Origin of the sequence: Rahnella aquatilis CIP 78.65 = ATCC 33071 (assembly GCF_000241955.1) — a bacterium.
Taxonomy (GTDB): Bacteria; Pseudomonadota; Gammaproteobacteria; order Enterobacterales; family Enterobacteriaceae; genus Rahnella; species Rahnella aquatilis.
The window spans coordinates 287,366-399,572 of record NC_016818.1; the positions used below are offsets into that span (position 1 = coordinate 287,366).

A 112,207-nucleotide genomic window follows, 5' to 3' on the forward strand; every position below is an offset into this window, starting at 1 on the left:
GGATTATCCGTATTACTGTTCTGAACAGATTGTCAGCCGTTCCGTGCCTTTGATCCTCGAAATGGTGCATCCGGAAATGCGCGGCAATCTCAGTCCGGCAGAAAGCAGCAAGCAACTGAAAGACATGATGGCGGTGCTGCGTTCACGTCAGAACGACAGCGGCGCGATTGGCCTGTGGCGTTCATCACCGCAAACCGATCCGTTTGTCACACCGTACGTGGTGCAATATCTGCTGGAAGCCAAAGCCGCAGGCGTTGCATTGCCTGCCGGTATGCTGGAAGAGGCCAGTTCGGCTCTGCGCGAACTGGCGGCAAATCAAAATGATGATTTGTATAGCCTGCGTCTGCGTGCGTGGGCGGTGTATCTGCTGACCCGTCAGGGTGAGATCACCACCAGTTTGCTGGCTTCAGTGCAGGATACCCTGCAACAGCGATATCCCGATACCTGGAAAACCGATCTGAGCGCGATGTATCTGGCGTCGTCTTACCGTTTGCTGAAAATGGATGATGAGGCGGATACGCTGTTGCAGCCAACATGGAAGGAACTGAGTAAAGCGTATGACCAGGCCTGGTGGACGCAAAGTTACTTTGATCCGCTGGTGCAGGACGCGACGCGGCTGTATCTGATCACCCGTCACTTCCCGGAAAAGGTGTCAGCCATTCCGCCGCAGGTACTGGAAAATATGGTCAAGGCACTGAAAGAAGAACGCTACACCACGTATTCCTCGGCGATGAGCATTCTGGCGCTGGAGAGCTATTCCGCGCAGGTTGCAGCGCAGGCCACGGCACCGGATGCGCTGAAAATCACGCAGATCAGCAAAACGAAAAACGTTGAACCGCGACTGATTTCAGAGGTTCAGGGGCTGTTTGCAAAAGCGAATTTCACCGCTGACGCGCAGGCACTTCGCATTGAAAACGGCAACGATGCACCCGCCTGGTACGTGGTGACACAGGCGGGTTACGATCTGGCCGCGCCGGAGAAAGCGATTTCACGCGGTCTGGAAATCACCCGCGATTACACGGATGAAAAAGGCAACGCAGTCACGCAGGTGACGCTGGGGCAGAAGATTAATGTGCATCTGAAAATTCGCGCCAACTCGCAGGAAGGGCAGGATAATCTGGCGATTGTTGATTTGCTGCCGGGGGGCTTTGAAGTGGTGCAGCAAACGCCACCGGAACCAGAATCTGACAGCAATGATGAAAACAGTGACGCAGAGGCTTCTGCGTCATGGCAGTCACCGCTGGCGGCATCGGGCTCCACGTGGACGCCGGATTACAGCGATATTCGTGAAGATCGCGTGGTGATTTACGGCAGCGCCAGTACCGATGTGCAGGAGTTTGTGTATCAGATTAAAGCCACCAATACCGGCAGCTTCGTCATCCCGCCAGCTTATGGCGAAGCGATGTACAACCGCGATGTTCAGGCACTGTCTGTCAGTGACAAAAAACTGCTGGTCGTGCCAGCGGATGACGCGGCGGTTGCGAAAAAATAACCACACGCAGAAGCCCCGTCGTTTACGGCGGGGCGTAACCTGTTCTGAGTAGCAAGATGATCACCTTTCCTGCATTTTCCAAAACAGCCAAACGTCTGCTGCAAAACATGGCGATGGCCGTTTTTTTACTGGCACTGATTGCCGTGGCGTGTCGTCTGTGGCCACATCCGCCCCTTTCTCAGGGGCAGCCTTTCTCCACCGTCTACTATGACCGGCAGGGTACGCTGATGCGTATCACGCTGGCGAACGACGACCGCTACCGGCTATGGACGCCGCTGGAACAGGTATCTCCGCTGGCGGTGAAAAGCCTGTTGCTGCACGAAGACCGCTGGTTCTACTCCAACCCCGGTTTTAACCCGTTCAGCCTGTTGCGGGGGTTCTGGCGCAGCTATGTGGCAGGCGGAAAGATGCAGGGCGGCTCGACTATCACGATGCAACTGGCGCGGATGCACTGGCATCTGAACACCCGCACGCCATCGGGTAAACTTATTCAGCTGCTGCGCGCGGTGCAACTGGAGCTGAGTTATTCCAAACATGACATTCTTGAAGCCTATCTGAACACCGCGCCGTACGGGCGAAATATTGAAAGCATTGGCGCGGCCAGCCTGATTTATTTCAACAAAGCCCCGAAGGATCTGACATTACCCGAAGCACTGACGCTGGCGGTTTTGCCACAATCGCCGAGCTACCGTATCGACTCTAAAACTGGTGTTGTCGGTGCGGCGCTGACGCAGGCACGTAACCGGCTTTTCCAGCGCTGGCAGGCCCATTATGAGACCGACAGCAGCCAGCTTTCATTGTTCAGATTGCCGCTGGCGCTGCGCCAGCCCGAACAGATGCCTTATATTGCGCCGCATTTCATCGAACAATTACGCCAGCAGAACCATCAGGTTATCCGCACGGATACCCGGGTTGATTCGACGCTGGATGCAGGTCTGCAACGGCTGGCCGAGCGGCAGGTCAATGCGTTTATCACCCGCAACGAAAGCCGTGGGATTCACAATGCTGCTGTTGTGCTGGTCGATACCCGCGATATGGGTGTGCGTGCGCTGGTCGGTTCCGCCGATTACTACAACCGTACGATTCAGGGGCAGGTTAACGGTACCAATGCGAAACGCTCGCCCGGTTCGGCACTCAAACCCTTTATTTACGCGCTGGGTATGGAGCAGGGCGTGCTGCATCCGATGACTATTCTTAAAGATGTGCCTTCAGCATTTGGGGCATATGCGCCGGAGAATTTCGACCGGCGATTTCTCGGCCCGGTAACCGCAACCGATGCGCTGAATTTCAGCCGCAATATCCCTGCCGTTTATGTCGCGTCACAGCTTCACCAGCCGACCTTCTATCAGTTCCTGCGTCTGTCCGGTATCGCCAATATGTCCAGCGAGAACCACTACGGTTTGTCGCTGGTGCTGGGCGGCGGAGAAGTCACGATGCAGGAACTGGCAAAATTGTACGCATTGCTGGCGAACCGTGGCGTGTTGCAGCCCCTGCGGATGCAAAAATCTGATCCCCGCCAGGCAATGACAGTGCGGTTGCTGAGTGAGGAGGCCAGTTTTATGACGCTCGATATGCTGCGCCAGCATCGTCGTCCGGGCGACACGCTGGCACAGGCACCGTCTTCACTGCCGGTTTACTGGAAAACCGGCACGTCATGGGGCTTTCGTGATGCCTGGAGCGTGGGAATTTTCGGGCCTTATGTGTTAGTGGTCTGGGAAGGGAATTTCGACAGTAAAGGCAACAACGTGTTTGTCGGCGCAGACGCCGCCGCGCCGTTATTTTTCAACATTATCGACAGCATTACCGCCAGCTATCCTGATTTGCAGGAGCCTGAACGTCCGTTTCCAAAGCAGCTGAAGCGGGTAGACATCTGCCTGGCCAGCGGTGATTTACCGACACCGTGGTGCCAGCAAAAAGGCAAAACCTGGTTTATTCCGGGCAAGTCGCCGATCAAAGTTGATACGGTTTACCGGCCGGTACGTCTCGATAAACTGACCGGAGAAGTGGCATGTCCGCCTTTTGATGAGGACGAAACCCGCACGGAAGTGTTTGAGTTCTGGCCATCGGATCTGGCGAATGTTTTTGCACAGGCCGGGTTGCCAAAACGCAAGCCCCCGGCGAATCACTGCAAGGATGAGGGCGTGGATGTCAGCGGCAATCCTCCGCGCATCACATCACCGCTGAAAAATACCACCTACACGCTGCGCCAGTCCCAGCAAGGCCGTGACCGGATTTCCTTTAATGCAGTCACGGATGCGGACAGTAAAACGGTGTACTGGTTTGTCGATGACATCTACCTCGGCAGTTCCGCCAGTAAATCCGCTATCGACTGGCGGCCCATCAATAACGGCCAGTACCGCATTCGCGCGGTGGACGATCATGGGCGTGCGGACAGCCGGTTGGTGAGTATCGAGATTGTGAACTGAAGAGCGTGGCAGGCTTATCGGATATCTATTTTCAAGGTCGCCATCCCACTGAATTCGCCGGTATCCAGCCCGCCACCAATGAGGTTAATTGGGTAAGCCGTCATAGAGATGTTTCCCATACCGTTTTGATTCATGGGTAAGTTTCCAGATTCAAAAGGGATCGCTGTACCGCTGGCATTCTCAACGCGAATGCCAATATCGGCTTTATTGTCAGAAGGCCGGCGTCTGGCGACCAGCGTGTACTGATCTGTCAGGTCGTCCCCCTTCAACAGCATGGCAAGCTGTGTGCCTGCCGGGATCTGTGGCAATCCATTGACTGTGCAGTCATACGTAATGTTGAACGTTACAGGAATAAACCCCTTGGGCGGCTGATTGAGCGTGGTGAATTTATTGGTGGCGATGGCACCAAAATTGACCGTGATCGTTTCACCTTTATTGATTTCGCAGCTTTGGGGCACGGTCAGTTTTCCGCTGACGTAGACGCGGGCAACAGGGGGGCCAAGCGGAGGGGCGGTCACTATGGCCGTACCTGATGACAAATAAATCTCAGCGATCTCTGTTCTTGGTATGTCCAGTTCTCCGATAAAAGGGGTGGTGATATAAAAAGTTAATGAGCCTTGAGAACCAATGTTGAGGCTGGCACGGGTATTTTGCTGCACGCAAACGCCGTTATTATTTGCATCTGTGTGATGCGTGGCATCGCCAAGTGTTTTGGTCGTCGGTACCGGAACATTGGTTGCCGGAGGCAGATCGAGGCTTGCTTTGACATCAATGTGGTCGTTAATTTTGTAATATCCCAGCTCAGTTCCCTTAGGTAAGGCGGTTTTTACGGTGTACATCAGTAGTACCCCGTTGCTGCTGCTGGCATCGTTGTCGGTACAATTGCAGGCAATGGTGTAATTCTGCATTCCACCATTCATGCTTTTTTCATACTTTTTCCCTCTCTCGTTGTCAGACGCGGGAATATCTTCCTGAAGAAAGTTTTCATAACTCATGCCTGCCCCATTTTCTGGCGAACATATTGCCGATCCCGCCTGTGCGAGGGATGAAAAACTATTTATGGCGATCCCCAATAGTGTGAGCTTTATGAGTGATGCCAGGTTGTGTAAAACCTGTTTTTTAGTGTTCATGAATTATCCTTAAATACACTGAGCCGTTAGTGAATTCACCTGAGAGGTTGAGGCAGAAAGGTTGAGTTGAGCCTGACATTGCTGAGATGCGTCATTCCCCCATTTGACCTGCAGTAAAACAAGTTTTTCTAACGGGATACCTGACAGGTAAACGACGCCGCCCTCATCCACGATATTGCTTTGTTTATCAGTAGCCGCTACGGCACCAAACGGGACGGTGGCACCATTTGGTCGAACAAGTGTCACCAAAACTCTGGCCCCCACATGGGCCTCAAAATGTGCCGTCACCATGGCGCCGGAATTCGGGATCACAATGACTGAGGTACTTTCGATATCTACGTCGTCAGGCAGGGTGGTGGTATCCATGGCGATACGGTTTTCGTTATACGCAGTCAGATACGGGACGACAGCAAAACCACGCCAGTCAGTTCTGACGCCAGGAAGATTTTGCAGACGTGCCCCACTGGCCCCATTGGTATCTATTAATGCAAAGGAATCACCGAGGGGTTGAGACAGCGTGGCTCCTCGAGAGTGCGCCACGATCCCGCCTGCAATGCCGTAGCTGAGTTGCTGAGAATCCCTGCTGTAGTTGTAACCAGCATTGATATTTCCGAAGGAGGAGCGATAAGAAGAATAAAGGTTGCTGCCGTTTTCACTGTTCTGATCGGTGTAACTTTGCTGGACCGAATAACTCAGGCGACGATCGTCAAGCGCAGTTCCGCTTAATCCAACCTGATGGCGCGTTCCTTCACCTTTCTGGTGAGAGACATTGTACGTACCCCAACTCTGTGGCAACCAACGGCTGAGCGGAATACGGACGTTCAGGGATATCTGTTGATCATTATCTTGATCTTGTAACTGGCTGTAGGAATAGCTCAGGTTATAGCTGATACCAAACAGACTGTTGTTTAAACCCAGTGAGATATTCTTCTCCTTGCCGGTGTTGTTCCAGTAGTCCTGTTTGTATCCTGACAGATAAAGGCTCGCGCCTTGCCATAATGTCTGATTGATATTGAACTGGATCTTGCTGCGTTTGTGATAATCAAGTTCCGGAGCATTGTCGCCATTAAGATATTGTGTGGACTCATCGAAGTCGTAATATCCCGCACTTGAGTACCGATAGCTTGCCAGGCTGAGATCTGTGTCGGTCATTTCAATATTTTTCGAATACTGGACGCGATATGACTGACCTGAGGTGGTTTGATTATTGTCCAGTGTGGAACGGGCATGTGTAACATCCGCCGAAATGCCGCCCAGCCACTGGAGGTTATAACCAATGCCGATGAGTCCTGAGAGGTAATCTTCAGATACCACAGAGCCACCGTAGGACGTAATGGTGTTTGAAAGACCATAGATAGCCGTACCCTGAGCAAAGGTTGGCTCTTTCTCATTGTTATCTGTCGCGCGATAAGTCCCCGCTGTTGCGCTGTATTTCAAACGACCCGGGCGTTGCATGATGGGAATCGCTGAAAAAGGCTGATTAAACCGGCGTTCAGTCCCGTCAGCTTCTTTCACCGTTATCTCAAGATTTCCGCTGTAGGATGAGGGATAAAGATCGTTAATCTCAAAGGCCCCCGGAGGGACAAAAGATTGATAGATAATGTGATCATTTTGCCGGATAGTGACTTCAGCATTTGAATTTGCGATTCCCCGTATGGTGGGTGCGAAACCGCGCTGGCTGTTTGGCAGCATATTATCGTCGGAAAAAAGCTGAACCCCGGAGAACGGAACACTGCTGAGGATTTCTCCGGAGGTCGAGTTTTCACCGATTTGGAATTTTGATTTTAAGGTTTTGATATCCCGTTCGGCGTAGGTTGAGATCGTATCCCAACGTTTCTCATCCCCGCTGTCGCTGTATGTCGTGTAATTACGTAAGCGCCACGGGCCTACATTGAAGCCATTCTGCAGATTCAGGTACTGACTGGAATCATCACTGCCATTTCGGTAACTCCGCTGGCCGCCTGAATAGGAATAATTTGAGAAAAGTACAGGCGCACCGTCATCCCATTTTTCCGGATCAATATAGTCTTCAGCTTTTTGCAGGATCGCTGCCTGCGGAATGCTGAAATTAAGCTGCATGAGGTAGAAATCAAATTTGACGTCTGCAGCAGGGATATATTGTGCAAGCGCACCCAAAGGTGCGTCCGGTTGATGATTTTTTAACGCCGGAAACGCATCAACATTGACGCCCAGTAACCGCAATATATCAGGCGTGATCTGTGGCTCAAGCGTGCCGTCTGGTCTGGGCAAGTAGCTGATTGAATAGCGTATTTTTAATTTTTTATTTACATACAATGCGGTGTCATAGTTACCTGGTAACTGTGCCTGGTCATTACTCTGGAACAACGAGAGGTCGACATCCCCAACATCACCGGCTTGACGCTCGATGAACTGAGGATCGAAATAGACATTTTCTGAACGGGCCGGGTGAGCGGCGAGTAATCCCAAAGCCGTACTGGCCAGCAGGCTACCCAGTTTTAGCACGAGCGGCGCGGAGGTCTTTTTAATGTCTCCAGACAAGCTCTTCTGTAAAAATTTTTCATCCGTGAGCATAGTTTTCTCGTGCTTCTGAGTTGCCGTAATTAGGCGATTGCTGTGAGTTATGGCGTAGCTTTATTGGTCCGGTTACAGAGGTTGCTCATATCGTTCTGTCGTGCCGCCATAGTCATTTATCGCTTCCCATTTCACACTGTTGCCTGAGATTTTCGCGGGAAGAATGACATCCAGCTCGCTCAATGGCGCAATCATGGCCACCTCTTTTAAAAAAGTTGAGCCAATGCTGAGTGAACTGAAAACAACGTGATAAGGGCTCTGATTCTTGATAACGAGATGACCGTTATTTTTGGAGAAAGTGAGCGCCTTCGGTGCTTCAAACGATTTTCCGGGCAGTTTTGTTGGCCGGTAAAAGAGCTTTATCCGCGTATTGACCACCAGTTTAAGTTCGTTTTTTGTATTTTTAGGCGTTGAAGGTATCGCTTTAACATTGATATAGAAAACGGACTCTCTGTCTGTCGGGAGGGCGCTGCCGTTATAGGAAATGCGCAGGTTACTTTCCTGTTGAGCATTCAGTCGAAATAGTGGCGGGGTGATAATAAAAGGACCGCGTGTTTTTTCTCCCCCCGCATCAACCCACGATTGTATGAGGAAAGGATTGTTATCGGCATTATTTTTAACGGAAAGGGTCGCTTCCCTTTTATCTGCGTCATAAATAACGCGTGTCCGTCCGACAATAATTCCGCCAGCATAGGTTATTTGTGATGTAAATACAGAAATTATAATGAAGAGTAATGTTAATTTTTTTGACTTACCCATTCGAATATGAATCCTTACAGTAGCAATATATTCATGCGGTAATTGAATAAACGTATAATGAATGCCCTGTAGAATTAATTTTTTACAGGGCAAGGTTCAAAGTACTTATCTGTAATCGAGAGTGACTTTCACGCGCGCGTCTGCCGCACCGGCAGTGATATCGCCAGGCAATTTAAACGACTCATAGTATGCGAGAAGGTTGACATTCATAACCTTTCCGGGGATTGGATAGATGATGTCAGGTAATCCGTTGATTTTCATTACCTCGTTGGTTTCTGCATCTTCGATTCTGATGCCGACACCATCCGCCATTGCATCACCGTAATCATTGCCAAGTGCAATCAAATCAGTGGTATCAGCAACGGTATCTGATTCCAGCCAAATCCTGAAGTGGGGGGTCGGGTTACTCGCTGAAACGACAGGACAGTTATCAAGGGGCAGGGTGAAGGGAATCTTTGGCGAGAGATCACCAATTTCCTGGAATTGAGCTGCTGAATAAGTCCCTAAAGGTATGTTGAGCTCTTCACCACCATTTATTTCACAGGCTTCTTCAACAATCGCACCCGTAAAATTAATCGCGCCATCGATCGCATAGCTATTTACAGCTATAGCCATAAATATCCCGCCCGCTAAGAGCTTGAATTTGGTTTTCATTTTTTGCATCCATTCAGAAATAAAAATAAAGGTTCGGCTAAAGATAAGTTGAGTCAATGTTAGAAAAATTAATTCATCATCTTTAGTCGGCAGATTCTATCAAGTGTTTTCTGTCATGAATAGTGGATGACAATTTATTGAATTAAATAACTTAACTATTAGGTTGCAATATATATGTTGAAATGATTATTAATATTTATTGATTCATTTAAATGATCAGTTGGTGGTTAAATGCTCTATTTTTCAGATAAATATTATTCATAAGCTTTTACTATTAACGATATAAATAAACGTACCTATTTACATTTTCATTTCATTCCATACCTGACGTGATCATGTGTTGATATTTTGGCCAGCAAGCGGCGGGGGATGTGCAACAAAATGGGGCAGACGATTTTGACCGGCGGGACAAACCGTAACAAACCAACCTTCGCTTGCGGAAGACTCCTCTGATATTGTTGATAAATTAGGAAATCCATAATCATTGTTACAATTTCGACTAGAATATATACCATTAAACGCTGTCTGTTTTAGCTGACTTTTCTGACAATACAAGCTTGAGGCATTCACGCCTTTGGGAGATTTAAATGCAAGAAAATCACAAGATTCTGGTGGTCGATGACGATATGCGCCTGCGCGCACTGTTGGAGCGTTATCTGACTGAACAGGGCTTCCAGGTGCGTAGCGTTGCCAATGCTGAACAAATGGACCGTTTGCTGACCCGTGAGTCATTCCACCTGATGGTTCTGGATCTGATGTTGCCCGGCGAAGATGGCTTGTCTATCTGCCGTCGCCTGCGCAGCCAGAGCAACCCGATGCCGATCATTATGGTCACCGCAAAAGGCGAAGAAGTTGACCGTATCGTGGGCCTGGAAATTGGTGCCGACGATTATATTCCTAAGCCATTTAACCCGCGTGAATTGCTGGCTCGTATTCGTGCGGTCTTGCGCCGTCAGGCCAATGAACTGCCAGGCGCCCCTTCTCAGGAAGAAGCGGTGATCTCATTTGGTAAGTTCAAACTGAACCTCGGCACCCGCGAAATGTTCCGTGAAGATGAGCCTATGCCGCTGACCAGTGGTGAGTTTGCCGTGCTGAAAGCACTGGTAAGCCATCCGCGTGAGCCACTGTCCCGTGACAAGCTGATGAATCTGGCGCGTGGCCGTGAATACAGTGCGATGGAACGTTCTATCGATGTGCAGATTTCCCGTCTGCGCCGCATGGTAGAAGAAGATCCGGCGCATCCGCGCTATATCCAGACTGTCTGGGGCCTGGGCTATGTATTTGTACCGGACGGCAGTAAGGCATGAAGCGAATACGCTTTTCACCGCGTAGCTCGTTTGCCCGAACACTGTTATTAATCGTCACCTTGCTGTTCGTCAGCCTGGTGACGACCTATCTGGTGGTGCTGAACTTCGCCATTCTGCCCAGCCTGCAGCAATTCAATAAGGTATTGGCATACGAAGTCCGTATGCTGATGACCGACCGGCTGCAGCTGGAAGATGGGACGTTGCTGGCGGTTCCACCGGCATTTCGTCGCGAAATCTACCGCGAACTGGGCATTTCTCTTTATACCAACTCTGCGGCAGAGGAGAGTGGCCTGCGTTGGGCGCAGCATTACGAATTCCTCAGTCAGCAGATGGCGCAGCAGCTTGGTGGTCCTACCGACGTGCGCGTCGAGGTCAATAAAAATACTCCGGTGGTGTGGCTGAAAACCTGGTTGTCGCCTGACATCTGGGTGCGTGTCCCGCTTACCGAAATCCATCAGGGTGATTTCTCCCCGCTGTTCCGCTATACATTGGCGATTATGTTGCTGGCGATTGGTGGCGCGTGGCTGTTTATCCGTATTCAGAACCGCCCTTTGGTCGAGCTGGAGCACGCGGCCTTGCAGGTGGGCAAAGGTATTATTCCGCCACCGCTGCGTGAATACGGCGCGTCTGAAGTGCGTTCTGTTACACGTGCATTTAACCAGATGGCCGCCGGTGTCAAATTGCTGGCTGATGACCGTACCCTTCTGATGGCGGGTGTCAGCCACGATTTGCGCACACCGCTGACGCGTATTCGTCTGGCGACAGAAATGATGGGGGATGATGACAGCTATCTCGCCGAGTCGATCAATAAAGACATCGAAGAGTGCAATGCCATCATTGAGCAGTTCATCGATTATCTGCGCACCGGCCAGGAAATGCCGACCGAGATCACCGATCTCAACGGTATTTTGGGCGAGGTAATTGCGACGGAAAGTGGCTACGAGCGCGAAATAGATTCTGATCTGGCCGACGGTGAATTGCTGGTTAATGCGCATCCGCTGTCGATCAAACGTGCCGTGGTGAATATGGTGGTGAACGCCGCCCGCTACGGCGACGGCTGGATTAAAGTCAGCAGTGGTCGCGAATTGCAGCGGGCGTGGTTCCAGGTAGAAGACGACGGTCCGGGCATTGCGCCTGACCAGCTCAAGCATTTGTTCCAGCCGTTTGTGCGTGGCGAAAGTGCGCGAACCACCAGCGGAACCGGTCTCGGGCTGGCGATTGTTCAGCGCATTATTGATGCCCATTCCGGCACGCTGGATATCGGAAAAAGTGACCGGGGAGGATTACGCATCCGCGCCTATCTGCCGTTGCCGGTCGAGATGCTGAAAGCGGTGGCGGTTCAGCAGAAACCGGTTTGATTGAGGGGGGGGTGGCGATAAGCCACCCTTAAGGCCGGTATGGGCAGCAGCTCACAGTTTTGACCTAAGGCCAGTGCCGGCAACCTCCCCTTAACTCTTCCTGCTCATCACATAATACTCTGCCGCTTCTTCCCGCCATCTCGGGGTCTCCGCTGCATCCCACGGATTAATCAGTTCTACGCCGGTGTGTGCAAACACTTCTGCGTGATCCGTGGCAAGCTCCGCCTGATGGTTCAGGCAAATTGCCGCAAGCTGCATATGACAGCAATGCTGTCATTCTGAAATGCCACTGGGCCGGTTGCAATAAAAAAGGCGCGGAAGCCCGCGCCTGAGAAGAAATTGCCAGAAAATTAACGTTTCGGTCCGGCACTGACCAGTGCGGCTCCGGCCGGAGTATCGGTGTATTTATCGAAGTTATCGATAAACAGCTGCGCCAGATGTTCCGCTTTCTCCTGCCATTGCTCACGGCTGGCGTAAGTATTGCGCGGATCCAGAATGTGCGTGTCGACGCCCGGCAGCTCAACCGGCACCGCCAGATTAAACAGCGGCAACGTAAAGGTTTCCGCGTCATCAATGGTGCCGTTGAGGATCGCGTCGATAATAGCGCGGGTATTTTTCAGCGAAATACGTTTGCCGGTGCCATTCCAGCCGGTGTTCACCAGATAAGCCTGAGCGCCTGCGGCTTCCATACGTTTCACCAGCACTTCGGAATATTGCGTCGGATGCAGCATCAGGAACGCCGCACCAAAGCAGGCAGAGAAGGTTGGCGTGGGTTCAGTGACGCCGCGCTCAGTGCCCGCCAGCTTTGCGGTAAAACCCGACAGAAAGTGGTATTGCGTTTGCGCGGCGGTGAGGCGGGAAACCGGCGGCAATACGCCAAACGCATCGGCTGTCAGGAAAATCACTTTACTGGCGTGACCGGCTTTCGATACTGGTTTCACGATATTTTGAATGTGATAAATCGGGTAGGAGACGCGGGTATTTTCAGTTTTGCTGCCGTCATTGAAGTCGATTTTGCCGTCTGCGCTGACCATCACGTTTTCCAGCAAGGCGTCGCGTTTTATCGCACCGAAGATTTCCGGCTCGGCGTCTTTGCTCAGTTTGATGGTTTTGGCATAGCAGCCACCTTCAAAGTTAAAGACGCCGTCATCGTCCCAGCCGTGCTCATCATCGCCGATAAGCTGACGCTTCGGATCGGTAGATAACGTGGTTTTGCCGGTACCGGAAAGACCAAAGAACACCGCCACATCGCCTTTTTCGCCGACATTCGCCGAGCAATGCATTGAGGCGATACCCTGCAATGGCAGCAGATAGTTCATGACTGCGAACATGCCTTTCTTCATTTCGCCGCCGTACCACGAGCCGCCGATCAGCTGGATACGCTCGGTCAGATTGAAAGCGATGAAGTTTTCAGAATTCAGCCCCTGTTTCTGCCAGTCCGGATTGGTGCATTTCGCGCCGTTCATCACGATGAAATCAGGCTCGAAATTTTCCAGTTCGCTGTCGTCCGGGCGGATAAACATGTTTTTGACGAAATGCGCCTGCCAGGCGACTTCCGTAATAAAGCGCACTTTCAGGCGGGAGTCGGCATTGGCACCGCAGAACGCGTCGATGATAAACAGACGCTTGCCGGACAACTGTTTGCTGACCAGTGCTTTCAGTGAGGTCCAGGTTGCCTGCGACAGCGGTTTGTTATCATTTTTCCCTTTGCCCTGATCAGCCCACCAGAGCGTATCGCGTGTGGTGTCATCACGGACGATGTATTTATCTTTCGGCGAGCGGCCTGTGAAGATGCCGGTATCGACATTCACTGCACCAAGCTCTGTCACCTGCCCGCGCTCATAACCTTCCAGGCCCGGGGCCGTCTCTTCTGCAAAAAGAGTTTCGTAATCAGGGTTATAGATAATTTCGCTATTCTGGTGGATCCCATACTGGGAGAGTGTTTCGGCGGTGATCCCGATAGTGGTAGGCATTTCCCTGCTCCTTGCTGAACTTGAATCCCGTAGATAGGGATAAATCAGTGGTTATTGTAGGTATATATCGCTTTTGTGCCGCGACAGGTCTCAAAGAATAACGGTAGATGTGAATGTTTTTCCAGAATTGTGATGAAAAACCCGAAAGGTGTGCAAATGAGGTTATGAATAAGCAATAAAAAAGGGACTTTTCAGTGAAAAGTCCCTCAGGCTGCGCGTGTTAACGATCAATGAACGTGGTCATCTCCGGAATGAACGTCGCCGCCAGCTTTCAGCGTCGCCATATCCATTCCATCAAATTCATAGTCCGCGCCGCAATAATCGCAGTGCATTTCGATTTTGCCATCGGCTTCAAGCATTTCGTGAATATCTTCATCCGGCAGGGTCAGCAGCGCAGCCGCACAACGTTCGCGGGAACAGGTGCAACGGAAGCAGACGTCCTGCGGTTCATACAGAGTAACCTCTTCCTGATGATACAGACGGTAAAGCACTTCGTTGGCTGGCAGGGTCAGCAACTCTTCCGCTTTGATGGTGGTGGTCAGCTGTGCCAGATGGCTGAACTCTTCCGGATCAGTATCCTGTGCTGGCAGAACCTGCAACAACATAGCGCCTGCAGCAGGCTGGCCTTCAACTTCACCGGTACGGATGAAGATGCGGGTTGGCAGCTGTTCTGACTGCATGAAGTAGTTTTCCAGACACTCTGCCAGGTTTTCGCCTTCCAGCCCCACGACGCCCTGATAACGTTCGCCGACGGTCGGCGAAATAGTGATCACCATGTAGCCGTTGCCAATCATCTCTTTCAGCGAGCTGCCTTCGGTGATGTCACCTTGCAGACGTGCGACACCGCGCAGTTCCTGTTTGTTATTACCGTTGATCACGGCCAGTTTCAGCGGACCATCGCCCTGCAACTGCACGGTAATATCGCCGTCAAATTTCAGGGTGGCGGTCAGCAGGCTGGTCGCCACCAACATTTCACCCAGCAGATTGCGTACTTCTGCCGGATAATCGTGCCCGGCAACAACCTGCTGGAAAGTTTCTTTGAGCGAGACCAGTTCACCGCGAACGGCGTGATGACTGAACAGGTAGCGATGCAGTTGGTCGTGATTAGACATAATTTTCTCTCTGTTTAGCGAACTCAAATCCTTAATCCTTCATCTGATGACTTTGGATTTATTCAGAATCGCCATATTTAAATTTGATCAGGTTGCGGCGTTCCTTTTTGTCCGGACGTCTGTCCGGGTGCGGCATCGCATTCATTTTGCGGGCTTCGGCGATTTTTTCCCGGCTGGCAATGCTCGCCTCAGTTTCCTGATACAGTTTCTGTGCTTCTTCCGCACTGCGGCGCTGAGTGGTCAGCCCCAAAACGATAATCGTTTTTGTGTCATTTCCCTGGCGTAATGTTAATTCGGCATTCAGTTCCATCAGCTTGCTGGGCTTGCCCCGCTGACCGTTGTAATGCACTTTGCCGCCGTCAATCATCTCGCGTGCCAGCGCGCGGGTCTTATAAAAACGAGCCGCCCACAGCCATTTATCAAGGCGCACTGCATTATCGTCGTCTTCCGTTTTACCTTTCATGTTTCTCCCCTGAGCGTACCGGTATTACTTAGCCGGGCCTGTTACGGGGTGAATTGCAGGCAACAGGCTGCGGTAGTCATTGATGGAAGGATGTCCTTCAAATGACTTATTTGCCATGGTTGAATCCGGATTTTCTATACCCAGACAATAGCGGATGCCGAAGGTTTTTGCCGCATTCAGGATAGGTTCACCGTCATCAACAAATAAGGTTCTGTCGGGATTAAAGCCCGTTTGTCGCTGAACTGCAGACCACAACCGCTGATCTTCCTTCGGATAACCAAATGTGTGGGTGGAAAGTAATAAATCAAGGTGCTGATCTAATCCGGTATGTTCGATTTTAACGGAAAGGCTGTGCGGATGCGCATTGGTGAGCAAAATTGTCTGTCGTCCGCTTTCACGCAAATGAGCCAGAAAGGGCAACGTGTCGTCACGAAGACGCGCATTTTTGCCGATGTTTGTCGTCATCTGGTAAATATCCAGACTCAGCCTTTCGCTCCAGTAGTCGAAGCAATACCAGTTCATGGTGTGCTGGACGGCAAGGTATTCGTCATGAATTAACTGGCGTGCATTTTCAAGCGGGATCGCACGCTGCTGACTGAGAGCAAGCGGGACATCCTGTAACCAGAACTGGCTGTCAAAAGCCAGATCCAGCAATGTGCCGTCCATATCGAGTAAAACGGTATCGATGCATTGCCAGTCAAAATCAGAGGGCATGAAAACTCCATGTCCTTGCGGCGATGAGAAGTCGCAGGGGCGAATATGTGAAAGCCAGGAAGGGCTCAGGGTAGCATAATCTGACCGGGTGGCGCAGAGGCACCCGGTGGTTTCAACCCAGTTTTTGCACGGGCATTGGCATCAGCGTGGGATGAAAGCAGGAGTTATAATATTGCTGAATATCGTCTATCCGGCGCTTATCTTTAATGAACCGGCGGATAAACAGCACGGTATTGACCGCCAGAACACCGATCAGCAACAACAGCAATAAGCTGGTGCCCAGATAGCGCCAGAGCGTCGAGATATCCGGCTCGCTGTGCAGCGAAATGTGACGGGTTCCGTTGGCATCGATACTGATACTGGTGATCACGCCCTGCGCACTGAAAGGTGTATGCAGCAGGAGCGTTGATAATTGTTGCAGCTGTTTCCACTGTTCCTGCGGCGGGTTAGCGAACACGCCCACGGGAGGAGCAGGCATTTCAATCAGCTGACGCCCTTCATCGTTGCTGATCAGGAACCCGCCCGGCGGCGGACTGTTAAGGCTGTCCGCGGCACGACGGGTTTCCTGAACAAAGAAAGAAGACGTGGCGTTATTCACCAGTTCACTCAGTGATTGCGCGCTGACCGGACGCAGCAGAACATTAATCCCCTGCAATGTGCCCGCTTTTGCCCGCTTGACCAGCGAGTTCCAGTTGCTTGAATTGCCCAGATTCACCAGTGCGTTTTTCAGACGAACACAATCGTTGCTGTTTCCGCACAGCGTTTCGGTTTTCAGCACGATATCCGCGAAATCATCAAGCAGGATCATACCGGATTTCTCGATAGCGGTGGCCAGTTGCGGGTTAATGTTTTGCTCAGGCATCTGATTTTGGCCGGGATGCAGTTGGTTGTTCACCGTCGTTTGCAGCGCTGTAGCCGCATCAATAATTTCTGACTGCGGTACCGGCAGCGGTGTCGCGGTATTCCAGTAAATCGCGGAACAGTCAAAAGGCATAAAGCCGGATGCAGAACGGCTGGCTGCCGGTGGCACATAACACATGCCGGTACCCTGAACTTTCAGGGTATCGCCGACGCGCAGGGCCGCCTTTTCCAGTTCCTGTACGCTGTTAACCTGTGAACTTTGGGCGCCCTGCAACCAGGCTACGCTGAGTTTGAGTGGCAGGCCAAGCGGCACATAAACCAGTAAGGCCAGCAGCAAAAGGAAGGCGCTGGTGGCGAGCACCAGATTTCTTCCCCACAGCTGGAGCGGGAATTTCTTCACTTCGTCGTGCAGTGTCAGATAACTTCCCTGACGCACAACGTGGCTGTTCATATAGACTTCCACATCCGTCGGCTGCCCGAGATCACGGCCAATATAGGGCTGCCAGTGAGGCGGATAAATCAGGTCTACCGCACCGAGCGAAATATTGCTGATATCACCTTGTTTGGATTCACCAAACAAACCCCAGCGTTTCGGTAAGCCGCGCAGGCAATGGATCTCCTTACGATTCTTACCTAAACGTTCTGAAACTAATCGCCAGATAACCCAGGCAGCTAATCCTGCTGAAATTAACAGCAGCCAGGGCAGAAATATCACCGGACTTTGCAGCGTGATGAACAGCACAAGCAGAATGGCGGAAACGGCCAGCGCTTCTTTTACGCCATTCGAACGGGTCAGTGCGTGCTCTTCACGCGTTTCGCGACGCACTTTGACCAGTTCAATATGCTCGCTTTCTTCATGGCGGATAGACGCATTTTGCGGCTGCGAAGGCATCACCGCCGAAACCGGCGCAGGGCCTTCGTAAACGTGCTCGGTCAGTGTATGACCGTTGAGTGAAATCACCAGCGGCAGGGTCTGCGTTTTGATCAGCTCAACCTGGTTTTCCTGAGCAATATATTGCTCCCAGAATGGCGGCAGGTGAATTTCAGTAGAATCGAGGAAGTAACGCCATTTGTTGGGATCTTCGCTCGCCACACCATAACGGGTGATCGCGCGGGTCAGGCTATAAACATTTTCGCTTTTAGTGGTCAGCGTCAGTTTATCGCGCAGGATAATCAGATTATTGCGGTGGGTAATCGGCGTCTGGCCGAGGCCTTCATTTTGCCGCAGATAACGTTCTACTGCGTCGCGTTCTTTCTGGGAGAGTTTGCGCTGACTCGGTGTGGAGAAACGCACGACGGACTCGTCGCGTTGGCGGCGACGCAATACAAGCCAAAAATACGAAGCTGTGGCAATAATTGCGATACACAACAACACCAGTGTCACGACTACTGTGCTCATCCGATCCCCGTTCAGACGTGGGTGACTTACGTCAACTCTGTGAAAGTATTATACATAAACGAAATGCACATTCTGCGCATGAGCGCCTTTTTGATAGGAATTTTATTATTATTTGCCTGAATGGTGTGCATAAAAATACCACGCTAGAGGATACCTGTATTTAGGAATCAACGGGTATCGGTATAATCCTATTTTGAAGTGGGAATGTTTTTGTTAAAGCAAAAATGTGATGGCCATGAGGCAACGTATTTTTTTTACGCGATTAACGGCGATTATGCAGCGATATTTTGTACGTAAAATACACAGAATAAAGACGGTTTTTCAGTAAAGATTGCGATGCTGGCGCTCATTAACGCACAATGACTCCCGGTAGCGGCCTTTGAACAGACAACCGAACCCATTAGAACACCTCTGCTCAGGTGAATAATAAGTTGGGGATGAGATGACACAACACCTGCAAAAACCGAAAATCACGAAGGTGGAAACCGTGGCCCGTTCGCGATTATTCACCATCGAATCTGTTGATCTGACATTCAGCAACGGCGCTGAACGTGTGTATGAACGCATGCGTCCTTCCGATCGCGAAGCGGTGATGATTGTGCCAATCATTGATAATGAGCTGCTGTTAATTCAGGAATATGCCGTAGGGATTGAAAGCTATGAGCTGGGGTTCCCTAAGGGACTGATTGATCCCGGTGAAGGCGTGCTTGAAGCGGCGAACCGCGAACTGATGGAAGAGGTGGGCTACGGTGCGCGGCACTTCGACGTGCTGGCAAAACTGACCATGGCGCCTTCTTACTTCTCAAGTCGCATGAATATCGTCATTGCCAAAGATTTGTATATGAAAAGTCTGGAAGGTGATGAGCCGGAACCTTTGCCGCAAACGCGCTGGCCGGTGTCACGCATGATGGAACTGTTGCAGCATCCGGATTTTTGCGAAGCCCGCAATGTGAGTGCGTTATTTCTGGCGCATGATTTTCTGATGCGCAACGCCCGCTGAACCGCGATAAAACATCATTAAAAAAGCCGGTCGTGCATTACGCAGACCGGCTTTTTGCTTTATTACTCAGGCATCAGAACAGTTCGTGTTCCTGGCCGTTATCCATGATGGTTGTCCCGACTTCATGCACGGCATGTTCTGTCGGCTGAGTCCCGTCGATAAAGTATTCCGGACGACTGTTACCACCGCCGTCAGAAAGTTTACCGGTACCCTTATCGATAGTGACCGTCACAATGCCAGGAGGTGGGGTCTGTGGCTGTTCCGGCACACCCTCCAGCACGGCTTTCATGTAATCATCCCAGGCTGGCTGAGCACTTTTCGCACCGCCTTCAGCACCGGAGATTTGATCCGGGATCACACCGGAAGCCGTCGAACGGCCCAAATCACGGCGGTGATCATCAAAGCCAATCCAGACTGACGTCACGACGTCAGGGCCATATCCGGAGAACCAGGCATCTTTCGAGCTGTTGGTTGTCCCGGTTTTGCCGCCAATGTCATGACGTTTCAGGTCGCGTCCTGCGCGCCAGCCCGTCCCCATCCAGCCCGGTTCCCCGAAGATGTTGGAGTTCAGTGCATCACTGATCAGGAATGACAGAGGAGTACTGATCACATGTGGTGCGTATTGCTGTGCGGCATCAACCTGCGGCGAATTCGGCGGAACCTGCTCAAGTTGTGGCGTGGGCACACTGGTATTGTTATTGATGGCGGACGTGGCAACGTTTTCTACATTGTCATCCGACAGCACGGCCGATTTCTGCGTATCCCCATAAATCACCGGAATGTTACAGGTACGGCAGGCGATTTTAGGTTTGGCTTCAAACTGAACCTGACCGGACTCATCCACGATTTTGGTGATGAAATACGGGTCAACCAGATAACCGCCGTTGGTCAGTGTGGCGTAACCGCGCACAACCTGTAACGGCGTGAATGAAGCAGAACCCAACGCCAGCGACTCGGAATGAACAATGTTCGCCGCCGGGAAGCCAAAACGCTGCAGATATTCAGCCGCGTAATCCACTCCCATCGCACGCATAGCACGTACCATCACCACGTTCTTGGATTCACCCAGCCCCTGACGCAGGCGGATAGGACCATAATACGTTGGCGGGGAGTTCTTCGGACGCCAGTCGGTACCGGCACCGGCATCCCAGCGGGTGATTGGCATGTCATTGAGGATGGTCGCCAGCGTCAGGCCTTTGTCCATGGCTGCAGTGTACAGGAACGGCTTGATGTTTGAACCGAGCTGACGAACCGCCTGATTGGCGCGGTTAAACTTACTCTGGTTGAAATCGAAACCGCCGACCAGTGCTTCAATGGCACCGTCGTTTGGATTGAGTGAAACGATGGCTGAGTTGACGTCAGGCACCTGCGCCAGCCACCAGTCATCCCCCACTTTACGCACCCAAACTTGCTGACCAGGGCGCACCACGTCAGTCACTTTTTTCGGGGTCGGGCCCTGAGCATTGTCGTTACGGTATGGTCGTGCCCAGCGCATGCCGCTGAACGGAAGGCTGATAACCGCACGGTTAGACATGGTTGCCGTCGCCTGAGCATCATCCGTTGCGGTGATAACGGCCGGGAACAGCGGGCCATACACTGGCAGGGTTTTCAGCGACTGAACAATCTTGTCCTGATCCCACGCCGGTTCACCCACTTTCCATAACTGATTTGACGGGCCGCGGTAGCCGTGGCGCATATCGTAATTCAGTACGTTGGTGCGCAGGGCTTCCTGCGCGGCCAGCTGGGTTTTCTTGGTGATGGTGGTGTAAACCATGTAGCCATCGTTATAAGCGTTGTCGCCATAACGTTTCACCATCTCCTGACGCACCATTTCGGTCAGATACGGCGCAGAAAACTCGATATGTGGAGCATGATAATTCGCCACCAGCGGCTCGGCACGCGCCTGATCGTACTGGGCCTGCGTGATGTATTTCTCATCCAGCATACGCGCCAGTACGGTGTTGCGACGCGCCAGAGAACGATCGTGAGAATACAGCGGATTAAAGGTTGACGGTGCTTTTGGCAGACCGGCAATCACCGCCATTTCACTGAGCGTCAGTTGGCTGACATTTTTCCCGAAGTAAACCTGCGCAGCGGCACCCACGCCATAAGCGCGGTAACCGAGATAGATCTTATTCAGATACAGCTCAAGGATTTCATCTTTGGACATCATCTGCTCAATGCGGATAGCCAGAAATGCTTCCTTAATTTTACGGGTCAGCGTGCGTTCAGGGCTCAGGAAGAAATTACGCGCCAACTGCTGCGTAATGGTACTCGCGCCCTGTGAGGCGTGACCGGACACCAGCGCAACGGAAGCCGCACGGAAAATACCGATCGGGTCCACGCCGTGATGTTCATAGAAACGACTGTCTTCGGTCGCGATAAACGCATGCACCAGTTCCGGTGGGATCTGGTCGAGTTTCAGTGGGATACGGCGTTTTTCACCATATTGGGCGATTAAATCACCCTCGGCACTGAAAACCTGCATCGGTGTCTGCAAGCGCACGTCTTTAAGCGTGGCGACGTCGGGTAACTGAGGCTCGATATATTTATACAAACCGAAGATCGAGGCGGCTCCCAGCAAAATGCAACACACTGCAAGAATCAATAAATACTTTACGAACTTCACCTGAGATTTCCCATTAAGTGTCAATTGGGCAGTTTATAAACAACCGCGCGGTAGTATAAAGGCAAGCCAGCAACATGGATACGTTCTTTTATTTACCTGACGATATGGAGATTGGGCGAAAATGCGACTACAAGCATGGCAGGTAGGTCTGGATATTCAAGCCGGTTTTGCCCGTGCGATCGCCGTTCAGCGGCGGCGTCATGGCTGGCAATTACGTCACTGGTGGCAGCATCCTTTGCCTCCTTTCACATTGCGGGAGGGGATATTACATGAGACCGCGCCGCTGATCGCCATTTTATCGTGCTGGCGAAAAACGCTGCCGACGGCTTTTTCATTACGAATAAGCCTTCCTGCACAACGAATTATGCAACAGCGAATGGTTGCTCCCGATACCCGTTTGGGGGAGCCGCAGCGCAGTGCGTTTATCTTCGCTAACGCCGCAAAACAGTTTCCCCTGGGCATGGAACATCTGGTGATGGATTACCGGGCCGACCCTCATGGTGATAATCAACTGGTGGTAACGGCGGCAAGGCAGCAGGAAATTGAACAGTGGGTGCAATGCATGGCGCAGGCACGGTTGTTCCCGGATGCTATTGAGCTGGCCCCCTGCGCACTTCAGATGGCGGCCTGTGCTGCCGGCGTTCCGGGTGATGCGTTGTTGATCCATCCTCTTGACGACGCTTTTCTCTGGGCTTCACCGCACAGCCTGCCGTTCCAGTTTGGTTTGCTGGATCACGCAGAGGTCGTGACTGAAACCGCTGTTTCTCAGAAGATCCGTACACAGTATCGCGCGGCCGCGTTATGCCATGCCGAGGACTATTTCAGTGGCGAATTCAGTGGCGAATCGTCATTTGCGGCAATGCAATGCTGGTCGCCATTAAGCGCGATCGTGCAATTGTCCGCGCCTCTGCCTGCGAATCCCGGTGCATTTGCGCCCGCCGTCGGGCTGGCTATTCGTCAGGCGGATAACTGATGCTACAGGTCAATTTATTACCGTGGCGAAAGCTGCGCCGTCAAAAGCGGATGCGTAACTGGCTGAAGATTTTCGTTTCGGTTCCGCTATCAGTGGTGGTCTGTGCCTGGCTTCTGGCCGCTTTCATTGTGCAGGAACGGACGCTATTGCAGGTGAAACTGTCAGCGCTAAATTCGGGTATTCAAAAGATTATGCTTCAACAGCGTCGTGTGGATGTCGCATCGGCGCAGGTGAAGGTTTTGGCTGAAACGCGTCTTTTAAGCCATCAGCGAGTGCTGCAGAGCCGGGACTATCTGCAATTGCTGGAGTTACTCGCGTTAAAGATGCCCGAAGAACTCTGGCTGACTGAGCTGACAGAACATCAGGGAATGCTGACGTTAAAAGGCGAGGGACGGTTGTATCACGATATTCTGGCATTAAGCGAAATACTGTCAGCAGGAGAATTGCTCAGCAAAGTCAGTCTTTCTGCTGTACAGCAACAACCCAACCACAATCTGAGCTTTGTGATGAAAACGCAGTTTCGCTCTGAAAGGGCACTGCCTGCGCCGGGAGTATCACAGTGACCGGTTTTCTATCAGAGCATATTGATCCGCTGATGGAGAAACCCGGCTGGCAGCGTGTGTTCATTCTGACTGCATGCTTACTGGTTCTGGTGCTCACGCTGTATCAGTGCGTATTGCGTGGATTATGGCAGCAACAGGAAACACTGAAACGGGAGATTGATACCGCACGGCAGACCCTTTCCCGGGATCAGATGGCGCTAATGCGCATGATTCCGCTGGAAAGGCTGGAGCAGGAACTGGCCGGTAACGCGATATTGCGGCGCGAAAGCCTGCCGCTGGAGCAAGAGTTTGCCGGGCCGCTGCAAGACGCCCAGGCCGTGCTGATCCGCTGGCAGCCCGTTTCCCCCCCGAAACAAGAACCGCAGGGTGAATTGCAATTGCAGGTGACTTTTACCGGGCTGATGCATTTTCTTTATGCGCTGTTGCAACGCCCCGAACAGCCTGCTTTCAGCGAGCTGAATCTGCATACCACCGGTGATGCCGGGATGAAAGCATCAGTAGTACTGACACAAACCGTGCAAGCGGGGGTGTTTGTTAACGGTGCCGTTGCGGCGAAAGCCGTACGTGATCCCTTTCGTGCGCCACAGACACCGGCCTGTGCAGATGTTTCTCCGTTATCTGAATGGTTGCTTAGCGGGATTTCAGATGCCGGAGGGCAACGTTATGGCTGGCTGCTTTCACCACAGGGGCGCTGGAATAAAGTCGAAACAGGTTCACGCTTTGGGGCACCGCAATGGACGGTTGAAGCGCTCAGCAGCTCGCAGGTTGAACTCAGCCTCAGTGATGCCCGTTGCGGTGCACAGCGCCAGATTATCAGCCTGGGTAAAGGCAACGATTCTCCAGGGAAAGGAAAATAATGAAATACGTTAATAAGCAGATTGTACTGTTTTTGCTGTGTTTATGCCTCAGCCCGGTGAAAGCCGATGCGCCACCGCTGATTTCGCTGGAGTTTCAGTCCTCGCCGGTCGGTTTGGTATTGCAGGCGCTGGCAGATTCCCGACAGCTCAATCTGGTCACTGCGCCGGGTCTGGAAGGGCTGATGAGTGTCAAACTCAAAGAGGTGCCGTGGCAGCAGGCGCTCGACATTATTCTGCAAATGAACCATCTCACCAGCCAGTTGCAGGGAAACGTTTTATTGGTGTCGCCTGAAGAAGACCCGCAGATTGTACAACAGCGGATGAAAGATGCAGCCGACCAGCAGGCGCTGCAAAGTCCGCTAATCAGCCTCACCGTTCCTTTGCAATACGCAGATGCGAAAGAGACGGCGCTTAGCCTGAATGCCCAGAAAGGCTCGTTGTTATCGCAAAAAGGTAATGCTTCCGCAGATACCCGCACCAACACCCTATTATTACGTGACACGCAGGTGGCGCTGGATGTGGTAGCGCCTTGGGTAAAGGAAATGGACTTACCCCTCCAGCAGGTCCAGCTGGCGGCGCATATCGTCACAATGAACAGCGAAAGCCTGCGCGAACTTGGTGTGCGCTGGGGGTTTACCGGTGAGGAACCCATTACAAAAGCGGTGCGCATGAACAATTTCAGTATGGGAATGCCGGTCGAAAATCCGATATTTACTGCCGGTTTCAACCTTGCACACATCAGCGGGAGGATTTTGGATCTCGAACTGACGGCGCTTGAACAGGAAGATAAGGTCGATATTATTGCCAGTCCACGGCTGCTGACGGCGCATATGCAGACTGCCAGTATTAAACAGGGAACAGAAATCCCGTATCAGGTTTCCAGCGGGGCGAGTGGCAGCACGTCGATTGAATTCAAAGAAGCGGTGCTGGGAATGGAAGTCACGCCGAAAATTCAGCGTAATGGCCATATTCAGCTGGCGTTGCAGATTAGCCAGAACATGCCGGGGCGAAGTATCAAGCAGTCCGAAGGTGAGGCGCTGGCGATCGATAAACAGGAAATAAAAACTCAGGTCACAGTAAAAGACGGGGAAACTATCGTACTCGGCGGGATATTCCAGCGTAAAACCCAAAAAACGGACACGAAAGTTCCTGTTCTGGGCGACATTCCTGGGGTCGGTTCCTTGTTTAAACACCAGTACACCAATGAACAGCGGCGTGAGTTGGTGATTTTCATCACCCCGACCTTAATCCTCACCCGTTAAATGGGTATTCTGACTTCACGTAAATCGCACAATAACGTTGAGCACTTGCAACTTTTTGTGTCGCAAGAGGCTTCTGGGTTTGACGCTGCCGTCGATTTAGCTTACAAGGGTTACCGAATTGAGCACCGTGATCTTTTTATTACGACAGACACGCCGATAAAAACGTACGGTTTCCCTCCTGCGGCGTGCAAAGTGATTTATTCGGTTGCCAAACTACCAAGAGTGTTGAGATAATTTTTTTCTGATCTCGCACTATATCGCTCATGAGGTTTCAGTTTAGGTCCCGCCGCTAATTTGATTGGCGGGGCGGGTTATCATCAACGAATTGTCTTAGTAATACCGAAAAACATGGCAGAGAAACGCAATATCTTTCTGGTTGGGCCTATGGGTGCCGGCAAAAGCACTATTGGTCGACAGTTAGCTCAGCAACTCAATATGGAGTTTTTCGACTCCGATCACGAAATTGAGCGACGTACCGGAGCTGATGTGGGCTGGGTATTTGATTTGGAAGGCGAAGACGGATTCCGCGACCGCGAAGAAAAAGTGATCAACGAACTGACCGAAAAACAAGGCATTGTTCTGGCGACAGGTGGCGGTTCCGTGAAATCACGTGAAACCCGTAACCGTTTGTCAGCGCGTGGCGTTGTCGTCTATCTTGAAACTACCATCGAAAAACAACTGGCGCGTACACAACGCGACAAAAAACGTCCATTATTACAAGTGAGTGCTCCGCCACGTGAAGTGCTTGAAGCACTGGCGAGAGAGCGCAATCCTTTGTATGAAGAGATTGCCGACGTCACTATTCGTACCGATGATCAAAGTGCCAAAGTCGTTGCTAACCAGATTATCAATATGCTGGAAAGTAACTGATTATTGGTGTCCATCATTGCCTGAGGGTGTCAGTTAAAGAAGGTCACAGAGCACGACATGGAGAGGATTACCGTAACGTTAGGGGAGCGTAGCTACCCCATTACGATTGCTGCCGGATTGTTCCACGATCCGGCTTCTTTTATGCCGGTAAAGGCAGGCGATCAGGTCATGATAGTGACCAACGAAACCCTTGCCCCTCTCTATCTGGATGCTATTCGTTCAGTGCTGGAGCAGGCAGGCGTTCGTGTTGATCAGGTGATTTTGCCTGATGGTGAACAATACAAATCCCTGACTGTTCTCAATGATGTGTTCTCCGCGCTGCTCGAAAAGCCGCACGGACGTGATACGACGCTGATCGCCCTTGGTGGTGGCGTTGTCGGTGATTTAACCGGCTTCGCTGCAGCCAGTTATCAGCGCGGTGTGCGCTTTGTTCAGGTGCCAACCACGCTGCTTTCTCAGGTTGATTCCTCCGTTGGCGGTAAAACGGCGGTAAACCATCCTCTCGGAAAAAACATGATCGGCGCGTTTTATCAGCCTGCGTCGGTGGTGGTTGATCTCGACTGTCTGCGAACTCTGCCTGCCCGTGAAATGTCATCGGGTCTCGCGGAAGTTATCAAATACGGCATTATTTTGGATGCTGATTTCTTTATGTGGCTCGAAGACAACATGGACGCTTTACTGGCGCTGGATATGAATGCGCTGGCGTATTGCATCCGTCGTTGCTGCGAGCTGAAAGCCGAGGTTGTGGCTGCCGATGAACGTGAAAACGGACTGCGCGCCTTGCTGAATCTGGGCCATACTTACGGCCATGCTATTGAAGCAGAAATGGGTTACGGTAACTGGTTACATGGTGAAGCTGTGGCAGCCGGTATGGTGATGGCCTGTTATACGGCTCATCGCCTGGGGCAGTTCAGTCTGGGTGATATCGCCCGGGTGAAAGCCCTGTTGACCCGCGCGGGTTTACCTGTGACGGGCCCCGAAGTTATGGCCGCGCAGTCTTATCTGCCGCACATGATGCGTGATAAGAAAGTACTGGCTGGCGAGCTGCGTCTGGTTTTACCGAAAGCAATTGGTCAGTCTGAAGTACGCTCCGGCGTATCGCATGAAATGGTGCTGGCTTCGATTGAAGATTGCCGTTAAGACTGTGGCCATAATGATGGCCAGATAACGACCGATTTTACGTTTGCCAGCAAAGCTTTATATTTTTAGTCAGGATAGTTGCTCCGCGTAAAGCCTCTTGAGGCTTTTGCCGGGTTGGAGGTTTTAGATGGATGATTTAACACCGGAAGACGATCTCAAACCAGACACCAGCGATCGCCGCCCACCGCGCGCGCGCAAACCGTCTCCTTCCATTCCAAAAGTCGCTGTATCCCGTCAGTACGTGATGATCGGCATCGGTATTGTGGTGCTGGTCTTACTGATTGTGGGTATCGGCTCAGCCATGAAGTCACCTTCCTCCAGCCAGACGGTTCAGCAGACTAACGGTCCGAAAGACATTAGTCTCGCGGGTAACGATGCTGCGGCACCTGCTCAGCCTTCTGCCCAGGCTCAGGCCAATACTGCGCAAGCCGTAGACGGTCAACAGCCTGCTGATAGTCAGCAACCGAAGAGTATCGGTTTACCGCCAGTTTCGCCGACACCTACTGAAGCCCAGCCTGTTCCGGATAATGGTCAGGCGAAAGAACGTGTCGATTTGCCGGGTGATATGAGCGATGCGCTCTCTTCCCAGCAAAATCAGGTAGATGGCGTGGCACAAGGCAGCATGGCACCTGCGGCTCAGTCACTGACTTCTTTGCCGACCGCACCTGCAACCGTCAATGGTTCCGCGCGTACTCAGGCACCGGCAGGTTCTCAGCCATCAGCGACCCATACACGCCCGGCACAGTCTTCACGTAATGTGCAGCCAGCTCATACCTCGAAACCGGCTGAGCATAAGACATCGGCAACGGCATCGCATACAGCGAAAACGCCAGCGACTAAATCTTCCGCGTCATCTGCTCCGGTTGCATCTGCACCGGCCACAGCTTCTGGCAGTACGTCTGCCATTAAGTCTGCGCCAGGTACGCACTTTACCCTGCAACTGAGCGGTGCTTCTCAGTCCAATACGCTGAATGCGTTTGCAAAACAGCAGGGCCTGAAAAATTATCTGGTTTATCAGACTGCCCGCGACGGGAAGCCGTGGTTTGTCCTGGTGAGTGGTAACTACGCTTCTTCTGCAGAAGCCAAACGTGCTATTTCCAGCTTGCCTGCGGAAGTTCAGGCGAAAAAACCGTGGGTCAAACCTGTACACCAGGTACAGCAAGACCTGAAAAAATGAAACTGATCTCAACGCGATTTGCTGTCTAAAAACAGGATACAATCCGCGGCTGTGAATTGTATAAGTAGCTAACTGACGGCATGAAGAAGAACCGCGCGTTTTTGAAGTGGGCTGGCGGCAAATACCCGCTGATTGATGACATCAGACGTCATCTTCCGGTGGGAGATTGTCTGATTGAGCCTTTTGTTGGCGCGGGCTCGGTATTTTTGAATACCGAGTATGACGCTTATATTCTTGCGGATATCAACAGCGATCTGATCAATCTCTACAACATTGTGAAGACACGCACTGAAGAGTTCGTGCGTGATGCTCGGGTGCTGTTCACGCCAGAGTTTAACGAATCGGATCGTTTTTACGTCCTGAGGGCTGAGTTTAATGCCAGCAGCGATACTTATCGTCGTTCGGTACTTTTCCTCTATCTCAACCGCCATTGTTACAACGGCCTCTGTCGTTATAATCTCAGTGGCGCGTTTAATGTGCCTTTCGGGCGTTATAAAAAGCCGTATTTCCCTGAAGAAGAACTCTACTGGTTTGCTGAAAAAGCGAAGCACGCAGTATTCGTGTGTGAGCATTATCAGGACACATTGCTGAAAGCGCAGTCTGGCTCGGTGGTTTATTGTGATCCGCCTTATGCCCCGCTTTCTGCGACAGCAAATTTTACGGCGTACCACACCAACAGTTTTAGCATGGATGATCAGCGCAATCTGGCTCGTCTGGCGTATCAGCTTTCCAATGAGAACGATGTGCCGGTGCTGATTTCCAACCACGAAACACCACTTACGCTGGAATGGTACGCACAGGCGAAGCAGCTGCACCGTGTGTCAGCACGCCGTACTATCAGCAGTAAAGTTGCCCAGCGCAGCATGGTGAATGAACTTTTAGCGCTATATCGCTGATTACCGGCCAACCGGTGATCAGCGGGTAAACCTATCGTTTGGAGAAGCGGATGAAACAGTTTTTGATTGCACCGTCCATTCTGTCTGCTGATTTTGCCCGTCTGGGTGAAGATACAGCGAAAGCCCTGGAAGCGGGCGGAGATGTGGTCCATTTTGATGTGATGGATAACCATTACGTCCCCAATCTGACGATGGGGCCGGCCATTCTTAAATCGCTGCGTAACTATGGCATTACCGCGCCAATTGATGTTCATCTGATGGTGAAACCGGTCGATCGTCTCATCCCGGATTTTGCCGAAGCCGGTGCCTCTTACATTACTTTCCATCCCGAAGCGTCCGAGCATGTTGACCGCTCACTGCAACTGATTAAAAGCCATGGCTGTAAAGCCGGTCTGGTGTTTAACCCGGCAACTTCCCTGAGCTATCTCGAATACGTGATGGATAAACTCGATGTGATCCTGCTGATGTCGGTGAATCCGGGTTTCGGCGGGCAGTCGTTTATTCCGGGCACACTGGATAAACTGCGTCAGGTTCGCAAGATTATTGATGCCAGCGGTTATGACATTCGTCTGGAAGTAGACGGTGGTGTGAAAGCCGAAAATATCGGCGAAATCGCCGCTGCCGGTGCAGATATGTTTGTCGCCGGTTCCGCTATCTTCAATCAGCCGGATTACCGTACGGTGATTGACCATATGCGCAGTGAACTGGCTAAGGTCTCCCATGACTGACATCCTCGCCGCCCGCGGTTTGGGTTTTGATCTCGACGGTACGCTGGTCGACAGCGCGCCGGGTCTCTCTGAAGCGATGGATCTGGCGTTGCAGGATTTTGGATTGCCAGCTGCCGGTGTTGAACGTCTCAGTACCTGGATTGGCAATGGTGCTGACGTCATGGTTGAACGCGCCGTTCGCTGGGCCGAAGGCGATTTGTCGCCAGAGTTTCTGCAAAGCGTGCGTGATAAATTCGATCACTATTATGCCGATACCGCCGCAGGTGGCAGCCGTTTATACCCGCAAGTCAAAGAGACGCTGGCCGCACTGGCCGCTGCCGGCTTGCCAATGGGGCTGGTCACCAACAAACCCACGCCATTCATTGCGCCTTTGCTGCAATCGTTGGGTATCGACAGCTATTTCACGGTCGTGATTGGCGGCGACGATGTGGTGGCGAAAAAACCGCATCCGGCACCGGTCTACATGACCCTGGCACTGCTCGGATTGCGTGCCAGTGAAATGGTTTTTGTCGGTGATTCCCGCAATGATATTCATGCTGCGCAGGCCGCTGGTTGTCCGTGTGTGGGCATGACTTACGGCTATAACTATGGTGAAACTATCGCGCTGACCAAACCCGATCGCGTACTGGATAATTTCGCCGACCTTTTGCCCACTTTAGGGCTGTTATCTTTAAAAGATCAGGAAGCATAAAATGAGTAAACCCATCGTATTTAGTGGCGCACAGCCCTCAGGCGAATTGACCATTGGCAACTACATGGGTGCGCTGCGTCAATGGGTCAAAATGCAGGACGATTACGAATGCATTTACTGCATCGTCGATTTGCACGCGATCACCGTGCGTCAGGATGCGGAAAAGCTGCGCAAAGCGACGCTGGACACGCTGGCGCTGTATCTGGCGGTCGGCATTGATCCGAAGAAAAGTACCATCTTCGTGCAGTCTCATGTTCCTGAACACAGCCAGCTAAGCTGGGCGCTGAATTGCTACACCTATTTCGGTGAGCTGGGTCGTATGACGCAGTTTAAAGATAAATCAGCGCGCTATGAAACCTCCAACAGCGAAAGCATCACCGCTGGCCTGTTTGATTATCCGGTGCTGATGGCGGCGGATATTCTGCTGTACCAGACCAATCAGGTACCGGTCGGTGAAGATCAGAAACAGCATCTGGAACTCAGCCGTGATATTGCCAGCCGTTTCAACGCATTGTACGGCGATGTGTTTACCGTGCCAGAGCCGTTTATTCCAAAATCCGGTGCACGCGTGATGTCATTGCAGGAACCGACCAAGAAGATGTCCAAGTCGGATGACAACCGTAAAAACGTGATCGGTCTGCTGGAAGATCCGAAAGCGGTGACTAAAAAGATTAAAAGCGCGATGACGGATTCTGAAGAGCCGCCTGTCATCCGTTATGATATTAAAAATAAGCCGGGCGTTTCTAACCTGCTGGATATCCTCTCTGGTGTGACCGGTAAAGCCATTCCTGAGCTGGAAGCCGAATTTGAAGGCCAGATGTATGGTCATCTGAAAGGCGCGGTTGCTGAAGCGGTTTCAGGCATGCTGACCGAAGTGCAGGAACGTTTTAACCGTTTCCGCAGTGACGAAGCTTACCTGCAAGAGGTGATGAAAGAAGGGGCTGAAAAAGCCCGCGCCCGTGCCAGCGTGACGCTGAAGAAGGCCTACGAAGCTATTGGTTTCGTTACTCTTCCCTGATTTCTGGTTTGGTCTCTAAATCAAAACCACGTCTCCGGACGTGGTTTTTTGCTTTCAAAGTCTCATGAAACCGGTACGCTCAATCCTGTTATACCGTCAGGGTTTCGCTGGCAAACCAGTTGAGTTGCTGACGCAAGCTCACCACGCTGCCGACAATAATCAGACTGGGGCTTTGCACCTTTTTCGCCAGACTTTCGAGCTCTGTGAGCTTCCCTGTCACTACACGTTGCTGCTGGCTGGTGCCGTTTTCTACCAGCGCGACAGGCGTTTCTGCTGTCAGACCGTTTTCCAGCAAATTACGCTGGATCTCGCCGGCCTGCGTGAGCCCCATATAAAACACCAGTGTTTGCTGGGGTTGCGCCATGCAGGCCCAGTCTAAAATTCCGTCCTGCTTCGCATGGCCGGTGATCAGCCGCACGCTTTGCGCGTGGTCGCGGTGGGTCAGCGGAATGCCGCTGTAAGCGGAACAACCGGAGGCCGCGGTGATGCCCGGCACTACAGAAAAAGGGATGCCTGCGGCTTTCAGTGCTTCAAGTTCTTCGCCGCCACGACCAAAGATAAAGGGATCGCCCCCTTTCAGGCGGACGACGCGCTTGCCCATTTGCGCCTGTTCCAGCAGGATTTCGTTGATGCGTTCCTGCGGCACACAATGGTGTCCGGCGCGTTTGCCCACGAAAATCCGCTCCGCGTCACGACGTACCAGATTCAGCACACCGTCGGAAACCAGGCGGTCATAAACCACTACGTCGGCCAGTTGCATCTGCTGCAAGCCTTTAAGCGTCAGTAATCCGGCATCGCCGGGTCCGGCGCCGACCAGAATAACTTCACCCTGTTTATCCACGGGTTCACGGAATAATTCTTCAAGATATTCCTGGCTTTGTGCGTCGTCATTGTTCGCCAGAGATTGCGCCAGACGATGATGATTAAACAGCTTCTCCCACCAGCGACGGCGCTCAGAGGCATCAGGAAAATGTGTTTTGACCCGCGCCCGCAATCCGCCCGCGATCTGCGCCAGTTTGCCCAGATGCTGCGGCAGAATGGACTCCAGACGTTCGCGTAGCAAACGTGCCAGCACCGGCGCATTGCCGCCGGAAGACACCGCGATCATCAGCGGAGAACGGTCAATGATCGACGGCATGATCACGCTTGCACTTTCCGGTGCATCGACCACATTGCAGAACACGCGACGGTGATCTGCGGCTTCGCTGACTTCCTGATTCACCAGATCGGAATCGGTCGCGGCGATCACCAGCCATTTTTCATCCACCAGCAGCGGAGAGAATTCACCGCGTAACAGGCGGACTTTGCCTTCCTCTGCCCAGATCTGAAATTGCGGCGTAAACGTAAGCGCGTTCACCGTCAGTTTTGCGCCAGCTTCCAGCAGCAGACGCGCCTTACGCTCGGCAACATCACCGGCACCGACCAGTAAACAGGCTCTGTTTTTTAACTGACAAAAAAGGGGAAGGTAATCCATAAACAATATTCTCTGAGGCAGATGACAACGCCGCCCGGAGGCGGCGTGGAGGCGTGGAGTTTAGCTGATTTCAGCCCGAAGACTGGCGGTATTGATTTGCACGTTTCCGTCCTGCACTCGGACCTCGTAAGCCGGAACCGAATACTGTTCGTCTTCCATGCAGACACCGTCTGTCAGACGAAAATGCTGTTTTTTCAGCGGACTGGCTACCCAAAGTTCGCCCTGATGTTCAGCGATAATCCCGCGTGACAGCACGCTGGCCTGCGCGAAAGGGTCGATGTTCGACAGGGCAAAAATCTGCTCATCGGCGTAAGGACGGAACAGCGCGATTTGCTGATCGCCTGCCAGTGCGCACACGCCGCAGGCAGGCAGGATCTGATCGACAGAACAAAGCGTTAACCACTGGCTCATCATACTTCCTCCCCGTCAGTGACCAGCGTCACCGGAATACGTTCGTCAGGACGCGCCGGACGATGCTGCTGACGTTCGCCGACAAACTGCACGTTCGGATCACGCTGGCTGCTGTTGATAAAGTGGCTGAAGCGGGTTTGCGCCGCCGGATCGTTCAGCGTTTCCTGCCATTCACAAACCGCAGATTCACGCAGACGCGTCAGTTCGGCTTCGAGCTGATCGTTAAGGCCCAGTTTGTTATCGATGATAACGTTGCGCAGGTAACCGATGCCACCTTCGAGGTTGTCCATCCAGACCGAGGTACGTTGCAGTTTATCGGCGGTGCGGATGTAGAACATCATGAACCGGTCGAGATAACGCAGCAGGGTGTCGTTATCCAGATCGGCAGCCAGTAAATCACCGTGCCGTGGTTTCATGCCGCCGTTGCCGCAGACATACAGGTTCCAGCCGTTTTCCGTCGCGATAATCCCGACGTCTTTGCCCTGTGCTTCGGAGCATTCACGGGTACAGCCGGACACACCGAACTTCATTTTGTGCGGCGTACGGATGCCTTTGTAACGGTTTTCCAGGCTGATGCCGAAACCGAGGCTGTCGCCCACGCCGTAACGGCACCAGGTGCTGCCGACGCAGGTTTTCGCCATGCGCAGTGCTTTGGCATACGCCTGACCGGTTTCGAATCCGGCGTTAATCAGTTTCTGCCAGATGGCCGGTAAATCGTCTTTTTGCGCGCCGAACATGCCGATGCGCTGTGAACCGGTAATCTTGGTGTAAAGATTGTATTCAGCCGCGATCTCACCAATGGCCTGCAAGCCTTGCGGTGTGATTTCACCGCCCGGCGAACGCGGTATAACGGAATAGGTGCCGTCTTTTTGCATGTTGGCGAGGAACACATCGTTGGTGTCCTGCAACGGCGTGTGCTGCGGTTTCAGCACGTAATCGTTCCAGCAGGAGGCCAGCAGCGAGCCGACGGTCGGTTTACAGACTTCACAACCGTAGCCTTTGCCGTATTTATTCAGCAGATCGTCGAAAGAGCGGATCCCTTCCACGCGGATCAGGTGATAAAGCTCCTGACGCGAATATGCGAAGTGTTCGCACAGATGATGGTTTACTTCGATGCCTTGTTTGCTGAGTTCGGCATTCAGTACCTGTGTGACCAGCGGAATACAGCCGCCGCAGCCAGTCCCGGCTTTGGTCGCCGATTTCAGCGCCGCCACGGTATGACAGCCCCCCTGAACGGCTTTGATAATGTCGCCTTTGGTGACGTCAAAACACGAACAGATTTGCGCGCTTTCCGGCAGGGCATCGGTGCCAATCACCGCTGTGCCGCTGCCTGAGTGGGCTGGCAGGATCAGCGCATCCGGATTTTCCGGCAGTGGAATGCTGTTCAGCACCAGTTGCAGCAGATTGCCGTAATCGCTGGTGTCGCCGACCAGCACCGCGCCGAGCAGCGTTTTGTTGTCTTCGCTGACCACCAGGCGTTTATACAGCGCTTTGGTCTCATCCAGATACACATAGCTGCGTGCGCCCGGCGTACGGGCATGTGCGTCGCCGATACCGGCCACATCGACGCCTAACAGTTTCAGTTTGGCGCTCATATCGGCGCCCGTAAAGGCGTTATCGCGCCCCAGTAAATGGTCGGCGGTGACCTGCGCCATTTTGTAACCCGGCGCGACCAGGCCAAAAGTCCGCTGGTTCCACGAGGCGCATTCGCCGATGGCATACACATCCGGATCGCTGGTCTGGCACTGGTCGTTAATCACGATACCGCCGCGTGGGGCGATCTCCAGATCGCACTGGCGCGCCAGTTTGTCCTGCGGGCGGATACCGGTGGAGAACACGATGAAATCGACCTCGAGGAAGGTGCCGTCGGCGAACTCCATCGTTTTACGGGCAGACGTGCCGCCCTGAATGATCTGTTTAGTATTTTTGGCAGTATGAACGCGAACACCCATGCTTTCGATTTTCTGGCGTAGCTGGCTGCCACCCTGCGTGTCGAGCTGTTCCGCCATCAGGCCGGGTGCGAATTCGACAACGTGCGTTTCCACGCCAAGGTTTTTCAGCGCACCGGCCGCTTCAAGGCCGAGTAAACCGCCGCCGACCACGGCACCGCGTTTGCTGCGACGGGCGCAGGATTCGATGGCATGTAAATCTTCAATGGTGCGGTAAACAAAGCAATCCTGACCGTCAGAACCGGTGATCGGCGGTACCCACGGATAGGAGCCGGTGGCGATAATCAGTTTGTCGTAATACACCGTGCGGCCGCTGCTGGAATGAATGACCTTTTCCTTGCGGTTGAGCGTGATCGCCCGTTCGCCAGTCAGCACATTGACGTGATGTTTTTCGTAGAATCCTTCGCGAACCAGGGACAGTTCTTCGGCGGTATGGTGTGAAAAATAAGAGGAAAGATGGACGCGGTCATAGGCCACGCGCGGCTCTTCACAAAATACCGTGATATCGAACTGACCCGGTTCTGCCTTATCCAGTAAATCTTCGATAAAGCGATGGCCGACCATGCCGTTGCCAATAATCGCGAGTCTGACTTTGCTCATAATTGCCTCAATATTGATTTTCTAAGGCTAAACATAACCCGCGCGTAACAGGGGGTATTGATGCAAATCAAGCCAGTTCCAATATACTCCTTAGGTGGTATTTAACTGATTTTATTGGGTTTTTGTGTAACCTTTCGATTTATAAACACTTTCAGGCTATTGTTCTACTATTGGCTTTCTAATCGCCAGCGATGCAGTCTTACAAAAAATGATGAGGTAACGCGTGACGAAAACTCTTTTGCGTACCGTTAAAAATGTACGGTTGCCTGACCGTGAAGGATTATGGCAGATAGACATCGAAGACGGCGTGATCCGCCAGATTGTCCCTCAGCTGGACAATGCCGATTACGGCAAACATATCCTTGATGCTGAAGGCGGGCTGGCAATCCCCCCTTTTATCGAACCGCATATCCATCTCGATACCACCCAGACTGCCGGTCAGCCCGCGTGGAATCAGTCCGGTACGTTATTCGAAGGCATTGAACGCTGGGCTGAACGCAAGGCGCTGTTGTCGCATGAAGACGTCAAACAGCGCGCCTGGCAGACGCTGAAGTGGCAGATTGCCAATGGCATTCAGCATGTGCGCACCCATGTGGATGTGTCGGATCCGACGCTGACGGCGCTCAAAGCCATGCTGGAAGTGAAAGCCGAAGTCGCGCCGTGGATCACGCTGCAAATTGTGGCGTTTCCGCAGGAAGGTATCATGTCGTACCCGAACGGTGAGGCCTTGCTGGAAGAAGCGCTGAGGCTGGGCGCGGATGTGGTAGGCGCTATTCCGCATTTCGAATTCACCCGCGAATACGGTGTGGAATCGCTGCACAAAACCTTCGGACTGGCGAAAAAATACAATGCGCTTATCGACGTGCATTGCGACGAAATTGACGATGAGCAGTCGCGTTTTGTCGAAACCGTGGCCGCGCTGGCCTTGCGTGAAAACATGGGCGCGCGCGTCACCGCCAGCCATACCACGGCGATGCATTCCTATAACGGTGCGTATACGTCGCGTTTATTCCGCCTGCTGAAAATGTCTGGCATCAACTTTGTCGCCAATCCGCTGGTGAATATCCACCTGCAGGGGCGGTTTGATACCTATCCGAAACGCCGTGGTATTACGCGTGTGAAAGAAATGCTGGAAGCCGGGATTAACGTCTGTTTCGGCCATGATGATGTGTTTGACCCGTGGTATCCGCTCGGCACCGCCAATATGTTGCAGGTACTGCACATGGGGCTGCATGTTTGTCAGCTGATGGGGTATCAGCAAATTGATGACGGGCTGAAGCTCATCACCACTTACAGCGCCCGTACTATGAATTTGCAAGGTTACGGTCTGGAAAGTGGTCATGCTGCCAGCCTGATTATCCTGCCCGCACAAAGTGGCTTTGATGCCGTACGTCGCCAGACGCCGGTGCAATATTCCCTGCGTGAGGGCGTATTGATTGCGCAAACACAGCTGGCAAAAACGATCATCCATCTTGATAAAGATCACCTTGTAGATTTCAACAGCTAAGACAGTGAAAAATAGGATGTAATATTCTGAAATAATTAGAGTATTTATTCCCAAGCGTAAATAAAGGTAAAGGTCTGGCGCTGAGCGTAAAGGCTCTTTAGAATCAGTGGGATCTGTTGTTTGTATTCTGGAGAAAGGAACCGTCATGTTTAAACGTACTTTAGTGGCTCTCACTGCGCTGCTATCCCTGACTGCAATGGCGCCTGTTCTGGCGGCCGCCCAAACCCACGTCATGCTGACCACTTCAGCAGGGAATATCGAACTGGAACTCGACAGTGCGAAGGCACCGGTTTCTGTAAAGAATTTCGTTGATTACGCCCAGAGCGGCTATTACAACAACACCATTTTTCACCGTGTGATCCCGGGCTTCATGGTGCAGGGTGGCGGTTTCACCACTGACATGCAGCAAAAAGCGACCAAAGAGCCGATCAAGAACGAAGCGGACAACGGCCTGCGTAACCTGCGCGGCACTGTCGCCATGGCGCGTACTGCCGATAAAGACAGCGCGACCAGCCAGTTCTTTATCAACGTGGCAGATAACGCCTTCCTTGATCACGGCCAGCGTGATTTCGGCTATGCCGTATTCGGCAAAGTCATCAAAGGGATGGATGTGGTAGACAAAATGTCTCAGGTCAAAACTGATAACGTCGGGCCATACCAGAATGTGCCGACGACGCCGATTGTGATCCTGTCTGCGAAAGTGCTGCCTTAATTTTTCAGCCTTTCTACCCGAATACTATTTCTATAAGCCTCCGGTTCCGGGGGCTTTTTATTGCTCATTTTTTGGCGCTCCCTTCATGAGACTTATAGTTTTAAAGAACGCCTCAGCGTCCCGCTTTCATGGAAAATGAAATGAGTGAAACCCGTCTGATTGCTCGTCATTTTCATACATTCCTTTTTAAAAGAGAGCGAACACGTTATGCCTGCGTTGTTTGATAAACAATTAGATGCGTAGGGAAAATGGAATTTTCAGAGGTTTAGTATTCATAACTGAGCTGTAAAAAGTAACTTTTTCTGCTAACACACATAAGCTGAAACGCGTCAGCTTATGTGTGTCTGTCCCTGCCTGAGATCTCATTTTCAAGTGCAATGTATCTCACACGATAAGAATTTCTGCGAAGTCTGACACGTTACCGCCTGCCATTTAGCCTCAAAAACGCTCAACTTGAAGGCTGTCACATTTTTCGCCTGCCGGAGTTTGTAGGCTGAATTGCTTTTGGGCTAAATCAATTCAGCAAAAAGGGGTTATTGTGAAAAAATTACTCGTTACCGGGATCGTTCTGGGGCTTTTTTCGTGGCAGGCCACTGCACAAACTATTGTGCTGACGGATGCTGAAGCCGGTACAGAACTGGGAAACTGGAAAACTGACAACAAAAAGCTGAATATCGCGGGAACAGATTTCAGCATCGAACAAAAAGTGCTGCACGGTGGTAAACAGGAAGGGTCAAAAGTCATCACCATTACCAGCAAGGGGCTGACAATTGCCCTCAGCCCGACGCGCGGAATGGATTTACTGCACGTGACCGGCGATAACATCCGTTTAGGCTGGGATTCCCCGGTTCAGGAAGTGGTCAATCCTGCGTATATCAATCTTGAAAGCCGTAACGGCGTGGGCTGGCTGGAAGGTTTCAACGAAATGATGGTGCGCTGCGGTTTTGAATGGACCGGACACCCTGTCACTGCCGATGGCATGATTTACACACTGCACGGTCGTGCGGGTAATACACCTGCCTCGAAAGTGGTGGTTGATATTGCCGATAAAGCCCCTCATGAAATCACTGTGCGCGGCTTGCTGAAAGAAGACACCTTTAAGAAAGCCAAGCTGGAAACCTGGACTGAGCTCCGTTATGTACCGGGCAGTCATTCGTGGACCATCCACGACACCCTGACTAACCAGTCGGATTATCCGCATGACTACCAGATTATTTATCACAGTAATTTCGGTCAGCCTATCCTTGAGCAGGGTGCCCGTTTCATTGCGCCGCTGAAATCAATTTCTCCGTTCAATGATTACGCCAAAAAAGGTTTAGCAGACTGGCAGACTTACGCCGGGCCAACCAAAGGCTTCGATGAGATGGTCTTTAACATGGTGCCGCTGGCGGATGCGCAGGGTAAAACCATTGCCGGCGTCGTGAACAAAGCCGGGAATAAAGGGGCATCGATTGAATTCGATACCCATCAGTTACCGCTGCTGACGCTGTGGAAAAACACCGATACGCTGAAGCAGGGTTACGTTACGGGTATCGAACCGGGCACCAACTATGCGTATCCGGTCACTATCGAACGTAAACAAGGCCGCGTGAAACAACTGCAACCCGGTCAGAGCACAGTGTTTGAGCTGAAGTATTCACTTCTGCCAGATGCGCAGGCGGTGAAACAGCTTGAGGACCGGGTGAAAACGCTTCAGGCAGATCATAAAACAGACGTAAACGAGACGCCTATCGCTGTTGAATAATCCGAGTTTAGGGCGCTGAGACTGGCGCCCTTTTTTCTCTGTCTATACTTAACTCCACAAGGTATATGCCCGAATGGCTGTACACAGGGAGGAAAAGATGGCGAAGAAACTGACACTCAGGCAGCAGGAAAAACTGTTTCGCGAACGTCAGCGGCAGAACTTTCAGGCCAGCAGCGCGCTGGATGGTTTGCAGGTTGAGATTATCACGTTAGACAACGAACAAATTTCACAACGTCTCACCGAACTGAGGAGGCACTATGAACGATAAACTCGTGGCCGGTGCCGACCCTTATTATTATCCCGGCATTAATGTGCTGAAAAACCGGCTGGAAATACGTGAAGAACATCGTCTGTTGCAGGCCGAACTGGCATTTACTGCCCTGCGCGCATCAGTGATGCCGCTTGGGCCGTCGGTGATGGGGCTGCCGCATCTGTGTGCGGTGCATCTGTCTTTGTTCCAGGATATTTATCCCTGGGCAGGTGAGTTCCGTGAAATTGATATCTACAAGGATGACACTCAGTTTTGCCATTTCGAATACATCGAAAAAGAGGGCAATGCGCTGATGCAGGAACTGGAAGAAGAAGAGTTTCTGGTCGGGTTACCGCTGGATAATCTCGCTGAGCGTCTGGCTCATTATTATACCGGCCTGAATCTGCTGCACCCGTTCCGCCACGGTAACGGACGTGCGCTGCGGATATTTATCGAGCAACTGGTCATTCATGCGGGCTACGACATTGACTGGTCCAAAGTGGATCGTGAGCGCTGGCTGGCGGCCAATAAAACCGCAGTATTTGGTGATGAAACCGAGCTGGTGGCCATTTTTAATACTGTTGTCAGTGAAATCCCGCAAGAACATTGATCGACAAAATACTGAGCCTGGGCTCAAAAGTGCGTAGAATTACCCGGTAAATTTTCCGACTTTTACCGGGTACACTATGCTGCTGCTGATCGACAACTACGATTCCTTTACCTACAACCTCTATCAATATTTTTGCGAGCTGGGTGCAGAGGTGAAAGTGATGCGTAACGATCAGCTGACGCTCACCGGCATTGAACAGCTTTCCCCCTCGCATTTAGTGATTTCTCCCGGTCCGTGTACGCCTGATGAGGCGGGCATTTCCCTGCAAGCGATAACCTATTTCTCTGACCGTTTACCGATCCTCGGCGTGTGCCTCGGGCATCAGGCCATGGCGCAGGCGTTCGGCGCGAATATCGTCCGTGCGCGGCAGGCCATTCACGGCAAAACTTCACCCGTCCGCCATACCGGCAGGAGTGTCTTTACCGGACTGAATAATCCGCTGACCGTGACGCGCTATCATTCGCTGGTGGTCGCGCCACAGACGCTGCCCGACTGTTTTGAGGTCACGGCCTGGACAGAACGCGATGGCGGTCGTGACGACATTATGGGCATCATGCACAAAACCTTGCCGCTGCATGGCGTTCAGTTTCATCCCGAAAGTATTCTGAGTGAGCAGGGGCATCAGCTTCTGGATAATTTCCTTAAAATCTAATTAGTTACTATTTCTGAAAAAATTACTTACCCGTCAGGTGCGATTTCCGTTTGCCTGTTTGTGATTTTTTATGCATATTTTGTGATTATAATTTCACATCAATGGCAGTGAGGGAGTAGGGTAATGGCAGAAAAATCAGCGGTAGATCGGGGCACATTCGACAAAGTTATTTTGCCGGTTTATTCGCCTGCGAAATTCATTCCCGTGAAAGGTAAAGGCAGTCGCGTGTGGGATCAGCAAGGGAACGAATATGTTGATTTCGCCGGGGGTATCGCTGTCACGGCGCTCGGACATTGCCATCCGGCACTGGTGAAAGCGTTGCACGAGCAGGGCGAAACCCTGTGGCATGTCAGTAATGTATTTACCAATGAGCCCGCCCTTCGTCTGGCGCAGAAGCTGATCGACGCCACCTTTGCTGACCGCGTATTCTTCGCCAACTCCGGAGCTGAAGCCAACGAAGCGGCCTTTAAACTGGCGCGCTATTACGCTTCGCATCGTCACAGCCCGTACAAAAGTAAGATCATCGCTTTCCATAACGCTTTCCATGGCCGCACGTTGTTCACGGTGTCCGTGGGTGGCCAGCCGAAATACTCCGACGGCTTCGGCCCGAAACCCGCTGACATTGTGCATGTGCCGTTCAACGATCTGGATGCTGTAAAAGCGGTGATCGACGACCATACCTGTGCCATTGTTGTAGAACCCGTTCAGGGCGAAGGCGGGGTGACACCGGCCACCAAAGAATTCCTGCAAGGTCTGCGTGAGCTCTGTAACAAACATCAGGCGCTGCTGGTGCTGGATGAAGTACAAAGCGGCATGGGACGCAGCGGCAAGTTGTTCAGCTACATGCATTACGGTGTGACGCCGGACATCCTGACCACGGCCAAAGCGCTCGGCGGTGGTTTCCCGGTCAGCGCGATGCTGGCAACCGAAGAAGTGGCCTCCGTGATGGAACCGGGCAAACACGGCACCACCTACGGCGGTAACCCGCTGGCCTGTGCGGTCGCCGAAGCTGCGCTGGATATCATCAATACGCCTGATGTACTGGCTGGCATCAACGAGCGCCGCGAGAAATTCATCAGTGCGCTGGAAGCCATCAATCAGAAATATCATATCTTCAGCGAGTTCCGTGGCCAGGGGCTGCTGATCGGGGCCGAGCTTGCCGATGCGTATAAAAACCGCGCCGGAGAATTCCATGCCGCCGCCGCCGAATTCGGCCTGATGATGCTGGTCGCCGGACCGAATGTGATGCGGTTCGCGCCATCACTTGTCATCGACTTCGCGGATATTGAAGAAGGGATGGCGCGGTTTGAGAAAGCCGTGGGGAAAGTTTGTGGGGGGTGATCCCCACGGCCCCACTGGTTTAAACCGAGAATATTTCGGTTTCTCAATAACGGTTATCACAAGGCCTTTGCGCCGAAACCGAGCAGAGGGGAAAGGCTTTTCCCCTCTGCACTCCCCTCGCTTTTTCACTGCGCGCTGTCGCAGGCACGACGGACATGTTCTGACGCATCAGTGTGTGGCGCAAATCCAGGTGCTTCGCACTGCCTTCTCTCGGTCTTCGAGCCGATGGTCTCGAAGCCGCTCCGTTCAGCTGAATTTTGAGCACGCCAATCAACTTATTTAAAAGATAAAAGACAATCTGCCGTTGAATTTGAGATCCTGCGGGCGATTCAGAAATCTTGCCGAACGGAGCGGCCTGAAGACCCAGGGCTTCAGGACCGAGAGAGGGAACCGCAACGCGGCAAGATTTCCAGCCTGTCGCTGCGGTTGCTGAAACATAGCCAGCGAGCGGAGCGCGTGTTGAAAAAGCGAGGGGAAATCCAAAAGGGGAAAAGCACTTTCCCATTTTGGGCGGTTTCGGCGCTGCGCGTTAAGTGATCCCCGTACTTGAGAAACCGAAACTTTCTCAATCCGTTTTAAGCCGTCAGTGCGCGGCATCCGCACTTGAGAAACCGAAATAGCTCCGGCCAATTTTTAATTCGGAGATTTAAAGGGCAATCCCCTTCACGTTCACGCCCGCCGCGTCAGCCAGATACCATGATGTGGCCTCTGCTTCCACGCCAGTGACGAAATGGTATGCATCACGCTGAGATGCGAAATCACGCGCCGCAGATGGCGTTCCATTTCGGTCAGCGGCATATCGGGGTGAAGTTCCGGTGCATTAAACAGATTGTTCTCGCTGCCCGGCCCGTCGTAGAGCAGCCGTTGCTGACAGCTTTGCAGCGCGATTTCGCAGGTCTGTAAATATTCCGTCGCCAGTTTTTCCGGCAGCATGTAATGCTCGCGGGCAAGGATCGTCATCGCGTTGATATGCTCGACCACAAACTGGCTGTGCGTCACCCATAAACGCATGTCCGCCAGATAATGCGAGTTAAACCCCGGTTCCTGCATCGCCTGGTTGAGCGAGGTAAACAGCTTATTGTGTGCCTGATTGACCTGCATACGGGTGTACGCCAGCCTGGCGGTGTCGGGATTTTCCTCAAGCAGCAGGCGGATAGCGTTCTGATAGGTTTCCAGCGCCTGGTGCGCATTCTGGCGCAGCAAACCGCTTTGCCATTGTGGCCACAGCCAGATAGTGCCACCGAATGCCAGTGCGCAGCCGATCAGCGTATCCACCAGCCGCGGTACCAGAAAATGCACGCCATTCATCGCCAGCAACTGCAGGGTATACACTGCCGTCACCGTCATGCCGACCATCGCCAGCCCGTAGTTTTTGCGTAAAACCGTATAGGACAACAGCGTGATCAGCAGCATGTACAGCAACGTGGTGCCTTCCGGCAACTCCAGTTTTAACAACCCTGAGGCAATCAGTAATCCGGCCAATGTGCCCAGCGCACGGTGCTGGATCCGCACGCGCGTGGCGTTATAGCCGTTCTGGCTGACCAGCATAATAGTCAGCAAAATCCAGTACGGTTTGGGCAGATTGAAAAACAGCCCCAGACTGCTGCCAATCGCCAGAATAATGCCCAGACGCGCGGCATTGCGCAGGGCCACGGATTTGAATGAGAGATAACTTTTCAGCGCAGGCCAGAAGGGCAGACGCGGCTGAGTGTTCATCAGATCGCGCCGGTACAACGGGCGCTGGGTGCGCAGCAGACGCGCGATACGGCTGAAATGGTAATAACAAAACTGGCCGACCGGATTGTCCGGGTTACGCGCGGCGATTTTCTCCAGCGCGGTCAGCTCATTGGCCATCGTAAAGCGCTCGGATAAGCGATGATAAAGGATATCGTCGGCAATCACCCGCAGACGGGCGGAAATCACCTGCGCATTGCGACGGATAACCGCTTCGGCATGGCTTTCCTCGACCAGTTTCTGTACTTCCTCCGGCTGATGGAGGCTGACGGTAATGTGCTCCTGCAAATCGAGTGCGACCTGAAAACGCTGAAACAGCCGCTTATGGTGATGATGATGTCCGTGCTGGGGCAACATGTGCAGTTGCTGATAAAGCAGGGCAATCAGGTCGATAACCTGCTGCTGGCGGGTCAGCAACGGCGGCAAAGCGGTTTCGGGATCGGTATGTTGCGTCAGCAGGCTGTACTTGGCTTCGAAATAATCCGCGAGTTGCAGATAGAGCTGGCTGAGCGTTTCGCGCATCGGTTGTTCTTTCGAAATACGAAACCACGCCCAGTTAAACAATCCGTACCAGGCGGTGCCGGCAGCGAACAGCACCGGGGCCTGCCACATCGGGCGCACGCCCACCATGCTCAGCGTGAAGATAGTTGCCACCAGCGCGCCGGGTAACAGACGCGCATGCAGCGGGCTGATTTCACCGGTGACACCGAGCAGTAACGCCAGCGACAGCATAATGAGCGGCAGCGGAACGTGCCAGTTTTCCAGCATCAGTTGCAGCAGAATACTGCTCACGGCAAAGAGTGAACCGCCGACGAGCAGGCGTTTGAAAAAGCGTTTGTGCGGAGTATCCAGACCGGCGATGTTGCAACAGGCCGGACAGAGAGAAAACAGCAGCCCCATTTGCAGATTGCCGAACAACCAGCAAATGCTGACAGGCAGGCACAACACCAGCGTCTGGCGCAGCGCGTAGTTCACTTCAGGATGGTAAAACAGTCTTCGCCATAGCGTCATGGGTAAAGCTTAGCCCATAAAAAAGGCGCGACAGTGTTCTGCCGCGCCAATTTTTGAGGGATTAACGTGTGCCGTAAACGACAATCGTTTTACCGTGTGCGGAGATCAGACTCTGATCTTCCAGCATTTTGAGGATTCGTCCGACTGTTTCACGTGAACAACCGACGATTTGGCCAATTTCCTGACGGGTAATCTTGATTTGCATCCCGTCCGGATGGGTCATTGCATCAGGCTGTTTAGCCAGATTAAGCAAGGTTTGAGCGATACGACCGGTTACGTCGAGGAAGGCAAGGTTGCCGACTTTCTCTGACGTCACTTGCAGACGGTTGGCCATCTGCGCGGAGAGGCGCATCAGAATATCCGGGTTAACCTGAATCAGCTGGCGGAATTTTTTATAAGAAATTTCAGCCACTTCACAGGCAGTTTTAGCACGTACCCAGGCACTGCGTTCCTGACCTTCTTCGAAGAGTCCCAGCTCGCCGATGAAGTCACCTTGGTTAAGGTAGGACAGTATCATTTCCTTGCCTTCTTCATCTTTAATCAGGACAGCAACTGACCCTTTCACGATGTAGTAAAGCGTTTCGGCTTTTTCACCCTGGTGAATCAGCGTACTTTTAGAAGGATACTTATGTATATGACAGTGAGACAGGAACCATTCAAGAGTCGGGTCTGTTTGTGGCTTGCCGAGAACCATTTGCTATTATCCTCTGTTGTTATCGCTGCCCAAAATCACAGGGCTCAGAGTTCCCTGTACGGCACTTCAAAATCCAAAGCGCCCTTTCAGCATATAACTCCCCAGAAATGCTGCAAGCGGATGTCGGAGTGCAACAGCCTGTTTATTGCTGTTATCACCGTGGGTTCTGTTCTTAAACCGCAAAAACCGTCACCGCAATTTACTGGAAAGTATGTTTCGGCTTTGTTTGTAGCACAGGTTTGAGATGCTGTCTTCTGTTGTCTCGCTTCAGCATGATGGCGATCGGGTTACGTTGCCAGATTTTAGGTGAAAGGGTACTCTGAGAGCAGATTTCGATAAGTTTATTCACCGGGAGAATAGTTCATGCATGCACGTGTCAAATGGGTTGAAGGGCTGACATTTTTAGGTGAGTCTGCATCGGGTCATCAGATTTCAATGGATGGCAATGCGGGTGATAAAGCCCCAAGCCCGATGGAAATGTTACTGATGTCCGCAGGCGGTTGCAGCGCAATCGATGTGGTATCAATTTTACAAAAAGGCCGTAATGACGTGCGTGATTGTGAAGTGAAGCTGACCTCACAACGCCGCGAAGAAGCGCCGCGCCTGTTCACGCACATTAATCTGCATTTTATCGTCACCGGGAAGGACCTGACCGATAAGATTGTCGAACGTGCGGTCAGCCTGTCTGCCGAAAAATACTGTTCTGTGTCTCTGATGCTGGGTAAAGCGGCCACCATCACCCACAGCTTTGAAGTGATTGCAGCCGAATAAAGTTTACTCGATCTTCTTGCCTTCCATCAGGCGTTGCACCAGCGGCGCCATGATCAGCTCCATCGCCAGCCCCATTTTGCCGCCCGGCACCACCAGCGTTTTGATGTGCGAGATAAACGACCCCTGTAACATCGCCAGCAGATACGGGAAATCGATGTCGTCCAGCCCCTGGAAGTGGATCACCACAAAGCTTTCATCCAGCGACGGAATGGCTTTTGCTGCGAACGGGTTTGAAGTGTCGATAGTTGGCACGCGCTGGAAGTTGATGTGCGTGCGGGAAAACTGCGGCGTAATATAGCTGATGTAGTCATCCATCGAACGCACGACGGAATCCATCACCGCTTCACGGGAATGCCCGCGCTCGCCGGTATCGCGCACCAGTTTCTGGATCCACTCCAGGTTAACGATGGGCACTACGCCGACCAGCAAATCGACCTGTGCGGCGACGTCAATTTTGTCTGCCACTACGCCGCCATGCAGACCTTCATAGAACAAAATGTCTGTCGGTTCCGGCAATGCCTGCCACGGCGTAAAGGTACCCGGCACCTGATTGTAGGGAACGGCTTCGTCATAAGTATGCAGATACTTACGTGAACGACCCGTGCCGGTTTCTCCGTATTCGATAAAGCTTTTTTCCAGTAAACCAAAGTCATTGGCTTCCGGTCCGAAATAGCTGATATGACGGCCGAGATCGCGCGCTTTGCGTATTGCCGCATCCATTTCAGGACGAGTGAAATGATGAAAACTGTCGCCTTCCAGTTCCGCCGCGCGCAAACCAAGCTGCTGAAATATTTTACGAAATGCCACGCTGGTGGTTGTGGTGCCGGCACCGCTCGAACCGGTCACGGCAATAACAGGATGTTTGGCTGACATAATGCGCTGTTCTCCATAAAGGTGATGCAGGCAGGCGAGACGCGGTCTTTTCTGTGGTCGAAGATCTGGCGTCAAGGCTGCGCATAATTAAGCCTATTGTTACCATATTTATTCGCGAAGCCAAAGAGGGCATCACTATTCTAAACCCGCCAGCAACGGTTGGATCAGCGGGTCTTTCTGGTGGAACAGAGAAACAATGTCATGCAGCGCCTTGCCTGTGTACTCCTTTTTCCACGCCAGACTGAGCGGGGAAGGGGCGCGCGGATAGCGGATTTGCCGGGCGATCAGCTCGCCGCTGTCGAGATACGGCTGGCACAGATGGCGCGGCAGAAAACCGATACCCATTCCCTTCAGGTGACAGGCCAGTTTAGTCGCCACATCTGCCACGATGATCTGCCGTTGCCCGGTCAGCAACCAGGCCACCCGCTTGTTCAGATGGCGCGAGGTGTCTTCCACATTGATGGCAATGTACTGACGCAATACCGCTTCTTCCAGCATGCCAGTGATGTGCTGCAACGGATGAAAGGGCGCATGAACAAAAACCCAGTCCACTTCACCCAGCGGCAGCAGATTCACGGCGTTAGAAAGGGATTCGGTACCGGTCACGCCAATCGCCAGCTGAAAATCTTCGTACAGCAGCGTATCCCATACCCCCATGTAAATCTGCCGTGTGAAAGTGAACTGCGTGAACGGGTAGCGCTGCGTCAGAGAGCTTAATAACGCTGCCAGAGCTTCAGGGCAGTACATCAGATTGTTCACCACCACATTCAGCTGGCGCTCAATGCCGTCGTTAATCTGCTGCAATTCGGCCGGTACACCCTCCAGCCAGGTTAGCCACTGGCGACATCGTTCAAGCAGGTGCTGTCCGGCGGGCGTCAGCGACACCGTGCGGGTCGTGCGGTTGAGCAATAACGTCCCGGTACTGTCTTCCAGCATCTTAATTCGATAGCTGATGGTCGCAGGCGTTTTATGCAGCATCTCTGCCGCGCGGGAAAAGCTGCCTGTTTGTGCGACGTGCATAAAGGTTTTAATCGACTCCTCATCCAGCATAGGTCACCCGAAGTAATGTTAATGCATTGAATGAAAAAGATTTTATAGATTTAACCGGATGAGAATTGTGGACTTCATCAATTTTATGGAATCTTTTTCCATATTTATATTGAGCAAGTTGGAAAAAGTTTCTACAGTAATTGCATTGAGGATAAATCCGCCAATCTGGCGGGCTTATCTCACCGGTTTTATTTTAAATGCAGGGATGAATGCCATGGAACTTCCGGTTTACCCGCTGACCCAGGCGGCCTTCGCGGCTTACGGTGATGTGATTGAGACGACAGGTCGCGATTTTTTTCATATCAACGACGGCAAGGTTGAGCGGTACCACGATCTGACCAACGTGGAAATCCTCGGGCAGGATCGCCCGCTGGTCAGCATCAACCGCGCCCAGCCAGCACCGTTGCCCATTGTGGTGACGCAACTCGAAAAACACCCGCTCGGTTCACAGGCGTTTGTGCCGATGCAGGGCGAGCGCTTTATCGTGATTGTTGCGGCAGGGGGCGAGACGCCGGATATCTCCACGCTGAAAGCCTTTATCACCAACGGCCTGCAGGGCGTGAATTATCACCGGAATGTCTGGCACCATCCGCTGTTTGCGTTTGAGACGGTGACGAATTTTCTCACCGTCGATCGTGGCGGCGCAGACAACTGTGATATCAGTCAGTTACCTCAGGGCTATCAGCTTATTTTACCCGTTGCAGCGGGATTAAAGTCGTGACGCTATAAAGCATCTTGCATAAGATACAAGCATCTGAAAACAAGCGAAACGCGGGCGCTCAGCGCCTGATGCTGGAGAAATGTGAGATGGCCGAAGTAAAAAAACGGGGGCGTCCTAGCCAGCCTGGTTCTGGTTCGCAAAAGGGCGCTCAGGCCTTAGAACGCGGCATTGCGGTGTTGAATTATCTGGCGCAGTCCGGCGGCAGTTCTTCTGTCAGCAACATTGCAGAGAATTTATCGCTGCCCCTTTCCACCACTTTTCGACTGCTGAAAGTGCTGGAAGAGGCCGATTTTGTTTATCAGGATGCGCAACTGAGCTGGTGGCACATCGGCTTACAGGCGTTTACGGTCGGATCGTCTTATATCCATAACCGGGATGTATTGTCAGTCGCCGCGCCTTATATGCAGCGCCTGATGTTGTTGTCGGGCGAAACGGCCAATCTGGCGATCCGCAACGGTTTCGAAGCGGTACTGATCGGCCAGCGGGAATGCCAGTCGATGGTGCGGATGTGCGCGCCACTTGGCAGCCGTCTGCCACTGCATGCCTCCGGGGCCGGGAAAGCGTTGCTGTATTCGCTGGATGACGAGGCGCTGATGAGCCTGATGATGCAGGCGGGGTTGAAGAACTTTACGACGCACACGCTGGATAATCTGAATGCGTTGAAAAAGGATCTGCAACACGCGCGTCAGCAGGGTTTTGCACAGGACAGCGAAGAGCATGTGACAGGGCTGAACTGCCTGGCCTCGGCGATTTTTGACAGCAATAACAATGCGGTGGCGGCGATTTCGATCTCCGGCCCCAGCTCCCGCTTAACGACGGAGCGTTTTACCGATTTAGGCGAACTGGTGCGGGATACCGCGCGTGACATCAGTCTGGCCCTGGGCCAGCGCCACTAACCGGTTCGTCCTGCGATCCCCGCTCTGTCGTGAGCGGGATTTTTTTCAGTCAAATTAAAGTTGGAAACTTTTTCCGTTATTTTATGCAAAGCGGAATTACCTGAGGATTTAGCTATGGCTCGTATGACAGCTGCACAGGCAGCAATGTATGTGTTGGAAAAAGAAGGGATCACCACCGCGTTTGGTGTACCGGGCGCAGCGATTAACCCGTTTTATAACGCCATGCGTCTGCATGGAAAAATCCGTCATGTGTTAGCCCGTCATGTGGAAGGTGCATCGCATATGGCCGAAGGCTATACCCGTGCGAAAGCCGGGAACATCGGCGTGTGCCTGGGGACGTCTGGCCCGGCGGGTACCGACATGATCACCGCGCTGTATTCCGCCTCGGCGGATTCCATTCCGATCCTGTGCATTACCGGTCAGGCACCGCGCGCCCGTCTGCATAAAGAGGATTTTCAGGCGGTGGATATTCAGGCGATTGCCGGGCCGGTGAGCAAAATGGCGGTGACCGTGCTGGAACCTGCGCTGGTGCCGCGTGTCCTGCAACAGGCATTCCATCTGATGCGTTCCGGTCGCCCCGGTCCGGTACTGGTCGATCTGCCGTATGACGTGCAGACCGCCGAAATCGAATTCGATCCGGAAACTTATGAATCGCTGCCTGCTTACAAGCCGATCGCCACCGTCGCTCAGGCCGTCAAAGCGATGGAAATGCTCAACGCCTGTGAACGTCCGCTGATTGTGGCCGGTGGCGGTGTGATTAACGCCGATGCTGCGGTGCTGTTGCAGCGTTTTGCTGAACTGACGCAGGTGCCGGTGATCCCGACGCTGATGGGCTGGGGCGTGATCCCGGACGATCACCGCCTTATGGCAGGCATGGTCGGATTGCAGACCGCGCACCGCTACGGTAACACCTCACTGCTGGCGTCGGATCTGGTATTTGGCATCGGTAACCGTTTTGCCAACCGTCATACCGGCTCGGTAGAGAAATACACCGCAGGCCGCAAAATTATCCACGTTGATATCGAACCGACACAAATCGGCCGCGTACTTTGTCCTGATTTAGGCATCGTGTCTGATGCCGGTGAAGCCCTGAAACTGCTGATAGAAGTGGCGGAAGAGCAGAGAAAAGCCGGCAAATTACCGTGTCGCGAAAGCTGGATCCAGGAATGTGAAGAACGCAAACGCACCATGCTGCGCAAAACCCACTTCAACGATGTGCCGGTCAAACCGCAACGCGTCTATGAAGAAATGAGCAAAGCCTTTGGCCGCAATGTGAATTACGTAACCACGATCGGGCTGTCGCAAATTGCGGCGGCGCAGATGCTGCACGTGTTTGAGCCGCGCCACTGGATCAACTGCGGCCAGGCGGGCCCGCTGGGCTGGACCATTCCTGCGGCACTCGGCGTCTGCATTGCTGCGCCGGAACGTCAGGTGGTCGGGATTTCAGGCGATTACGATTTCCAGTTCATGATCGAAGAGCTGGCGGTCGGTGCGCAATTCAACATTCCTTACATCCACGTCCTGGTGAACAACGCTTATCTCGGCCTGATCCGCCAGTCGCAGCGCGCCTTTGATATGGATTACTGCGTCCAGCTGGCGTTCGAAAATATCAACTCTGAAGACGTGAAAGGTTACGGCGTCGATCACGTGAAAGTGGTGGAAGGGTTGGGATGTAAAGCGATACGTGTCTTCAGGCCGGAAGATATCGCCCCGGCGTTTGCAGAAGCTAAACGTCTGATGAAACAACATCAGGTGCCAGTGGTGGTGGAAATCATGCTGGAACGTGTCACCAATATTTCCATGGGCGGCGAAATTGACAGCGTGAATGAATTCGAGCCTGTTGCAGACAATGCCGATGATGCGCCGACGCACGTCAGCTTTATGAAATATGAATAAGCCGGGAGGCCGAAATGCTTAAGTTCTCTGCGAATTTATCCATGCTGTTTCTGGAAGTGGATTTTCTTCAACGCTTTAAGGCGGCGGCTGAAGGCGGTTTTACAGCAGTCGAGTTTATGTTCCCGTATGACTATCCGGCTGGCACCCTGAAAGCCCTGCTGGCGGAAAATCACCTGCAACATACGCTGCACAATTTGCCTGCGGGCAACTGGGCTGAGGGCGAGCGCGGTATTGCCTGTCTGGCGGGGCGCGAAGCGGAGTTTCGCGAAGGCGTGGCGCAGGCCATTGCTTACGCTAAAGCGCTCGGCAACCGCAAAATCAACTGTCTGACTGGCAAAATTCCGGCGGGTTCGGATGCCGCCAGCGTGACGCCTTTGGTGGTGGAAAATCTGCGCTATGCTGCACAGGCGCTGGCGAAAGAGGGGCTGATGCTGCTGATTGAGCCGATAAACCACTTTGATATTCCGGGGTTTTATCTGACCGGTACGCAACAGGCGCTGGATCTGATTGACCTGGTCGGCAGCGACAATATGTTCATCCAGTACGACATTTACCATATGCAGCGGATGGAAGGTGAGCTGGCAAATACCATGACCCGCCATGCGGAGAAAATCGGTCATCTGCAGGTGGCGGATAATCCGCACCGCAATGAACCGGGTACCGGAGAAATTAATTACGACTTTATTTTCAACCTGATTAAACAGTCGGATTACGACGGCTGGGTGGGTTGCGAATATAAGCCACGGGCGCGCACGGAAGACGGGTTAGGCTGGCTGAACGCCTACCGTTAATCGTTATAAAACGCGAAAGACAGATTTTATTCACCCTCGCGGTGAGGGATTTCTGTACGCCAAATTTCAGTCACATTGAAAGGGAATGACCATGAAAATTGGATTTATCGGCTTAGGGATTATGGGCGCGCCGATGGCGCAACATCTGGTGGATGCCGGACACAGCCTGCATTTTTCCACGCTCGGCAATGTACCAGCTTCACTGACCGATGCCGGTGCCAAAGCCTGTGCGACACCGGCAGAGGTAGCGTCGTATGCCGATGTCATCATCATTATGGTGCCGGATACGCCGGACGTGGCAACGGTGCTGTTTGGTGACAACGGCTGTGCCAGCGTGCCGCTGAAAGGCAAAACCATTGTCGATATGAGTTCCATCTCGCCGATCGACACCAAAACGTTTGCGCAGCGCGTGCAGCAACTGGGGGGTGAATATCTGGATGCGCCGGTTTCCGGCGGTGAGATCGGTGCGCAGCAGGGTACGCTGACCATTATGGTCGGCGGCAAAGAAGCCGTTTTCAATGACATCAAACCGTTGTTTGAGCTGATGGGCAAAAACATCACGCTGGTGGGCGATTGCGGAGCCGGGCAAACCTGCAAAGTGGCGAACCAGATCATTGTGGCGCTGAATATTGAAGCTGTCTCGGAAGCGCTGCTGTTTGCTTCCCGCGCCGGGGCTGACCCTGCCCGCGTACGTCAGGCGTTGATGGGCGGTTTCGCCTCCTCACGCATTCTGGAAGTGCACGGTGAGCGCATGATCAAACGGACGTTCGCGCCGGGCTTTAAAGTCGCCCTGCATCAGAAGGATCTCAACCTGGCGCTGCAAAGTGCCAAAGCCTTGTCGATCAGCCTGCCGAATACGGCGACCTGTCAGGAGTTATTCAATGTCTGTGCAGCAAACGGCGGATCGCAGTTAGATCATTCGTCATTAATTCAGTCGCTGGAAATGATGTCAAATCACAAAATTGGTTAATTAAATCAGGCTGGCATCAATGTCAGCCTTTTTTAATCCACAAGCACGTCCCTAACGTATTATGAGGAATTAAGGATGAATGAATCAGAATGCACTCAGCAAGAACGTTATTGTGAAAGAGGATACAGCAACGATCTTCTGCCAAAATTAAAAGAAAAAAGAAACTGGAAAGGATTTAATTATTTTACGCTGTGGATGGGTTCGGTACACAACGTGCCGAATTATATTGCCGTCGGCGGGTTTCTTATTCTCGGGTTGTCTACGTTCAGCGTGATGATGGCGATTATTATCAGCGCGCTGTTTATTGCGGCGGTGATGGTATTAAACGGGGCGGCAGGTTCGAAATACGGCGTACCTTTTGCGATGATCCTGCGCGGTTCTTACGGTATCCGCGGCGCATTATTTCCCGGCATTCTCAGAGGCTGTATCGCGGCGATTATGTGGTTCGGTTTGCAATGCTATGCCGGTTCACTGGCCTTCCTGATCCTGATTGGCAAAATCTGGCCGGAGTTTCTGACCCTCGGCGGTGATTTCAATCTGCTGGGTATTTCCATGCCGGGGCTGATCGCCTTTCTGATTTTCTGGGCAATCAACGTGATGATCGGTTTTGGCGGCGGCGGGGTGCTGAATAAATTCACCGCCATCCTTAATCCGTGCATTTATGTTGTTTTCGGCGGCATGGCGGTCTGGGCTATCTCGCTGGCCGGGCTGGAAAATATCCTTAACTATGTGCCTGCCAATGCTGAGCAATCGGGTAATCCGCTGTTCCTGTTTCTGGTGGTGATCAATGCCGTGGTCGCGGTGTGGGCCGCACCGGCGGTGAGTGCTTCGGACTTTACCCAGAATGCCAGCAGCTTTAAACAGCAGGCGTGGGGACAAACGCTGGGTCTTATCGTGGCTTACGTGTTGTTTGCCGTCGCCAGCGTCTGCATTCTGGCGGGGGCGAGCATTCACTATGGCGTTGATACCTGGAACGTGCTGGATATCGTACAGAAATGGGACAGCCTGTTCGCCTCGGTGTTTGCTGTGTTAGTGATCCTGATGACCACCATTTCGACCAACGCCACCGGTAACATTATCCCCGCCGGTTTCCAGATTGCCGCTATCGCACCGAAAAAGCTGACCTATAAAAAAGGCGTACTGATTGCCAGTCTGATAAGCGTTGTGATTTGCCCGTGGAAACTGATGGAGAATCAGGAAAGTATTTATCTGTTCCTCGATATTATCGGCGGGATGTTAGGGCCGGTCATTGGCGTGATGATGGCGCACTATTTTATTGTGGTACGCAGTGAGCTGGATCTGGATACGTTGTATACCGCACCGGGAAATTATAACTATTACCATCGAGGATTTAATACCGTGGCATTCGCCGTGACATTAATTGCCGTCGTCCTTTCACTGGGCGGAAAGTTTATTCCTGTGCTGGAGCCTTTATCACGGGTTTCCTGGTTTGTGGGCGTCATTGTGGCTTTCGTTTTGTATTCCATTTTTATGAAAAGGGAACCGTCACTTCAGCCGCAAAATGTGTGAGCCGGTAAACCGGCATGAAATAAACGAATAATAAATCCAATAATAAAATCTTATCTCTGTACTTTCATAAGGAAATATAACCATGTCATATGATCTGATCATTAAAAAAGGCACCGTTGTTCTGGAAAGTGAAGCCGTTATTACAGATATCGCGGTGAAGAATGGCAAAATTGTCGCCATCGGCGATGACCTGACTGGCGCAGAAAAAATACTCAGCGCTGAAGGGGTGATCGTTGCGCCGGGAATGGTGGATGCCCATACGCACATCTCCGAACCGGGCCGCAGTCACTGGGAAGGCTACGCCACTGGTACCCGTGCGGCGGCCAAAGGCGGGATCACCACCATGATCGAAATGCCGCTTAACCAGTTACCGGCCACGGTGGATCGCGCGTCCCTGCACATGAAATTCGATGCTGCTGAAGGCAAGCTGACCATCGATGCCGCGCAGTTTGGCGGGCTGGTGTCTTACAATCTCGACCGTCTGCACGAGCTGGATGAAGAAGGCGTGGTGGCCTACAAATGTTTCGTTGCTACCTGCGGCGACCGCAGCGTCAGTAACGATTTCCGTGACGTGAATGACTGGGAATATTTCAAAGGCCTGCAAATTCTGGCAAAACGCGATCAGTTAGTGGCGGTTCATGCGGAAAACGCGCTGATCTGTGACGAACTGGGCCGCGAAGCCAAAGACGCCGGACGGGTGACGGCACATGATTATGTTGCCTCACGCCCGGTTTTCACTGAAGTGGAAGCCATCCGCCGCGTGTTGTATCTGGCGAAAGTGGCGGACTGCCGTTTGCACGTCTGCCATATCTCCAGTCCGGAAGGTCTGGCGGAAGTGCTGCGTGCGCGTCACGAAGGCCAGCGCGTGACTTGTGAATCCTGCCCGCATTACTTCGTACTGGATACCGCACAGTTTGAAGAGATCGGCACGCTGGCAAAATGTTCGCCACCGATCCGCGACAAGAAAAATCAGGAAGGCATGTGGGAACACCTGCTGAAAGGTGACTTTGACTGTCTGGTCTCCGACCATTCGCCGTGCCCGCCGGATATGAAAGCCGGCAACGTCATGCAGGCCTGGGGCGGTATCGCCGGACTGCAAAACTGCGTCGATGTGATGTTCGACGAAGCCGTTCAGAAACGCGGTATGTCCTTGCCGATGTTCTCAAAGCTGATGTCTTCCAACGCGGCGGATATCTTCGGGCTGAAGCATAAAGGCCGTATCTCCATCGGCAAAGATGCCGATTTCGTGTTCATCAAACCGAACAGCAGCTATGTGCTGAAAGCGTCAGATCTGGAATATCGCCATAAAGTCAGTCCGTATGTTGGCCGCACCATCAATGCGCAGGTCGTGAAAACTATTCTGCGCGGCGAAACCATCTATGACATCCAGGACGGTTTCCAGGATAAGTGCATCGGTAAATTCGTACTGAAACACCTGCAGTAATCTCTGCATCTGCCCGCTGCGTAAACGGCGGGCTTTTTCTTTTTGAGGTCAGCCAGATTGTCATGATGTTATTTCCCAGAGTGCAATTCCTGCCGGGTATTCAGTGGTTCTTCTTCATTTTCTGCAACACGGTGGTTATCCCGCCGACGTTGCAGTCGGCGTTTCAGCTTTCCGATGCGGCCACGCTGTGCCTGATGCAATACTCTTTTATCGCCACCGGGCTGGCGTGCGTGGCGCAGGCGGCGCTCGGCCACGGCCGCGCCATTATGGAAGGGCCGACCGGATTGTGGTGGGGCGTGATCCTCACCGTGACGCTGGCGGAAGCCGCCCACGGGACGCCGCTGCCGGTGATCGGCGGCAGTCTGGCTGTGGGTATCGCACTTTCCGGTGTGATCACCGTGCTGATTGGCCTGAGCGGGCTGGGCCATCGTATCGCCGTGTTGTTTCGTCCGGCGGTGATGATGGTGTTTATGTTTTTACTCGGTGCCCAACTGCTGTCGTTGTTTATCAGGGGTATGCTGGGGCTGCCGTTTGGCGTACCGCAGGGACCGGTGAACATTGATTTTCCGGCATTCCTGCTGGCGCTCGCCGTGGCGGCGCTGGTGGTTGGTATTGTGGTCTGGCTGCCGTCACCGTGGAATAAATATGGTCTGCTGGCCGGAACGCTGACCGGCTGGGCGGCATATCGGATCATTTTTCCGCAGGCCGTCAGCCCGGGCACCGGCACAGACTGGCAGTGGTTTCCGCTGGGCGCGCCGCAGGGATTACGCGGCGGTATTATTCTGACGGCCACCCTGACCGGGTTGCTGAATATTTCGAATACTTTTGGCGCACTGCGCGGCACCCAGACTTTTTACCCGCAGCAAACCCCGCAATATCGCCGCAGTTTTGTGGTTTCCGGCCTGTTTACCCTGGGATCGGCTGTTCTGGGCATCGTGCCTTTTTCGCCGTTTGTCTCGTCGATTGGCCTGCTGACGCAAACCAATGACAACCGCAAAGCACCGTTTATTCTCGGCGCGCTGGTGGTGGTTGCCATTGGTCTGTTTACGCCGCTGACGGCGTTTTTCGCCCGCATTCCGTTGAGCATCAGCAGCGCCGTGTTGCTGGTGTCTTATCTGCCTCTGCTCAGTTCGTCGCTGTCATTTCTGCCCCACATCAGGCTCAGCAGCCGCAATGTTTACCGTCTGGCGATCCCGCTGTTTAGCGGTATTTTCCTGATGGGGCTGCCCGCCGGGTATTTGCAGGAGGTGCCGCTGTGGCTGCGTCCATTGCTGAGTAACGGGTTGCTGACCGGCGTGATGCTGGCGATCGTTCTGGAAAATTTATTGCCCTGGGACCGGGTTCATGCAAATAACGCCCCTCACTGAAACACAAAAACCGCCAGCAATGGCGGTTTTCTTATTACACTCACGAACTGTTAAAGTTCGACGTCGCGGTTACAGTCTTTCGAATAAATATAGCTCAGCGGCTCATCGCGCCCCACGGCATAACAGGCCTGCGGGCAATACGCACCCATAAAGATATAGTCGTTTTTCTTCACCGGGATCCAGTGGTTATCCAGGTTATACATGCCTTCACCGCTGAGGATCAGCGCACCATGCTCCTGAACGTGTGTTTCGACATAACCGTGGCAGGCACCCGGTGCAAACGTCAGGATATGGATGTTCATATCGAACCCCAGATTCGCTGGCAGCAGATCCTGCACAATCACGTCAGACATGCCTTCGTAATGGATTTTCTCCAGCTGATGCACGTTATTGCAAACCACATGCGGCTGGAAACCGGTGACCGGTGTATAGCGTTTTTTATAGAGGAATAACCGGCTGTTGCGGCTGCCGTTGGCATTCTCCAGCGTCATGCTCACCCCCGGCGGGCAGTAAAGATATCCGCCGCTTTCCAGCCGGTAATCCTGACCTTCGGCATTCGCAGTGATGTTACCGTCAATCACGTAGACGAAGGTTTCGATATGCGCGTCGCCGCCGAAGCCCGCCAGGTTCTTGCCCCCTTCCAGCATGTTGATCAGATAATCCACAAAGGTCGCGCCCAGTTTCGGCGTCGCCAGAATGGTGATTTCGCAGCGTTCAAAGCCGGGCAGGGTATTTTTCACCAGACCGTCGGGTTCAATCAGCGCGTAATTCCCGCGTTTGATGATGGAACGGTTAGACAATAAATCCTTGATATAGCCGGTGTTATGGTTGATGTAACCCATTGCAAACTCCCTTTAAGACAGATTAATAAGCCAGTTGATGCAGCATTTTCGCCAGCGTTTCCACGCCCGCAGCCAGATCGGCGATGGCGGTGTTTTCCGCCGGGTTGTGACTGATACCCGCAATGCTGGGAACGAACAGCAGGCAGGTCGGTACGCAGGCGGCGAAAATCTGCGCGTCGTGCCCGGCGCCGCTGTGCATCACGCGGTAACGGCTGTTTTGTTCGCGGCACAGGGCGTCGAGTTGCGCTACCAGTTGTTTGTCCATGGGCACCGGCGCTTCATCCATCCATAAATCAATGTCGATGCCGATGCCGCGTTCCTGGCAAATCCGCCGCATGGTGGCTTCCAGTTCGGTGGTAAATGCCAGCAGCGCCTGCTGATCGGTGTGGCGGCAGTCAATGCTGAAGACGGTTTTACCCGGCACGACATTGACGGTGCCCGGCACCGGCACCACTTTGCCGAACGTCAGCACCAGCGGATCGCCATGCGCTTCGGCGCTGTCGGTGGCGGCCACGCAAATCTGGCTGAAGGCCAGCAGGGTATCTTTGCGATAACTCATCGGCGTCGTGCCCGCATGATTGGCGGTGCCGGTCAGGGTCACGGTATAACGGCGCTGGCCGACAATGGCGTTCACCACGCCAAGTTGCTGCTGGTTGCGCTCCAGCACGCTGCCCTGTTCGATATGCAGTTCGACAAATGCCTTGATATCGCGCCGGGCGGGCAACGGAGAACCGGACAGCGTAAAGCCGCATTGCTGCATCGCGTCAGTAAATTTCACGCCCTGCGCGTCAGTGATGTCGCGCACATCGGCAGGATCGGCCTGTCCGACAATGTTTTTACTGCCCCAGAAAACATAGGGAAAACGGCTGCCTTCTTCTTCGGCCAGCGACACCACTTCCAGCGTGCGGCGCGGCGTGCCAAAAGTGTCTTTCAGATAGCGCATGGCGATAAAGGCGGCGAGCACACCGAACTGTCCGTCGAGATGGCCGCCGCTGACCACCGTATCGATATGCGAACCGGAGAGAATGACCTCGTCTTTGCGGTCACTGCCTTCGATGCGGCCATAGACATTCCCGACGGCGTCGAAACGGGTGGCAAATCCCGCCTGTTCCATACGCTGTTTTAACTGATTTTGCGTTTCCAGCCATTCGGGGGAATAAAGCAGGCGGGAAATACCGCCTTCCGGATCTGCGCCAAATACCGATAACCAGTCCAGCTGACTTTCTACTTCCTGATAAAAGGGCGACATAGCATATTCACCTTTAAATAATTAATGTGCGAAAGGAGATTGTGTTTCGTAAGTGCGCGTATAAAGTTCATCGGAAATTAAATAACGATAAATGTCATCCACCAGTTCAATTCCATTCTTTTTCGTTTCTTCTTCATAAATATCCAGGTTTTGTCCGGGATAAAGGACTTTTTCAAAACCCGGAGCCGGACTCAGTGCCACTAATTCGGCAAGCATCTGGCTGATATTTTTTCTGAATATCTGGGAAGAGGTAAAGAACGCCGGATTAATCACAATGTGCAACTGGCCGAGGTCACGACCGGCGGTGAGGTCTTCATACATCGAGCTGACGGAGCGCCCGAAAGGCAGACCGAGCAAAATACCGGACAACACATCGACCATCATCATCAGGCCGTAGCCTTTCGGGCCGGACATCGGCAGAAGCGCTTCAACGGCAAAAGGATCGGTGGTGGGATTGCCTGCGCCATCTACCGCCCAGGTGTCCGGAATTTTTTCATTGCGCGCGCGGGCATCAAGAATTTTTCCCCATGCCTGCACGGTGGTCGCCATATCAAAGGTGATGATTTGCTCCCCTTCGCCGGGCGCGGCAAAGGCAATCGGGTTAGTGCCGTAGTAGATGTCGGCGGAGCCAAACGGTACCACCATCGGATCGGACTGGCAGACGGAAACCGCGAGCATGCCCGCCTGAGCCGCACGGTGAACGAAATAAGACAGCGCACCGCAATGCCCCATCTGACGGACTCCCACCACGGCGATGCCTTTGATTTTTGCCATGTCGATGGCATGTTCCATCGCCAGGTTTGCTGCGACGTGTCCTGGGCCGTTGTCAGCATGCAGGATGCCGCTGCATGGCCCGGTTTCTTCCCACTGCAACGCCGGAGAGGTGTTGGTGCCGCCTCTGGCAATACGTTCGGCATAATATTCAACCCGCACCGCGCCGTGAGAATGGATGCCTCTGGCATCAGCATAAGAGAGCACGTCGGCCACCACGGCGGCATGTTCCGGCGTTAAACCGGCGGTGGTGAGTTTGCGGGCAATAAGCTGGTGTAATTCTTCGCGACTGACCTTCATCTGACGTTCCTTATTTGCAGCGAATGAGGCGTTGAATAGCGAAGAAAATACGGGATATCCCGCGTGAGAATGTGATCTGAATAACTAATCAGGGATAGCGAAAATCAATTTGCTAATGCGTATTTTTTCTTATTAATTTTTTATTTAATCGTTATTCATTATTTAATTTTTTCACATGTAAATCAGCGTGGTTATTTAATTAAATCTGACAATAAATCAAGTGTGAGCCAGTTCACCTTGCGCGGTTTTATTTCTGCGTAGCCTGCGCCTCACCGTCTGAAAATATAAGGGAAGCAGATGATCCACGCCTGTATTAAAAAAGGAAGTTTTCAGGATTCCGTCAGCCTGATGATTATTTCCCGCCAGCTCAGTGAATCACCGGATGTTGATGATGTGTCAGTGATGATGGGCACACCCGCCAATAAAGCGTTATTAGACGCCACCGGTTTCTGGCATGCCTGTTTTGAACAGGCGACGCCGAATGACATTTGCGTGGCCGTGCGCAGCGAAAGCCGCGATGAAAGCATTATCAGCGCGATCACCGGACGGCTCGAAGAGGCGTTGAAAGCCATGTCGGCAGGGCAACGCGGCGGGCGGTCTCTGCCGGTCGCACGCCGGTTTGCCAGCGCGGAGCAGCGGCTGCCGGAGGCCAATCTGATGCTGATTTCCATCGCGGGTGAATACGCCGCCGGGCTGGCGCATCAGGCGCTCGACAGCGGGCGTAACGTAATGATTTTCTCCGATAACGTCACGCTGGAAGATGAAATCCTCCTCAAACAAAAAGCCCGTGATAAGGGATTGCTGGTGATGGGGCCGGACTGCGGCACCGCCATTATTGCCGGTGCGCCGCTGGCATTTGCCAACGTGCTGCCGCAAGGGATGATCGGCGTTATTGGCGCGTCCGGTACGGGTATTCAGGAACTGACGTCACAAATCGCGCTGAACGGGCAGGGCATCTCGCAGGCTATCGGCCTCGGCGGGCGGGATCTGTCGGCGCAGGTCGGCGGCATCAGCGCGCTCACCTCGCTGAAGATGCTGGCGGAGGATCCGCAAAGCCAGGTGCTGGCCTTTGTTTCCAAACCGCCCGCAGACGCGGTTCGTCTGAAAGTCATGGCCGCCATGAAAGCCATCGACAAGCCGGTGGTGGCGCTGTTTCTCGGTGCGCCGGTCAGCCAGGCGCGTGACGGCAATGTCTGGCTGGCATCGACCCTCGACGAAGCAGCACGCATCGCCTGCCTGCTGGCGCGGGTGGTTCAGGTTGCTGCATCACAACCTGATGTCGCGGGGAAAAAAATCGCCGGATTGTTTACCGGTGGCACGCTGGCCGCCGAGGCCGCGATGGTGCTGGCCGGTCTGCTGGACGTGGAAGCCGATCATGCCCATGAGCACGGCACCATGCTTGACCACAACGGACACCGCATCATTGATCTGGGGGACGATTTTTACACCGTTGGCAAACCGCATCCGATGATTGACCCGACCTCGCGGGAACAGTTGATCCTCGGGCTGGCCGGTAAATCTGAAACCGGCGTGCTGCTGCTGGATGTGGTCATTGGTTATGGCGCGCAGCGCGATCCGGCCGGTTCGGTGGCAACGGCTGTCAGGCATCTGATGACGCAGCGCGCCCGACATGCGCCGCTGGTGGTGATCGCCATGGTGACGGGCAGTGAGCAGGATCCGCAGTGCCGTTCGCAGCAAATCGCCCTATTGCGCGAGGTGGGCATTTTGGTGGTGCAAACCCTGCCGGAAGCCACGCTGCTGGCACACACCTTATGTACCCAAACAGCCGTGACACCTGCGGCATCAACTTGCCTGCTGTTGTCGCAGGTCGCGGTGATCAACGCCGGACTGCTCGGCTTTGCGCTGGATTTGCAATCGGCTTCGGTGCCGGTCGTGCACTACCCATGGTCGCCCGTTGCGGGTGGCAATCTCCGGCTGGCCAGCTTGTTAAAACAACTGGGCTGAGCCGCTTTCCCCTCTTCGGATAACGAGACATTTTATGAAAAATATCCTCGAACAGGCCAATACCGCCGTTATCGAACGCATTCGTCAGGCGCGCCCGCACTGGCTTGATGTTCAGCCCGCCCGTCAGGCGATCCCGGTACTCAATCAGGGCAAAACCTTGCTGCACGCCGGGCCGCCGATCCGCTGGGAAGACATGACCGGCCCGGTGCGCGGTGCCTGCATCGGCGCCTGTCTGTTTGAAGGCTGGGCGCAGGATGAACAACGTGCGTTGCAATTGCTGAATAGTGGCGAAATCCGGTTTGTGCCTTGCCATCACGTCAGTGCTGTCGGGCCGATGGGCGGTATCACGTCGGCGAACATGCCGGTGCTGGTGATCGGCAATCTCACTGACGGCAACCGTGCTTTCTGCAACATGAACGAAGGTATCGGCAAGGTGATGCGTTTCGGTGCCTATGGCCCGGATGTTCAGATGCGTTTGCGCTGGATGCGCGACGTGCTGGCACCGGCACTGAGTGGCGCGTTGAGGCGTCTCGAGCGCGGTATCGATTTAACGGCGATGATGGCGCAGGGCATTACGATGGGCGATGAATTCCATCAGCGCAATATTGCCACTTCGGCGTTACTGATGCGTTCGCTGGCACCGCAACTGGCGGCAGGCAATCTGGATAAAACCACGCTGACTGACGTTTTGCATTTTCTGAGTACGACCGATCAGTTCTTCCTCAATCTGGCGATGGCTTACTGCAAGGCGGCAATGGATGCCGGTGCGGCAGTGGGCAAAGGCAGTATCGTCACCGCCATGACCCGCAACGGCAAAGAGTTTGGTATCCGCGTCAGCGGCCTCGGTGATCGCTGGTTTACCGCACCGGTGAATATGCCGCAGGGATTGTTCTTCAGCGGCTACAGCCAGCAAGACGCCAACCCGGACATGGGCGACAGCGCGATCACGGAAACCTTTGGTGTCGGCGGCGCAGCGATGATTGCCGCGCCGGGTGTGACCCGTTTTGTCGGCGCGGGCGGGATGGACGCTGCCATCACCGTGTCTGAGGAGATGGCGGAAATCTTCCTCGAACGCAACATGATGCTGCAAATTCCCGGCTGGGATTTTCAGGGCGCCTGCCTCGGGCTCGATGTGCGGCGTGTGGTGGAAACCGGCATCACGCCGCTGATTAACACCGGCATTGCTCACCGCGAACCGGGGATTGGTCAGATTGGTGCCGGCACGGTACGTGCGCCGCTGGCCTGCTTCGAACAGGCACTGGAGGCTCTGGCGGAACATCTCGGGGTGCATCCTCAGGTATGAATATTCCCGCACCGCTGGCGGTCAGCGCTCACGCACCGGTATGTTCCGGTGACTGGCTGGTCGTTGGTTTGTTTTCCCGCGCCATCAACCTGGTCAATGAGCGGGGCGAATGGCTGACACTGCATCGATACGGCAAAGGGTTGAGCCCGATGGGATGGCTGTTGCGGGCGCGGGATTTTGAAGGGCTACTCAGTCGTCTGACGTTGGGCGATATGATGCGGGAGGGTGCTGAAAACCAGCCCACGCGCAGGCTGGATTTGCACGTAACACAAGGCTCGCGGCAGCTTTACGACTATGTGCACGGTTTTCTGACCGGATGCCCGCAGCTTACGGGGCTGTTCGGAGAGCTTGGTCAGGTTGTCCTTGAACCGCCCGGCGGAGAACTGGCTCATATTCAGCATCAGTTATTGCGGCAGTTGCAGGGGCATCGCGTTGACTGGCAGAACGTAGTGGGCAAAGGCGCGGGACTGACACCGAGCCACGACGACACGCTGACCGGCATGTTGCTGGTGTGTGCGGCGCACGGGTTGCCGGTCGGTGACTTTTTTGATCATACACCGGACCTGCGTACGCTCACGTCATCGGTCAGTTGCGCCTATCTGCATCATGCGGTGAGAAGACAATTTTCCACACCATTGCTGCATTTGATTCGTGCCCGGCGCGCAGAGCAGGTTCTGGCGCTGGGGCACACGTCGGGTGCCGATACGCTGCTTGGCGTCTGGCTGGCATTGACGCTTTTCAGGGAACACTTTCTTTAAGGAGGAAACATGGAAACTTTAGTGGTCGCGCTGGGCGGTAACGCGCTTTTACAACGTGGCGAATGCCTGTCGGCTGAAAATCAGTATCGCAATATTGCGACGGTGGCCGGTGCGCTGGCGCGGCTGGCAACGCGTTACCGGCTGGCGATTGTTCACGGAAATGGTCCGCAGGTCGGGTTGTTGTCATTACAAAATCAGGCGTATACGGAGGTGCCCGCCTATCCGCTGGATATTCTGGTCGCAGAAACACAGGGTATGATCGGGTTTATGCTGGCGCAAATGCTCGGGCAGCAGACGGGCATGCCAGAGGTGTCCACGGTGCTGACGCGCATTGAAGTCGACAGCCGCGATCCGGCGTTTGCTTCCCCTGAAAAGTTTATCGGGCCGGTGTACCCGCCTGAATCTCAGCAGGAACTGGAAACCCTGCACGGCTGGAAAATGAAAGCCGACGGGCGTTTTCTGCGTCGCGTGGTGGCGTCACCCGTGCCGAAGCGGATTGTGGATATTGATGCCATTCAGCAATTGCTGGCGCGCGGGCACGTGGTGATTTGTAATGGCGGTGGCGGCATTCCGGTGTTTGAAGATGGCAACGGCGCGAAGGCGGTAATCGACAAGGATTTGTCGGCAGCGCTGCTGGCGCGTCAACTGAAGGCGCAAAAGCTGGTGATCCTGACTGATGCCGATGCGGTGTATGAACACTGGGGCACGTCGCAGCAACGGGCGATCCGTCGTGCGACGCCCGCGCAGCTCGCGCCTTTTGCGCAAAACGACGGTTCGATGGGCCCCAAAGTCGCGGCGGTCAGCGCGTTTGTGAATTACAGCGGCTATCCGGCCTATATCGGCGCGCTGGATCAGATCGAGGCGGTGCTGGCGGGAGACGCCGGAACCTGTATTTCGGCAACGGCGTAAGAAAACGGCTCCGCATCGACGGAGCCGTGAGTTACCCGTCCTGCGGGGTTTCTTCCTGACCGGCGCGGAACTGGCCACGCGGCATGATATTCAGGGTTTCATGCAATTCTGACCAGACCAGCACAACCTCGCCGCTTTTCAGCTGACGTTTCACGTCATCGACTTTTTGTTCCAGCGATCGTTCCTGCTCGCCGTAATCGGTGCCTTCGCGTAATACGAAGGATTCCACCACGCTGGTGAGCAGTTCAGCGTCCAGTTCCTGCCAGGGAATAATCACTCTGTTGTTTCCTTAGTCTTATTTTCTAAAAACGGGGCGATCCAGGCCGGAATGCGCTGTTCCAGCCACATCTGCGGATTACGTAAGCTGCCGGACACAAAGCCGACATGCCCGCCGTGTTCTGTTAACTGGTATTCCACACAATCCGGTAAATCTTCTGCTTTCGGGATGACCTCCGGCGTCATAAACGGGTCATCTTTAGCGTGGATAATCAGCAGCGGCGTTCTGATCTGCGCCAGCAACGGCAACGCGCTGCACCGGCGGTAATAATCCAGTGCGTCGGTAAATCCGTGCGCTTTTGAGGTGATGGCATCGTCGAATTCACGAAGGCGGCGCATGGCTTTCAGTTGCGCCAGCGTCACCGGCAACGTTCCCGGATATTTTGCCAGTTTGCGCAAGGCATTGCCTTTGAGCTGACCGAGCAGATAGTGTTGATAAATCCGCGATGAACCGCGTTCCAGCCGGTAAGCGCACGGTTCCAGCATCAGCGGCGCGGAAACTACCACGGCGGCGCTCAGCGTACACTTTTCGCCTTCCTGGCCGAGATAACATGCCAGCATATTGCCGCCGAGCGAGACGCCCACTGCGCCGGTCGGGACTTCGCCATGAGTTTCATTGAGCCAGCGAATGAAAAAACGAGCATCTTCGGTTTCACCGGAATGGTAAATACGCAGCAGCTTATTGGGTTCACCGCTGCATCCGCGAAAATGCATGACGACGCCGAGCCAGCCTTTGTCTTTCCACGCCTGCAATAAGCCGTGCGCATAGGGGCTGTAAAAGCTGCCTTCCAGCCCGTGAAACAGAATCATGCGGGGTTTATGTCGCGCCTGTTCCGGGTCTTCACTCCAGGCTAAATCCAGAAAATCACCGTCCGGTGTATCCAGTCTTTGCCAGTGGGGTTTGAGTTTTGCATGCCGCCTCACCAGTCGCGGTAATAACGTCTGGATGTGCGGATTACTGGCCCCGCGCAAGGGGCGAAAGGATTCAACCATAAGATGAATAAATTTCTCTTAAGAGGCTCTTGTGCGATCAATATCACGCTGTTAGCTTCAATGCTATCGCACATCTTTCGGGTCGGAGAACCCAAATTAAATGGAACCTGGTTTATTTTTATCGATGCTTGGATTTTTATGGGTCGCCGCCATCACTCCTGGCCCGAACAATATGTTGTTAACCACGTCTGGCGCTAATTTCGGTTTCTTCCGCTCACTCTGGCTGATGGTCGGCATTATGCTTGGCATGCAAAGTATTTTGCTGCTGGTGGCCTTTGGTGTCGGCGGGCTCATCACGATTTATCCCGCGTTACATCTGTTCCTCAAAATCGCCGGTAGTCTGTATCTGCTGTGGCTGGCGTGGAAGATTGCGACGTCTGTCTATGAAAAACTGGAAACCGGTGCGCCGCCGCCAAAACCGATCCGCTTGTATCAGGGCTGGTTGCTGCAATTCCTCAACCCGAAAGCCTGGCTGATGGGGCTGGGTGCCGTCGCAAGCTTCAGTCTGGCCGGGGCTGCTTATAACCATTCGATTGCCGGGATCAGCCTCGGGATGTTTCTGGTGAATCTGGTATCCGGGATTATCTGGCTGGGTTTCGGCACTGTGATTGGCCGCCTGCTGCGCAGCAAGCGCGCGTGGTATACCTTTAATATCGCAATGGGTATGTTGACCGCCGCCTGTGTGTTGTTGATCTGGCATTGATTTTCAGACAAAAAAGGAGCCATCACGGCTCCTTCCTCATTTCCGGGCAGACGATCAGTTCTCGATATCAAACGCTTTAGACATCTCTTCCAGTTGTTCCTGCGCATCGAGCCAGGTCATTTCGGTCTCTTCCAGCGCGCCTTTCACTTTGGTCTGCTGTTGCAGACAGTCAGTGAGATCGGCTTTACGGCTGATGTCGTAAATCGCGGAGTCAGCCAGACGCGCTTCAATTGCCGCCAGTTCCGTACTCAGTTTTTCCATCTGCGCTTCCAGTTGGGTGATTTGCTTACGCAGCGGTTGGGTCTGATTGCGGAAATCGGCTTCGCGACGTTTCTGGTCTTTACGCGACTGCGCGCTGTTGACGCCGCCGTCTTTGGCCGGTGCATCCTGCTGGCTTTCCTGACGCTGAATGTCCACCAGCCATTGCTGATAATCTTCCAGATCGCCGTCGAACTGTTCTACTTTGCCGCCGTGTACCAGATACAAATCGTCAGTTGTTGAGCGCAATAAGTGGCGGTCATGCGACACCACAACCATCGCGCCCTCGAAGTCGATCAGCGCTTCGGTCAGCGCCTGACGCATGTCGAGATCCAGATGGTTGGTCGGTTCATCGAGCAGCAGCAGGTTAGGGCGCTGCCAGACAATCAGCGCCAGCACCAGACGCGCTTTTTCACCGCCGGAGAATCGCCCGGTAGGATCCGTCACTTTATCGCCGTGGAAACCGAATCCGCCGAGATAATCACGCAACTGCTGTTCGGTCTCTTTATTCGCCAGACGCACCAGATGTTGCAGCGGCGAATCTTCTGCGCGCAGGAACTCCAGCTGATGCTGAGCGAAGTAACCGAGTTTGACGCCTTTCGCCAGACCAATATCACCCTGAAGCGGTGGCATGGTGCCGGCCAGCAGTTTGATAAGCGTCGATTTACCGGCACCGTTACGGCCAAGTAATCCGATACGTGAACCCGGCACCAGATTCAGTTTGATCGACTCCAGAATCGTGGTGTCGCCATAACCGGCGCTGACTTTTTCCATCCGCAGCAGCGGATCGGGCAAACTTTCCGGCGAGCGGAAGCTAAAATGAAAAGGATTGTCGACGTGCGCCGGGGCTATCAGCTCCATGCGTTCCAGCATTTTAATACGGCTTTGCGCCTGCTTGGCTTTGGTCGCCTGCGCACGGAAACGGTCAATATAACTTTGCAGATGCGCCACTTTCTCCTGCTGACTTTCAAACAATGCCTGCTGTTGCGACAGTTTGGTCGCGCGCTGGCGTTCGAAAGACGAGTAGTTACCGGTGTATTCGTTCAGCATCTGCTGTTCGATATGCAGTATTTTATCGACGATCGGATCCAGGAAATCCCGGTCATGGGAAATCAGCACCAGTGTGCCGGTGTAGCTTTTCAGCCACTTTTCGAGCCAGATGACGGCGTCTAAATCCAGGTGGTTGGTCGGTTCGTCGAGCAACAGTAAGTCAGAACGGCAAATCAGCGCCTGTGCAAGATTGAGGCGCATACGCCAGCCGCCGGAGAAGGATTTGACAGGTTGTTGTAGCTGATTCTGCGTAAAACCCAACCCGCTGAGCAGGCTCGCCGCACGCGCCGGAATGGTCCAGGCGTTGATGGCGTCGAGTTTACCGTGCAGTGTGGCGATGGCGTGGCCGTCATCCCGCTCGTTGGCGTGCTGCAATTGCGCTTCCAGTTGGCGGAATTCGCGGTCGCCGTCGATAACATACTCTATCGCAGGCTCGTCCAGAGCCGGTGTTTCCTGATTGACCCAGGCCAGCGCCCAGTTAGACGGAAAAGTCAGGTTGCCTGCGTCGGCGCTCATTTCACCTTTAAGCAGGGAAATCAGGGTGGATTTACCGCAGCCATTTTTGCCCACCAGCCCGACTTTCTGGCCGGGATTGATGGTCGCAGACGCGTTGTCCAGCAGCACATTAGTGCCGCGTCGGATTTGTAAAGAGGAGAAAACAATCATAAAGCGCCGTGTTGAGAGTATGTTAAATTGTCATGATAATGATTTAAACAAGACGTATCGCGTCCCATTTTGTCTTTGCGAAGCATGGTAACGGAAAAACCGCACCCTGACGACGCTTTGGAGGTATTGATGTCGCAGCCACCAAAGGTTTTGCTGCTGTACGCCCACCCCGAATCACCCGATTCAGTCGCCAATCGCGTTTTGTTACAGCAGGCACAGCAACTCGAGCATGTCACCGTGCATGATTTGTACGCTCACTATCCTGATTTTTTTATTGATATCCACCGCGAACAACAGCTGCTGCGCGAACACAAAGTGATCGTCTTCCAGCATCCTCTTTATACCTATAGCTGCCCGGCTTTATTAAAGGAATGGATGGATCGCGTGCTGGCACGGGGTTTTGCCAGCGGTGCTGGCGGGAATGCGCTTAACGGCAAATACTGGCGTTCGGTCGTTACCACCGGTGAGCCGGAAGGCGCTTACCGTGCGGGGGGGTATAACCGCTATCCGATGTCCGACATTATGCGTCCGTTCGAACTGACGTCGGCGATGTGTCATATGCACTGGATGACGCCAATCGTTATTTACTGGGCGCGACGTCAGAAACCTGATGTGTTGCAGAGCCATGCCGAAGCCTACGGCGAATGGCTGCGATCGCCGTTGCCGCATGGGGGGATCGTCTGATGGATGTTTCAAGTATTCCTACGGCAATCCTGCTGTTTTTGTTCGCTGCGGTGGTTGCCGTCCCGCTGGCGCAACGTTTAGGTATCGGCGCGGTACTGGGCTATTTGCTGGCGGGTATTGCCATTGGGCCGTGGGGGCTGGGCTTTATCCGTGACGTGGATGAAATTCTGCATTTTTCCGAACTGGGTGTAGTTTTCCTGATGTTTATCATCGGGCTGGAACTGAACCCCGGAAAACTGTGGGCGCTGCGGCGGCAAATTTTTGGCGTTGGTGCCGGGCAGGTGATCCTGACCGCGCTGGTGCTCGGCGGCCTGTTGTATCTCACGAAGTTTTCCTGGCAGGCGGCGGTGATTGGCGGTATCGGGCTGGCGATGTCATCAACGGCGATGGCACTGCAACTGATGCGCGATAAAGGCATGACGCGTAACGAAGGCGGCCAGCTCGGTTTTGCCGTGCTGCTGTTTCAGGATATTGCGGTGATCCCGGCACTGGCCCTGATCCCGATTCTGGCGGGCGGTTCTGAAGGCAGCAATAACTGGGAAATGATCGGCCTGAAAGTCCTGGCGTTTGGCGGGATGCTGATCGGCGGACGCTATCTGCTGCGACCCATTTTCCGGCTGATTGTGGCCTCCGGCGTGCGTGAAGTGTTTACCGCCGCCGCGTTGCTGGTGGTGCTCGGCTCGGCGTTGTTTATGGATACGCTGGGTTTTTCAATGGCGCTCGGGACGTTTATCGCCGGGATTTTACTGGCGGAAAGCGAATATCAGCACGAACTGGAAATCGCTATCGAGCCGTTTAAGGGTTTACTGCTCGGGTTGTTCTTTATTTCGGTCGGCATGGCACTAAATCTGGGGGTGCTCTATACCCACATTTTGCTGGTGCTGGCGGGTGTGATTATTCTGGTGGCCGTCAAAAGTGCCTTGCTGTACGGGCTGTCGCGCGTGTTTGGTTTGCGCACCTCGGTCCGGCTGCAATTCTCTGCGGTGCTCAGTCAGGGCGGGGAATTTGCTTTCGTGCTGTTCTCGGCGGCGGGTGCGCAGAAAGTGATTTCTTCGTCGCAGCTTTCGCTGTTGCTGGTGGTGGTGACGTTATCAATGATGACTACGCCGTTGCTAATGCAGTGGGTTGACCGAATCCTGGTGCGACGCTACAACGACGGCGAAGAGAGCGATGAAAAGCATTTTGTGCAGGATGACGAGCCACAGGTGATTATTGTCGGATTCGGGCGTTTCGGGCAGGTGATCGGCCGTTTGCTGATGGCCAATAAAATGCGCATTACGGTGCTGGAGCGCGATATCAGCGCCGTCGGGCTGATGCGGACTTACGGCTACAAAGTGTATTACGGCGATGCGACCGAACTGGAGTTACTCAGGGCGTCCGGCGCGGAAAAGGCAAAGTCGATCGTTATTACTTCCAATGAGCCGGAAGATACGATGGCGATTGTGCATTTATGTCAGCAGCATTTTCCGCATCTGAATATTCTGGCGCGCGCCCGTGGCCGTGTCGAAGCGCATGAGCTTTTGCAGGCGGGTGTCGTGAATTTCTCCCGCGAGACGTTTTCCAGCGCTCTGGAGCTTGGCAAGAAAGCACTCGTGACGCTGGGCATGCATCCGCACAGTGCGTATCGCGCGCAGCAGCATTTTCGTCGGCTCGACATGCGGATGTTGCGTGAACTGGTACCGCAAAACCGGGGCGATGTGGCGCAGATTTCCCGCGTTAAAGAGGCCCGACGCGAGCTGGAAGACATTTTTCAGAGTGAAATGCATAACGAACGTCGCCAGCTTGATGGCTGGGATGATGACGAATAGTCCGGTAGCGAAAAAATAATTTCGGTGGTTGATCGAAAACTGACCGGACGCAATGTCGGCAATTTTTGGAGAAGTAATATGGCTACAACCCGTAAACGGTTCATCGCTGGTGCGGTGTGTCCGAAATGTAAGGCGATGGATACACTGGCTTTATGGCAGGAAGATCAGGTTGAAGTGGTGGAGTGTGTAAAGTGCGGACACCATCAGCGTCAGACTGACGCGCAGGTCAGCAAGAAGCTTCGCCCGGAAGAGCAGGTGATTGGTATTTTCGATCCGAAGTAGCGTTATTGCCCGTGTTTTTTTATGCTGTTAGTACAGAGACGCGGATTTCCGCTACACTCTTCGCCAAATTTATCCGGTCACGTTTTTCAGGATGCTCTCATCGAAAAGCGGCCGTCACTGAATTAGCCTTAAGCGAAGTAGCGTGCGTTACGCAACGCCCGCAGACAACAAATTGAGTTTCCAACGGTAGGAGTTATCATGAAAGTAGCAAAAGACCTGGTCGTCAGCGTGGCATATCAGGTACGTACAGAAGACGGTGTGTTGGTTGATGAATCTCCGGTGAGCGCGCCGTTGGATTACCTGCACGGCCACGGTTCCCTGATCTCCGGTCTGGAAACTGCACTGGATGGTCATGCTGTTGGCGATCGTTTCGATGTGCATGTTGGCGCTAACGATGCGTACGGCAACTACGACGAAAACCTGGTTCAGCGTGTGCCTAAAGATGTCTTCATGGGCGTTGAAGAGCTGGAAGTGGGTATGCGCTTCCTGGCTGATACTGATCAGGGCCCGGTTCCTGTCGAAATCACTGAAGTTGATGGCGACCACGTAGTGGTTGATGGCAACCACATGCTGGCTGGCCAGAACCTGAACTTCCATGTTGAAGTTGTGGCAATCCGCGAAGCGACCGAAGAAGAACTGGCTCATGGCCACGTTCACGGCGAACACGGCCATGACCATGGTCACGACCATGAACATGGTGACGGTTGCTGCGGTGGCCATGATCACGACCATGACCACGGTAAAAAAGGGGGTTGCGGTGGTAACGGCGGTTGCGGTTGTCATTAATCGCTTTGCTGCATTAAAGAAAAAGGCGCCTCGCAGGCGCCTTTTTGCTACGTCGAAATCAGCATCAATAATGCGGCGGCGGGGTTTCTTCCGACGGGTCGGCAATCATTGATGGTTGGCTGGCACGCAGTTTGTCAGTCAGCAGACGCAGGTGATCATGCAGTCTGCTCATTTCCAGCTGATGCTGTGTGACAATCATGTTCAGCTCTTCAATGGTAATCTCCTGGAACGCCAGCTTGTTTTCCAGCATCTCCAGACGTTGTTCAACGGTGTTTGAGTTCATTATCATTACCTCACTGTACGGCTCGCGTTGATCATGTTGTGCACTGACCTGAACCTCATCCTGTATTGTAGACTGGCGATTCTACCCGTAAAGCCGCAGGATTACCTGACCTCCCTGACGCTTTATCCGTCTGTCCCGATCGCGTGACGAAACTTATTGATGTAAAAAAGGTCGGAATAAGACGCTAATGGCGTGTATAGAGATTGTTTTGTCTTGAGACGGACAGTTATAGTAACCGCCGAACTTTCGTAATTATTACCAGAGGTCAGAGACTTCTGGTCTTGGAGAAATGGATGAAATCACTGTTTAAAGTAACTCTGCTGGCAACCACCATGGCTATCGCCCTGAATGCCACTCAGGTTATGGCTGCTGAAGCCACAGCACCGGCCGCTGCTGCAACTGCGCCAGCCGCCGCCCCTGCTGCAGCTGCTCCGGCAGCAACAGACACGGCCAAATTCAAAAGTGATGACGAGCAGGCTGCCTATGCTCTCGGTGCATCTCTGGGTCGCTACATGGACAACTCCCTGAAAGAGCAAGAAAAGCTTGGCATTAAACTGGATAAAGACCAGTTGATCGCCGGTGTTCAGGACGCGTTCGCGAACAAAAGTAAACTGTCTGATCAGGAAATCGAGCAGACTCTGCAAACCTTCGAAGGCCGTGTGAAAGCATCAGCACAGGCTAAGATGGAGCAGGACGCAAAAGCTAACGCTGACAAAGGCGACAAATTCCGTGCTGATTTTGCTAAAGAAAAAGGCGTGAAGAAGACTGAATCAGGTCTGTTGTATCAGGTTGAAAAACCAGGTGCTGGCGCAGCGCCTAAAGACAGCGATACCGTAGTTGTAAACTACAAAGGCACCCTGACCGACGGTACAGAATTCGATAATTCTTATACCCGTGGTGAGCCGCTGTCCTTCCGTCTTGACGGTGTTATCCCAGGCTGGACCGAAGGCCTGAAACACATCAAGAAAGGCGGCAAAATCAAGCTGGTCATTCCACCGGCACTGGCTTACGGCAAAACTGGCGTTCCGGGGATCCCGGCTAACTCCACTCTGGTGTTCGACGTTGAACTTCTGGATGTGAAAGCTGCGCCTAAAGCTGATCCAAAAGCTGCAGAAAAACCTGCTGAAGCGGAAGCCGCGCCAAAAGCAAACTAAGTGGTGCTGAGTTACTGCTGAAAACCGTCGCTTAACGCGACGGTTTTTTTTCGTCAGTCACTTTTATTTGAACCAGCCCCTCTTTTTATTGCGGTTACTCTATGATGATAACTTGACGCGTTTGTCTCCCCGGCATAACGTCACAGATCCATATAATCGTAAGGCCGTTTTTTCTGTATTGTTGATACAGTAACGACCCTGACATGATGAATAATGCGTCCTGACTCCCGTTGGAAGGCGCGATATAGAGGGTGGTAGCTTCAATGTCTAATTCGCTTATAACTGGCGAAACCGGCGAACTGGATTTGCTGGACCAACGTCCTTTCAGCCAGGTCGATCACGAAATTTTGTCTTCATATGAGGCCGTGGTGGACGGGCTCGCAATGCTGATTGGTGAGCATTGCGAAATTGTTCTGCATTCTCTGGAAGACCTCAAATGTTCAGCGGTTCGGATTGCTAATGGTGAGCATACGGGTCGTAAAATCGGCTCGCCGATTACCGATCTGGCACTGCGCATGTTGCATGATATGACCGGTGCGGACAGCAACGTGTCCAAAGCCTACTTCACCCGTGCGAAAAGTGGCGTGCTGATGAAATCCGTCACCATTGCCATACGCAACCGTGAGCAGCGTGTGATCGGCCTGCTGTGCATCAACATGAATCTTGACGTACCTTTCTCGCAAATCATTCAGACCTTTATGCCACCTGAAACGCAGGAAGTCGCCTCGTCCGTTAACTTCGCCTCGTCCGTAGATGATCTGGTTGCCCAGACGCTGGAGTTCACGATTGAAGAGGTCAACGCTGACCGTAACGTGTCGAACAATGCGAAGAACCGCCAGGTTGTGCTGAATCTTTATGAAAAGGGTATTTTTGATATCAAAGATGCCATCAATCAGGTTGCTGATCGTCTCAACATTTCCAAGCACACGGTTTACTTATATATCCGCCAGTTTAAAAGCGGTGATCTGGTGGGGAATGAACGTTGAAACTGCGTTACTGCCTGTTGGTCACCGGCCCTGCCTATGGCACTCAGCAAGCCAGTGCGGCGTATCAGTTTGCCCTGGCGCTGATCTCCAGCGGCCATCATCTCGACAGCGTGTTTTTTTATCGTGAAGGTGTGCTCAATGGCAATTTGCTTTCCGCGCCAGCATCGGATGAATTTGATTTAGTTCGATCCTGGCAGCGGATGGCGGCAGATTATCAGGTGGCGCTTAATGTGTGTGTCGCCGCCGCCTTGCGTCGCGGTGTGATAGATGAAACGGAAGCCCACAATCAGGGGCATGGGCAGACCAACTTACAACCCGGTTTTACCCTGACCGGTTTGGGTAGCCTGGCCGAAGCTTCGCTGACCTGTGATCGTCTGGTGCAGTTCTGATGCGTGAATACAGGGAGCAATAATGAAGAAGATAGCGTTTGTATTCACGCAGGGGCCGCACGGGACGTCCGCAGGGCGGGAAGGGCTGGATGCTTTGCTGGCAACGTCAGCGCTAACCGAAGATATCGGTGTGTTTTTCATGTCTGACGGTGTTTTTCAGTTGATGCCAGCGCAGCAACCGGAAAAAATTTTAGCACGTAATTATATTGCCACGTTCGGCGTGTTATCTCTTTACGATGTCGATCAATGCTTTGTTTGCGAAGAGTCTTTAAAGACGCGGGGCCTGTCTGCCGGTCATGAATGGGTGCTGGATGTTGAGCCGTTGCCCGTTGCTGAAATTCGCCAGCGGCTGGCTGATTATGATGTGGTAATGACGTTTTAAACCAGGAAATTCCATGCTTTTTACTCTTGCCAGTTCCCCGCAACAGTGTGATTTCTCATTGCTTATTAACATGATCACCCAGGATGATGCGCTTTTGCTGATGCAGGACGGTGTACTGGCTGCCGTTGATGGCAGCGAGGCATGCAACCTGATGAGTCAGCATGTGCAGTCTGTTTATGTTTTAAGCGAAGATTTGGCGGCTCGTGGTCTGGTTGGTCAAATTTCACACAAAATCACGTTGATCGACTATACTGGTTTCGTCGCGCTGACTGAGAAACATGCCCAGCAAACAGCATGGTGAAACAACGATGTGCTGTATATTTCTTGACACCCTCTTAGGTCAGCCCTAAAATTCTGCGTCCCCATATTAGCTAATGCTTTTTATGGGGCGATTTATCACGCGTTTACAAAGTAGTTTATGAACCAAAATCCAGGAGCTTTTTAATGGCAACAATTAATCAGCTGGTACGCAAACCACGCTCTACGAAGGTTGCTAAAAGCAACGTTCCAGCGCTGGAAGCTTGCCCGCAGAAACGTGGCGTATGTACTCGTGTATATACCACCACTCCTAAAAAACCAAACTCCGCACTGCGTAAAGTCTGCCGTGTGCGTTTGACTAACGGTTTTGAAGTTACCTCCTACATCGGCGGTGAAGGTCATAACCTGCAGGAACACTCCGTGATCCTGATCCGTGGCGGTCGTGTAAAAGACTTGCCAGGTGTGCGTTATCACACCGTCCGTGGCGCACTGGACTGTTCAGGCGTTAAGGATCGTAAGCAATCTCGTTCTAAATACGGCGTTAAAAAGCCGAAGTCTTAATGGTTCTCCGTTAAGTAAGGCCAAACATTTTCACTTTACTGTCAAAATAAACTCTTAGAGTTTTGGACAATCCTGAATTAACAACGGAGTATTTCCATGCCACGTCGTCGCGTCATTGGTCAACGTAAAATCCTGCCAGATCCTAAGTTCGGATCCGAACTGCTGGCAAAATTCGTCAACATTCTGATGGTAGATGGTAAAAAATCTACTGCAGAAGCAATCGTCTACACTGCTCTTGAGACCCTGGCTCAACGTAGCGGTAAAGGCCACCTGGAAGCTTTCGAAGTCGCTCTGGACAACGTTCGTCCGACTGTCGAAGTTAAGTCCCGCCGCGTAGGTGGTTCAACTTATCAGGTTCCAGTTGAAGTCCGTCCGGTTCGTCGTAATGCTCTGGCAATGCGTTGGATCGTTGAAGCTGCTCGTAAACGCGGTGATAAATCCATGGCTCTCCGCCTGGCGAACGAACTTTCTGATGCTGCAGAGAACAAAGGTACTGCAGTTAAGAAACGTGAAGACGTTCACCGTATGGCTGAAGCCAACAAGGCGTTCGCCCACTACCGCTGGTAATCACTTCGCAGTAGTTATGCTAACCAAGCGGGCGCTTCAAGAAGCCAACCCGCTTGGGTTAACTGAACTTGAACGTCCTAGTTATAGAGGAATCAAATGGCTCGTAAAACACCCATTGAGCGCTACCGTAACATTGGTATCAGTGCTCACATCGACGCCGGTAAGACAACCACTACCGAACGTGTTCTGTTCTACACCGGTGTAAACCACAAAATCGGTGAAGTGCATGATGGCGCAGCCACCATGGACTGGATGGAGCAGGAGCAGGAACGTGGTATTACCATCACGTCCGCTGCGACCACCTGTTTCTGGTCAGGTATGGCTAAGCAGTTCGAACCACACCACATCAACATCATCGACACCCCAGGGCACGTTGACTTCACCATCGAAGTTGAACGTTCCATGCGTGTTCTTGATGGCGCGGTAATGGTTTACTGTGCTGTTGGTGGTGTTCAGCCACAGTCTGAAACCGTATGGCGTCAGGCAAACAAATATAAAGTTCCTCGTATCGCGTTCGTTAACAAAATGGACCGTATGGGTGCTAACTTCCTGAAAGTTGTTGACCAGATTGAAAAACGTCTGGGTGCAACTCCGGTGCCTCTGCAACTGGCAATCGGCGCGGAAGAAAAATTCACCGGTGTTGTTGACCTGGTGAAGATGAAAGCTATCAACTGGAACGAAGCTGATCAGGGCGTTACCTTCGAATACGAAGAAATCCCTGCCAACATGCAAGAACTGGCTGAAGAATGGCGTCAAAAACTGGTTGAGTCCGCTGCTGAAGGCTCAGATGAGCTGATGGAGAAATTCTTTGGTGGCGAAGAGCTGACTGAAGAAGAGATCAAGGCTTCTCTGCGTAAGCGCGTTCTGAACAACGAAATTATCCTGGTTACCTGTGGCTCTGCGTTTAAAAACAAAGGCGTACAGGCAATGCTGGATGCTGTTGTTGAGTATCTGCCAGCACCAACTGACGTTGAAGCTATCAACGGTTTGTTGGATGACGGTAAAGACACTCCAGCAGTTCGCCATTCTGACGATTCTGAGCCGTTCTCTGCTCTGGCGTTCAAAATCGCTACTGACCCATTCGTGGGTAACTTGACGTTCTTCCGTGTTTATTCCGGTCTCGTCAATTCTGGTGACACTGTATTTAACCCAGTGAAATCACAGCGTGAACGTCTGGGTCGTATCGTTCAGATGCACGCTAACAAGCGTGAAGAAATTAAAGAAGTTCGTGCGGGCGATATCGCTGCAGCGATCGGTCTGAAAGACGTGACTACGGGTGATACCCTGTGTGATCCAGATAATGTGATCATTCTGGAGCGTATGGAATTCCCTGAGCCAGTCATCTCCGTTGCGGTAGAACCAAAAACCAAAGCTGACCAGGAAAAAATGGGTCTGGCTCTGGGCCGTCTGGCGAAAGAAGACCCATCATTCCGCGTTTGGACTGATGAAGAATCTGGTCAGACAATCATCGCAGGTATGGGTGAACTTCACCTGGATATCCTGGTTGACCGTATGCGTCGTGAATTTAACGTTGAAGCTAACGTCGGTAAGCCGCAGGTTGCGTACCGTGAAGCTATCCGCGCTAAAGTTACCGATGTTGAAGGTAAACACGCTAAGCAGTCTGGTGGTCGCGGTCAGTATGGTCACGTTGTTATTGACATGTATCCATTAGAACCTGGCACAAATCCGAAAGGATATGAGTTTGTCAACGAAATCAAAGGTGGTGTAATTCCTGGTGAATTCATCGGCGCGATTGACAAAGGCATCCAGGAACAGCTGAAGTCTGGTCCACTGGCCGGTTACCCGGTAGTTGATCTGGGCGTGCGTCTGCACTTCGGTTCTTACCATGACGTTGACTCCTCCGAGCTGGCGTTTAAACTGGCCGCTTCTATCGCCTTTAAAGATGGCTTTAAGAAAGCGAAACCAGTCCTGCTTGAGCCGATCATGAAGGTTGAAGTAGAGACTCCGGAAGAGAACACGGGTGACGTCATCGGTGACCTTAGCCGTCGTCGTGGTATGCTGAAAGGCCAAGAATCTAACGCTACTGGCGTTGTGATTCATGCTGAAGTTCCGCTTTCCGAAATGTTCGGTTATGCGACTCAGCTGCGTTCACTGACCAAAGGCCGTGCATCTTACTCCATGGAATTCCTGAAGTACGATGATGCGCCGAATAACGTGGCCCTGGCCGTTATTGAAGCTCGTGGCAAATAAGCCACTGGTTTAAACACAATGATCCCGTGCTCTCTCTTTGAAGGGAGAGCACAAGAGTAAGGAATATAGCCGTGTCTAAAGAAAAATTTGAACGTAACAAACCGCACGTTAACGTTGGTACTATCGGCCACGTTGACCACGGTAAAACTACCCTGACTGCAGCAATCACTACCGTTCTGGCTAAAACCTACGGCGGTTCTGCACGCGCATTCGACCAGATCGATAACGCACCAGAAGAAAAAGCTCGTGGTATCACCATCAACACTTCCCACGTTGAATATGACACCCCGACTCGTCACTACGCGCACGTTGACTGCCCAGGGCACGCCGACTACGTGAAAAACATGATCACCGGTGCTGCTCAGATGGACGGCGCTATCCTGGTTGTTGCTGCAACTGACGGCCCTATGCCTCAGACTCGTGAGCACATCCTGCTGGGTCGCCAGGTTGGCGTTCCATACATGATCGTGTTCATGAACAAATGCGACATGGTAGATGACGAAGAGCTGCTGGAACTGGTAGAAATGGAAGTTCGCGAACTTCTGTCTGCTTACGAATTCCCAGGCGACGACATCCCGGTCATCAAAGGTTCAGCGCTGAAAGCACTGGAAGGCGATGCTACTTGGGAAGCGAAAATCATCGAACTGGCAGAAGCACTGGACAGCTACATTCCATTGCCAGAGCGTGCTATCGATAAGCCATTCCTGCTGCCAATCGAAGACGTATTCTCCATCTCCGGTCGTGGTACAGTGGTTACCGGTCGTGTAGAGCGCGGTATCGTTAAAGTGGGCGAAGAAGTTGAAATCGTCGGTATCAAGGACACTGTTAAGTCTACTTGTACTGGCGTTGAAATGTTCCGCAAACTGCTGGACGAAGGCCGTGCGGGCGAGAACGTGGGTGTTCTGCTGCGTGGTATCAAGCGTGAAGACATCGAACGTGGTCAGGTTCTGGCTAAACCAGGTTCAATCAAACCACACACCAAGTTTGATTCCGAAGTGTACATCCTGAGCAAAGATGAAGGTGGTCGTCACACTCCATTCTTCAAAGGCTACCGTCCACAGTTCTACTTCCGTACAACTGACGTGACCGGTACTATCGAACTGCCAGAAGGCGTTGAGATGGTTATGCCTGGTGACAACGTGAACATGGTTGTTACCCTGATCCACCCAATCGCGATGGATGACGGTCTGCGTTTCGCAATCCGTGAAGGCGGCCGTACTGTAGGTGCTGGTGTTGTTGCTAAAGTTATCGCTTAATCGCTGATAGTTTTTTGCAAAATAAAAGGGGTGCTTCGGCACCCTTTTTTCATTTTAAAGATTTTATTCATACCTTTATTTTAACTTTCCAAAATATTCGTACGTCAAATAAATTCCACGACTTGTCATCTTCCTGATTATTTAATTTTAGATTTATCTGGTGAATTTAAATTTTATTTGCATTGATTATTAATATTATTTTTAACAGTCCTGAGTTTGTATAATATTTTGGCTAAGAAATGTTATTTGCTAAATATGCTGAATATATATAAATAAGGAATGTTTATGAAGCTCAAATATATCGCCTCGTTGATCGCACTATCTCTCATCTCCACATCTGCAATGGCAAAGTTAAAAGCCAATGATGATACTAACCAGATGGAAGGCACAAATGGCGAAACCATGATGCGTTCCAACGATAATGGTAAAACGTGGTTCCATTTCGAGACGACAAAAGATGGGGAATCGTATGGTTTGAATAACAACTTCCCAGGAACACAGACGGTTATTGTAGCCAATGAAATGTATCCCGTTATGAATACACCTGCCTGGGATGCTTCACAAACTTATTCTAAACCTGATAACAAAGTCAGATATGACGGATATTTCTGGACGAATCAATGGTGGGCAGGCCCAGAGCAAGTACCTGGTGTCGACGACGTCTGGAAAAAAGGTGAGCCAACTAATCTGCAATCAAATATTTTAGGGACCTTCTACTTTACGCCATGGACAGGCGAGAAAGCAGAACAGTTCCAGGCAGAAAGTAAGGCTCAAGTTGCGTCGCAGCGTAAAATCATTGGTTATTTCCCTGAATGGGGAGTCTACGATGCCCATAATAACTTTACTCCAGATAAAATAAATATGAGTAACCTTACTCATGTCAACTACGGTTTTGCTGTGATAAAAAATGGCATTGTCGAAATGCATGATGCAGAGAAAGCACCACAACTGATACCGGAATTAGTCGGGCGCACGAGCACGCAGGGCCGTAGACTCATGATCTCATTTGGTGGATGGGATAACTCACAGGAAGGCGCATTTGAAGCGGCTACGGCAACGAGCGCGGGTTCGGAGAAACTTGCGCAAAGCATGGTTGATTATATGCTTAAGTGGCACTTTGACGGCATCGATGTGGACTGGGAATATCCAGATAATGAGCAGGAAAAAGCGCAGTTTACTCAGTTGATTCAGTTGCTTCGCAGCAAACTTGATTCTGTCGGTTTGCAGAATGATAAATACTTCCAGCTTTCTGCTGCTGTAACAACAAGTTATAAGAATATGGAGTTCATTAACCCCACAGTGACCACTCCATTGTTAGATTCCGTGAATGTGATGGCTTACGATATACATGGGGCATTTGATCCTATCACGGGGCATAACGCACCGCTGTTTGCAAATTCAAAAGATACCGATACTAAGCTGAATGATGCTTACGCGATGAAAGAATATAACCAAACCTATGGTGTGCCGAAAAGCAAACTGATGATGGGACTGGCATTTTATGGTCGCGCCTGGGGCGAGGTAGAGCCTACGATAATTGTTCCTGGATTGCCAGGGCTCTTCGTACCGGGTAATGCAACAGTAAAAGGTGCCTGGGATGATGTCGGTCAGACGACCGGAACCAATCCGTATTACCTGTTAAAGGACTGGGCAAAAAATCCGGCATTTACTCGTTATTATGATACCGAGGCCCGTGTTCCCTATTTATATAATGCTCAGACAAAAGAGTTTTTCACCTATGACGATGAACAGTCTATCCGTGAAAAGGTTGACTATATTCAAAGTGAAGGTTTTGGCGGAGCCATTATTTGGGATCTGAGTGGCGATACACCAGATTATGATTTAGGGAATATTGCTAAAGATATTCTTTATTCAAATGTTAAAGAAAATGACGTCACCAGATTTGTTATAGAAATGAAGGGTGCGATCCCGGTTGTTCGTGCTGATATCAATAAAGACTATAATTCACATTATATCTTTAAGAAAAATGATAAATATTTTGGTGAACTCTTTACTAATGGCTCCAGCCCTTATATGAGCCAGGGTAACACGGATGAGAGCATAATCTTACGTAGTGATACAGTCAAACCGAAAGCAGGTGATGAGTTGACTATTACCATGGAAGATGAAGATCATGTATTTAGCACTGTCAAAACACTGGTTGTCACTGACGAGATGTTGGTTCAGGAACAAAGCATCACTACTGATCCTAATTTTTTATCGATGAATGTTGATAGTGATAAATTATTAGTAAGTATTTCTAAAGACTTCACCGATCATTACATTTTGCAGAGTAATGGTAATTATATTGGTGAATTGTACACGAATAAAACTAGCCCATATCTCTACCGTCAAGATACTGCCGACACTATTGTGCTTAAGCATAATCTGACTACGACGGAAAAAGCGCCAGGCACGAAGTTTACTGTTCTTCGTGAGAACAAGGTTGCCGGGCAGTTTGTGATAGTGGGTGAGACAGTCACCCCATAACTTGACTGCCTGATTTTCTATATGAAAAAACCTGACTTGAAAAGGTCAGGTTTTTTTATTTTCTAATCAAGTAATTACAATAATTATCTGTAACTCACCAGCAGGTCGTATTGCAATAATAACCATTCTCATTTACAGTTAGGTCAGGTTTTGTTCGATGCGTGGTTTCTATGTACGTGTGTTTATGCAACAGTGTAAGTGATAAAACGATACGACAGGCGGTTCGTCGTTATCAACCTCAGACATTTCAGCAGCTCAGAAATTTTGTTCCGGTGGGCACGCAGTGCGGTAAATGTGTTCGTGTTGCGCGCCAGATAATGGAAGACGAATTACAGCAGATACCGCAATTCGACAACATCGCCTGAAAATACATCGCTAAAAAGTAGGTGTTTTCTTTGACTTACTCTGAACCGGATCTACGCTTTAGATACCGGAACGGAGGAGTTACCTATGAAAGGCGATAAAAAAGTCATTGCACACCTCAATAAACTTCTTGGAAATGAACTGGTTGCCATCAATCAGTATTTTTTGCATGCCCGTATGTTTAAAAACTGGGGACTGATGCGTCTCAACGGTATCGAATATCACGAATCCATCGATGAAATGAAACATGCCGATATCTATATTGAGCGGATCCTTTTCCTGGAAGGTCTTCCTAATCTGCAGGATCTCGGCAAGCTTAATATTGGTGAAGATGTTGAGGAAATGCTGAAATCTGACTTGCTGCTGGAGTTGGAAGGGGCAAAGGATTTACGTGAAGGCATTGCTTATGCCGACTCGGTGCATGATTACGTCAGCCGCGATTTAATGATTACTATCCTTGCGGATGAAGAGCATCACATCGACTGGCTGGAAACTGAACTGGAACTCATCGGGCGTATTGGCATTCAGAATTACATCCAGTCTCAGCTGAAAGAAGAATCACAGTAATTTCTGCCGTATTAACTCAACATCAGCCAGATTATTTTGCTCTCCTGGCTGATGTAAATTAGCGCACCAGCCAGGGCCAGGCAGGGGCCGAAAGGTGTCTGCTCTGACATTTTATAAAGACCTACCCGTGCCAGTGTGAAAACGATCCCCGTAAGGGCGGCGAAAATACACAGATACGGTAACATCTGCCAGCCGACCCAGGCACCCAGTGCCGCGAGCAGTTTAAAATCACCGTACCCCATCCCTTCTTTTCCGCTGACAAATTTCACTGCCTGATACAAAAACCACAACACCAGATAACCTGCTACCGCGCCATACAATGCATCCTGCAGTGTCACGTTGCCGTAAAGAGAATGGATGAGTAATCCGGCCCACAGTAATGGCAATGTCAGCCGGTCAGGGAGCAAGTAAGTTGCCAGATCAATCAGGCTTAGCGCCAGAAGAAACCAAAACAGTAATAAGGCACTGAATAAACTCAGGGGAGTAGTAAACAGAAACGACAGGCCCAGAAACATGACGGCGCATCCCGCTTCTGTAAGGGGGTATCTTTTAGAGATCGTGGTTTCGCAGTAATGGCATTTTCCCCGTAACAGCAGCCAGCTCAGCACCGGAATATTTTGCCAGTATTGCAACGGGTGTTTACAGGTGGGGCAGTGCGACGCCGGGAAGCTTAGGTTAAAGCTATTCTCAGCCTTTCGTTCATCGTTGCGGATCATCAAGGGTAAACGATAAACCGCGACGTTGAGAAAACTGCCCATCAGCAGCCCTAAAAGAGTTATACAGGTATGATAAAACCCGCCGGGCAATGATGTGATATACGCCATTTGCTGCCATCCCTCGCTCATGTGAAATGCTTTCCTGACTAACGCAGTATGAGTTGTGAAACCTTTACGCTGCCTTTTTCCCCGGTACCTGCGACTATCGTTATTGCCACGACCTGAATACCGTATTCTTTGTTAAGAACTTCAAGCCAGCGCAAAAGTTCGGGGTAAGAAATCTGCTCATAGCTGAGGGTTATCCCCCGGTCATCGGCGAGGAGTTGAGGCAATTGCAGGGACAAGCGGGTGGCGGAGGTATTAATGGCTTCCGTCAGCTTGTCTTTCTGAGTTCTCCACCCTGACGGGGTGCCGAGCCGTTGTGTTTGCTGAACCATCCATTCAAGCTGGTGATGTTGTGTGTTGATCCGGGCCCGTGATTGGGCGATCCGATTGTTGAGCGGGGTTAAAATACCGTACCAGAGACAAGTCACTGCCAACAGGAACGCGGCAATCAGTATCAGCCATCTTTCCCGTTCATTTTTAAGCATCAACCACTGTTTCATGATTTACTCCGCTGAGTCAGCGTGGCAGTGATACCCGTTGGTGACGTGGCTAAATTAGAAATGGCAAAGTGAAAGTCACTGTCGGTCCGTTCGACGAAATCATCAATCGCCGCCTGATCATCAGTAGTAATCTGCAAAATGAACTGTTTCGTCTCTTGCTGAAAATCTAATTTATCGATGGCAATTTGCGGGATCTCTCCCTGATAAGCGGTGAGTTTTGCCAGTGCAGGAAGAAAGGCCGTGGGTGCCTTTTTCATGTTTTGTTCAAAATAGAACTTCAGATTACGGGTGTGCTTGTCCTGCGGAAACCAGGTCTGGTGAAGTACCAGCATCTCGTTTTTCAGTAATGATTCTTGCTGTGAAACGTGCCACCAGGTGAAAAGTTTAGCGCCGATAATCACTATCACCGTGAGTATCGCCATGCTGGTTGCCACCCGTTGCATATGACGTCCCCAGGCTGGCTCCTCTTGACGCACGGCGAACTCGCCCTGCAACAGGTTCACTGCTGACGGACAATTGTTTTTCATCATAATCAGGGGATGAAAGGGCAGATCAGCGCGAACCCAGTCAGGTGGGATCTCTTTCTCATCACCGTAATAGTGTAATGTCTCCGGCATGGCGATTTTAAGCAGCGTATCAAGTAATACCTGTTCAATCTGACTACCTGAGTATTCAGACTGTCGAAGAAGCCACTGCTCATCAAGCTTCATTATTGTCCAGCCTTTTTCATGTCTGGGCAGCAGCAAGGCATCAATATAAACGTGCTTTATTGTCAGCCCTGCATCGCTAAATCGCTGCAGCCAGTTTCTTAAATAATCTGATTCAATACCCGCCACGAATAGCGTCTGTTCTTCACGATAAAGCTCAACCCAATGCAAAGTGTCGACATCGCTGGCAATGCTTTCTTCGGTAAGATAGCCAATCATCTGGCGCGTAATTTTGCTTGCGCGTTGAGGCAGCGCTATCTGACGAAAAATCACTTCACTGGCGGGGATGAACAGACAAATATTTTGTGCCGCAGGTTGTGTGGCGAGTTCTGATAAATGTTCTGTATCCTGCAGGCAATGAATATCTTCATCACATTCTGCCTTATCCGTGAACCAATAAAGTGAGCGCTCTGGCGTAGTGCCAGCCCTGATAAATAGCCTGTTGGCCGGATGAAGTTGTTCCATTTACTCTATTACCCGATAGCGTCGCTGATAAATTTTGATTTTTGAATCCTTTGGATTGAATTGCACAAAACTGGTCATGGCATTTTGCTGTTCTTCAAACCGGCCTAGCGTATAAAGCACGAAGTACTGGCTGCGTACCGTCAGCAAAGGTTTTAATTCGCTGCTCTGGATTTCCAGAGTAAATCGCTGTTTTTTTGCCTCTTTCAGAAAGGCGTCAACAGAAACCCAGCCTCTGCGCGGTCGCGCTGAAATTAATTTCGTTGCGTCCTCCTGATTAATACCCCCAAGAAATAAGGCGCTTAACAGAGAAGCCTGCTCTTCGGTCAGCGTATTCACATTAATTTGCTGAAACTCTTCGGGGAGGGTGCAAAGCTGATGTCGGATTTGTTTGAGTGGCAGAAGGGGGAGTTCGGGTAGCAACGCCAGTTCATTCAGTGAAAAAAGGCGTTGGTTAGCCGCGGAACGGGGAACAATCAGCGTTTCGTAATACTCGGATTCAGCACCGGCAGTTCGGGTCTCATTATCGGCATCAAGATAATCGCTGAGGGTATCCGCGAACCGCTCAGTTTCAACGGATGTCGCCTGCGCATTGAGGAGAAGTTGTTTCAGTACCTGCGTATTGTACGGTTCACCTTCTGTCGCAGAGTCTGGTTCGTTATTACGCAGGCTGTTAAGGTTAAAACAGTTTTGCCCATCGTTAATAATATAATCGACTGAAAATCCATCCTGGCCGGTGAAGTGTCCTTCCTGAACAGCAAACTGATCAAGGTTGTTTTGGTCAGGATTTTCGGTCAGTGCTTTTTTCAGCCGTGGCAGAGCAATCTCTTCGGCGGCAAAGGTTAGCCAGCGTAATTGCTGTTGATTGAGCAACCAGCTTTGGCGCTGCTGGCTGACCTGAAATTGCAGCGTCATTTTTGCCGCTAATGCGGCCATGATGGCAAGGATCATTAAAACGATCAGTAGCGCCACACCTTGTTGCTTATTCATTGATGGCGCTCTCCCCGTTTAAGGGGATCGGAGCCGCAGCTTCAGAACCGGTTTGCTCAGACGGGTTATCAACAGACTCAGCCTTTGTCTCCTCAATTGTTTGTGGCAGGAGGAATAACCTGCGTATTTCACCCATGTCTTCCAGCGTGACAACGAGTTCGATGACTTTTGGGAAAGTGTCCGGTTTGCTCCAGCTGTTGGTCCAGTCGCTGGAATAGAATCGCCAATGCAGAGACTTCACACCTGTCAGCAGCGTAAAGGGAATTAGCGGTGATAGATCTGTCAGTGGCGGGGAAGGAAGAGCTTGTGCGCTGCGCGTCAGCGTATGATCGGTAAATGTCCAGGTAGCCCGGGTAAGATCACTGGCAGACAAGGGGGCTGATGCAGAATCACTGCTAATGGTTGTAAAACTCAATGATGTCTCTGAAGCGGATAAAAAAGCCTCTTCCTCATCCGTTTGTCGTGGCAATATCTGGGTCAGGTCCCGTTCCAGCAAAGAAAATGCAGTCTGAATCTCGGTCAGTCTTGCTGTGTGTTCTTGTGCCATTTCACTGTTTTTAAGTGATGCGGAAAGGATCTGATAGGCCAGCAGGCTTAGAAGCGCAAATATCGCCATCGCAATCATGACTTCTATCAGCGTGAAACCTTGTTGTTTGGCTGCCTGCTGGCTGTTCATGGTTTCTCTGCCATTATCTGAGTCCAGCTGCTAACTGAAAGGATCGGCAAACGTGCATCTTCAGCCTGAAGGACGCGTACCTGGTTCTGGCGGATTTTGTTCTCTCTATCAAGGGCATATTGCTGCTCAACGAACCATTGCTGCCCGGCCAGTGTCACGTGTTCTTTTTCTTTTTTCCCCAATTTGATTTGTGCTTCTATTAACGTATTTTCAGCCACCCAGCTTGCAAAGAGAGAGGTTCGAAAATGATCCACTGCGCTCATTTGCGAACTCATACTATTCAGTAACGCCAGAGCTGCCGTGGCGAAGATGCCGAGGGCAATGATGACTTCAATCAGCGTCATACCTTGCTGATTTTTAGCGCTACGCGTTGAAGATATGCGCATTATTTTTCAGACCTTCTGACATTAAATATCAGTGGCTGTCGCCCTTCAGAAATGATGCTGCAACAGGCCGGCTCAGATGCTGAAGAAGAAAAACTGAGCTCAAATACTGAAAGTGTTCCGTCAGGCATAAAAACAATCTGTGGTGGAAGGTTGATAGATTTATTAAGAGCCAACGGGCTGAGCGAAAGGATTTCGTTTTCCGAAAGTTTGCCACTGACAGGCATTCGGGAAGATTTAATTTCTTCCCACTGAGGCTCACGTGTTTGTGGAATTAATGGCAGCGTGCCACCTAAAACCACGAACCGATAAGCGCTGGCCGTTAAGGAAAGGCCGAGCGGTTTTCCTTCCAGCACTGCGCGCTCAGAAGCGTATTCCATCACTGTTTTCATTTGTTCTGCGCGTTGGATTTGTGAGTTGTCAGACGGTAAAACCATGATGACTACCCCTGCGGCAATGGCGAAAATAGCCAGTACCATCAGTATTTCCAGCAGCGTGAAGCCGGATTGTTTGGCCGCGGACAAGGTTAGTGATCCTTCTCAACCCAGTTCTTTATGTCATCGGCGGTGTTGGGCTCACTGTCAGGCCCGGCAGAAAAGACATCGATCGTCCCATGTTCACCCGGACTGACCAACATGTATTCGTTGCCCCATGGATCGGCGGGTAAACGTTTTATATACCCGTCGTTACGGTAATTTGCTGGCAACGGATTAAGGGTGGGTAAAGTGACAAGAGCTTCCAGCGTCTGTTCGGTTGTCGGATAGCGATGGTTATCCAGCTTATACATGTCGAGAGCATTCTCGAGAGCGACAATATCGCTGATGGCTTTTTGGGTATCAGCCCGTTCTTTGTTGCCCATAACATTAGGCACAACGAGCGCTGCCAGTACACCGAGAATGACGATAACCACCATCAGTTCGATTAATGTAAAACCTTGTTGCTTTTTAGAAGTAACGTGATGATATTTTTGAATGTTTAACATTGAATTATACCTTTAACTGACGAGGTTATTAAGCTGGAGAATGGGTTGTAAAATCGACATGATGATGAACAAAACGATACTGGCCATAGTGACAATCAGCAGGGGTTCAAACAGCGCCAATACCATTGAAAGCCGATGCTGCATCAACTTGTCCTGATTGTCTGCCGCGTGCGCCATGAGTTCGCCAAGACGTCCGCTTTGTTCACCGGAAGCAATCATGTAGAGCATCATGGGCGGAAAGAGACGGGTTTGTTCCAGAACGGCAAAGAGCGAACTGCCCTGGCGAACATGTTCTGCCGCCTGAGTCAGCAAATAATGGATCCGCAGGTTCGTTATGCCTTCTGTCGAGATTTTCATCGCATCAAGTAAAGGAACGCCGCTCGATTGCAAGATACTGAGAGTGCGGGCATATCGGGCACTATTGATGGCCCTGATCAGCGGTCCTAAAACGGCAACACCAAGCAATGCCGTATGAAAACGCATGAGATTATGTTTTCGACGCAGAGCCAGCCTGAAGATACCGATGACAGCGATAAGCACGATGGCAATCAGCCACCATGCACGTCCCAGGAAACCACTGACGCCGATTAAAATACGGGTGGTGATAGGCAGTGTATGTTTCATATGCACAAACTGTTCAATGATTTGCGGGACGACGGCAACCAGTAAAATAACAATCACCAGAATGGCAACGAAGGTGAGCATGGCCGGATAGATCATGGCTTGCGACAACTTGCTTTTGATCTGCTGGCGAATTTCATAATAATCCGCCATTTTCTCCAGTACGGTGCCAAGTTGTCCGGTTCGTTCACCTGCCGTGACCAGTGTTCTGAACATCGGATCAAATATGCGCGGAAAATCAGATAACGCATCGGCAAGCGTATGCCCTTCCACCACTTTGTTACGAACGGCGGTCAGCACTTGCGTGAGTCCGGCGTGCTCGGTTTGCCGGGCAATGACGGCAAGTGCTGCTTCGACGGGCAGGGCTGCATGAGTTAATGTGGCGAGCTGACGTGAGAACAGTGAAACTGCATGTGAAGGTACACGTGTTTTCAATCCTTTATTTTTGTTATTTATAGCTGTCAGCGAGTTGCCAACCTGCTTTATTTCAAGAAGGGTTAAACCCCGCTCACGCACCATCTGGCGGGCCAGCCGGAGAGAGTCGGCGTCAATCACTCCCCGCTGCGCCTTGCCTGTCGGGGAGATTGCATGAAAAGAGAAGCGGCTCATGAGGTTGTCCCCCCAGCCGCTATCTCTTGTTCAGCCGTGACTCTGATGACTTCTTCCAGTGTAGTCTCGCCGCTAATGGCCTTAAGCAGGCCATTTTCCCGCAAGCTTCGGGCTGTTTTGCGATGAATGTTCTCAATGGAAAATTCATCCTGATTCTCATGAATTGCCTGACGTATAGCGTTATCAACGACCATACATTCATGGATAGCAGCCCTGCCTTTGTAGCCTGTGAAATGGCATTGAGAACATCCGCTGGCTTTAAAAACAAAGGGTGGGGGCTCAGGCAGAAAGTGGAATAAAGGAATATGAGACGCATCTAACGGGGACTGCTGGCTACAATGTGGGCACAGGCGTCGCACAAGTCGCTGAGCAACCACGCCTAATAATGAGGAGGCGAGAAGGAAGGGCTCCAGACCCATATCCCGTAAACGGGTAATAGCACCGACGGCGCTATTCGTATGCAATGTAGACATCACCAGATGGCCGGTCAGTGAAGCTTGTACCGCGATTTGAGCGGTTTCATTGTCACGGATCTCACCGACCATGACGACATCCGGGTCCTGACGCAAAATTGCCCGCAAACCGAGAGCAAATGTCATTTCTACGCGGGGGTTAACTTGCGTTTGACCCACGCCTTCCAGTTCATACTCAATCGGGTCTTCAACGGTAAGAATGTTACGCTCGTTATTGTTGAGTGCAGAAAGAACCGCGTACAGAGTTGTGCTTTTACCTGAGCCGGTCGGCCCGGTGACCAGAATGATCCCGTGAGGTTTATGGATTAATGCCGATAGCTGTTGTTCGTCCTGTGGAGACAGGCCAAGTTGTGGAATATCAAGACATAAATTATTTTTATCCAAGAGACGCATCACCACGCGCTCACCATATTGAGCCGGAATGGTCGATACGCGGATATCAATCGCCCGGTGACCGATACGTAAAGAAATGCGACCATCCTGAGGTAAACGTTTTTCAGCGATATCCAGTTTTGCCATCACCTTGATACGCGATACCAGAAAAGGTGCCAGCTTGCGAGCCGGTTGCAAGATTTGCCGTAAGACGCCGTCAATACGAAACCGAATACTGAGCGTGCGTTCGAAGGTTTCGATATGAATATCCGAAGCACCCTCTTTGACTGCTTCAGAAAGCACCGCATTAATCAGACGTATGATCGGCGAATTTTCATCACTGGCCAGCAAGTCTTCGTTATCAGGTAATTCCTCAGATAAAGACAGAAGGTCGACCTCGTTATCGATATCATCAATAATTTGTTGTGACTGGCCGCTGCTACGCTGGTAGGTCGCTGATAACTTTTCATCAAACAGTGTCGTTTCCACTATTTCGACCGCCATTATTTCCCCCATGACCCGACGTGCTTCGAGCAATGTTTCCACTGAAATGTCCTGGCGGCAAAAAAGCACGTTATCAAGTAGCGTTACGCCTTTTTGTTTAGCGTAGGTATAAGGCAGAACAGGGGCGGCGTGTTCCACAACTGGTCTATTCAGCAACTCGTTATCTCTGTTCATGGTTTATCCACTAAACGGATTACGAGGTTTGTCGTTATCAGGCATGGTCGACAGAGAGGTTTTTGGCGAACTGTTTTCAGGGGCAGGGTAGTCGGGCAAAACAGCACGAGTATTTGGCGTGAGCAGATCTTGATGATCTTCATCCTGACGTGTTTTTTGGAGTTTTTGGAAATGCGAGTATTTCTTATTGGAAATAGAGGAGTAAACCTCATCATCGCGAATAATGGTCGGCCTGATAAACACCATCAGATTACGTTTTGCTGATTCAGTGCTGGTATAGCGGAACAAATTACCTATCCACGGAATATCACCCAACAGAGGAACTTTGGATTTGGTTTCTTTGGTGCTGTCATCCAGCAAACCGCCCAGGACTACAGTTTCACCCGTACGAACCAGGACGGCATTGGAAATGGTTCGGGTATTGAAGGTGGGGCCAAGACTAGAATTGGTTGAAGTATCAACGCTGGAAACTTCCTGTTCGATTTCCATCAGCACAGAGTCCCCTTCATTGATCTGCGGAGTGACCTTCAATTTTGTGCCGACGGTTTTGTAAACCACGCTACTATAAATGTTGTCGCCAGACGTGGTTTGTGAACCAGACAGGGAGGGAACTTCCTGACCGACATTGAATGAGGCTTCTTTATTATCGAGAGTAACAATGCTTGGCGTGGCAAGAATATCGTTTTTATTACTGGTAGATAACGCAGTGAGTAAGACGTTCCAGTCACCGCTAAAGAAGCCTGCGGTCATGCCATTGAAGGTCTGCAAAGTGCTGCTTAGGGGGTTATCACTGCTGATAACACCCTCTTTTTTGTACTGGCGTACTCCGGCCGCAACGGTCGATAGTGGCGCGCCGGTACCGGTAAATTGTGTTCCGCCAACCTGGTTGTTGCTCCACTGGATACCCAAATTGAGCCCGTTGCCATCCTGTACTTCAACAATAATGGCTTCGACTAAAACCTGTGCGCGGCGGATATCGAGCTTGGTGATAACCTGTTCAAGTGATTGCATCACATCCTGCTGAGCAGTAATGACGATGGAGTTGGTTTGCTCATCAGCCGTTATGCTCATCGGATTGTTAGAGGCGGTCGAAGGCTGGGCAGTTTTGCCTTCTTTCATCTCCTGCGTAATGCCTGTCAGAACGGGAACAATTTTTTCAGCCTTGGCATATTTCAGGTAGAAAACACGGGTGTTGCCCTGAGAAGACTGATCTTTATCCAACTGATTAACCAGTTTTGCTGCGCGACTTCGCACGTTTTCTGGCCCGCTGACAATGAGCGTATTGGTCCTTTCATCGGCGACAATTTTGGCTTGTAATATAGATGATGATTGTCCTTTGGATTCTTCACGGATCAGGTTGTTCATCATCTCAGCCATTTCGGGGGCAGAAGCATATTTTAGTTTGATGGTTTGCCTTTGCTGGTCACCCATCGAGTCAACGCGTTCGACCAGATTAATAAGCCGGTTGACCACTGATGCCCGGCCAGTCAGCAGCAAAACATTGGAGGGTTCATAATGAACAACACTGCCTACTCCTGTACTGTCATTCATCTGGCGAAGCAAAGGTGCCAATTCTCTGACCGGTACATTAAGAAGCGTAACGACGCGGGTGACAATTTCATCTCCCTTACCGGGTCTGTTTTTGTCCGCAACGGGTACACCAGACATTTTGGCATTCGCTGAACGCACGACCTTCAGTAGCCCGTTATCCATGGGGATCACCGCAAAACCATAGACATCCAGCACACTTAGAAAAAATTGATAGTATTGTTCTTCATTCAAAACATCATAACTTCTGACAGAAATAGTCCCCTGCACGGAGGGATCGATAAGGATAGTCTTATTCAGATTCTTACTTATCGTATCAATAAACTCTTTAATATCCGTGCCCTTGAAGCTCGCAGTAAATTCTTCCGCGTGTACAATCCACGGGAGGGTAGCACATAATATGCATGCCTTTACTAAGAGAGGGTTAATGAACTTCTTCATGACTTTCTGTATCCAACGATGTTTCGATAGTGGCTAAGTTTATATAGATATTCTGAACTTGATTTTCTCTCAGAACGGTAAGTTGTACATCCCTCAGATTTGCCAGTTGTTCAATGTATTTATCTGCTGTTACCGCGTCGTCAAGAGATTGCCCGTTTATTTTAACGACAAATTCATCAGGAATAAGTCCCGCTCTAAGATAAATATTACTGCTTGTTCTGGGATTAAATCTATAACCTGTAAGTTTCTCATCTTTATATATAGGGTTGGCAACTAAATAATGCATTAAATATTTTGCATGTTCTCTGCTTACCTTTTCTTTTTGTGGTTCAGGACGTTTATCATCCCGTGGTTTATCATTGAGATATAAAATCGCTGTTCCCCCGGGGGTTCGTATTAAAACTTCGTCTGGCTTTACTGATTGTAAGAAAGCATTTTCTACATCAGCGAGTTTTTCGCCTTCACGATAACTATGCTGACCTGATGGTCCTTGAAGGATAGCCAGTGAACGCCGGGTTTCAGTACTTGTCAGAACGCCCTTAAGGATTAAAGGCAGTTTTACGCTAGTCACGGGTGACTGAGTTGTCTCTTTAATCACTGCCTTTCTGCGTTTATCAAATAGTGTGCCATGGATATTTATAAGCATCTTAGTGTTGCCGGAAGCCTTGGGGGTGATTACAGACTTTTCCCAGCTATTGAGTACAGTAATAGCGATTGTGGAGCAACAAATTATTGTGCACATGAATGTTATAACAATTAACATTCCTATCTTCAATGATATATTCGGCCAATGCCATTTATTCCAGGCGGCATACATGTGTTGGATCATTCCTTTGTGTTTTCATTATTCCAGTGGATTACTTATTAGGCTATATTATGCACAGAAAAACATTGATTCACATTAATACATGTTCAATACGAATGAGATTGTGTTTCTTGATTTTCATACTTATTCCTCTTTGGGTTTTATTTTTTTAAAAACATTCATTGAATGTATAAATGGTTATGGACATTAGTATGTACTGCGATCACTTTAATTTTGTCACATTTCCTTTTTTGGAAGGTAATTATTTCAATAATATACGTTTGTTGGCTGCTCAGGACTTTATTCTGCAGAAGTTGAATCAGGGAGGCATCGCGATCATCGGTGGTAATAAAGGTGTTGGCAAAACGCGACTGGCGCACGAGGTTGCCAGACAAAGCCAGCGTCGGGTATTGAATTTAAGTGCAGCGCCTTTGAATGGAGCAGACGGTGAAAACCTGGGGCAGCTATTAGCGTGCTGTTTTCATTTGAAAAAATGGCGAACGTTACCAGCTTCGATCTTGCCTCTGCGAATTGCTGAAACTTTTGACCAAAATGAGTATTCCACTCAGCCCTGGCTGGTCGTAGTGGATAATGCTGAAAACCTCTCTGTAGAAAGCTATGAGTTTTTAAGAACATTCAAAAGTTATCCGCAATCCTCATGTGTTTCGTTCCTTTTGGTTGAGGAACGCAAGGGGGATTCTGGTGACCGTAAGCGCTGTCGGAGGCTTTTTCCCCATACTGATTACCATCTGCTTCCAATGAGCTTCGCCGAAACCTCAGATTATCTTTCACAACGATTGCAATCCTCTGGGGGAGAGGCAGCGGTGATCCCCGGGCCGGTGGCCAAACTGCTGCATAACGCTTCTGGCGGACGAATCCAATTGATTAATGCTCTGGCTGCGGATTCACTTAACAGCGCTTATGCAGAAAAAACATCATCAGTCACCTACCGACAGATGAAAATCTGTACTGAAGCCTGGGGGCTCACACCGGGCAGAAAAAAATGCATCACCTTGCTCATCGCCTGTTACATGCTTTTTGGTGGCATGTTGGGATGGACCTATTACAACTATGCAAAATCCTATCTCCCTCTGCCTTTAACCTTTTCTGAAAAGTTGCATGAAATCCCTGCCGCAGCGAAGACCCTCAGTGATGTTGGCAGTAACGAGCGTAACGGTATGCGTCAGCTCTTTCAGGTATGGGGTTATGACGTTCCGACTGATGATGCGTTCTGTGATCAGGCCATACGTGCGCAGCTCACCTGTAAAAAGGGTAAGGCAACATTAGAGACCTTATTACAGGAAGGTATTCCCTGGCTGAGTCCGATTACAGCAGATAAACGGACGGTCTACGTTACCGTTGTTAAGGTAACTGATGAGACGTTAGATGTTCTTATTAAAGATGAGACGTGGACGGTTCAGCGCAGCTGGTTTAATGAAGTCTGGGGCGGTGAATATATCCAGTTATTCCCGCAGACTCCGAGCGGTAAGAACGTTATCAACAATACAAGCCCTGAAGCTGACACCGCCTGGCTGGATATGACGCTCAGTAAAATCCTGAATCTGCCATTCAGTAAAACGGGTCAGTGGGACAATGATTTGATTGGGAAGATTAAATTATTCCAGCAACGGGAAGATCTTATTGTCGATGGAAGAGTAGGTAAAGGTACTCTGATGCAAATCGCTAAACGTACCGGCAACATGCCAGTGCTGCTTACAAAAGAAGAACTTTAGGTTAAAAATGCAAAATATTCATTTATCGGCTTATGTCAGCCATTTAAACAAACAAAAGGTGAAGGTGGCAGCTCATCATCAACTCAGAAAAAGCCTGTATTGTGTGGTGCTAAGCGGCCTATGTTTATTTGCTGGTGCCTTGGCGGGGTCTTATCTTCATATAATTTATCTTAACTGGCAGGGCTACCGGATAGAAATCAGTGAAGAATCACATCTTCCTTACCAACAATCCGCCTTGCATTACATCTATAAGAACAAAGAGCTCCCTGCCGTTAGCCAGACTGCCTATATAGATGACAATGAAAATGCTGAGGGAGAGTTGCCGGAAGATACTTCACCTATGGAAAATGAGACCCTGGAAGAGGCGCCTGCAGACGAAAGTGATGAGAGTCAAATCATCAAGTTAGATGAAGGGAGCCCAGATATGCCATTACAAGAATGGCTGAAAAAAGCGATGCTGGAACAGCAACAAGAAGAGAAGAGCGCAAAATAAAAGCATTTTCTTTGTCGTTCGAATTGCTTCTTGCTGGTGTTTAAGTATAATGCGCGGGCTTACCTAATCTTGGTAGGCCTGATTCAATGAGAATCAGATGGCCGATAAGTTTACTTGCCGGTCAACAATACTCCCGATATGGGGGTTATGTGAAGAACGATTACACTCTCCCATCAATCGAAATGGGTTTGAGGAGTAATCATTTACGTTTAAAATAATTGGAGCTCTGGTCTCATGCAGAACCAAAGAATCCGTATCCGCCTGAAAGCGTTTGATCATCGTCTGATCGATCAATCAACTGCGGAAATCGTTGAGACAGCGAAGCGCACTGGTGCGCAAGTTCGTGGTCCAATCCCGCTGCCGACCCGCAAAGAGCGCTTTACCATTCTGATTTCTCCGCACGTCAATAAAGATGCGCGCGATCAGTATGAGATTCGCACTCACAAGCGTCTGGTTGACATCGTTGAGCCAACTGAGAAAACCGTTGATGCTCTGATGCGTCTGGATCTGGCTGCTGGTGTAGACGTGCAGATCAGCCTGGGTTAATCAGGGTCATTGAGCGATTGAGAGGTTGAAACAATGATTGGTTTAGTCGGTAAGAAAGTGGGTATGACTCGTATCTTCACTGAAGATGGCGTTTCTATCCCTGTAACCGTTATCGAAATTGAAGCAAACCGCGTTACTCAGGTCAAAGACCTGGACAACGACGGTTACCGCGCTGTACAGGTTACTACTGGTAGCAAAAAAGCTAACCGTGTAACCAAACCAGAAGCGGGCCACTTCGCTAAAGCTGGTGTAGAAGCTGGCCGCGGCCTGTGGGAATTCCGCCTTGCAGAAGGTGAAGAGTTCACTGCAGGTCAGAACATTAGCGTTGAAATTTTCGCAGACGTTAAGAAAGTTGATGTTACCGGTACTTCTAAAGGTAAAGGTTTTGCTGGCACAGTTAAGCGCTGGAATTTCCGTACCCAAGACGCTACCCATGGTAACTCCTTGTCTCACCGTGTTCCGGGTTCTATCGGTCAGAACCAGACTCCGGGCAAAGTGTTCAAAGGCAAGAAAATGGCAGGCCAACTGGGTAACGAGCGTGTAACCGTTCAAAGCCTGGACGTAGTACGTGTTGACGCTGAGCGCAACCTGCTGCTGGTCAAGGGTGCTGTTCCGGGTGCTACCGGTGGCAACCTGATCGTTAAACCTGCTGTTAAGGCTTAACGTCGAGGAGATAGGAATGGAATTAGTAGTGAAAGACGCGCAGAGCGCGCTGACTGTTTCCGAAACTACCTTCGGGCGTGATTTCAATGAAGCGCTGGTACACCAGGTCGTTGTTGCTTACGCAGCAGGTGCCCGTCAAGGTACTCGTGCTCAGAAGACCCGTGCTGAAGTAACAGGTTCCGGTAAAAAACCTTGGCGTCAGAAAGGTACTGGCCGTGCGCGTTCAGGTTCTGTAAAGAGCCCGATCTGGCGTTCCGGTGGTGTAACCTTCGCTGCAAAGCCACAGGACCACAGTCAAAAAGTAAATAAAAAGATGTACCGCGGCGCGCTGAAAAGCATCCTGTCCGAACTGGTACGTCAAGATCGTTTGATCGTTGTCGAAACGTTCTCTGTAGAAGCGCCTAAAACTAAGCTGCTGGCACAGAAACTGAAAGACATGGCTCTGGAAGACGTGCTGATTGTAACTGGCGAAGTCGACGAGAATCTGTTCCTGGCCGCACGTAACCTGTACAAGGTTGACGTTCGTGATGTAGCAGGTATCGATCCAGTAAGCCTGATCGCCTTCGACAAAGTAGTTATGACTGCTGACGCTGTGAAGCAAGTTGAGGAGATGCTGGCATGATTCGTGAAGAACGTCTGCTGAAAGTGCTGCGCGCGCCGCACGTTTCTGAAAAAGCGTCTACTGCGATGGAAAAGAACAACACCATCGTTCTCAAAGTTGCCAAAGACGCGACTAAAGCGGAAATCAAAGCTGCGGTTTCGAAACTGTTTGAAGTCGAAGTCGAAGATGTGAACACCTTGCTGGTTAAAGGCAAAGTTAAACGTCACGGTCAGCGTGTTGGTCGTCGTAGCGACTGGAAAAAAGCTTACGTAACCCTGAAAGAAGGCCAGAATCTGGACTTCATCAGCGGCGCTGAGTAAGTCGGAGGAGTAAGAACAATGGCAATTGTTAAATGTAAACCTACATCTCCGGGTCGTCGCCACGTTGTTAAAGTGGTTAACCCTGAGCTGCACAAGGGTAAACCTTATGCCCCGCTGCTTGAAAAACTGAGCAAAAGCGGTGGCCGTAACAACAATGGCCGTATCACCACCCGTCATATCGGTGGTGGCCACAAACAGCATTATCGTCTGGTTGACTTCAAACGTAACAAAGATGGTATCGCTGCAGTGGTTGAGCGTCTGGAGTACGATCCGAACCGTTCCGCGAATATCGCGCTGGTTCTGTACAAAGACGGCGAACGCCGTTACATCCTGGCGCCGAAAGGCCTGAAAGTGGGTGACCAGATCCAATCTGGTGTTGATGCTGCAATCAAGACAGGTAACACCCTGCCTATGCGCAACATCCCAGTAGGTTCAACGGTTCACAACGTAGAAATGAAACCAGGTAAAGGCGGCCAGATGGCTCGTTCAGCCGGTGCCTACGTTCAGATCGTTGCTCGTGACGGTTCCTACGTGACTCTGCGTCTGCGCTCTGGCGAAATGCGTAAAGTTCAAGTTGATTGCCGCGCCACCTTAGGTGAAGTCGGTAACTCTGAACACATGCTTCGCGTTCTGGGTAAAGCAGGTGCTGCTCGTTGGCGTGGTATTCGTCCTACCGTTCGCGGTACTGCGATGAACCCAGTCGATCACCCACACGGTGGTGGTGAAGGTCGTAACTTTGGTAAGCACCCGGTAACTCCGTGGGGCGTTCAAACCAAAGGTAAGAAGACCCGTAGCAACAAGCGTACTGATAAATTCATTGTACGTCGCCGTAGCAAAAAATAATTAGAGGATAAGCCATGCCACGTTCTCTCAAGAAAGGTCCTTTTATTGACCTGCACTTGCTGAAGAAGGTAGAGAAAGCGGTGGAAAGCGGTGACAAGAAGCCTTTGCGCACTTGGTCCCGTCGTTCAACGATCTTTCCTAACATGATCGGTTTGACCATCGCTGTCCATAATGGTCGTCAGCACGTACCAGTATTTGTTTCCGATGAAATGGTCGGTCACAAACTGGGTGAATTCGCGCCGACTCGTACTTATCGCGGCCATGCGGCTGATAAAAAAGCTAAAAAGCGCTAAGGTAGGAGGAAGAGATGGAAACTATCGCTAAACATCGCCACGCTCGTTCTTCTGCTCAGAAGGTTCGCCTTGTTGCTGACCTGATTCGCGGTAAGAAAGTGTCGCAAGCTCTGGAAACTCTGGCCTACACCAACAAGAAAGCTGCTGGTCTGGTTAAGAAGGTGCTGGAGTCTGCCATTGCTAACGCAGAACACAACGATGGCGCTGACATCGATGATCTGAAAGTCACGAAGATTTTCGTAGACGAAGGCCCAAGCATGAAGCGCATTATGCCGCGTGCTAAAGGTCGTGCAGATCGCATTCTGAAGCGCACCAGCCACATTACTGTGGTTGTGTCCGATCGCTGAGACTCTGGAGACTAGCAATGGGTCAGAAAGTACATCCTAATGGTATTCGACTGGGTATTGTCAAACCTTGGAACTCTACTTGGTATGCAAATACCAAAGATTTCGCTGACAACCTGGACGGCGACTTTAAAGTTCGTCAGTTCCTGACTAAGGAATTGGCGAAAGCTTCCGTTTCTCGCATCGTTATCGAGCGTCCAGCGAAGAGCATCCGTGTGACTATTCACACTGCTCGTCCTGGCATCGTTATCGGCAAGAAAGGTGAAGATGTCGAAAAACTGCGTAAGGTCGTAGCGGATATCGCTGGCGTTCCTGCGCAGATTAACATCGCCGAAGTCCGTAAACCGGAACTGGACGCAAAATTGGTTGCTGACAGCATCACTTCACAGCTGGAACGTCGCGTTATGTTCCGTCGTGCTATGAAGCGTGCAGTACAGAACGCAATGCGTCTTGGCGCTAAAGGTATCAAAGTTGAAGTAAGCGGCCGTCTTGGCGGTGCTGAAATCGCGCGTACTGAATGGTACCGTGAAGGTCGTGTTCCGTTGCACACTCTGCGTGCGGATATCGATTACAACACATCTGAAGCGCACACCACTTACGGTGTAATCGGCGTTAAGGTATGGATCTTCAAAGGTGAGATCCTGGGTGGTATGGCTGCAGTTGAACAACCGGAACCGGCTGCTCAACCTAAAAAGCAGCAGCGTAAAGGCCGCAAGTAAGGAGAGTCGCTGATGTTACAACCAAAGCGTACAAAATTCCGTAAGGTGCACAAGGGCCGCAACCGTGGTCTTGCGCAAGGTACGGATGTGAGCTTCGGCACTTACGGTCTGAAAGCTGTTGGCCGTGGTCGTCTGACTGCTCGTCAAATTGAAGCAGCACGTCGTGCGATGACCCGTGCAGTTAAGCGTCAAGGTAAGATCTGGATCCGAGTATTCCCGGACAAACCGATCACCGAGAAACCGCTCGAAGTTCGTATGGGTAAAGGTAAAGGCAACGTAGAGTATTGGGTTGCTTTGATCCAGCCTGGTAAAGTCCTGTACGAAATGGACGGTGTGCCTGAAGAGCTGGCTCGTGAAGCCTTCCAGCTGGCAGCAGCCAAACTGCCTATCAAAACCACCTTTGTAACTAAGACGGTGATGTAATGAAAGCACAAGAGCTGCGCGAAAAAAGCGTGGAAGAGCTGAACACTGAGTTGCTGAACCTTTTGCGTGAGCAGTTTAACCTGCGCATGCAAACGGCAAGCGGCCAGTTGCAGCAAACACACCTGTTGAAACAAGTGCGTCGTGATGTTGCACGTGTGAAAACTTTACTGACTGAAAAGGCGGGTGCGTAATGACCGATAAGATCCGTACTCTGCAGGGTCGTGTAATCAGTGACAAAATGGAAAAATCCATTGTTGTTGCGATTGAACGCGTGGTGAAACACCCGATCTACGGTAAGTTCATCAAACGTACGACTAAATTGCACGTACATGACGAGAACAATGAATGTGGTATCGGCGACGTTGTGGAAATCAGCGAATGCCGTCCACTGTCTAAGACTAAGTCTTGGACCTTGGTTCGCGTTGTAGAGAAAGCGATTCTGTAATACAGTAGCGCCTCTCAAAAATAGATAAACGGCTCATGTACGTGGGCCGTTTATTTTTTCTACCCATAATCGGGAACCGGTGTTATAATGCCGCGCCCTCATATTGTGGGGATTTCTTAACGACCTATCCTGGGTCCTAAAGTTGTAGTTGACATTAGCGGAGCACTAACATGATCCAAGAACAGACTATGCTGACCGTGGCCGACAACTCCGGTGCACGTCGCGTAATGTGTATCAAGGTTCTAGGTGGCTCGCACCGTCGCTACGCAGGCGTCGGCGACATCATCAAAATTACCATCAAGGAAGCAATTCCTCGCGGTAAGGTGAAGAAAGGCGATGTGCTGAAGGCGGTAGTGGTGCGCACCAAGAAGGGTGTTCGTCGCCCGGACGGTTCTGTCATTCGCTTCGATGGTAATGCATGCGTTATTTTAAACAATAACAGCGAGCAGCCAATCGGCACGCGTATTTTTGGGCCGGTAACTCGTGAACTGCGTAATGAGAAGTTCATGAAAATTATCTCTCTGGCACCAGAAGTACTCTAAGGAGCGAACCATGGCAGCGAAAATCCGTCGCGATGACGAAGTTATCCTGCTTACCGGTAAAGATAAAGGTAAGCGCGGTAAAGTAAAAAATGTACTGTCTTCTGGCAAGGTCATTGTTGAAGGTATCAACCTGGTTAAGAAACATCAGAAGCCTGTACCGGCTCTGAACCAACCAGGTGGCATCGTTGAAAAAGAAGCTGCAATTCCGGTTTCTAACGTTGCTCTCTTCAACACGGCTACTGGTAAGGCGGACCGTGTAGGCTTTAGATTCGAAGACGGCAAAAAAGTCCGTTTCTTCAAATCTAACAGCGTAACTATCAAGTAATTTGGAGTAGTACGATGGCGAAACTGCATGATTACTACAAAGACGATGTCGTAAAAAAACTCATGGCTGAGTTTGGTTACAATTCTGTCATGCAAGTCCCTCGGGTCGAGAAGATCACCCTGAACATGGGTGTTGGTGAAGCGATCGCTGACAAGAAACTGCTGGATAACGCAGCAGCTGACCTGGCAGCAATCTCTGGTCAAAAACCGTTGATCACCAAAGCACGCAAATCAGTTGCAGGCTTCAAAATCCGTCAGGGCTATCCGATCGGCTGTAAAGTAACCCTCCGCGGCGAACGCATGTGGGAGTTCTTTGAGCGTCTGGTCTCCATTGCTGTTCCACGTATTCGTGACTTCCGCGGCTTGTCTGCTAAGTCTTTCGATGGCCGTGGTAACTACAGCATGGGCGTGCGTGAACAGATCATCTTCCCGGAAATCGATTATGATAAAGTCGATCGCGTTCGTGGTTTAGATATTACTATCACCACTACTGCGAAATCCGATGATGAAGGCCGTGCATTGCTGACAGCCTTTAACTTCCCGTTCCGCAAGTAAGGCAGGGTTACTAATGGCTAAGCAATCCATGAAAGCACGCGAAGTCGTTCGCGTAAAACTGGCTGATAAATACCGCGCTAAACGCGAGGAATTGAAAGCTATTATCTCTGGTGTGAACTCATCCGACGAAGATCGTTGGGATGCAGTTCTTAAGCTGCAGTCTCTGCCGCGTGATTCCAGCCCGTCTCGTCAGCGTAACCGCTGCCGTCAAACTGGTCGTCCGCATGCTTTCCTGCGGAAGTTCGGGTTGAGCCGTATTAAGGTCCGTGAAGCCGCTATGCGCGGTGAAATTCCGGGTCTTAAGAAGGCTAGCTGGTAATTGTCACCAATTGAATCACGGGAGTAAAGACAGATGAGCATGCAAGATCCGATCGCGGATATGCTGACCCGTATCCGTAACGGTCAAGCCGCGAACAAAGTTGCGGTCACCATGCCTTCCTCCAAGCTGAAAGTGGCTATTGCCAACGTGCTGAAGGAAGAAGGCTACATTGAAGAATTTAAAATCGAAGGCGACGCTAAACCTGAACTGGAATTAGTACTTAAGTACTTCCAGGGCAAGGCAGTGGTAGAAAGCATTCAACGTATCAGCCGTCCAGGCCTGCGCATCTACAAGAAAAAAGATGAGCTGCCAAAAGTTATGGCCGGTATGGGTATCGCTGTTATTTCTACCTCTAAAGGTGTTATGACCGATCGTGCAGCTCGCCAGGCTGGTCTTGGTGGCGAGATTATCTGCTACGTAGCTTAATTGGGAGGAAAGAATGTCTCGTGTTGCAAAAGCACCCGTCGTCATTCCTGCCGGCGTAGAGGTAAAACTCAACGGTCAGGTTATTTCGATTAAGGGTAAAAACGGCGAGCTGTCACGTACTATCCATGACGCTGTTGTAGTTAAACAGGAAGAAAATACACTGACTTTCGCCCCACGCGAAGGCGCTGTAGACGGTTGGGCCCAAGCGGGTACCACTCGTGCACTGTTGAACTCTATGGTTGTAGGTGTTACCGACGGCTTCACTAAAAAGCTTCAACTGGTAGGTGTTGGTTATCGTGCTGCTGTTAAAGGCAACGTGGTGAATTTAGCCTTAGGCTTCTCTCACCCGGTCGATCACCAACTGCCGGAAGGCATCACTGCAGAATGTCCGACCCAAACTGAAATCGTGCTGAAAGGCGCTGATAAACAGGTTATCGGTCAGGTTGCTGCGGATTTACGTGCCTACCGTCGTCCTGAGCCTTATAAAGGCAAGGGTGTCCGTTACGCCGACGAAGTCGTGCGTACCAAAGAGGCTAAGAAGAAGTAAGGTAACACTATGGATAAGAAATCTGCTCGTATCCGTCGTGCGACCCGCGCACGCCGCAAGCTCAAAGAATTGGGTGCGACTCGTCTGGTGGTACATCGTACCCCGCGTCATATTTACGCACAGGTCATCGCACCAAACGGTTCTGAAGTAATAGTTGCTGCATCTACTGTAGAAAAAACTATCACTGAGCAACTGAAGTATACCGGCAACAAAGATGCTGCCACTGCTGTAGGTAAAGCTATCGCAGAACGCGCATTGGAAAAAGGGATCACGAAAGTATCCTTTGACCGTTCCGGTTTCCAATATCATGGTCGAGTCCAGGCACTGGCAGATGCTGCCCGTGAAGCTGGCCTTCAGTTCTAAGGAAGAGGTTTAAGATGGCTCACATCGAAAAACAAGCTGGCGAACTGCAGGAAAAGCTGATCGCGGTAAACCGCGTATCTAAAACCGTAAAAGGTGGCCGTATCTTCAGCTTTACCGCACTGACAGTAGTTGGTGATGGTAACGGTCGCGTTGGTTTTGGCTACGGCAAAGCACGCGAAGTTCCGGCAGCGATCCAGAAAGCGATGGAAAAAGCCCGTCGCAACATGATGAATGTCGCGCTGAATAGCGGCACCCTGCAGCATCCTGTTAAAGGTGCTCATACGGGTTCCCGTGTGTTCATGCAGCCGGCTTCCGAAGGTACCGGTATTATCGCCGGTGGTGCAATGCGCGCCGTCCTGGAAGTTGCAGGGGTTCATAACGTATTGGCTAAAGCTTATGGTTCCACCAACCCGATCAACGTGGTTCGTGCAACTATCGATGCTTTGGCAAATATGAAATCCCCACAAATGGTCGCTGCCAAGCGTGGTAAATCCGTTGAAGAAATTCTGGGGTAATTAACCATGGCAAAGACTATTAAAGTTACACAAACTCGCAGTTCCATTGGCCGCCTGCCGAAGCATAAAGCTACTCTGCTGGGCCTGGGTCTGCGTCGTATTGGTCACACCGTTGAGCGCGAGGATACTCCTGCTGTACGCGGTATGATCAACCTGGTTTCCTACATGGTTAAGGTTGAGGAGTAAGAGATGCGTTTAAATACTCTGTCTCCGGCTGATGGTGCCAAACAAGCGCCAAGGCGTGTAGGTCGTGGTATTGGTTCTGGCCTGGGTAAAACCGGCGGTCGTGGTCACAAAGGTCAGAACTCACGTTCTGGTGGTGGCGTACGTCGTGGTTTTGAAGGTGGTCAGATGCCTTTATATCGTCGTTTGCCGAAATTCGGCTTCACCTCCCGCAAAGCTATGATCACGGCAGAAGTTCGTCTGTCTGAACTGGCTCTGGTGGAAGGCGACGTGATCGACCTGAACGCGCTGAAAGCCGCTAACGTAGTTGGTATCCAGATCGAGTTCGCGAAAGTAATCCTTTCTGGCGAAGTTGGTCGTGCGGTAACTCTGCGTGGTTTGCGTGTCACCAAAGGCGCTCGTGTTGCTATCGAAGCTGCTGGCGGTAAAATTGAGGAATAAGTAGCAGATGGCTAAGCAACCGGGATTAGATTTTCAAAGTGCCAAGGGTGGACTAGGCGAACTGAAGCGCAGACTTTTGTTTGTTATCGGTGCGCTGATTGTTTTCCGTATCGGCTCTTTTATTCCGATCCCTGGTATTGATGCCGCTGTACTTGCCAAATTGCTCGAGCAGCAAAGAGGTACCATCATTGAAATGTTTAACATGTTCTCTGGTGGTGCCCTTAGCCGTGCTTCAATCTTTGCTCTGGGGATCATGCCGTACATTTCTGCATCGATCATTATCCAGCTATTAACGGTGGTTCATCCAGCGTTAGCAGAAATAAAGAAAGAAGGGGAGGCTGGCCGTCGTAAGATTAGCCAGTACACCCGTTACGGTACGCTGGTATTGGCAGTGTTCCAGTCGATCGGTATTGCTACCGGTTTGCCGAACATGCCTGGTATGCAGGGCCTGGTGTTAAATCCAGGCTTTGCATTCTACTTTACTGCAGTTGTGAGCTTAGTGACCGGGACAATGTTCCTGATGTGGCTGGGTGAGCAAATTACTGAACGAGGTATCGGTAACGGTATTTCAATCATCATTTTTGCAGGTATCGTAGCGGGTCTTCCGCCAGCAATTGCACATACTATCGAACAAGCTCGGCAAGGCGACCTGCACTTCCTCCTGTTGCTGTTGGTTGCAGTTTTAGTGTTTGCAGTGACTTTCTTTGTGGTGTTTGTTGAACGTGGTCAACGTCGTATCGTCGTTAACTATGCTAAACGCCAACAAGGTCGTCGTGTCTATGCAGCACAGAGCACGCACTTACCGTTGAAAGTGAATATGGCCGGGGTTATCCCAGCAATCTTCGCTTCCAGCATTATTCTGTTCCCTGCCACGATTGCATCATGGTTTGGGGGCGGGACTGGTTGGAACTGGCTGACTACGATTTCGCTGTATTTGCAGCCTGGGCAACCGCTTTATGTGTTACTCTATGCGACTGCAATCATCTTCTTCTGTTTCTTTTATACTGCGTTGGTGTTCAACCCGCGTGAGACAGCAGATAACCTGAAGAAGTCCGGTGCATTTGTACCAGGAATTCGTCCGGGAGAGCAAACGGCGAAGTACATTGATAAAGTGATGACTCGTTTAACCTTAATTGGTGCGATGTATATTACTTTCATCTGCCTTATCCCGGAGTTCATGCGTGACGCGATGAAAGTTCCATTCTACTTTGGTGGTACTTCTCTACTGATCGTAGTCGTCGTTATCATGGACTTTATGGCTCAAGTGCAAACTCTGATGATGTCAAGTCAGTACGAGTCTGCATTGAAGAAAGCAAACCTGAAAGGCTATAACCGCTAATCTGGTGAGTTTGCGAAGTTACGGAGAGTAAAAATGAAAGTTCGTGCTTCCGTCAAGAAATTATGTCGTAACTGCAAAATTGTTAAGCGTAACGGTGTCGTTCGCGTAATCTGCAGTGCAGAACCGAAGCATAAACAGCGTCAAGGCTGATTATCTCGCATATTTTTCTTGCAAAGTTGGGTTGAGCTGGCTAGATTAGCCAGCCAATCTTTTGTATGTAAGCAGCAATACTATTTGAGTATCCTGAAAACGGGCTTTTCAGAATGGTGTTGCCGTATATAAATAGTAGGAGTGCATAGTGGCCCGTATAGCAGGCATTAACATTCCTGATCAGAAACATACCGTGATCGCATTAACTTCGATCTACGGCATCGGCAAAACCCGCTCACAGTCTATCTGTGCTGCATCAGGTATTGCTGAAAATGTTAAGATCAGTGAGCTGTCTGAAGAGCAAATCGAAAAACTGCGTGACGAAGTTGCCAAGTTCATTGTTGAAGGTGATCTGCGTCGTGAAGTCACCCTGAGCATCAAGCGTCTTATGGACCTTGGAACTTATCGTGGTTTGCGTCATCGTCGTGGTCTTCCAGTGCGCGGTCAGCGTACCAAGACTAACGCACGTACCCGTAAGGGTCCGCGTAAACCGATCAAGAAATAATCGGGGTGATTGAATAAATGGCAAAGGCACCTGTTCGTACACGTAAACGTGTAAGAAAACAAGTCTCTGACGGCGTGGCTCATATCCATGCTTCTTTCAACAACACCATTGTTACCATTACCGATCGTCAGGGTAATGCTTTGGGTTGGGCAACAGCTGGTGGTTCCGGTTTCCGTGGTTCTCGTAAATCCACTCCGTTCGCAGCTCAGGTTGCAGCAGAGCGCTGCGCTGACGCAGTGAAAGAATACGGTATCAAGAATCTGGAAGTTATGGTTAAAGGACCTGGTCCTGGTCGTGAGTCTACTATCCGCGCATTAAACGCGGCTGGTTTCCGCATCACTAATATTACTGATGTGACTCCTATCCCTCATAACGGTTGTCGTCCGCCGAAAAAGCGTCGCGTATAACGCTGCTTTTAGGTTTGTTGGAGAGAGAAAATGGCAAGATATTTGGGTCCTAAGCTCAAGCTTAGCCGTCGTGAGGGCACAGATTTATTCCTTAAATCTGGCGTTCGCGCGATCGATACCAAGTGTAAAATTGAACAAGCTCCTGGTCAGCATGGTGCGCGTAAACCGCGTCTGTCTGACTATGGTGTGCAGTTACGTGAAAAGCAAAAAGTTCGCCGTATCTACGGTGTTCTGGAGCGTCAGTTCCGTAACTATTACAAAGAAGCAGCACGCCTGAAAGGCAACACTGGTGAAAACCTGTTGCAACTGCTTGAAGGTCGTTTGGACAACGTAGTTTATCGTATGGGCTTCGGCGCTACTCGTGCGGAATCCCGCCAGTTAGTTAGCCACAAAGCTATCATGGTAAACGGTCGCGTTGTTAACATCGCTTCTTATCAGGTATCTCCGAATGACGTTGTCAGCATCCGTGAGAAAGCTAAAAAGCAATCTCGCGTGAAGGCCGCTTTGGAGTTGGCTGAACAGCGTGAAAAGCCGACTTGGCTTGAAGTTGATGCTGCCAAGATGGAAGGTGTGTTCAAGCGTATGCCTGAACGTACTGATCTGTCTTCCGACATTAACGAACACCTGATCGTCGAGCTTTACTCCAAGTAAAGCTTAGTACCAAAGAGAGGACACAATGCAGGGTTCTGTGACAGAGTTTCTAAAACCGCGCCTGGTAGATATCGAGCAAGTCAGTTCGACGCACGCCAAGGTGACCCTTGAGCCTTTAGAACGTGGCTTTGGCCATACTTTAGGCAACGCACTGCGCCGTATTCTGCTTTCATCCATGCCGGGTTGCGCGGTGACCGAGGTTGAGATTGATGGTGTACTGCATGAGTACAGCACCAAAGAAGGCGTACAGGAAGATATCCTGGAGATCCTGCTCAACCTGAAAGGGCTGGCGGTGAGAGTTCAAGGGAAAGATGAAGTTATTCTTACCCTGAATAAGTCTGGCATTGGCCCTGTGACTGCAGCCGACATTACCCAT

The 112,207-nt window shown here is 51.4% G+C and carries 119 protein-coding genes (2 of these 119 cut by a window edge); 82 read left to right on the top strand and 37 right to left on the bottom strand.

What is annotated here, in order from left to right:
• A protein-coding gene (locus RAHAQ2_RS01275; RefSeq protein ID WP_014333522.1) for an alpha-2-macroglobulin family protein crosses the window boundary here: on the top strand, positions 1–1,492 show its 3' portion. The gene continues 4,526 nt to the left of window position 1, outside the view; the window shows 1,492 of its 6,018 coding nt (coding positions 4,527–6,018); its start codon lies off the left edge, out of view; the stop codon is at positions 1,490–1,492.
• A 56-nt stretch (positions 1,493–1,548) separates the two neighbouring features.
• Entirely contained in the window at positions 1,549–3,918 is a 2,370-nt protein-coding gene (gene pbpC / locus RAHAQ2_RS01280; RefSeq protein ID WP_014333523.1) for a penicillin-binding protein 1C, read from the top strand.
• 14 nt (positions 3,919–3,932) lie between these two features.
• Here pbpC and RAHAQ2_RS01285 read toward each other — a convergent pair whose 3' ends face one another.
• The 4 genes from RAHAQ2_RS01285 to RAHAQ2_RS01300 all read right to left on the bottom strand — a co-directional run bounded on the left by RAHAQ2_RS01285 (position 3,933) and on the right by RAHAQ2_RS01300 (position 9,014).
• Positions 3,933–5,048 carry a fimbrial protein gene (locus RAHAQ2_RS01285; RefSeq protein WP_014333524.1) on the bottom strand — a complete coding sequence of 372 codons (1,116 nt, stop codon included), beginning with the start codon at positions 5,046–5,048 and terminating at the stop codon, positions 3,933–3,935.
• Positions 5,049–5,057: 9 nt separating this feature from the next.
• Positions 5,058–7,601, bottom strand: coding sequence for a fimbria/pilus outer membrane usher protein (locus RAHAQ2_RS01290; RefSeq protein WP_014333525.1), 2,544 nt, complete (start codon positions 7,599–7,601; stop codon positions 5,058–5,060).
• Between the two features lie 72 nt (positions 7,602–7,673).
• Complete coding sequence (locus tag RAHAQ2_RS01295; RefSeq protein WP_014333526.1) at positions 7,674–8,360, bottom strand: fimbrial biogenesis chaperone; 687 nt, start codon at positions 8,358–8,360, stop codon at positions 7,674–7,676.
• Positions 8,361–8,465: 105 nt separating this feature from the next.
• The gene (locus tag RAHAQ2_RS01300) at positions 8,466–9,014 is read right to left on the bottom strand and encodes a fimbrial protein (RefSeq protein ID WP_014333527.1); all 549 of its coding nucleotides are present in this window, start codon (positions 9,012–9,014) and stop codon (positions 8,466–8,468) included.
• A gap of 587 nt (positions 9,015–9,601) precedes the next feature.
• Here RAHAQ2_RS01300 and ompR point away from each other — a divergent pair.
• Both ompR and envZ read left to right on the top strand, forming a co-directional pair.
• The gene (gene ompR, locus RAHAQ2_RS01310; protein WP_009635740.1) at positions 9,602–10,321 is read left to right on the top strand and encodes an osmolarity response regulator transcription factor OmpR; all 720 of its coding nucleotides are present in this window, start codon (positions 9,602–9,604) and stop codon (positions 10,319–10,321) included.
• Positions 10,318–11,679: a two-component system sensor histidine kinase EnvZ gene (gene envZ, locus RAHAQ2_RS01315; protein WP_014333528.1), complete on the top strand. Its 1,362-nt coding sequence runs from the start codon at positions 10,318–10,320 to the stop codon at positions 11,677–11,679. The genes ompR and envZ overlap by 4 nt, the downstream gene beginning before the upstream one ends.
• Before the next feature lie 90 nt (positions 11,680–11,769).
• On the opposite strand, the gene RAHAQ2_RS24735 is transcribed toward envZ, so the two are convergent.
• The 6 genes from RAHAQ2_RS24735 to RAHAQ2_RS01340 all read right to left on the bottom strand — a co-directional run bounded on the left by RAHAQ2_RS24735 (position 11,770) and on the right by RAHAQ2_RS01340 (position 18,201).
• Positions 11,770–11,937, bottom strand: a complete 168-nt coding sequence (locus tag RAHAQ2_RS24735) for a PIN domain-containing protein (RefSeq protein WP_238532054.1) — start codon at positions 11,935–11,937, stop codon at positions 11,770–11,772.
• Between the two features lie 92 nt (positions 11,938–12,029).
• Entirely contained in the window at positions 12,030–13,652 is a 1,623-nt protein-coding gene (gene pckA, locus RAHAQ2_RS01320; protein WP_014333529.1) for a phosphoenolpyruvate carboxykinase (ATP), read from the bottom strand.
• A gap of 227 nt (positions 13,653–13,879) precedes the next feature.
• Entirely contained in the window at positions 13,880–14,764 is an 885-nt protein-coding gene (gene hslO, locus RAHAQ2_RS01325; RefSeq protein ID WP_014333530.1) for an Hsp33 family molecular chaperone HslO, read from the bottom strand.
• A 58-nt stretch (positions 14,765–14,822) separates the two neighbouring features.
• The gene (gene hslR / locus RAHAQ2_RS01330) at positions 14,823–15,227 is read right to left on the bottom strand and encodes a ribosome-associated heat shock protein Hsp15 (RefSeq protein WP_014333531.1); all 405 of its coding nucleotides are present in this window, start codon (positions 15,225–15,227) and stop codon (positions 14,823–14,825) included.
• Between the two features lie 24 nt (positions 15,228–15,251).
• Entirely contained in the window at positions 15,252–15,941 is a 690-nt protein-coding gene (yrfG, locus tag RAHAQ2_RS01335) for a GMP/IMP nucleotidase (RefSeq protein ID WP_014333532.1), read from the bottom strand.
• 112 nt (positions 15,942–16,053) lie between these two features.
• Positions 16,054–18,201 (bottom strand): intracellular growth attenuator family protein, encoded by a 2,148-nt coding sequence (locus RAHAQ2_RS01340; protein WP_193785489.1) that lies wholly within the window; start codon positions 18,199–18,201, stop codon positions 16,054–16,056.
• A gap of 442 nt (positions 18,202–18,643) precedes the next feature.
• Between RAHAQ2_RS01340 and nudE the strand changes: the two genes are divergently transcribed.
• On the top strand, positions 18,644–19,201 hold the full coding sequence (gene nudE, locus RAHAQ2_RS01345) for an ADP compounds hydrolase NudE (RefSeq protein WP_014333534.1): 558 nt from the start codon (positions 18,644–18,646) through the stop codon (positions 19,199–19,201).
• Between the two features lie 73 nt (positions 19,202–19,274).
• On the opposite strand, the gene mrcA is transcribed toward nudE, so the two are convergent.
• Positions 19,275–21,830 carry a peptidoglycan glycosyltransferase/peptidoglycan DD-transpeptidase MrcA gene (gene mrcA / locus RAHAQ2_RS01350; protein ID WP_014333535.1) on the bottom strand — a complete coding sequence of 852 codons (2,556 nt, stop codon included), beginning with the start codon at positions 21,828–21,830 and terminating at the stop codon, positions 19,275–19,277.
• 121 nt (positions 21,831–21,951) lie between these two features.
• Here mrcA and pilM point away from each other — a divergent pair, with 121 nt between their 5' ends.
• From pilM to trpS, 11 genes are all read left to right on the top strand, one after another.
• A complete protein-coding gene (gene pilM / locus RAHAQ2_RS01355; RefSeq protein WP_014333536.1) occupies positions 21,952–22,803 on the top strand; it encodes a pilus assembly protein PilM in 852 nt (283 codons plus the stop codon).
• Entirely contained in the window at positions 22,803–23,366 is a 564-nt protein-coding gene (locus RAHAQ2_RS01360) for a PilN domain-containing protein (RefSeq protein WP_014333537.1), read from the top strand. Before pilM ends, RAHAQ2_RS01360 begins: the two co-directional genes overlap by 1 nt.
• Entirely contained in the window at positions 23,363–24,223 is an 861-nt protein-coding gene (locus RAHAQ2_RS01365) for a DNA utilization family protein (RefSeq protein WP_014333538.1), read from the top strand. Before RAHAQ2_RS01360 ends, RAHAQ2_RS01365 begins: the two co-directional genes overlap by 4 nt.
• Positions 24,223–25,485, top strand: a complete 1,263-nt coding sequence (gene hofQ / locus RAHAQ2_RS01370) for a DNA uptake porin HofQ (RefSeq protein WP_014333539.1) — start codon at positions 24,223–24,225, stop codon at positions 25,483–25,485. The genes RAHAQ2_RS01365 and hofQ overlap by 1 nt, the downstream gene beginning before the upstream one ends.
• Positions 25,486–25,833: 348 nt before the next feature.
• The gene (aroK, locus tag RAHAQ2_RS01375) at positions 25,834–26,355 is read left to right on the top strand and encodes a shikimate kinase AroK (RefSeq protein ID WP_014333540.1); all 522 of its coding nucleotides are present in this window, start codon (positions 25,834–25,836) and stop codon (positions 26,353–26,355) included.
• Between the two features lie 57 nt (positions 26,356–26,412).
• Complete coding sequence (gene aroB / locus RAHAQ2_RS01380; protein WP_014333541.1) at positions 26,413–27,495, top strand: 3-dehydroquinate synthase; 1,083 nt, start codon at positions 26,413–26,415, stop codon at positions 27,493–27,495.
• A 127-nt stretch (positions 27,496–27,622) separates the two neighbouring features.
• Positions 27,623–28,672 (top strand): SPOR domain-containing protein, encoded by a 1,050-nt coding sequence (locus RAHAQ2_RS01385; RefSeq protein ID WP_014333542.1) that lies wholly within the window; start codon positions 27,623–27,625, stop codon positions 28,670–28,672.
• A gap of 80 nt (positions 28,673–28,752) precedes the next feature.
• Positions 28,753–29,568: an adenine-specific DNA-methyltransferase gene (gene dam / locus RAHAQ2_RS01390; RefSeq protein ID WP_014333543.1), complete on the top strand. Its 816-nt coding sequence runs from the start codon at positions 28,753–28,755 to the stop codon at positions 29,566–29,568.
• A gap of 50 nt (positions 29,569–29,618) precedes the next feature.
• A complete protein-coding gene (gene rpe, locus RAHAQ2_RS01395) occupies positions 29,619–30,296 on the top strand; it encodes a ribulose-phosphate 3-epimerase (protein WP_014333544.1) in 678 nt (225 codons plus the stop codon).
• Positions 30,289–30,987: a phosphoglycolate phosphatase gene (locus RAHAQ2_RS01400; protein ID WP_014333545.1), complete on the top strand. Its 699-nt coding sequence runs from the start codon at positions 30,289–30,291 to the stop codon at positions 30,985–30,987. Before rpe ends, RAHAQ2_RS01400 begins: the two co-directional genes overlap by 8 nt.
• Before the next feature lies 1 nt (position 30,988).
• Positions 30,989–32,005, top strand: a complete 1,017-nt coding sequence (gene trpS / locus RAHAQ2_RS01405) for a tryptophan--tRNA ligase (RefSeq protein WP_014333546.1) — start codon at positions 30,989–30,991, stop codon at positions 32,003–32,005.
• 88 nt (positions 32,006–32,093) lie between these two features.
• Here trpS and cysG read toward each other — a convergent pair whose 3' ends face one another.
• From cysG to nirB, 3 genes are read right to left on the bottom strand one after another with little or no spacing between them, the layout of a single operon-like run.
• Entirely contained in the window at positions 32,094–33,479 is a 1,386-nt protein-coding gene (gene cysG, locus RAHAQ2_RS01410) for a siroheme synthase CysG (RefSeq protein WP_014333547.1), read from the bottom strand.
• Between the two features lie 60 nt (positions 33,480–33,539).
• Positions 33,540–33,890: a nitrite reductase small subunit NirD gene (nirD, locus tag RAHAQ2_RS01415; protein WP_037040691.1), complete on the bottom strand. Its 351-nt coding sequence runs from the start codon at positions 33,888–33,890 to the stop codon at positions 33,540–33,542.
• Positions 33,890–36,439: a nitrite reductase large subunit NirB gene (gene nirB / locus RAHAQ2_RS01420; RefSeq protein ID WP_014333549.1), complete on the bottom strand. Its 2,550-nt coding sequence runs from the start codon at positions 36,437–36,439 to the stop codon at positions 33,890–33,892. The genes nirD and nirB overlap by 1 nt, the downstream gene beginning before the upstream one ends.
• A gap of 223 nt (positions 36,440–36,662) precedes the next feature.
• On the opposite strand from nirB, the gene RAHAQ2_RS01425 reads away from it, so the two are divergent.
• From RAHAQ2_RS01425 to argD, 7 genes are all read left to right on the top strand, one after another.
• A complete protein-coding gene (locus RAHAQ2_RS01425) occupies positions 36,663–37,946 on the top strand; it encodes a cytosine deaminase (protein WP_014333550.1) in 1,284 nt (427 codons plus the stop codon).
• 145 nt (positions 37,947–38,091) lie between these two features.
• Positions 38,092–38,658 (top strand): peptidylprolyl isomerase A, encoded by a 567-nt coding sequence (gene ppiA, locus RAHAQ2_RS01430; RefSeq protein WP_014333551.1) that lies wholly within the window; start codon positions 38,092–38,094, stop codon positions 38,656–38,658.
• Between the two features lie 538 nt (positions 38,659–39,196).
• The gene (locus RAHAQ2_RS01435) at positions 39,197–40,402 is read left to right on the top strand and encodes an aldose 1-epimerase family protein (RefSeq protein WP_014333552.1); all 1,206 of its coding nucleotides are present in this window, start codon (positions 39,197–39,199) and stop codon (positions 40,400–40,402) included.
• Between the two features lie 97 nt (positions 40,403–40,499).
• Positions 40,500–40,670: a YhfG family protein gene (locus RAHAQ2_RS24740; protein WP_014333553.1), complete on the top strand. Its 171-nt coding sequence runs from the start codon at positions 40,500–40,502 to the stop codon at positions 40,668–40,670.
• Entirely contained in the window at positions 40,660–41,262 is a 603-nt protein-coding gene (locus RAHAQ2_RS01440; RefSeq protein WP_014333554.1) for a putative adenosine monophosphate-protein transferase Fic, read from the top strand. Before RAHAQ2_RS24740 ends, RAHAQ2_RS01440 begins: the two co-directional genes overlap by 11 nt.
• Before the next feature lie 76 nt (positions 41,263–41,338).
• The gene (locus RAHAQ2_RS01445; RefSeq protein ID WP_014333555.1) at positions 41,339–41,914 is read left to right on the top strand and encodes an aminodeoxychorismate synthase component II; all 576 of its coding nucleotides are present in this window, start codon (positions 41,339–41,341) and stop codon (positions 41,912–41,914) included.
• A gap of 123 nt (positions 41,915–42,037) precedes the next feature.
• Positions 42,038–43,255: a bifunctional acetylornithine/succinyldiaminopimelate transaminase gene (gene argD, locus RAHAQ2_RS01450; protein ID WP_014333556.1), complete on the top strand. Its 1,218-nt coding sequence runs from the start codon at positions 42,038–42,040 to the stop codon at positions 43,253–43,255.
• 669 nt (positions 43,256–43,924) lie between these two features.
• Here the strand turns inward: argD and RAHAQ2_RS01460 are convergent.
• Together RAHAQ2_RS01460 and crp are read right to left on the bottom strand one after the other, a co-directional pair.
• A complete protein-coding gene (locus RAHAQ2_RS01460; protein ID WP_014333557.1) occupies positions 43,925–46,000 on the bottom strand; it encodes a YccS/YhfK family putative transporter in 2,076 nt (691 codons plus the stop codon).
• Between the two features lie 61 nt (positions 46,001–46,061).
• Entirely contained in the window at positions 46,062–46,694 is a 633-nt protein-coding gene (gene crp, locus RAHAQ2_RS01465; protein ID WP_013573634.1) for a cAMP-activated global transcriptional regulator CRP, read from the bottom strand.
• A gap of 363 nt (positions 46,695–47,057) precedes the next feature.
• Here crp and RAHAQ2_RS01470 point away from each other — a divergent pair, with 363 nt between their 5' ends.
• Positions 47,058–47,465 (top strand): OsmC family protein, encoded by a 408-nt coding sequence (locus RAHAQ2_RS01470; RefSeq protein ID WP_013573635.1) that lies wholly within the window; start codon positions 47,058–47,060, stop codon positions 47,463–47,465.
• A gap of 3 nt (positions 47,466–47,468) precedes the next feature.
• Here the strand turns inward: RAHAQ2_RS01470 and RAHAQ2_RS01475 are convergent, their stop codons facing one another.
• Positions 47,469–48,338, bottom strand: a complete 870-nt coding sequence (locus RAHAQ2_RS01475) for a phosphoribulokinase (RefSeq protein WP_014333558.1) — start codon at positions 48,336–48,338, stop codon at positions 47,469–47,471.
• Positions 48,339–48,473: 135 nt separating this feature from the next.
• Entirely contained in the window at positions 48,474–49,388 is a 915-nt protein-coding gene (allS, locus tag RAHAQ2_RS01480) for an HTH-type transcriptional activator AllS (protein ID WP_014333559.1), read from the bottom strand.
• 214 nt (positions 49,389–49,602) lie between these two features.
• Here allS and RAHAQ2_RS01485 point away from each other — a divergent pair, with 214 nt between their 5' ends.
• From RAHAQ2_RS01485 to RAHAQ2_RS01520, 8 genes are all read left to right on the top strand, one after another.
• Positions 49,603–50,109 carry an ureidoglycolate lyase gene (locus RAHAQ2_RS01485; RefSeq protein WP_037033635.1) on the top strand — a complete coding sequence of 169 codons (507 nt, stop codon included), beginning with the start codon at positions 49,603–49,605 and terminating at the stop codon, positions 50,107–50,109.
• Between the two features lie 86 nt (positions 50,110–50,195).
• Complete coding sequence (allR, locus tag RAHAQ2_RS01490; RefSeq protein WP_013573639.1) at positions 50,196–51,005, top strand: HTH-type transcriptional repressor AllR; 810 nt, start codon at positions 50,196–50,198, stop codon at positions 51,003–51,005.
• A gap of 114 nt (positions 51,006–51,119) precedes the next feature.
• The gene (gcl, locus tag RAHAQ2_RS01495) at positions 51,120–52,901 is read left to right on the top strand and encodes a glyoxylate carboligase (RefSeq protein ID WP_014333561.1); all 1,782 of its coding nucleotides are present in this window, start codon (positions 51,120–51,122) and stop codon (positions 52,899–52,901) included.
• Between the two features lie 14 nt (positions 52,902–52,915).
• A complete protein-coding gene (gene hyi, locus RAHAQ2_RS01500) occupies positions 52,916–53,692 on the top strand; it encodes a hydroxypyruvate isomerase (protein ID WP_014333562.1) in 777 nt (258 codons plus the stop codon).
• Between the two features lie 91 nt (positions 53,693–53,783).
• The gene (gene glxR / locus RAHAQ2_RS01505; RefSeq protein WP_014333563.1) at positions 53,784–54,662 is read left to right on the top strand and encodes a 2-hydroxy-3-oxopropionate reductase; all 879 of its coding nucleotides are present in this window, start codon (positions 53,784–53,786) and stop codon (positions 54,660–54,662) included.
• 75 nt (positions 54,663–54,737) lie between these two features.
• On the top strand, positions 54,738–56,192 hold the full coding sequence (locus RAHAQ2_RS01510) for an allantoin transporter (RefSeq protein WP_014333564.1): 1,455 nt from the start codon (positions 54,738–54,740) through the stop codon (positions 56,190–56,192).
• Positions 56,193–56,274: 82 nt separating this feature from the next.
• Positions 56,275–57,636 carry an allantoinase AllB gene (gene allB / locus RAHAQ2_RS01515; RefSeq protein WP_014333565.1) on the top strand — a complete coding sequence of 454 codons (1,362 nt, stop codon included), beginning with the start codon at positions 56,275–56,277 and terminating at the stop codon, positions 57,634–57,636.
• A gap of 62 nt (positions 57,637–57,698) precedes the next feature.
• On the top strand, positions 57,699–59,003 hold the full coding sequence (locus tag RAHAQ2_RS01520) for a uracil/xanthine transporter (protein WP_014333566.1): 1,305 nt from the start codon (positions 57,699–57,701) through the stop codon (positions 59,001–59,003).
• Positions 59,004–59,053: 50 nt separating this feature from the next.
• Here RAHAQ2_RS01520 and allE read toward each other — a convergent pair whose 3' ends face one another.
• From allE to allD, 3 genes are read right to left on the bottom strand one after another with little or no spacing between them, the layout of a single operon-like run.
• Entirely contained in the window at positions 59,054–59,845 is a 792-nt protein-coding gene (allE, locus tag RAHAQ2_RS01525) for a (S)-ureidoglycine aminohydrolase (protein ID WP_014333567.1), read from the bottom strand.
• Positions 59,846–59,867: 22 nt separating this feature from the next.
• Positions 59,868–61,094, bottom strand: coding sequence for an allantoate deiminase (gene allC / locus RAHAQ2_RS01530; RefSeq protein ID WP_014333568.1), 1,227 nt, complete (start codon positions 61,092–61,094; stop codon positions 59,868–59,870).
• A gap of 21 nt (positions 61,095–61,115) precedes the next feature.
• The gene (gene allD, locus RAHAQ2_RS01535; RefSeq protein ID WP_014333569.1) at positions 61,116–62,165 is read right to left on the bottom strand and encodes an ureidoglycolate dehydrogenase; all 1,050 of its coding nucleotides are present in this window, start codon (positions 62,163–62,165) and stop codon (positions 61,116–61,118) included.
• Positions 62,166–62,462: 297 nt separating this feature from the next.
• Between allD and fdrA the strand changes: the two genes are divergently transcribed.
• Genes fdrA through RAHAQ2_RS01555 form a run of 4 tightly spaced genes read left to right on the top strand, consistent with a single transcriptional unit; the run spans position 62,463 to position 67,100 of the window.
• On the top strand, positions 62,463–64,130 hold the full coding sequence (gene fdrA, locus RAHAQ2_RS01540; protein ID WP_014333570.1) for an acyl-CoA synthetase FdrA: 1,668 nt from the start codon (positions 62,463–62,465) through the stop codon (positions 64,128–64,130).
• A gap of 34 nt (positions 64,131–64,164) precedes the next feature.
• Positions 64,165–65,433 (top strand): YlbE family protein, encoded by a 1,269-nt coding sequence (locus RAHAQ2_RS01545; RefSeq protein ID WP_014333571.1) that lies wholly within the window; start codon positions 64,165–64,167, stop codon positions 65,431–65,433.
• Positions 65,430–66,191 (top strand): oxamate carbamoyltransferase subunit AllH family protein, encoded by a 762-nt coding sequence (locus tag RAHAQ2_RS01550; RefSeq protein ID WP_014333572.1) that lies wholly within the window; start codon positions 65,430–65,432, stop codon positions 66,189–66,191. Before RAHAQ2_RS01545 ends, RAHAQ2_RS01550 begins: the two co-directional genes overlap by 4 nt.
• 9 nt (positions 66,192–66,200) lie before the next feature.
• Positions 66,201–67,100, top strand: coding sequence for a carbamate kinase (locus RAHAQ2_RS01555; protein ID WP_014333573.1), 900 nt, complete (start codon positions 66,201–66,203; stop codon positions 67,098–67,100).
• 31 nt (positions 67,101–67,131) lie between these two features.
• Here the strand turns inward: RAHAQ2_RS01555 and RAHAQ2_RS01560 are convergent, their stop codons facing one another.
• Together RAHAQ2_RS01560 and RAHAQ2_RS01565 are read right to left on the bottom strand one after the other, a co-directional pair.
• Positions 67,132–67,377, bottom strand: a complete 246-nt coding sequence (locus RAHAQ2_RS01560) for a YheU family protein (protein ID WP_014333574.1) — start codon at positions 67,375–67,377, stop codon at positions 67,132–67,134.
• Entirely contained in the window at positions 67,374–68,369 is a 996-nt protein-coding gene (locus RAHAQ2_RS01565) for a hydrolase (protein WP_014333575.1), read from the bottom strand. Before RAHAQ2_RS01565 ends, RAHAQ2_RS01560 begins: the two co-directional genes overlap by 4 nt.
• Positions 68,370–68,469: 100 nt before the next feature.
• On the opposite strand from RAHAQ2_RS01565, the gene RAHAQ2_RS01570 reads away from it, so the two are divergent.
• The gene (locus RAHAQ2_RS01570; protein ID WP_014333576.1) at positions 68,470–69,072 is read left to right on the top strand and encodes a LysE family translocator; all 603 of its coding nucleotides are present in this window, start codon (positions 68,470–68,472) and stop codon (positions 69,070–69,072) included.
• A gap of 54 nt (positions 69,073–69,126) precedes the next feature.
• Here RAHAQ2_RS01570 and RAHAQ2_RS01575 read toward each other — a convergent pair whose 3' ends face one another.
• Complete coding sequence (locus tag RAHAQ2_RS01575; protein WP_014333577.1) at positions 69,127–71,046, bottom strand: ABC transporter ATP-binding protein; 1,920 nt, start codon at positions 71,044–71,046, stop codon at positions 69,127–69,129.
• Between the two features lie 129 nt (positions 71,047–71,175).
• Between RAHAQ2_RS01575 and kefG the strand changes: the two genes are divergently transcribed.
• From kefG to slyD, 4 genes are all read left to right on the top strand, one after another.
• Entirely contained in the window at positions 71,176–71,730 is a 555-nt protein-coding gene (kefG, locus tag RAHAQ2_RS01580) for a glutathione-regulated potassium-efflux system ancillary protein KefG (protein WP_014333578.1), read from the top strand.
• Positions 71,730–73,538, top strand: coding sequence for a glutathione-regulated potassium-efflux system protein KefB (gene kefB / locus RAHAQ2_RS01585; RefSeq protein WP_014333579.1), 1,809 nt, complete (start codon positions 71,730–71,732; stop codon positions 73,536–73,538). Before kefG ends, kefB begins: the two co-directional genes overlap by 1 nt.
• Before the next feature lie 78 nt (positions 73,539–73,616).
• A complete protein-coding gene (locus RAHAQ2_RS01590; protein ID WP_013573660.1) occupies positions 73,617–73,820 on the top strand; it encodes a YheV family putative zinc ribbon protein in 204 nt (67 codons plus the stop codon).
• A 198-nt stretch (positions 73,821–74,018) separates the two neighbouring features.
• Entirely contained in the window at positions 74,019–74,606 is a 588-nt protein-coding gene (gene slyD, locus RAHAQ2_RS01595; RefSeq protein ID WP_014333580.1) for a peptidylprolyl isomerase, read from the top strand.
• A gap of 64 nt (positions 74,607–74,670) precedes the next feature.
• Here slyD and RAHAQ2_RS01600 read toward each other — a convergent pair whose 3' ends face one another.
• Positions 74,671–74,889: a protein SlyX gene (locus tag RAHAQ2_RS01600; protein ID WP_014333581.1), complete on the bottom strand. Its 219-nt coding sequence runs from the start codon at positions 74,887–74,889 to the stop codon at positions 74,671–74,673.
• Between the two features lie 293 nt (positions 74,890–75,182).
• Between RAHAQ2_RS01600 and fkpA the strand changes: the two genes are divergently transcribed.
• From fkpA to bfr, 12 genes are all read left to right on the top strand, one after another.
• Positions 75,183–76,043, top strand: coding sequence for an FKBP-type peptidyl-prolyl cis-trans isomerase (gene fkpA / locus RAHAQ2_RS01605; protein WP_014333582.1), 861 nt, complete (start codon positions 75,183–75,185; stop codon positions 76,041–76,043).
• 263 nt (positions 76,044–76,306) lie between these two features.
• The gene (locus RAHAQ2_RS01610) at positions 76,307–77,029 is read left to right on the top strand and encodes a helix-turn-helix transcriptional regulator (RefSeq protein ID WP_013573664.1); all 723 of its coding nucleotides are present in this window, start codon (positions 76,307–76,309) and stop codon (positions 77,027–77,029) included.
• Entirely contained in the window at positions 77,026–77,418 is a 393-nt protein-coding gene (tusD, locus tag RAHAQ2_RS01615; RefSeq protein ID WP_014333583.1) for a sulfurtransferase complex subunit TusD, read from the top strand. The genes RAHAQ2_RS01610 and tusD overlap by 4 nt, the downstream gene beginning before the upstream one ends.
• 22 nt (positions 77,419–77,440) lie before the next feature.
• The gene (tusC, locus tag RAHAQ2_RS01620; protein WP_014333584.1) at positions 77,441–77,800 is read left to right on the top strand and encodes a sulfurtransferase complex subunit TusC; all 360 of its coding nucleotides are present in this window, start codon (positions 77,441–77,443) and stop codon (positions 77,798–77,800) included.
• 13 nt (positions 77,801–77,813) lie between these two features.
• On the top strand, positions 77,814–78,101 hold the full coding sequence (gene tusB, locus RAHAQ2_RS01625; protein WP_014333585.1) for a sulfurtransferase complex subunit TusB: 288 nt from the start codon (positions 77,814–77,816) through the stop codon (positions 78,099–78,101).
• A 143-nt stretch (positions 78,102–78,244) separates the two neighbouring features.
• On the top strand, positions 78,245–78,619 hold the full coding sequence (gene rpsL, locus RAHAQ2_RS01630; RefSeq protein ID WP_013573668.1) for a 30S ribosomal protein S12: 375 nt from the start codon (positions 78,245–78,247) through the stop codon (positions 78,617–78,619).
• A 96-nt stretch (positions 78,620–78,715) separates the two neighbouring features.
• Complete coding sequence (rpsG, locus tag RAHAQ2_RS01635) at positions 78,716–79,186, top strand: 30S ribosomal protein S7 (RefSeq protein WP_005969574.1); 471 nt, start codon at positions 78,716–78,718, stop codon at positions 79,184–79,186.
• A 96-nt stretch (positions 79,187–79,282) separates the two neighbouring features.
• On the top strand, positions 79,283–81,397 hold the full coding sequence (fusA, locus tag RAHAQ2_RS01640) for an elongation factor G (protein ID WP_014333586.1): 2,115 nt from the start codon (positions 79,283–79,285) through the stop codon (positions 81,395–81,397).
• Between the two features lie 71 nt (positions 81,398–81,468).
• A complete protein-coding gene (gene tuf, locus RAHAQ2_RS01645; protein ID WP_013573670.1) occupies positions 81,469–82,653 on the top strand; it encodes an elongation factor Tu in 1,185 nt (394 codons plus the stop codon).
• Positions 82,654–82,938: 285 nt separating this feature from the next.
• Positions 82,939–85,143, top strand: coding sequence for a glycosyl hydrolase family 18 protein (locus RAHAQ2_RS01650; RefSeq protein WP_014333587.1), 2,205 nt, complete (start codon positions 82,939–82,941; stop codon positions 85,141–85,143).
• Between the two features lie 170 nt (positions 85,144–85,313).
• Positions 85,314–85,508, top strand: a complete 195-nt coding sequence (gene bfd, locus RAHAQ2_RS24750; protein WP_014333588.1) for a bacterioferritin-associated ferredoxin — start codon at positions 85,314–85,316, stop codon at positions 85,506–85,508.
• 85 nt (positions 85,509–85,593) lie between these two features.
• Positions 85,594–86,073 (top strand): bacterioferritin, encoded by a 480-nt coding sequence (gene bfr / locus RAHAQ2_RS01655; RefSeq protein ID WP_014333589.1) that lies wholly within the window; start codon positions 85,594–85,596, stop codon positions 86,071–86,073.
• Positions 86,074–86,084: 11 nt separating this feature from the next.
• On the opposite strand, the gene RAHAQ2_RS01660 is transcribed toward bfr, so the two are convergent.
• Genes RAHAQ2_RS01660 through gspC form a run of 12 tightly spaced genes read right to left on the bottom strand, consistent with a single transcriptional unit; the run spans position 86,085 to position 97,153 of the window.
• Positions 86,085–86,918: a prepilin peptidase gene (locus RAHAQ2_RS01660; RefSeq protein WP_014333590.1), complete on the bottom strand. Its 834-nt coding sequence runs from the start codon at positions 86,916–86,918 to the stop codon at positions 86,085–86,087.
• A gap of 17 nt (positions 86,919–86,935) precedes the next feature.
• Positions 86,936–87,394 (bottom strand): type II secretion system protein GspM, encoded by a 459-nt coding sequence (gspM, locus tag RAHAQ2_RS01665; protein WP_014333591.1) that lies wholly within the window; start codon positions 87,392–87,394, stop codon positions 86,936–86,938.
• Entirely contained in the window at positions 87,391–88,566 is a 1,176-nt protein-coding gene (gspL, locus tag RAHAQ2_RS01670) for a type II secretion system protein GspL (protein ID WP_014333592.1), read from the bottom strand. Before gspL ends, gspM begins: the two co-directional genes overlap by 4 nt.
• Complete coding sequence (gene gspK, locus RAHAQ2_RS01675; protein ID WP_014333593.1) at positions 88,567–89,553, bottom strand: type II secretion system minor pseudopilin GspK; 987 nt, start codon at positions 89,551–89,553, stop codon at positions 88,567–88,569.
• Positions 89,546–90,229 carry a type II secretion system minor pseudopilin GspJ gene (gene gspJ, locus RAHAQ2_RS01680; protein ID WP_014333594.1) on the bottom strand — a complete coding sequence of 228 codons (684 nt, stop codon included), beginning with the start codon at positions 90,227–90,229 and terminating at the stop codon, positions 89,546–89,548. Before gspJ ends, gspK begins: the two co-directional genes overlap by 8 nt.
• Positions 90,226–90,615: a type II secretion system minor pseudopilin GspI gene (gene gspI, locus RAHAQ2_RS01685; protein WP_014333595.1), complete on the bottom strand. Its 390-nt coding sequence runs from the start codon at positions 90,613–90,615 to the stop codon at positions 90,226–90,228. The genes gspJ and gspI overlap by 4 nt, the downstream gene beginning before the upstream one ends.
• A complete protein-coding gene (gene gspH, locus RAHAQ2_RS01690; protein WP_014333596.1) occupies positions 90,615–91,136 on the bottom strand; it encodes a type II secretion system minor pseudopilin GspH in 522 nt (173 codons plus the stop codon). Before gspH ends, gspI begins: the two co-directional genes overlap by 1 nt.
• A gap of 2 nt (positions 91,137–91,138) precedes the next feature.
• A complete protein-coding gene (gene gspG / locus RAHAQ2_RS01695) occupies positions 91,139–91,594 on the bottom strand; it encodes a type II secretion system major pseudopilin GspG (RefSeq protein ID WP_014333597.1) in 456 nt (151 codons plus the stop codon).
• Positions 91,595–91,606: 12 nt separating this feature from the next.
• Positions 91,607–92,824, bottom strand: coding sequence for a type II secretion system inner membrane protein GspF (gene gspF, locus RAHAQ2_RS01700; protein ID WP_014333598.1), 1,218 nt, complete (start codon positions 92,822–92,824; stop codon positions 91,607–91,609).
• Positions 92,821–94,347, bottom strand: coding sequence for a type II secretion system ATPase GspE (gene gspE / locus RAHAQ2_RS01705; RefSeq protein ID WP_014333599.1), 1,527 nt, complete (start codon positions 94,345–94,347; stop codon positions 92,821–92,823). The genes gspF and gspE overlap by 4 nt, the downstream gene beginning before the upstream one ends.
• 3 nt (positions 94,348–94,350) lie before the next feature.
• A complete protein-coding gene (gspD, locus tag RAHAQ2_RS01710; RefSeq protein ID WP_014333600.1) occupies positions 94,351–96,336 on the bottom strand; it encodes a type II secretion system secretin GspD in 1,986 nt (661 codons plus the stop codon).
• Positions 96,320–97,153 carry a type II secretion system protein GspC gene (gspC, locus tag RAHAQ2_RS01715; protein ID WP_014333601.1) on the bottom strand — a complete coding sequence of 278 codons (834 nt, stop codon included), beginning with the start codon at positions 97,151–97,153 and terminating at the stop codon, positions 96,320–96,322. Before gspC ends, gspD begins: the two co-directional genes overlap by 17 nt.
• A 200-nt stretch (positions 97,154–97,353) precedes the next feature.
• On the opposite strand from gspC, the gene RAHAQ2_RS01720 reads away from it, so the two are divergent.
• From RAHAQ2_RS01720 to RAHAQ2_RS01855, 29 genes are all read left to right on the top strand, one after another.
• Positions 97,354–98,874, top strand: a complete 1,521-nt coding sequence (locus RAHAQ2_RS01720) for an ExeA family protein (RefSeq protein ID WP_014333602.1) — start codon at positions 97,354–97,356, stop codon at positions 98,872–98,874.
• Between the two features lie 7 nt (positions 98,875–98,881).
• Entirely contained in the window at positions 98,882–99,367 is a 486-nt protein-coding gene (locus RAHAQ2_RS01725) for a hypothetical protein (RefSeq protein ID WP_014333603.1), read from the top strand.
• A 234-nt stretch (positions 99,368–99,601) separates the two neighbouring features.
• Positions 99,602–99,913 (top strand): 30S ribosomal protein S10, encoded by a 312-nt coding sequence (gene rpsJ, locus RAHAQ2_RS01730; protein WP_009639175.1) that lies wholly within the window; start codon positions 99,602–99,604, stop codon positions 99,911–99,913.
• Between the two features lie 33 nt (positions 99,914–99,946).
• The gene (gene rplC, locus RAHAQ2_RS01735; RefSeq protein ID WP_013573687.1) at positions 99,947–100,576 is read left to right on the top strand and encodes a 50S ribosomal protein L3; all 630 of its coding nucleotides are present in this window, start codon (positions 99,947–99,949) and stop codon (positions 100,574–100,576) included.
• Positions 100,577–100,592: 16 nt separating this feature from the next.
• Positions 100,593–101,198, top strand: coding sequence for a 50S ribosomal protein L4 (gene rplD, locus RAHAQ2_RS01740; protein WP_013573688.1), 606 nt, complete (start codon positions 100,593–100,595; stop codon positions 101,196–101,198).
• Positions 101,195–101,497: a 50S ribosomal protein L23 gene (gene rplW, locus RAHAQ2_RS01745; protein ID WP_013573689.1), complete on the top strand. Its 303-nt coding sequence runs from the start codon at positions 101,195–101,197 to the stop codon at positions 101,495–101,497. Before rplD ends, rplW begins: the two co-directional genes overlap by 4 nt.
• An 18-nt stretch (positions 101,498–101,515) precedes the next feature.
• Positions 101,516–102,340: a 50S ribosomal protein L2 gene (gene rplB / locus RAHAQ2_RS01750; RefSeq protein ID WP_013573690.1), complete on the top strand. Its 825-nt coding sequence runs from the start codon at positions 101,516–101,518 to the stop codon at positions 102,338–102,340.
• A gap of 14 nt (positions 102,341–102,354) precedes the next feature.
• Positions 102,355–102,633 (top strand): 30S ribosomal protein S19, encoded by a 279-nt coding sequence (rpsS, locus tag RAHAQ2_RS01755; RefSeq protein WP_004929772.1) that lies wholly within the window; start codon positions 102,355–102,357, stop codon positions 102,631–102,633.
• 14 nt (positions 102,634–102,647) lie between these two features.
• Positions 102,648–102,980 carry a 50S ribosomal protein L22 gene (gene rplV / locus RAHAQ2_RS01760; protein WP_004391423.1) on the top strand — a complete coding sequence of 111 codons (333 nt, stop codon included), beginning with the start codon at positions 102,648–102,650 and terminating at the stop codon, positions 102,978–102,980.
• A gap of 17 nt (positions 102,981–102,997) precedes the next feature.
• Positions 102,998–103,696, top strand: coding sequence for a 30S ribosomal protein S3 (gene rpsC, locus RAHAQ2_RS01765; RefSeq protein WP_013573691.1), 699 nt, complete (start codon positions 102,998–103,000; stop codon positions 103,694–103,696).
• 12 nt (positions 103,697–103,708) lie between these two features.
• Entirely contained in the window at positions 103,709–104,119 is a 411-nt protein-coding gene (gene rplP / locus RAHAQ2_RS01770) for a 50S ribosomal protein L16 (RefSeq protein WP_009639183.1), read from the top strand.
• Positions 104,119–104,310, top strand: a complete 192-nt coding sequence (rpmC, locus tag RAHAQ2_RS01775; protein WP_013573692.1) for a 50S ribosomal protein L29 — start codon at positions 104,119–104,121, stop codon at positions 104,308–104,310. Before rplP ends, rpmC begins: the two co-directional genes overlap by 1 nt.
• Positions 104,310–104,564: a 30S ribosomal protein S17 gene (gene rpsQ / locus RAHAQ2_RS01780; RefSeq protein ID WP_014333604.1), complete on the top strand. Its 255-nt coding sequence runs from the start codon at positions 104,310–104,312 to the stop codon at positions 104,562–104,564. Before rpmC ends, rpsQ begins: the two co-directional genes overlap by 1 nt.
• A gap of 170 nt (positions 104,565–104,734) precedes the next feature.
• Entirely contained in the window at positions 104,735–105,106 is a 372-nt protein-coding gene (gene rplN, locus RAHAQ2_RS01785) for a 50S ribosomal protein L14 (RefSeq protein WP_008457164.1), read from the top strand.
• Between the two features lie 10 nt (positions 105,107–105,116).
• Positions 105,117–105,431 carry a 50S ribosomal protein L24 gene (gene rplX, locus RAHAQ2_RS01790; protein ID WP_013573694.1) on the top strand — a complete coding sequence of 105 codons (315 nt, stop codon included), beginning with the start codon at positions 105,117–105,119 and terminating at the stop codon, positions 105,429–105,431.
• Positions 105,432–105,445: 14 nt separating this feature from the next.
• Complete coding sequence (rplE, locus tag RAHAQ2_RS01795; protein ID WP_013573695.1) at positions 105,446–105,985, top strand: 50S ribosomal protein L5; 540 nt, start codon at positions 105,446–105,448, stop codon at positions 105,983–105,985.
• Between the two features lie 13 nt (positions 105,986–105,998).
• Positions 105,999–106,304 (top strand): 30S ribosomal protein S14, encoded by a 306-nt coding sequence (gene rpsN, locus RAHAQ2_RS01800; RefSeq protein ID WP_013573696.1) that lies wholly within the window; start codon positions 105,999–106,001, stop codon positions 106,302–106,304.
• A 33-nt stretch (positions 106,305–106,337) separates the two neighbouring features.
• The gene (gene rpsH / locus RAHAQ2_RS01805) at positions 106,338–106,730 is read left to right on the top strand and encodes a 30S ribosomal protein S8 (RefSeq protein ID WP_013573697.1); all 393 of its coding nucleotides are present in this window, start codon (positions 106,338–106,340) and stop codon (positions 106,728–106,730) included.
• 13 nt (positions 106,731–106,743) lie between these two features.
• Positions 106,744–107,277 carry a 50S ribosomal protein L6 gene (gene rplF / locus RAHAQ2_RS01810; protein WP_013573698.1) on the top strand — a complete coding sequence of 178 codons (534 nt, stop codon included), beginning with the start codon at positions 106,744–106,746 and terminating at the stop codon, positions 107,275–107,277.
• A gap of 9 nt (positions 107,278–107,286) precedes the next feature.
• The gene (gene rplR / locus RAHAQ2_RS01815; RefSeq protein WP_013573699.1) at positions 107,287–107,640 is read left to right on the top strand and encodes a 50S ribosomal protein L18; all 354 of its coding nucleotides are present in this window, start codon (positions 107,287–107,289) and stop codon (positions 107,638–107,640) included.
• A gap of 14 nt (positions 107,641–107,654) precedes the next feature.
• Complete coding sequence (rpsE, locus tag RAHAQ2_RS01820) at positions 107,655–108,155, top strand: 30S ribosomal protein S5 (RefSeq protein ID WP_013573700.1); 501 nt, start codon at positions 107,655–107,657, stop codon at positions 108,153–108,155.
• Between the two features lie 6 nt (positions 108,156–108,161).
• Positions 108,162–108,341 (top strand): 50S ribosomal protein L30, encoded by a 180-nt coding sequence (gene rpmD / locus RAHAQ2_RS01825; protein WP_013573701.1) that lies wholly within the window; start codon positions 108,162–108,164, stop codon positions 108,339–108,341.
• Between the two features lie 3 nt (positions 108,342–108,344).
• The gene (gene rplO, locus RAHAQ2_RS01830; protein WP_013573702.1) at positions 108,345–108,779 is read left to right on the top strand and encodes a 50S ribosomal protein L15; all 435 of its coding nucleotides are present in this window, start codon (positions 108,345–108,347) and stop codon (positions 108,777–108,779) included.
• 7 nt (positions 108,780–108,786) lie between these two features.
• Positions 108,787–110,118 (top strand): preprotein translocase subunit SecY, encoded by a 1,332-nt coding sequence (gene secY / locus RAHAQ2_RS01835; RefSeq protein ID WP_014333605.1) that lies wholly within the window; start codon positions 108,787–108,789, stop codon positions 110,116–110,118.
• A 33-nt stretch (positions 110,119–110,151) separates the two neighbouring features.
• The gene (gene rpmJ, locus RAHAQ2_RS24755) at positions 110,152–110,268 is read left to right on the top strand and encodes a 50S ribosomal protein L36 (protein ID WP_002227352.1); all 117 of its coding nucleotides are present in this window, start codon (positions 110,152–110,154) and stop codon (positions 110,266–110,268) included.
• 148 nt (positions 110,269–110,416) lie between these two features.
• The gene (gene rpsM, locus RAHAQ2_RS01840; RefSeq protein ID WP_013573704.1) at positions 110,417–110,773 is read left to right on the top strand and encodes a 30S ribosomal protein S13; all 357 of its coding nucleotides are present in this window, start codon (positions 110,417–110,419) and stop codon (positions 110,771–110,773) included.
• 17 nt (positions 110,774–110,790) lie between these two features.
• A complete protein-coding gene (gene rpsK / locus RAHAQ2_RS01845) occupies positions 110,791–111,180 on the top strand; it encodes a 30S ribosomal protein S11 (RefSeq protein WP_004929731.1) in 390 nt (129 codons plus the stop codon).
• A 30-nt stretch (positions 111,181–111,210) separates the two neighbouring features.
• Complete coding sequence (gene rpsD, locus RAHAQ2_RS01850) at positions 111,211–111,831, top strand: 30S ribosomal protein S4 (RefSeq protein ID WP_014333606.1); 621 nt, start codon at positions 111,211–111,213, stop codon at positions 111,829–111,831.
• A 25-nt stretch (positions 111,832–111,856) separates the two neighbouring features.
• A protein-coding gene (locus RAHAQ2_RS01855; protein WP_002919219.1) for a DNA-directed RNA polymerase subunit alpha crosses the window boundary here: on the top strand, positions 111,857–112,207 show its start. 639 nt of this gene lie beyond the right edge of the window; 351 of the gene's 990 nt are visible here — the first part of the coding sequence; it begins with the start codon at positions 111,857–111,859; the stop codon falls past the right edge of the window.

What these genes read in the sequence shown, in the direction of transcription:
- rpe (WP_014333544.1), top strand. Translation starts at nt 29,619, where the DNA reads ATGAAACAGTTTTTGATTGCACCGTCCATTCTGTCTGCTGATTTTGCC.
- rpmD (WP_013573701.1), top strand. Translation starts at nt 108,162, where the DNA reads ATGGCAAAGACTATTAAAGTTACACAAACTCGCAGTTCCATTGGCCGC.
- nirB (WP_014333549.1), bottom strand. Translation starts at nt 36,439, where the DNA reads ATGAGCAAAGTCAGACTCGCGATTATTGGCAACGGCATGGTCGGCCAT.
- RAHAQ2_RS01555 (WP_014333573.1), top strand. Translation starts at nt 66,201, where the DNA reads ATGGAAACTTTAGTGGTCGCGCTGGGCGGTAACGCGCTTTTACAACGT.
- RAHAQ2_RS01590 (WP_013573660.1), top strand. Translation starts at nt 73,617, where the DNA reads ATGGCTACAACCCGTAAACGGTTCATCGCTGGTGCGGTGTGTCCGAAA.
- RAHAQ2_RS01400 (WP_014333545.1), top strand. Translation starts at nt 30,289, where the DNA reads ATGACTGACATCCTCGCCGCCCGCGGTTTGGGTTTTGATCTCGACGGT.
- rpsJ (WP_009639175.1), top strand. Translation starts at nt 99,602, where the DNA reads ATGCAGAACCAAAGAATCCGTATCCGCCTGAAAGCGTTTGATCATCGT.
- nirD (WP_037040691.1), bottom strand. Translation starts at nt 33,890, where the DNA reads ATGAGCCAGTGGTTAACGCTTTGTTCTGTCGATCAGATCCTGCCTGCC.
- gspD (WP_014333600.1), bottom strand. Translation starts at nt 96,336, where the DNA reads ATGAAGAAGTTCATTAACCCTCTCTTAGTAAAGGCATGCATATTATGT.
- rplF (WP_013573698.1), top strand. Translation starts at nt 106,744, where the DNA reads ATGTCTCGTGTTGCAAAAGCACCCGTCGTCATTCCTGCCGGCGTAGAG.
- RAHAQ2_RS01650 (WP_014333587.1), top strand. Translation starts at nt 82,939, where the DNA reads ATGAAGCTCAAATATATCGCCTCGTTGATCGCACTATCTCTCATCTCC.
- bfr (WP_014333589.1), top strand. Translation starts at nt 85,594, where the DNA reads ATGAAAGGCGATAAAAAAGTCATTGCACACCTCAATAAACTTCTTGGA.
- RAHAQ2_RS01485 (WP_037033635.1), top strand. Translation starts at nt 49,603, where the DNA reads ATGGAACTTCCGGTTTACCCGCTGACCCAGGCGGCCTTCGCGGCTTAC.
- rpsS (WP_004929772.1), top strand. Translation starts at nt 102,355, where the DNA reads ATGCCACGTTCTCTCAAGAAAGGTCCTTTTATTGACCTGCACTTGCTG.
- hyi (WP_014333562.1), top strand. Translation starts at nt 52,916, where the DNA reads ATGCTTAAGTTCTCTGCGAATTTATCCATGCTGTTTCTGGAAGTGGAT.
- rpsE (WP_013573700.1), top strand. Translation starts at nt 107,655, where the DNA reads ATGGCTCACATCGAAAAACAAGCTGGCGAACTGCAGGAAAAGCTGATC.
- rpsQ (WP_014333604.1), top strand. Translation starts at nt 104,310, where the DNA reads ATGACCGATAAGATCCGTACTCTGCAGGGTCGTGTAATCAGTGACAAA.
- allC (WP_014333568.1), bottom strand. Translation starts at nt 61,094, where the DNA reads ATGTCGCCCTTTTATCAGGAAGTAGAAAGTCAGCTGGACTGGTTATCG.
- rpsN (WP_013573696.1), top strand. Translation starts at nt 105,999, where the DNA reads ATGGCTAAGCAATCCATGAAAGCACGCGAAGTCGTTCGCGTAAAACTG.
- trpS (WP_014333546.1), top strand. Translation starts at nt 30,989, where the DNA reads ATGAGTAAACCCATCGTATTTAGTGGCGCACAGCCCTCAGGCGAATTG.
- RAHAQ2_RS01470 (WP_013573635.1), top strand. Translation starts at nt 47,058, where the DNA reads ATGCATGCACGTGTCAAATGGGTTGAAGGGCTGACATTTTTAGGTGAG.
- RAHAQ2_RS01445 (WP_014333555.1), top strand. Translation starts at nt 41,339, where the DNA reads ATGCTGCTGCTGATCGACAACTACGATTCCTTTACCTACAACCTCTAT.
- RAHAQ2_RS01610 (WP_013573664.1), top strand. Translation starts at nt 76,307, where the DNA reads ATGTCTAATTCGCTTATAACTGGCGAAACCGGCGAACTGGATTTGCTG.
- dam (WP_014333543.1), top strand. Translation starts at nt 28,753, where the DNA reads ATGAAGAAGAACCGCGCGTTTTTGAAGTGGGCTGGCGGCAAATACCCG.
- RAHAQ2_RS01460 (WP_014333557.1), bottom strand. Translation starts at nt 46,000, where the DNA reads ATGACGCTATGGCGAAGACTGTTTTACCATCCTGAAGTGAACTACGCG.
- RAHAQ2_RS01545 (WP_014333571.1), top strand. Translation starts at nt 64,165, where the DNA reads ATGAAAAATATCCTCGAACAGGCCAATACCGCCGTTATCGAACGCATT.
- tusC (WP_014333584.1), top strand. Translation starts at nt 77,441, where the DNA reads ATGAAGAAGATAGCGTTTGTATTCACGCAGGGGCCGCACGGGACGTCC.
- secY (WP_014333605.1), top strand. Translation starts at nt 108,787, where the DNA reads ATGGCTAAGCAACCGGGATTAGATTTTCAAAGTGCCAAGGGTGGACTA.
- RAHAQ2_RS01440 (WP_014333554.1), top strand. Translation starts at nt 40,660, where the DNA reads ATGAACGATAAACTCGTGGCCGGTGCCGACCCTTATTATTATCCCGGC.
- nudE (WP_014333534.1), top strand. Translation starts at nt 18,644, where the DNA reads ATGACACAACACCTGCAAAAACCGAAAATCACGAAGGTGGAAACCGTG.
- envZ (WP_014333528.1), top strand. Translation starts at nt 10,318, where the DNA reads ATGAAGCGAATACGCTTTTCACCGCGTAGCTCGTTTGCCCGAACACTG.
- RAHAQ2_RS01575 (WP_014333577.1), bottom strand. Translation starts at nt 71,046, where the DNA reads ATGATTGTTTTCTCCTCTTTACAAATCCGACGCGGCACTAATGTGCTG.
- ppiA (WP_014333551.1), top strand. Translation starts at nt 38,092, where the DNA reads ATGTTTAAACGTACTTTAGTGGCTCTCACTGCGCTGCTATCCCTGACT.
- rpsK (WP_004929731.1), top strand. Translation starts at nt 110,791, where the DNA reads ATGGCAAAGGCACCTGTTCGTACACGTAAACGTGTAAGAAAACAAGTC.
- allE (WP_014333567.1), bottom strand. Translation starts at nt 59,845, where the DNA reads ATGGGTTACATCAACCATAACACCGGCTATATCAAGGATTTATTGTCT.
- rplW (WP_013573689.1), top strand. Translation starts at nt 101,195, where the DNA reads ATGATTCGTGAAGAACGTCTGCTGAAAGTGCTGCGCGCGCCGCACGTT.
- rplB (WP_013573690.1), top strand. Translation starts at nt 101,516, where the DNA reads ATGGCAATTGTTAAATGTAAACCTACATCTCCGGGTCGTCGCCACGTT.
- rplD (WP_013573688.1), top strand. Translation starts at nt 100,593, where the DNA reads ATGGAATTAGTAGTGAAAGACGCGCAGAGCGCGCTGACTGTTTCCGAA.
- rplX (WP_013573694.1), top strand. Translation starts at nt 105,117, where the DNA reads ATGGCAGCGAAAATCCGTCGCGATGACGAAGTTATCCTGCTTACCGGT.
- slyD (WP_014333580.1), top strand. Translation starts at nt 74,019, where the DNA reads ATGAAAGTAGCAAAAGACCTGGTCGTCAGCGTGGCATATCAGGTACGT.
- argD (WP_014333556.1), top strand. Translation starts at nt 42,038, where the DNA reads ATGGCAGAAAAATCAGCGGTAGATCGGGGCACATTCGACAAAGTTATT.
- RAHAQ2_RS01550 (WP_014333572.1), top strand. Translation starts at nt 65,430, where the DNA reads ATGAATATTCCCGCACCGCTGGCGGTCAGCGCTCACGCACCGGTATGT.
- RAHAQ2_RS01385 (WP_014333542.1), top strand. Translation starts at nt 27,623, where the DNA reads ATGGATGATTTAACACCGGAAGACGATCTCAAACCAGACACCAGCGAT.
- rpsG (WP_005969574.1), top strand. Translation starts at nt 78,716, where the DNA reads ATGCCACGTCGTCGCGTCATTGGTCAACGTAAAATCCTGCCAGATCCT.
- RAHAQ2_RS01565 (WP_014333575.1), bottom strand. Translation starts at nt 68,369, where the DNA reads ATGGTTGAATCCTTTCGCCCCTTGCGCGGGGCCAGTAATCCGCACATC.
- rplN (WP_008457164.1), top strand. Translation starts at nt 104,735, where the DNA reads ATGATCCAAGAACAGACTATGCTGACCGTGGCCGACAACTCCGGTGCA.
- allD (WP_014333569.1), bottom strand. Translation starts at nt 62,165, where the DNA reads ATGAAGGTCAGTCGCGAAGAATTACACCAGCTTATTGCCCGCAAACTC.
- gspL (WP_014333592.1), bottom strand. Translation starts at nt 88,566, where the DNA reads ATGGAACAACTTCATCCGGCCAACAGGCTATTTATCAGGGCTGGCACT.
- rpsC (WP_013573691.1), top strand. Translation starts at nt 102,998, where the DNA reads ATGGGTCAGAAAGTACATCCTAATGGTATTCGACTGGGTATTGTCAAA.
- RAHAQ2_RS01510 (WP_014333564.1), top strand. Translation starts at nt 54,738, where the DNA reads ATGAATGAATCAGAATGCACTCAGCAAGAACGTTATTGTGAAAGAGGA.
- RAHAQ2_RS24740 (WP_014333553.1), top strand. Translation starts at nt 40,500, where the DNA reads ATGGCGAAGAAACTGACACTCAGGCAGCAGGAAAAACTGTTTCGCGAA.
- pbpC (WP_014333523.1), top strand. Translation starts at nt 1,549, where the DNA reads ATGATCACCTTTCCTGCATTTTCCAAAACAGCCAAACGTCTGCTGCAA.
- fusA (WP_014333586.1), top strand. Translation starts at nt 79,283, where the DNA reads ATGGCTCGTAAAACACCCATTGAGCGCTACCGTAACATTGGTATCAGT.
- rpmJ (WP_002227352.1), top strand. Translation starts at nt 110,152, where the DNA reads ATGAAAGTTCGTGCTTCCGTCAAGAAATTATGTCGTAACTGCAAAATT.
- kefG (WP_014333578.1), top strand. Translation starts at nt 71,176, where the DNA reads ATGTCGCAGCCACCAAAGGTTTTGCTGCTGTACGCCCACCCCGAATCA.
- cysG (WP_014333547.1), bottom strand. Translation starts at nt 33,479, where the DNA reads ATGGATTACCTTCCCCTTTTTTGTCAGTTAAAAAACAGAGCCTGTTTA.
- RAHAQ2_RS24735 (WP_238532054.1), bottom strand. Translation starts at nt 11,937, where the DNA reads ATGCAGCTTGCGGCAATTTGCCTGAACCATCAGGCGGAGCTTGCCACG.
- RAHAQ2_RS01290 (WP_014333525.1), bottom strand. Translation starts at nt 7,601, where the DNA reads ATGCTCACGGATGAAAAATTTTTACAGAAGAGCTTGTCTGGAGACATT.
- RAHAQ2_RS01295 (WP_014333526.1), bottom strand. Translation starts at nt 8,360, where the DNA reads ATGGGTAAGTCAAAAAAATTAACATTACTCTTCATTATAATTTCTGTA.
- gspG (WP_014333597.1), bottom strand. Translation starts at nt 91,594, where the DNA reads ATGTTAAACATTCAAAAATATCATCACGTTACTTCTAAAAAGCAACAA.
- bfd (WP_014333588.1), top strand. Translation starts at nt 85,314, where the DNA reads ATGTACGTGTGTTTATGCAACAGTGTAAGTGATAAAACGATACGACAG.
- glxR (WP_014333563.1), top strand. Translation starts at nt 53,784, where the DNA reads ATGAAAATTGGATTTATCGGCTTAGGGATTATGGGCGCGCCGATGGCG.
- fdrA (WP_014333570.1), top strand. Translation starts at nt 62,463, where the DNA reads ATGATCCACGCCTGTATTAAAAAAGGAAGTTTTCAGGATTCCGTCAGC.
- tusB (WP_014333585.1), top strand. Translation starts at nt 77,814, where the DNA reads ATGCTTTTTACTCTTGCCAGTTCCCCGCAACAGTGTGATTTCTCATTG.
- allR (WP_013573639.1), top strand. Translation starts at nt 50,196, where the DNA reads ATGGCCGAAGTAAAAAAACGGGGGCGTCCTAGCCAGCCTGGTTCTGGT.
- RAHAQ2_RS01520 (WP_014333566.1), top strand. Translation starts at nt 57,699, where the DNA reads ATGATGTTATTTCCCAGAGTGCAATTCCTGCCGGGTATTCAGTGGTTC.
- gspI (WP_014333595.1), bottom strand. Translation starts at nt 90,615, where the DNA reads ATGCGCATATCTTCAACGCGTAGCGCTAAAAATCAGCAAGGTATGACG.
- RAHAQ2_RS01300 (WP_014333527.1), bottom strand. Translation starts at nt 9,014, where the DNA reads ATGAAAACCAAATTCAAGCTCTTAGCGGGCGGGATATTTATGGCTATA.
- allB (WP_014333565.1), top strand. Translation starts at nt 56,275, where the DNA reads ATGTCATATGATCTGATCATTAAAAAAGGCACCGTTGTTCTGGAAAGT.
- gspJ (WP_014333594.1), bottom strand. Translation starts at nt 90,229, where the DNA reads ATGAACAGCCAGCAGGCAGCCAAACAACAAGGTTTCACGCTGATAGAA.
- rplP (WP_009639183.1), top strand. Translation starts at nt 103,709, where the DNA reads ATGTTACAACCAAAGCGTACAAAATTCCGTAAGGTGCACAAGGGCCGC.
- aroB (WP_014333541.1), top strand. Translation starts at nt 26,413, where the DNA reads ATGGAGAGGATTACCGTAACGTTAGGGGAGCGTAGCTACCCCATTACG.
- gspC (WP_014333601.1), bottom strand. Translation starts at nt 97,153, where the DNA reads ATGTATGCCGCCTGGAATAAATGGCATTGGCCGAATATATCATTGAAG.
- hslR (WP_014333531.1), bottom strand. Translation starts at nt 15,227, where the DNA reads ATGAAAGGTAAAACGGAAGACGACGATAATGCAGTGCGCCTTGATAAA.
- RAHAQ2_RS01600 (WP_014333581.1), bottom strand. Translation starts at nt 74,889, where the DNA reads ATGAACTCAAACACCGTTGAACAACGTCTGGAGATGCTGGAAAACAAG.
- hslO (WP_014333530.1), bottom strand. Translation starts at nt 14,764, where the DNA reads ATGTCTAATCACGACCAACTGCATCGCTACCTGTTCAGTCATCACGCC.
- RAHAQ2_RS01720 (WP_014333602.1), top strand. Translation starts at nt 97,354, where the DNA reads ATGTACTGCGATCACTTTAATTTTGTCACATTTCCTTTTTTGGAAGGT.
- rpsD (WP_014333606.1), top strand. Translation starts at nt 111,211, where the DNA reads ATGGCAAGATATTTGGGTCCTAAGCTCAAGCTTAGCCGTCGTGAGGGC.
- RAHAQ2_RS01340 (WP_193785489.1), bottom strand. Translation starts at nt 18,201, where the DNA reads ATGAGCACAGTAGTCGTGACACTGGTGTTGTTGTGTATCGCAATTATT.
- rpsH (WP_013573697.1), top strand. Translation starts at nt 106,338, where the DNA reads ATGAGCATGCAAGATCCGATCGCGGATATGCTGACCCGTATCCGTAAC.
- rplO (WP_013573702.1), top strand. Translation starts at nt 108,345, where the DNA reads ATGCGTTTAAATACTCTGTCTCCGGCTGATGGTGCCAAACAAGCGCCA.
- yrfG (WP_014333532.1), bottom strand. Translation starts at nt 15,941, where the DNA reads ATGCCCTCTGATTTTGACTGGCAATGCATCGATACCGTTTTACTCGAT.
- rplR (WP_013573699.1), top strand. Translation starts at nt 107,287, where the DNA reads ATGGATAAGAAATCTGCTCGTATCCGTCGTGCGACCCGCGCACGCCGC.
- rplE (WP_013573695.1), top strand. Translation starts at nt 105,446, where the DNA reads ATGGCGAAACTGCATGATTACTACAAAGACGATGTCGTAAAAAAACTC.
- gspM (WP_014333591.1), bottom strand. Translation starts at nt 87,394, where the DNA reads ATGAAACAGTGGTTGATGCTTAAAAATGAACGGGAAAGATGGCTGATA.
- RAHAQ2_RS01725 (WP_014333603.1), top strand. Translation starts at nt 98,882, where the DNA reads ATGCAAAATATTCATTTATCGGCTTATGTCAGCCATTTAAACAAACAA.
- hofQ (WP_014333539.1), top strand. Translation starts at nt 24,223, where the DNA reads ATGAAATACGTTAATAAGCAGATTGTACTGTTTTTGCTGTGTTTATGC.
- aroK (WP_014333540.1), top strand. Translation starts at nt 25,834, where the DNA reads ATGGCAGAGAAACGCAATATCTTTCTGGTTGGGCCTATGGGTGCCGGC.
- RAHAQ2_RS01475 (WP_014333558.1), bottom strand. Translation starts at nt 48,338, where the DNA reads ATGTCAGCCAAACATCCTGTTATTGCCGTGACCGGTTCGAGCGGTGCC.
- gspF (WP_014333598.1), bottom strand. Translation starts at nt 92,824, where the DNA reads ATGAGCCGCTTCTCTTTTCATGCAATCTCCCCGACAGGCAAGGCGCAG.
- rpsL (WP_013573668.1), top strand. Translation starts at nt 78,245, where the DNA reads ATGGCAACAATTAATCAGCTGGTACGCAAACCACGCTCTACGAAGGTT.
- RAHAQ2_RS01285 (WP_014333524.1), bottom strand. Translation starts at nt 5,048, where the DNA reads ATGAACACTAAAAAACAGGTTTTACACAACCTGGCATCACTCATAAAG.
- RAHAQ2_RS01660 (WP_014333590.1), bottom strand. Translation starts at nt 86,918, where the DNA reads ATGAGCGAGGGATGGCAGCAAATGGCGTATATCACATCATTGCCCGGC.
- pckA (WP_014333529.1), bottom strand. Translation starts at nt 13,652, where the DNA reads ATGCCTACCACTATCGGGATCACCGCCGAAACACTCTCCCAGTATGGG.
- RAHAQ2_RS01360 (WP_014333537.1), top strand. Translation starts at nt 22,803, where the DNA reads ATGCTACAGGTCAATTTATTACCGTGGCGAAAGCTGCGCCGTCAAAAG.
- crp (WP_013573634.1), bottom strand. Translation starts at nt 46,694, where the DNA reads ATGGTTCTCGGCAAGCCACAAACAGACCCGACTCTTGAATGGTTCCTG.
- rpmC (WP_013573692.1), top strand. Translation starts at nt 104,119, where the DNA reads ATGAAAGCACAAGAGCTGCGCGAAAAAAGCGTGGAAGAGCTGAACACT.
- pilM (WP_014333536.1), top strand. Translation starts at nt 21,952, where the DNA reads ATGCGACTACAAGCATGGCAGGTAGGTCTGGATATTCAAGCCGGTTTT.
- gspK (WP_014333593.1), bottom strand. Translation starts at nt 89,553, where the DNA reads ATGAATAAGCAACAAGGTGTGGCGCTACTGATCGTTTTAATGATCCTT.
- allS (WP_014333559.1), bottom strand. Translation starts at nt 49,388, where the DNA reads ATGCTGGATGAGGAGTCGATTAAAACCTTTATGCACGTCGCACAAACA.
- rplC (WP_013573687.1), top strand. Translation starts at nt 99,947, where the DNA reads ATGATTGGTTTAGTCGGTAAGAAAGTGGGTATGACTCGTATCTTCACT.
- gspE (WP_014333599.1), bottom strand. Translation starts at nt 94,347, where the DNA reads ATGAACAGAGATAACGAGTTGCTGAATAGACCAGTTGTGGAACACGCC.
- rplV (WP_004391423.1), top strand. Translation starts at nt 102,648, where the DNA reads ATGGAAACTATCGCTAAACATCGCCACGCTCGTTCTTCTGCTCAGAAG.
- ompR (WP_009635740.1), top strand. Translation starts at nt 9,602, where the DNA reads ATGCAAGAAAATCACAAGATTCTGGTGGTCGATGACGATATGCGCCTG.
- kefB (WP_014333579.1), top strand. Translation starts at nt 71,730, where the DNA reads ATGGATGTTTCAAGTATTCCTACGGCAATCCTGCTGTTTTTGTTCGCT.
- fkpA (WP_014333582.1), top strand. Translation starts at nt 75,183, where the DNA reads ATGAAATCACTGTTTAAAGTAACTCTGCTGGCAACCACCATGGCTATC.
- gcl (WP_014333561.1), top strand. Translation starts at nt 51,120, where the DNA reads ATGGCTCGTATGACAGCTGCACAGGCAGCAATGTATGTGTTGGAAAAA.
- RAHAQ2_RS01570 (WP_014333576.1), top strand. Translation starts at nt 68,470, where the DNA reads ATGGAACCTGGTTTATTTTTATCGATGCTTGGATTTTTATGGGTCGCC.